The organism is Alkalithermobacter paradoxus, assembly GCA_002029295.1.
GTDB lineage: Bacteria > Bacillota > Clostridia > Peptostreptococcales > Peptostreptococcaceae > Alkalithermobacter > Alkalithermobacter paradoxus.
The window spans coordinates 1-115,343 of the sequence record MZGW01000003.1; the positions used below are offsets into that span (position 1 = coordinate 1).

A 115,343-nucleotide genomic window follows, 5' to 3' on the forward strand; every position below is an offset into this window, starting at 1 on the left:
TCACCCTCTCAGGTCGGCTACCCATCGTCGCCTTGGTAGGCCATTACCCCACCAACTAGCTAATGGGACGCGGGTCCATCCTGTACCGCAAAAGCTTTGATCAAAAGAAGATGCCTTCCTTTGATATCATCTTGTATTAGCACACCTTTCGGTGTGTTATCCAAGTGTACAGGGCAGGTTACCCACGCGTTACTCACCCGTCCGCCGCTGAGGCAATACTTAACACTCAATACTCATCATGTGTTATGAATAAATACTCAGTGTTAAGCATTGCCTCCGCTCGACTTGCATGTGTTAGGCACGCCGCCAGCGTTCATCCTGAGCCAGGATCAAACTCTTATAAATAATTTGGCTCATATGAGCTGACTTTATGGTTAATTGAATTACTATTCGTCTGCTGTTTAATTTTCAATGTTCTTTTGTCCTTCTCTCAAGGACAAGTAATACTATACCACCATTCAAAAATATTGTCAACATTTTTTATTATATTTTTTTCTAAGTACATTTTGATATTTGATTTCATACCTTAATATTAGGAAAGGAGGTGTTAAATTAGTGTATTATTATAGCCAAATGCCTAAACCACCGAAAGGTCCTCCACCTTCGTTCACACCTAAGAAATCATCTGGTTCTAAACTTAAATTAGGTCCAGGTCCTAGCCCAATGGCTGTTGATCCTGGAAGTATAAGGTTTTGCCTTTACAAATTCACATATATCTGGCTTAGAGACGGTCGTGGATTTTGGACATTTTTAATGTATGTAGGGCCACGTTCTGTATCTGGTTTTAGATGGCAAAGAAATAGATGGGTTTTCTTTGGAACCGATCTAAGAAATATAGATTCTTTCTTCTGTAAATAATAAATAATGAGATGTCAATTTTGACATCTCATTATTTATTGCTATTTGGTATAAGAGAAAATGAACTAATTAAGCTTGCACTATTATTAATAGTTAATACTCTCTCTACATTCTTTTTTATATATGACTCTAGCTTTACCATATACTCATCGGCATTTATTTCTCCACTACATACCATGCTCAATCCCTTTTCCCAACTAGCTGTAAGTTCTGGTTTTAGTAAGGTTGGAATAGAGGCTTTGACTACATTGTATATCATCTCTCCTATAGGAGTAGGTGTTAATATCTGAGTTTTTGTATCTAGGCTAATGTAGTCTATTTTTTCTAGTTTCTTAAGTATCTCTGCTCTAGTAGCACTTGTTCCTATACCACTTCCTTTGATTTCTTCTCTTAATTCTTCATCTTCAATTAGCTTCCCCGCATTCTCCATTGCAAGAATTATAGACCCAGAGCTATATCTTTTAGGTGGAGATGTTTCACTTTCTTTTATTCTCGATTTCAATATGTTAACTTCCTGATTCTTCTTTAGCTTTTTAAGAACCTCTAGTTTGTCAGTCTTAGAATCTGAATTTGATCTATTCTCATTTAAAACATCTAAATATCCATATTGTACACATATTTTGGATGTAGTAAAGAAGTTCTCTTCTCCTACACTCGTAGTAATTGATAATTTGCTAAATATTGCAGGAGGATAAAAAATCGCTAGAAATCTTCTTACTATCATAATATATACAGCTTTACTTTTATCATGAAGTTTATTGAAATTATCTAACCCTTGACCTGTAGGTATAATAGCGTAGTGGTCTGTGATTGCCTTGTCATTAACGTACCTTGTTTTTTCTATATTTGTAAACAACTTCTCAGCTATTATTTTATTTATAAAATAATCAATATTTCCATTTTCTTTACTTAGTAGACATACACTTTTCATGTTAGATAATCCATTTATATTTTTTATAAGCTCTTTAGCTACAGCTGTTGATAAAACTCTAGCATCTGTTCTTGGGTATGTTATCATTTTCTTTTCGTAAAGTTCTTGAGCAATTTTAAGTGTTTCATCTGGGCTTAGCTTCAGTCTTTTAGAACATTCATTTTGTAGCTCAGCTAAATTATAAAGAAGAGGTGGATTTTTCTTTTCCTGCTTCTTTTTTATATCTTTTATTACTGCAGTAGTATTTTCTTTTGTAATCTCATCTATAAAGCTTTGAGCATATTCTTTTTTCTTAAATCCTGAGTCGCTAAAAAGCAGATTAGACATATGATATTTCGATCCTTCTACAGCTTTCCATTCACCATCGTAATCTAATGAATTATTAAACTGGAAATCAAAAATTATTTTATAATAAGGAGTTTTTACAAATTCTCTTATCTCTCTTTCTCTTTGAACAATCATCCCCAAAACACATGTCATTACTCTACCAACAGCAATAACAGTATATTTGCTGTTAATATAAGAACTAATAACACTTCCATATCTAAGAGTTAATAATCTAGAAAAATTTATTCCCATCAAATAGTCTTCTTTTGCTCTTAGATATGCAGCACTTGAAAGATTATCATATTCAGATAATAGCTTAGCATTTTTTATTCCTTTTCTTATTTCATCTTCAGTCTGGGAATCAATCCATACTCTTTTTCTTATTTTATTTTTTACGCCTACCATATCTTCTACTAATCTATATATATACTCTCCTTCTCTTCCCGAGTCTGTACATACATATATAGTTGATACATCTTCTCTTTTCATTTGATCTTTTATTACTTGAAACTGATTTTTAACAGAATCTATTACTTCATACTTGAATTGCTTAGGTATAAATGGAAGGTCCTTTAATGACCACTTTTTATACTTTGGATCGTATTTTTCTGGATAGCACATGGTAACTAGATGTCCTACACACCATGTTATTATAGCTTTGTCTGATTCTATATACCCATTTTTCTTTGATCCTTTGATATTTAGTGCTTTTGCAAATTCTATTGCGACACTAGGTTTCTCTGTTATAAATAATGCTTTACTCATATAAACACTTCTCTTTCGTTTGATTCTTTGTATTTAATCATTCTAACAGAATTGTATATTAAAAAAAAGCTACCTAAAGTTTTAGGCAGCTTATATGTCTATTTCTGATTTTTGAAATTATCTATTAATGAAGAAACAACTTGATTAGCATCTGCTACTATTCCAACATCAGCTACTTCAAATATAGGAGCATTAGGATTGTTGTTTATAGCTACTATAAAGTCTGACTCTTCCATTCCTGCTATATGTTGTATAGCTCCTGATATTCCGCAAGCTATATAAAGATTAGGCCTTACAGTTTTTCCAGTTTGACCTACTTGACTATTTTTATCTATCCAGCCTGCATCTACTACTGCACGTGATCCTGATACTACTCCCCCTAAGGTATCTGCAAGTTCTCTAAGCTTATCTATATTTTCTTTTTTACCTATTCCTCTACCCGCAGATACCAACACATTAGCATCTTCTATATTTATTTTATTCTTTTCTTCTCTAACAACCTCTAGTATTTCTACATTAATATCTTCATCATTTATTTCTATACTAAATTCTTCTACATTACCTTTTCTACTTTCATCTTTTTCTAATTTTTGCATAACTCCAGGTCTTACTGTTGACATTTGTGGTCTATGATCCGGGCATATTATTGTTGCCATTATATTTCCACCAAATGCAGGTCTTGTCATAAGTATATTATTACTTTCATCCTCAACATCTATACTAGTGCAATCTGCTGTAAGTCCTGTCTTTACTCTAGCAGCTATTCTAGGAGCTAAATCTCTTCCTATAGCTGTAGCTCCTATCAATACTACATTAGGCTTTTTCTCTTTTATTAGTGTAGATACTACCTTAGTATATGGCTCTGTCATATATATATTTAGCTTTTCATCTTCAACTATAATCACGTTGTCAGCACCATAGTATATAAGTTCTTCTTTTTTATCATTTATATTATGTCCTACCAATATAGCAGTCAATTCTTCTCCGAGCTTATCTGCTATTTCTCTTCCCTTTCCTAAAAGTTCAAGCCCAACCTTTTGTAAATTTCCATCTCTTTGCTCTATAAATACCCAAACTCCCTTATATTCTAAAAGATTCAAGATTATCCCCCCATATTAAAAATTATATTATGTACTTTTCTTTGAGTTTTTCTATAATTATATTAGCTCCCTCTTTAGGGTTAACATTAAATACCTTACCAGCTGCTTTAGCTCCTTTTGTAAACGATTTTTTCACCTTTGTTGGAGACCCCTTAAGCCCTATATTAGAAGTATCTACATCTATATCTTGAAGGTTCCATATTTCAACTTCCTTTTCTCTATAAGCATCAAATATTCCTGAAATGGACATATATCTTGGATCGTTCATTTCTTTAAGAGTAGTTATTAAACATGGCATTTTCACCTTTATAATGTGATATCCATCTTCGAATACCCTTTTTAGTATAAGATATTTATCATCTTTCTTAAGATCTTCAACATAACTTACATGAGGTAGATTTAGATGCTCTGCTATCTGCGGCCCAACTTGTGCTGTATCTCCATCTATTGCTTGTCTTCCAGCTATTATTAGATCATAATTTAGTTTTTTTAGTGCTCCTGCCAGTGTAGATGAGGTAGCCCAAGTATCAGCTCCTGCAAATGCTCTATCAGTAAGTAAAATCGCTCTATCAGCTCCCATAGCTAAAGCTTCTCTTAAAGCAGCATCAGCCTGCATAGGCCCCATAGTAATAACAGTAACATTTGCACCGAATTCATCCTTAAGTTTTAGTGCTGCTTCAAGACCACTTTTATCATCAGGATTTATTATGCTTGGAACCCCATCTCTTATTAATGTACCTGTTTTTGGGTCTAATTTTACTTCTGTTGTATCTGGAACCTGTTTTATGCAAACAACTATATTCATTCTAAAACCTCCTTAATGATTTGTAGTTTATTATTTCAAAAGGTGTGCAGAGATTACCATTTTCTGTACTTCCGAAGTTCCTTCGTATATTTCTGTAATCTTTGCATCTCTCATCATTCTTTCAACTGGATATTCTCTTGTGTAACCATATCCACCATGAAGCTGAACTGCTTTTGTAGTAACCTCCATAGCTGTTTCAGATGCAAACAGTTTAGCCATGGCAGCTTCCTTTGAGTAAGATAAATTATTATCTTTATTCTTAGCAGCTTTGTACACCAAAAGTCTTGACGCTTCTACTTTTGTATCCATATCTGCAAGTTGGAATTGAGTATTTTGGAAGTATGAAATAGGCTTTCCAAACTGTCTTCTTTCCTTTACATACTTAACAGTTTCATCTAATGCTCCTTGGGCTATACCAAGTGCCTGAGCTGCTATACCAATTCTACCTCCATCTAAAGTTTTCATAGCTATCTTAAACCCTTGACCTTCTTTTCCAAGTAAATTTTCTTTAGGTATCCTACAATTTTCAAATATAAGCTCACAAGTTGAAGAACCCTTTATCCCAAGCTTTGACTCTTTTTTTCCTACACTGAATCCTTTCGCACTTGAATCAACTATAAAGGCTGATATTCCTTTTGTTCCCTTAGATGGATCGGTCATAGCCATTACTACATAAATATCCGCATAACCAGCATTGGTTATAAATATCTTAGAACCATTAAGTATGTACTCATCACCATCTAAAACCGCTGTTGTTTGCTGAGCTGAAGCATCTGTTCCTGCATTAGGTTCAGTCAATCCAAACGCTCCTATTTTCTCTCCTTTACAAAGTGAAACTAGATACTTTTGCTTTTGCTCTTCTGTTCCAAACTCAAATATAGGATTTGCACATAAAGATGTATGTGCAGATACTATAACCCCTGTAGTTGCACATACTTTAGATAATTCTTCTACAGCCATAGCATAAGCTAGGTTGTCCCCTCCTTGACCTCCATATCTTTTTGGAAACGGTATTCCAAAGAAGCCATATCTAGCAAGTTTTTTCACTGTTTGAATTGGAAATTCTTCATTTTCGTCAACTTCATGTGCATAGGGCTTCACTTCATTTTCTGTAAATTCTTTGTACATAGTTTTGAGCATTTTATGCTCTTTTGAAACGCAAAAATCCATAATATCTCCCCCCCAAGTTATTTTTTTAACATAAAATATAGTATGATTGGTTTAATTTATATTTAATTACTTATTTCAATAAATTCTATGCTTGTACCTGATGATAAATTACAAAAAAACTGCTAAAATTAGCAGTTTCACCTTTCTATAATTATAGATGTTCCTTGTCCTCCACCTATACATAAGGTTGCAAGACCTGTTTTAACATCTCTTTTTATCATTTCGTATATCAATGTTACCAAAATTCTAGCTCCAGATGCTCCAACGGGATGACCAAGTGCTATTGCTCCTCCATTTACATTTACTTTATTTTTGTCTAAATTTAAATCCTTAACAACAGCTATCGATTGAGCTGCGAACGCTTCATTTGCTTCAATTAAGTCTATGTCTTCTATACTCATTTCTGCCTTTTTCAAAGCCTTTAGTGTAGCTGGAACTGGTCCATATCCCATAATATTTGGATCAAGTCCACAAGATGCATACGATTTAATTGTTGCTAGAGGCTTTATCCCCATTTCATCAGCCTTTTCCTTTGACATAATTACGAGCATTGCCGCACCGTCATTTATGCCTGATGCATTACCAGCTGTCACAGTTCCATCTTTTTTGAATGCAGGTCTTAATTTTGATAATTTTTCGATAGTCATTCCATGTTTTATGTACTCATCTTCACTTATCCTAACTACATCGCCTTTTCTTTGAGGAATATCTACACAAACTATCTCATCTTTAAACCTTCCATTTTTCTGAGCAGTTTCTGCTTTTAATTGGCTCTCAAGGGCAAACTTATCTTGTTCTTCTCTTGATATATTCCATTTTTCAGCTATATTTTCTGCAGTTATACCCATATGGATATCGTTAAAGGCATCCGTTAATGCATCGTTAATCATACTATCAACAATCTTACTATCACCCATTTTCTGACCCCATCTAGCGTCTTTCAATATATATGGGGCATTGCTCATACTCTCTGTTCCTCCCACCAAAGCTATATCACTATCCCCAAGTGCTATAAACTGAGCAGCCATACTTACAGACCTAAGGCCTGAACCACAAAGTTTATTTATTGTCATCGATGTAGTAGTTTCTGGTATTCCAGATCTTATAGCTATTTGTCTTGCTGGGTTTTGTCCAAGTCCAGTAGATAGTATATTGCCTATTATTACATCATCAATAACTTCAGGGCTTATCCCAGCTCTTTTAATAGCTTCTTTAGCAGCTATTACACCTAAATCAACTGCCGATAGTTTAGATAAGCTCCCCCCAAAACTACCTATAGGAGTTCTTGCAGCTCCTACTATTACAACTTCTCTCATCATAAGTATCCCCCTTTTATATAAAAATTTTGATATACAATAATATCTATTCAGTTAAATAGTATTTTATTAGTTATTAATTATTTATCAAAATTTTTATATAAAATTACCTATATAGCAAAAAAAATCTCTGGATTTCTCCAGAGATTTTTCAATATTATGCTCCTAACTTTTGCTTAGCAGTTTCAACTAATTGCTTGAATCCTTCAGCATCGTTTATAGCCATTTCTGATAACATTTTTCTATTTATGTTAATTCCAGCTAACTTTAATCCATTTATAAGCTTAGAGTAAGATAATCCATTCATTCTTGCTCCAGCATTTATTCTTTGTATCCAAAGCTTTCTGAAATCTCTTTTCTTAAGCTTTCTACCTACATAAGCATGTCTTAAAGCTTTCATTACGAATTCATTAGCTGGTCTAAATAATTTGCTTCTTGATCCTCTAAAACCTTTTGCAAGTTTTAATATTTTTTTATGTTTTTTACGAGCATTAACTGCTTTTTTTACTCTTGCCATTATTATAACCTCCTTTGTCTATCCTAATCCTTATATATATGGTAGTAATGTAGCTATTCTTCTAGCATCTCCAGCACTTACTATTCCTGCTTTTCTAAGATTCATCTTAGTCTTAGCACTCTTCTTAGTTAGTATGTGTCTTCTGAAAGCCTTGCTTCTTTTTAATTTTCCACTAGCTGTAGCTTTAAATCTTTTAGCTGCTCCTTTGTGTGTTTTCATTTTTGGCATGTTAATTTCCTCCTCTCAAAATATCATTACTTTGCCTTTGGATCTAATATTACAACTATATTATTCCCTTCAAGTCTTGGTGCTTTGTCTGGAACACCTGCATCTTTAATCATTTCTAAAAACTTATTTACAACTTGGAATCCTATATCTTTATGACCTAGCTCTCTTCCTCTGAATCTAACTACAACCTTAACTTTATCTCCTTTTTCTAGGAATTTTTTAGCCTGGTTACCTTTAGTAGTCAGATCATGTTCTTCTATAACTGGTCTTAATCTGATTTCTTTTACATTTATAACTTTTTGCTTTTTCTTAGATTCTTTTTCTTTCTTAGACTGTTCGTATTTATATTTTCCAAAATCCATTATCTTGCAAACTGGTGGGTTTGCATTTGGAGATATCTTAACTAAATCTAAATTCTTTTGAGTAGCAATTAATTGAGCTTCTTTAGCTGACATTATTCCTAATTGCTCTCCTCCATCTAATATTACTCTTATTTCTTTGTCTCTTATTTGTTCATTAATTTGTACTTCTTTAATAACAACGCACCTCCAGTGATACGAAAATAAAAAGCGGATAGCATACGCCATCCGCTTAAATACACAACACAACTAAGAACATAAACATACTTAGCTATTAACCTTACAACGTAATCGTAAGGTGAGAAGCGGATAACTTCTGCTTGATTTCACATAAAAAAATTATATCATTCATATTTTGCATAGTCAATATATTTTTTTATTATTTTTATTTTAGAAAATTTATGAATAGGTTATTGCATTAAATGGAAAAATTATTAACTAATATTCTATCATCTTTAGGAAAAAATAAAAACATAATAAAAATAAACCATTTTAAGAGGTGCATAATCATGAAAATGATCAAAGATATTATGAAAAGATTCAAAATACCTGTGTTTGCTTTTAATCAAAGCAAAATAGAAAAGGATTCCAATAATGAAGATGCCTCTTTTTCAAAACCTAAAACTACATTCAAGGACGTAGCTGGACTTGATGAAGTTAAAGAAGAATTGGTAGAGATAGTAGACTTTATCAAAAATCCAGATAAATATAAAAAAATGGGAGCCCAAGTTCCAAAGGGAATCTTATTTTATGGACCTCCTGGAACTGGTAAAACACTATTAGCTGCATCTATAGCTGGTGAAACAAATTCAGCATTTTTTAACACAACTGGTTCAGAGTTTGTTGAAAAGTACGTAGGTGTAGGTGCAAAGAGAGTTAGAACTTTATTTGAAAAAGCTAGAAAAGAAGCTCCTAGTATTATATTCATAGACGAAATAGACGCTATAGGAGCCAAAAGACATCTAGAGAGCAACAACGAAAAAGATCAAACACTAAATCAGCTTCTAGTCGAGATGGATGGATTTAACAAGGATAACAATGTAATAATGATAGGAGCAACTAACAGACTAGATCTTTTAGATGAAGCTTTAACTAGACCCGGAAGATTCGATAGACACATATATATAGGAAATCCTAACTATTTCACAAGACATGAAATATTGAAAGTTCACACAAAAGATAAGCCCTTATGTGATGAAGTTAATCTTGAAGAAATAGCAAAGAAAACTCACGGGCTTAGTGGTGCCCACCTTGCTAATATAGCAAACGAGTCAGCCATTATAGCTGTAAGAGAAGGAGTTTCTCAAATAAAGAAACATCACTTTGACAAAGCAATAGAAAGAATAGTTGCAGGACTTGAAAGTAAAAACAGTAAATTAATAGAGAAAGAAAAGAAAATTGTATCTTATCACGAAGCAGGACACGCTTTGATTAGTAATGCTTTAAATACAAATCCAATTCAAAAAATATCCATAATTCCTAGAGGTCAAGCACTTGGATACGTACTTCAACTTCCCGACGAAGATAGATATATATACACTAAAGAAGATTTAATAAACAAAATGAAGGTTTTATTCGGCGGAAAAGCTGCTGAGAACTTAATCTTCAATCACACTTCTACAGGAGCTAAAGATGATCTTAATAAAATAACTCAGATAGCAACTCAGATGGTTTGTGAGTATGGAATGAGTTCGCTTGGAAATATGACAATAGATTCAAATTTCAAGGGCTTTATGATAGACAAAATCCAAGCAGAAATAAATTCCATAATGAATCAGTGTTACGAAGAAACTGTAGAGCTTCTAAAAAGTCAAATGGAAGAACTTCACATAGTATCTAACTATTTATATGAAAATGAAAGTTTAACTCATGATGAATTTAAAAGTATAATAAAAAGAGCCTTAACTTAGGCTCTTTTTTAATGCATAGTTTTATTTTTGATTTCTTCTAAAACAGTTTCTATAAACTTATCTACAGCTATTGATCCTAGTTCACCCTTATCTCTAGAACGAACAGAAACTTCACTATTCTCAACTTCCTTTTCTCCTACTATTAACATGTATGGAACCTTTTCTAGTTGAGCTTCTCTTATTTTATATCCTATTTTTTCTGCTCTATCATCTATTTCTACTCTTATTCCTTTTTCAAACATTATATCTTTTACTTTGTTTGCATAGTCCATATACTTATCAGATATAGGAAGTATCTTAACTTGAACTGGAGATAGCCATAATGGGAACTTACCTGCAAAATGCTCTGTTAAAATACCTATAAATCTTTCTATACTACCAAATGCAACTCTATGAATCATTACTGGTCTGTGTTTTTCTCCATCTTTTCCTATATAAGTTAAATCAAACTTTTGTGGTAGTTGCATATCTAATTGTATAGTACCACACTGCCATGTTCTCCCTATACAGTCTTGTAAATGGAAATCTATTTTCGGACCATAAAATGCTCCATCACCCTCATTTAGCTTATAAGGAAGATTTAACTCTTCTAATGCCTCTTTCAGTCCATTTTCTGCAACTTCCCATTCTTCATCGCTTCCCATTGAATTTTCAGGTCTTGTTGAAAGTTCAACATGATATTTGAACCCGAAAGTTTTGTATACCTCATCTATTAATTTAGCAACACCTTTTATTTCATCTTTTATCTGCTCAGGTAACATAAATATATGTGCATCATCTTGAGTAAATGCTCTAACTCTCATTAAACCATGAAGTGCCCCTGAAAGCTCATGTCTATGAACTCTTCCTAGTTCTGCAACTCTCATAGGGAAATCTCTGTATGAATGCATATCAGTTTTATATACAAGCATTCCTCCTGGACAGTTCATAGGCTTTATAGCAAAATCCTCTTCATCTATTTTAAGAGCGTACATATTTTCTCTGTAGTGATGCCAATGCCCTGAAGTTTCCCAAAGATGTCTACTTAAAATCATAGGAGTTTCTACCTCAACGTAATTTGCTTTTCTATGAATGTCTCTCCAGAATCTTAGTAGTTCATTTTTAAGTTCCATACCCTTAGGTAAGAAAAATGGAAATCCTGGTCCTTCATCTATTATTGTAAATAATCCTAGTTCTTTACCTAATTTTCTGTGATCTCTTTTCTTTGCTTCTTCAAGCATATTTAAGTATTCTTCAAGTTCTTTAGCTTTTTCAAATGATGTTCCATATATTCTCTGAAGCATCTTATTTTTTTCACTTCCACGCCAGTAAGCTCCTGCTACACTCAGTAACTTTATAGCTTTAACCTTTTTAGTAGAAGGTAAATGAGGTCCCCTACAAAGATCTACAAATTCTCCTTGTTTATAGAAAGATATTATCTCACCTTCTGGAAGTTCACTTATAAGTTCTACTTTATAATCTTCATTTTGTTCACTCATTAATTTTATAGCTTCATCTCTTGGAAGATCAAACCTCTCAATTTGTAAATCTTCCTTAACTATTTTTTTCATTTCCGCTTCTATTTTTTCCAAATCCTGTGCAGTAATTTTGTAATCTAAATCTATATCATAATAAAATCCATTGTCTATAGCAGGTCCTATAGCAAGCTTTGCATCTTTATATAGTCTTTTTATTGCTTGAGCTAATATATGAGCTGATGTATGCCTAAAAGTTTCTTTTCCAGCCTCATCTTCAAATTTAAGTAAATTTAAATTCACATCTTCATTTAAAACATAGCTTAAATCAACTACTTCTTCATTCACTTGTGCTGCTACTATACTTCTTGCAAGTCCTTCACTTATGCTCTTTGCTACATCAAGCACAGAAGATCCTTTTTGTACTTCTCTTACAGATCCATCTTTAAGAGTAATCTTTATCAGTTCCACTTTTAATCCTCCTTTTATAAAAATATAAAAACTCCCGCCCAAAAGTTGGGACGAGAGTTATATTCGCGGTTCCACCCAAGTTGGCAATATGCCCACTCTTAGACTGTAAGGTAGTCAACCGAAATCCTTTCTTTCTATTCAAAATACTCAGTTTCAGCTCCAAGGTAGTTTTCAGTTAATCATATATAAAAGTGCTTTCAGCCTACGACACTTTCTCTCTTGATACTGTGTTTAACTTACTCTTCCTCTTCATAGCATTTAATATATTTTTTATTGAATTATATATTTCATAAGTCCATTTGTCAAGTAGATAAACTATATATAGTTTATAATAATACCTTGTATAATTCCTATAACAAAACCTAATACAGCACCTAATACTTCTATATGCTTTAGCTCTTTACTAGCTATATCTAATATTATAGATTCTAATTTTTCTAAATCAAACTGGTTTATCTTATCTTCTACCATTTCTCCTATTTTTATTCTTGAAGATGCTTTATTAATTAAATCTTCACTTAAATTAGTTATAAGTTTTTCAGCTTCTTCTTCTATTACCTTATCCATATATTCTGCTATCATAACTTTAAATGCACTTGGAATAAATGGTGGCATTTTTTCATCTACAATTTTACTTATTTTAGTCTTTATAATTTTAACTAAATTTTTCTTATCTTCATTTTGTACCATTTTGTTCATAATCTCTTCAATTGACAATAACTCTTTTTCAACTACTTTTCCTATAGAGTTTGCCACTTCTTTTCTTCTTTTAGGAATCAATCCTACTATCTCTATATTTAGTATTGGGATTTTTATAGGATTTAAAGGTCTAAATATCAGCTTTATAGCAATAATGTTGGTTGTCCATCCTATAAGTGCTCCTATTGTTGCTAAAAATAATATCCTAAGCATTACATTCCTCCTTGCTATTAATAATCATTTTAAGATTACCACACATACAGTAGTTAATCAATATCACATTAAAAGCAACAAAATAAAAGGCCTTAAGGCCTTTAAGATTCATAATCTACTTTAACTTTATTATCAAAAATAGCTTCTATAGTATCTATTATTTCTTTAGATGTGTTATTTTTCATTTCATCACATATCCATATCTCTCGAGGACATATTGTAATGAGTGCACTTATTAAAAAATCCTCATAGTTCATATTCTCTCTCAAAGCTAAACTTATTATATCTTTTGTATAGTTATTCTCTAAGGGTCTGTTATACTTGTCATATAGTTTGAATATACCTTCTTTTTCTATATGGATTTTTAATATATCTTCTTTTTCTTCTTGTATTTCTACAAAGTACTTTAGTAATTGTATAAATTCTTTATAATCTCTTTCAACTAAATATTTTTCTAGTCCCCTATCACTTATTTCTATTACATAATCAACAAAGTCTTTTAGCCTAAATCTTAGGAATCCATTTATATTTATATAGTCATTTGTAGATAAATATTCTTGCAGCCTTGTAAATATCATATCTTTTATCAACACTTCTTTCTCTGAAAATATCTGGAGTGAATGTTCATATATATTGTTTATCTCATTTAGATATATGTCTTTATAACTTCTATCAACGACCTTTTTTAGTATTTTATTTTTTACTATGTCTGTAATCATGTCTGTAAGTTGATAACATATAGCAGTTTTACAAGACTCTTTATCTTCATCATCTACAAGTATATCTATTTCTGTAAGTTCGTCGTTTTTTCTTATTTGTTTTTCTATTCCTTCATAATTCACAAACGAAGTACCAAAATCTTTATATTCTCCCATCATTCCAAGTGAGATATATTTCAAGTCAGTCACTCCTTTCTTGTCGCAGGTGGAATAGCTGGTTTATGTATAGCATACTTTTGTGTTAAATCGTATACTTTTAAGATATTTCTTTGATCTTTATTTTGTTACTTTTATTATTTGTATTTTTTATTTTTTAATTCACATTCTATATGTACATACTCACATATTAAAATCAAAAACCTCTGCGCTATGAAAATAGCACAGAGGTTCTTATTATCTTTCTCCTTTTTCGTAAGGTAGTCCATTCGCTGCTGGACCATTAGATTTTCCTACAAATACTATAAGAACTATTAAAGTTATTATATATGGAATCATTGATAATATATTCTCTGATACATTAAGTCCTATATCTGGTCCTCCCAAGAATACTGTAAGTCCAGTTGAAGCTCCAAATAAAAGTGATGCAAGCATAGCTCCTTGTGGCTTCCACTTACCGAATATTACAGCAGCCAAAGCTATAAATCCTTGACCAGATACCAAAGTAGGTCTAAAAGTAGAAACTATAGCAATACTTATAGATGCTCCTCCTAATCCAGCAAGTATTCCTGATAGTATTACGCATAAATATTTTACTCTATATACATTTATACCTAGAGTATCAGCTGCTCTTGGATGTTCTCCAACAGCTCTTATTCTAAGACCTAGTTTTGTTTTATATAGAACAAACCAAGTAAGTGCAACAAATATAAATGCTATATACACAGTTGCATAAGTATTTAATGTTATATCGAGGAAACTTCCTTGTTCAAATATTCCATTAAGTGGTCTTGGAATTTTATTACTTAAAGCTATAGTTGGTGTCATTGTAGAACCATCAAATAACTTTCTACACATAAATAGTGCAAAACCAGGTCCTAAGAAATTTATCGCAATACCAGATACAACATGATCTGCGTTGAAAGTTACAGTAGCTAGTGCATGAATAAGCCCAAATAAACCTCCTGCTATTCCAGCCACTAAGAAAGCAAGCCATGGATCTCCTGTAATAACAGCAGTTGCAGCTCCTGCAAATGCACCTATAGTCATCATTCCCTCAAGACCTATATTTACAACTCCAGCACTTTCTGAGAATATTCCACCAAGAGATGTAAATATCAGGGGAGTTGAATACATTAAAGTTGTACTTATTATAAGAGCTAAGTTTTTAAGCATTTGCTTTTCCCCCCTTAATTTTTTGTACTACAATCTTAACTAATCTACTTGCAGCTATAAAATATATTATAGAACCTATTACTATATTTATAACTTCTGTAGGTGCTCCTATTGTTTGAAGCTTACTTCCACCATATTTAAGTCCTCCGAATAAAAGAGCTCCAAGTGTAACACCTAAAGGAGTATTGTTTCCAATTAAAGATACTGCTATTCCATCAAATCCGTATCCTTCCATGGCAGCTAGTATAGTTACCCTTCTAGACACTCCCATAACATGCATAGCTCCTGCAGCTCCTGCTAAAAGACCAGCAATAGCCATAGATGTTACCATAGATCTATTTACATTTATACCAGCATACTCTGCACCATATTTGTTGAATCCAACTGCTCTTAACTCAAATCCTAATACAGTCTTGTAAAGAATATAAGCTACTATAACTACTAAAATCAAAGATATTACAATTCCCCAGTTAACTCTAGTAGCTGGCCCTACTATTGATCTTAGCCAGTCTATATTTATTCCTGCAGTAGCTTGAATATCGTAAGATGATTCACTATTAGGTCTTCTGAATCCTTCAAGCATTATTACATAGTTTTGAAGATAAAGAGCTATCCAGTTAAGCATTATAGTTGATATTACTTCATTTACACCAAATTTTGCCTTTAAAACTCCTGCAATAACCGCCCACAATGCACCAGCTAAACATCCACTTAATAATGTTAGTGGTATATGAATTATAGCTGGAAGCTTAACAAAATATCCTACTAATGCTGCAGTCAATGCTCCAACTATAAACTGTCCTTCTGCTCCTATGTTAAAAAGACCTGTTCTAAAAGCAAATGCAACAGATAGTCCTGTAAGAATAAGAGGTGTTGCTCTAACTATTGTCCAAGCTATATATCTTGGCTCACCAAACACACCATTTATCATAGCACCATATCCTTCAAAAGGATTGAATCCTGCAAAAGATAAAACTATTCCTCCAACTATAAATCCTAAAACTATGGAAATTAGAGTGTACATAAATGTATCACTAAATATCTTTTTATTTTTCACCTTCAGCACCTCCTGCCATCATAAGTCCTAGAACATTTTCATCTGCTTCCTTAGCGTCTACTATTCCTACTATCTTTCCTTCATATATTACAGCTATTCTATCTGATACACTCATAACCTCGTCAAGTTCTAAAGATACCAAAAGAACTCCTTTTCCTTTATTTCGCTGATCTACTAATGACTTGTGTACAAATTCTATAGCTCCAACATCAAGTCCTCTAGTAGGTTGAGTTGCTATTAAAAGCTCAGGATCATTAGTAACTTCTCTTGCTATTATTATCTTTTGTTGATTTCCTCCCGATAAAGCTCTTGCTTTTAAACTTTCATCAGTAGGTCTTATGTCAAATTTTTCTATAAGCTCTTTAGCAAATTTATTTATATTATCCTCTAGTAGTCTAAATCCTTTAGAAAACTGAGGTTTTGCATAATTTTCTAAAATCATATTTTCTGCAACTGTAAAATCTAAAACAAGTCCTCTTTTTTGTCTATCTTCCGGTATATTACAAATTCCAGATTCAAATACTTCTTTAGGAAGCTTATTAGTTATATCTTTTCCATTTAGATATACACTTCCACTTTCTACTTCTCTAAGTCCAGTTAATGCCTCAACAAGTTCAGATTGTCCATTTCCATCTATTCCTGCTATACCAAGTATTTCTCCTCTTCTAACTTCTAAAGATAATTCATTTAATACATTTATTCCTCTATTGTCTTTTGCAATCAACTTATCTACTTTAAGAACAACATCTCCTGGAGTCATAGCAGCTTTATCTACTTTAAAGTTTACTTCTCTTCCAACCATCATAGCTGCAAGCTCGTCTTCTGTAGTTTTAGATACATCTACAGTGTCTATATACTTTCCTCTTCTTATTATAGTACAAAAATCTGCTGCTTCTTTTATTTCCTTCAGTTTATGAGTTATTACAATTATTGACTTTCCTTCTTTAGTAAGGTTTCTCATTATTTGTATTAATTCTTTTATTTCCTGTGGTGTAAGTACTGCAGTTGGCTCATCTAATATTAAGATTTCTGCTCCTCTATATAAGGCTTTTAAAATTTCTACTCTTTGTTGCATACCAACAGTAATATCTTCTACTCTAGCTAAAGGATCAACATAAAGACCATATTTTTGAGATATTTCTTTAACATCATTAATAGCCTTATCCATATCTATTCTATTTAATCCCTTAGTGGGTTCCATGCCTAAGATAATGTTTTCCGCAACTGTAAATGGAGGTACTAGCATGAAGTGCTGATGAACCATTCCTATACCATTTGCTATAGCTATATTAGGATTATCTATATTAACTTTATTTCCTTTTATGTATATATCTCCTGATGTCTGTTGATAAAGTCCATAAAGTATATTCATAAGTGTAGATTTCCCCGCACCATTCTCTCCTAAAAGAGCATGTACTTCTCCTTTGTGAACAGTTAGGTTTATATTATCATTTGCTATGAAGTTTCCGAATTTCTTTGTTATGTTTTTCATTTCAACTACTTTTTGGTTGAAATCTATATTATTACTCACATTACTCAAAGCCTATTCCTCCTCATCAGTTTTAAATATAATTTAAATTATACTAAAACATTTTTCTGAATACAACAAATAGTGGAAAATGTCGAATTTTTCTCCATTTTGCCGACTATTTTTTCTTTATATCAAGCCTATAGTTTGTTACTTACAGCTATTATTTTGTAATTTTATTAAGCATAATATTCATATTGAAAAAATAAAGCTTAGAGCTAAGCCCTAAGCTTTTTTTGTTACTTCATAGCGTTTAATTCTGCTTCTGTTGATGGAACTGTGAATTTTCCATCTATTATTTCTTGCTTTTGCGCTTCAACAAAGTCTAATATCTCTTGTGGAACGTTTTTGCTAGTTGTAGGAGCTATATCAACTCCACCTTCTTTTAATCCATAAACTATAGTTGTTCCACCTGGGAAGTTTCCGTCTGCTAAACGTTTGCTTACTTCATATATAGCATTGTCAACTCTCTTCATAGCTGAAGTTATTACATTCTCTGGTGCTAAATCATTTTGGTCTCTGTCAACTCCTATAGCAAACTTTCCTTCTTCTCTAGCTGCTTCTATCATACCTGTTCCAGTATCTCCAGCAGCATGGAATATTATATCTGCTCCACGTTGATACATTTGTCTTGCTATAGCCTTTCCTCTTGCTGGGTCATTGAATGCGTTTGCATATTGAACATCAACAATAGCATCAGGATTAGCTTTCTTTACTCCTGCCATAAATCCATATTGGAATTTTTGAATAACTGGTACATCCATACCACCTATAAACCCTACTCTATTAGTTTGTGTCATTTTTCCTGCAATTAAACCAACTAAGTAAGACGCTTCTTCTTCCTTAAATACAACACCAACTACATTTTCTGGAGTCTTCTCATACGCGTAGTCTATTATACCAAACTTGAAATCTGGATAGTTTTCAGCCGCTTCTTCAATAGCTTTTCCCATTTTAAATCCTACGCCCCATATTAAATCAGTATTCTGATCTACTAGTATTTCTATGTTTGGAGCATAGTCAGCTTCTTGATTAGATTCTTGATACGAAATTCTTATTCCGTAGTCTTTTTCTCCTTTTTGAAGTCCTTCCCATGCAGATTGGTTAAAAGATTGGTCGTTTACTCCTCCGACATCTGTTACCATACCTACTTTTACTGCCTCTTGTCCACCTTGCTTTCCTTCATTTGCTGGCTGAGTACAACCTGTAAGTGTACCTAAAAATACAGCTCCAGCAAGAAACATTGATACTAATTTCTTATTCACTTTGCATCCTCCTGTTCTTTAGTTAAATTATGGTTAAGTTTTGCGACTGTAACTTAAGGTTCTACATAATTTTTCGTAATCCTCTTTTTTTTTAGATTTTTTTAAAAAATTTTTTAATTTTCTCATATAATCAAATTCATATATTATAATAACCACTTTATAATTCTTATATGTAAAAAAGTCTTTCTTTAGTTATCCACAATTTATTAAAGTACATAATTTCCTATGTGTTATAAAAAAATAGTCCATTCATGGACTATTTTTAACAATGTGAATTTCCTTCACACGCATATCCTTCTTTATTTAAAACTTGTATAGACTGATCATATTTAGATTCACTTACTAATACTATAGGACCTGTACATCCCATTCCACTTTCTGCATATATATTATTTTTCCATAAAGCTCTTACTGCATCTTCTAGATCCATTATATCTATACCAGATATAGAGGCTGTTACTATTTCTTTTTCTGGTACTTTAATTTCTTCTGAATTTGTTTCTTTCTTTGTTTCTTTTGTTAAAGATTTTAGTATATCATCTAATTTTGCATTTTTAGCTTTGCTAAATTCTTCTTTAGCTATTTTATTTATATTACCATTTGATATATCAAACGCATATTTTATAGCATTTGCAACTACTGGAGATCCTGATGCTCTTGAAAGTATTAATATATTTCTATCGTAATCAAATCCAACTCCAGGACCATATCCATATCCTAATGCTTCATAATCTCCACCAGTGCTGTATGATGAAAATATTTTCATAAGTAGGTTTCCTGTAAGTGTATCTGTAACCATAACATCTGGAGTACCTGTTAAAAGGTCATTTCCTCTCATTACACATCCACCGTCAGATCTCATAGACTCCGTAAAGTTAATATCATATCCATTTTGCTTTAGCTCTTTTAGTGCTTTTTCAACTTGTCTTGCACCATCTAAATTTAATATTCCAACAGTTGGATTTTTTATTCCTATAGATTTTGCAGTAACTATTCCGTAAAGTGCATTTTTTACCATAGCTTCTGTTCTATGTGCAGAAGATGTTCCAGTAGTTGTAGCTATAATCATTTCTCTTCCTTTTCCAGGAGTTACTACTCTACCGACAGTAGAAACACCTATTGGGAAATTATAGTGCATAGTAACACAAGCACTTATATATCCGCTATCTAGTAATTCTTCCATTTTTTTGTGCATTTCTTCTTCAGTGTTCACTTCTATCAATTCTAAATCAGTATCCACCTTAGGTCCTATAAGTACTATATCATATTGTGAAGACATGCTTTTAGCTATGTGTGCTCCTTTAACTAAGTTTTCTACTCCATGCTCACTACCTAAAGTTGTAAGACCTATTTTTATTCTTTTTCCGAAATTTCCACTTTCAATAGAGTCTGCTATTTCAAGTAAAGCATTTGACAATATATTTTTTAGTTCTTTATTTTGAGCCATATCTTTCACCCCTATTCTGATAATAAGTGTGACGCTAATTTTTTCATAGCCTCCGCAATCATCTTCTTCACTTCATCTTCAGAAATATTATTTTCTTCTTTTATATTTCCACTGTTTCTTTCCATAACGAAAGATACTCCATCAAATAAGTTAGTCATACGAGCTAAGAATAAACTTCCCTTACCAACTATCATAGCTCTATTTGCACTTCCTTTTGTTAAATCATCTATAGCAAATCCTATATAAGGAACTCCAGATGGTATATGTCCTTGTGTTGGTGCCCATCCTGGAAGACCATGTTTTTCAACAAAACCTGCCAGGTCACTTCTTTGAAGTTCTCCTCTTTTCACTCCAAGAGCTGCTATCATTTTGTAGTTAGCCTCTGGAACATCTCCTGCACCTGCTGGCTTTGTAACATCAGGGTTTTGCATTTCAACTGAATATACATCTATATCAGTAATTTTAAGTCCGCTTTTATCAAGTGGCGTTGTTATTAATGATGTTATAACTGCTTGAGGAGAAGATCCTGTGCCTACAGTATGTCTTCCTACTAAGTCAGTTCTAATAATTGGGCTTACTCCATCGTTTTTGGTAACAAGCACAGCAAATCCGCCTAATACATCTTCAAGTATTGGCATGCCTTTTTTCATATGATCTTTAGCATTCATTCCAAGTTTTGCAGTAGCTCCACCACCTACTACTATTACATTCTCATATACTCCTGCTTTAACTAATGCAGATGCCTTTACAAGAGCGTGAGCAGGTCCAGCACAGAACCCTCTAGTATCAGATCCTGTCGCATTATTAAGCCCTATAGTTTCTGCTATTGCTTTAGCGAAGTTTCCTCCACCTCTTTGATTCATATCTCCACAAGCTTCTTCAGAACACTCTATAACATAATCTATAGAAAGTGGATCTATATTATTCTTAGCAATCAAATGCTTAACAGCTAAAACTCCAGAAGCCTTAACTACTAAGTTTTCAAATATAACGTGTGCATTAAGATTCACATCTATTTCATGTGCTCTTTTTACGCATCCAACTATTTTCTGAGAGTGATATAATGGCTCTGCATGTTGCTCATTTATCATTTTCTCTATACTTTCTATATCTTCCCCATCTTTTATTTTGTTTAAATCAGTTTCATTTATAAGCGGGTGATTTGATAATTTCTCTTTAACTTCATTTGCAAATTCTTTAGTTAATTTAACTAAATCAAATGCATCAGATATCTTCATAAGTCCTATAAATTCGTCTTGAGGCATTATTTCTCCGAATCTACCATCTCTTTTTTGATCAGCTTTTTTATTATACCAAGGCATTTCATAGTTTCTAAGATCTTCTGGCCTTAAGTTGCCTATGTAAACTTGATTTGGCGGGTAAGAAACAACATCTTCGTAGCTTCTTAAGTTATTATTAACTTCCTTTAAGAAGTCTGAATCTGGATTTGTCTTCTTTTCAACTGCACATGTTGTTCCGCTATGTAATATCATATCTGGAGTATGAACTAATATATAACTACTACCCTTAGCAACAGCAAAAGACATAATTAAGCACCTCCACAAATTAATAGAATTATTTTAAAATAGATGGGCCTAGAGCCCATCTATTCATTTAGTCTTCAAATACAGTTTGACCATCAACTTCTGTAGTTAACGCTTTCAAGCATTTCTCTACTAGTTTTCTTCTTAATCCTTTTTCCTCATCTGACTCTAAAGAAGGATTTCCTAATGGATGAGGTATAGCAACCGCAGGAACTATTCTGTTAGCTCCAACTGTTAAAGATATAGGAACTACTGTACAAATATGAACTACAGGTATTCCTGCTCTTTCTATTTCTTTTACCATCGTTGCACCGCAACGAGTACAAGTACCTCATGTAGATGTTAAAATAACTGCATCAACACCATCTGCTAAAAGCTCCTTAGAAAATTCTGCAGCAAATTGTTTAGAATTTCCAACTGAAGTACCGTTTCCTACAGTTGTATAGAAGTATCTATGAAGCTGACCTATTACTCCTTCTTTTTCTAAGTCTCTTAAAACGTCTACTGGCAATACTCTATTTGGATTATTGTTTGCATATGTTGGATCGTATCCACCATGAGCCGTTTCATGAGAGTCTTTAGTTAAGAACTCAAATTCTGCTATATCATATTTTCCATATTTAGAAGCAGAAGATGATTCTATTCTATCTGGATTTGTTTTTGGAACTATACCACCAGAAGTTACTAAAGCAATCTTAGCCTTAGATAAGTCCTTGATAGCTGGATTTGGATCTACTCTATCAAAATCCGGCATAGGATATTCTGTTTCAAAATCTTCCCCTTTAATTTTCTTCATTAACATTTCAACAGCTCTTTTTGACCCTCTAACATCAGAGAAGTAGTTTACTCTTACTCCTCTTTCAATATATCCTTCTTCTTTTGGAGATCCTATGTTTTCTCCTTTAGCAAGTTTTAGTGAGAACTTAGCTAAAGCTGGAAGTGCACTTCTCATTCCAGCAGCAGAATCTGCTGTTGAAATTATATAAAGATCTTTCTTAAACATATCTGCCCCTGGATTTTCGATATACATAGCAGTAAGAGCAGGTATATTTAGTGTATCCTTAACCTCTTTAGTTATAGTTCCTGCTGCAACACCGTATCTACCAGCATTAAATGCAGGACCAGCTATAAATAAATCAGGACTAAATCCTTTTACCATATCTAAAACTTCTTTTTTAGCAGTCTCTAAATTTTCATTAAAGTATGAATCTCCACATACTATAGTAGCAACAACTTCTGCTTCTTCTCCTAGAAGCTTATTTAAATTTTGACTTATAGGTGGCATATTTTCCATTATCATAGGCTTTGTATCAGCTTTTTCTTCTCCACCTATTCCTGCGAAGAATTGGTTTACATAGTGAACAACTCTTAATTTTTCCATCTTTCCCCCTCCTTTCATACCTTCATTAGTCATTGAATTTGCAGAACTGTTCTCTTATACTACTCATCTCAGACGCTATAGCATCAACATCTAATACCATTTCCATCATTCCTATTTGCTCATCATATACAGCTTCATCTACATTACTCTTGAATTCATTTTCAACAGCGTGATAAACTCTAAGTCCAAGTTCTACACCAGCAAGTGGACCTGCAAAAGTTGGATCTCCTGCAGTTACAGTTTCGGCTGCTAGACCAGCAGCTTCAGCTTCAGCGGCACCTAAAATAACAACAATATTTTCTGCTGAGTATTTTTCAACAGCATCTTTAACTCTTTGTTGATTTTCTAGGTCCATAGCTCCTGCAGCAGTTCAGACAAAACATTCCGTAGCTGAAAATATTACTTCTGCTCCTGTTGCTTTTAAACACTCCTCAACAGCAGGACCAGGAATTCCATCTCTATCTCCGATGATTATAACTTTTTTTCCGTCAAATAATCCCATAGTCACCATTCCTTTCACTTTTTGTATTTGTATTTTATTAATATGTTCTAGCTGTTAAATATCCAAATCCTGTTTCGTTTGTAGCTCCTGTTATAGCCTGAATTTCAACTTCTATACTTCCATCTTCTCTAAGGCTTCCCGCAAATCCTCCTGCTATAGTATCCACATAATCAGTATGACCTATAACTTTATCCATTTTAGGAAGTACTATAACTTCATTAGCATTACCACCTGTAACAACAGCATTAGCTCTTATATCTGCATCTGCTAAAGATTGAGAAGCCCCATCTCTACCAGCATATTCATCAGTAACTATAACCGTTTTTATTTCTTCCATTTCTATCTTCTTGCAGTTCATTATAAGATCTGTATCTGGGTTTCCAAATCCTTCTTGAGATATAATAACTGCATCTAATCCTAAATATTTAGCAAGTTTTGCTGTCATATTAGAAGATCTTTCTTTATCAGCTAAATAAACGTTTTCATTAGTTATTATAACTCCAACAAAATTTATTTCTTTTCCATGCTTTTCATATAAGTCTTCTATTATAGAATTGTTTAAATGAACATATGTAGGGTTCTTATCACAAGCTGATACACAGTTTCCACTGATTATAGCTCCATCCATCATTTCTGTTGGGTAAAGAATAGTTGGAACTATTTGTTTTGCATCTACTCCATAAACATAAGTATCATGAAGTAACCCTTGTGTTTGAAGCATATAAACATATCCTACTCTAGGAAGATCTGGGTATTTTTTCATTCCTTCTAAAACAGTTTCAGTTTCATAAACTTTAACTTCATCTGGAGTTAAAGTTTTAGCTACTTCTCCTAAGTATTTAGCTGCTTTAAAACCTACAAGTCTTACTGCTTTTTCATGTTCGTATTGATTTACTCCATCAACTGGCTCTGCTATAACTACTATGTTAAATAACTTAGAAAAAGGAGTATACTCAGCTCCAGGTCCAGTCATATCTATTATACCTTCTTGGAATCCTACTATTTTACCAGTTGTAACAACAGCAGCTCCTTTAAGTACATGAGTTCTTCCATGACCTACAGTGTCAACCTTGCTTAAAACCCCTGGGAATATTCCACCAGGACCTTCAACCTTAACTCTTGGCTCAATAACATCCTTTACTGGTGTTATTCTGACACTTTCCCCTGGACGAGCTATCTCAACATCAACTGACTTGATATGCTCATCATTCATTAATTCTTTGATTAATTCTTCTTTATTAACATACAGTACATTTGACTCAACTTTTGTTTCAGAACCAAATTGTACATCCTTAATAAAGATATTGCCTATCTCTAGACGCATACAGTCACCTCCATTAATTTATTTTTATTTATATTAAATATACTTTTTAAGCATATTTTCTATATTTTCTTTGCTCGCTTCTTCTTTTGTTACTTCATCTATTTTCTTACCATCTTTATATATAGCTATTGTAGGAAGCCCTAAAACCTTCTCTTTTATTGCAAGTCTTCTTGCTGATGTAGTATCTAACTTACAAAACTTAACTTTTTCTCCATACTCATTTGCTAATTCCTCAACATCTGGCATTAAAGCTTTACAAGGTTCGCAACCTTGACTCCAATAATCAACTAATACATATCCTTCTGATTGTAAAACTTCTTTTTCAAAAGTATCCTTATCAACTGCTATCATTTTAAACTCCTCCTTTTTTAGTGTTCAAAATTTTCTTCTATGTATTTTTCTGCTCCTATAGCTGCTATTGCACCATCAGCTGTAGCAGTAACAACCTGTCTTAATAATTTATCTCTACAGTCTCCTGCAGCAAATACTCCCTCTACATTAGTTCTCATCTTATCATCTGTTATTAAATATCCATGAGAATTCATATCTAGCTTTCCTTTAAATAGATTAGTTTGAGGTAAGTATCCAACAAATACAAACAGTCCCATAGTTCCATCTTCTTCATCTGCAAAATGTTCCCAAACCTCTCCTGTTTTTAGATTCTCAAATACTATAGACTCTAAAATTCCATCTCCTTTTATTTCCTTAACTGCTGTATCATATATAAATTCTATCTTAGGATTTTTCATAGCTTTTTCTTGTATAGACTTAGCTGCTCTTAACATATCTCTTCTATGAACTACAGTTACTTTTCTTGCAAATTTAGTTAAGAACATAGCTTCTTCAACTGCAGTATCTCCTCCACCTATTGCGAATACTTCAAAGTCAGTAAAGAAGTCTCCATCACAAGTAGCACAGTAAGAAACACCTTTTCCTGTTAATTCTTTTTCGCCTGGAACATCTAGTTTTCTTGGAGTAGCTCCTGTTGCTATTATTACAGCCTTTGCTTTATACTCTCCCTTTGTTCCTTTTATAACTTTGATTTTTTCATCAAAATTCACTTCAACTATATCGTCTTTTATTCTTTCGCATCCAAATTCATCGCATTGCTCAACCATTCTAGCTATTAAACTTGGCCCTGTTGCATTAGGCACTGATCCTGGATAGTTAGCTACTTCTTCAGTTGTAACAATTTGACCACCTGTTTTGTCCTTTTCAATTATAATAGTTTTCATTTTTGCTCTAGCACCATATAATCCTGCTGCAAGTCCAGCTGGCCCTGCACCAATTATGACTAAATCATATAAATTTTCCACATTCCCCACTCCTTTATATCCTTTTTTCAATAGCATTTTTTATCAAATCTAAATCTACAACTTGAAAATCATCAAGTATAGTTTGATTCCAATCAGGCGTCTTAAAGTTGTTATTGAATTTGTTTGCTGTGTCTATAGACTTTTCTATCAACAAAAGAGAATCCATATCTAGTTGGCTTCCTTCTTTTATCGCTATAGACTTGTACGGAGTTTCATTTGGTTTTATACTTCCTGATAAAGGATGTGTTAAAATTTTAAATCCTTTGTGTATATAATCCCTACATTTTGTTAATAATGATATATAATCACAGTCTATATATTGTACAATCACTTTTTCGCTAAGTTTTTCTTTAACCAAGGGATTATTAGTTAATATAATCATAGTTGCTCTAGCCCCTTTTAATTTGAAATGTGTAGTTTCGTTAAATAAATAACATCAGTGTTTATGTAATAAAAAAACAGAGAAGCATCAACCCCAAGCAATGCTTTCTCTGTTTGATTCAGAGTTCTGTCCGGATATGGTTCTTTTGCCTGAGAATTTCACCTTATTCCATGGGCTAGAATAAGATTTGTCCCTTCGGCGGCTTAAAGCTCTCTCCCATATCTTTCTTCCAGGAATCTATTCCTCTTTTAATTATATTATAATCGAGATTTTTAAATAATTCAATTCATTCCATTCTAAATTTTTCGACAATTTCGTCTATTTTTCTACTTTATTTCTATTAATTCGTACTTTGTACTTCCCATTCCCATATCTTCACAATACTCAAATATGTTAGTACTATTTATATTCGGATATAACTCTTTAAACACATCTTTTCCTGAGGATTTTACTACTAAATCATAACATGCTTTATCTAGTGCAACAGGATCTGTTGAAGCTAATATCCCTATATCGTCAGCTATAGGTCTTCCTGACCAAGGAACACAATCACACATAGGTGTAATATTCATAACAAAGTTTATATAAACTACTTTATCTTTCTTGTTCAAAATAGACCCATATGCGTACTCACCCATTTTTTCTATGAATGTATCATTGTCTGTTTCCCATTGTATACTTATAGCTCTAACAGGGCATCTTGTTATGCACTCTCCACATCCATAGCATAACTCTTTATTTATGATAGCTTTATTATCCTCCATATTAATAGCAAATACAGGACAGTCCTTTACACACTTTCTACAACCAATACAAGTATCTACTGATACAGTAGGTTTAGCATCTGAATGCTGCATTTGCTTTCCTGATGCTGTAGCACACCCCATGGCTAAATTTTTTATACATCCTCCAAATCCAGCCATACCATGTCCCTTAAAGTGACTTATAACAATCATAGATGATGAATTGTATATCTCTCCTGCTATCTTCACCTTATCAAAATGCTTTTTGTTTATAGGAACTTCTATTACATTTTTGCTATAAAGTCCATCAGCAATTATTACTGGAGCATTAACTACAGAATATGAAAAACCATTCTCAATAGCTGTTATTAAATGATCCACAGAATTTGTTCTTGATCCTGAGTAAAGTGTGTTTGTATCAGTTAAAAATGGCTTTCCTCCAGCTTCTTTCACTTTATCAACTATTTGCCTTACATATACAGGATGAACGTAAGTTGTATTTCCCTTTTCTCCAAAATGAAGTTTTAAAGCTACATTATCACCTTTACTTATTATATTGCCAAAATTTCCAGCATCAAATATCTTTCTTATTTTATTTGGTATGCTAGAACTTTTAGAATGTGAATGTAAATCTGTATAATACACTTTAGACATAACTTTTCCTCCTATAGTAAAAGACTGGTTTCCCAGTCTTTATTATCTTAAGTAAAATATTGCAGCTGTTCCCGGACCTGCATGTGTCCCTACTCCTGCTCCGATTTCTCCTATTATTATTTCTTTTGGGTTAAGTTCGTTTTGAACAACTTCTTTAAGCTTTTCTGCAATTTCTATATTATTAGCATGGGAAATCATAACAGTTTTGTCTGTAAAATCTTCTCCTCTTTTCTTAGCTATATCAATCATTTTGTCTAATACTTTTTTCTTTCCTCTTACTTGATCAAGTGGCTTAACAAGACCATCCTCAACAGTAAGTATAGGTTTTATGTTAAGTATTGTACCTATTGCTGCTTTTGTTGCTGATAGCCTACCTCCTTTTTGTAAGTACTCTAAAGTATCCACAGTAAATATATGATCTATTTTTTCTTTCATAGTTTCTAACTTTTCCAATATTTCATTTACAGTTTTGCCCTCTTTAGCCATTTTAGCAGCTTCTATAACTAACATCCCTATCCCACTAGATAAAGCCATAGTATCAAAAGTATGTATTTTATCGCTTTCTAGCATACTCCTAGCTATAACTGAAGATTGATATGTGCCTGAAGCTTTAGATGATGCTCCTATGTATAGTATTTCTCTTCCTTCATCTAGGTATTTTCTAAATACTGCTTCAAATTCAGCCGGAGTAATCTGAGATGTTCTAGGTAAAGTAGATGATGTTGTTAGCTTTTGATAAAATTCATCAACAGATAAATCTACTCTATCTTTATATTCACCATCTTCAAATATAATTGTAAGAGGTACAATTTCAATATCATACTCTTGCACTAATTGTGCAGGAATGTCAGACAAACTATCTGCTATTATTTTTATACTCATATTAATCCTCCCTTTCAAAGTAAATACCAACTGCACTCAATCCTGAATACGTAGCAACAGCACATCCTACGTGAGAAACCACAGTTTCACTTGGTGAAAATCTTTCAGTTGATGCACTTTTAAGCTCTTTAAGGTATTCTTCATCATTTGCGTGATTTATACCTACTAGTTTATTATTTAAGTCTAAATTGTTACTATTTATATAATCTATTATCCATTTAATTGCTTTTTTCCTTCCTCTTACCTTATCTTTTACAATTAATTCTCCATTTTTTAGAGTCATAATAATTTTAAGATTCAAAACATTAGATAACATATACTGAACTTTGCTTATTCTTCCGCCTTTATATACATACTCTAATGTATCAAATATTATTAAGTGCTCAATTTTCTCTGCTTTTTCTTCTATTTTCTCTTTTATCTCACCCAAAGACTTTCCATCTTTAGCCATTTTAGCTGCCTCTATAACTAAAAGTCCTTGACCTAAGGTTACTGATTTAGAATCTATAACTTCTATTTTTCTATCTTTCATTTCATTCTTTGCCATAAGTGCTGAATTATATGTTCCACTAAGCTTTGATGAAATTAAAACTGCTAAAACTTCATCTCCATCTTTTGATAATCTATCAAAAACTTCAACAAAATCATGTGGAGTAACTTGAGACGTTTTAGGTAAAACACCATTTTTTATCTTTTCATATATAACATCTGTACTTATATCTATTCCATCCTTGTAGGTTTTTCCTTCTATTATTACATCTAAAGGAACTACAGTTATATCGTATTTTTCTATATACTCTTTTGGTAAATCTGCAACACTATCTGTAACTATTCTTACCATATGTACCACCTACCTCATATTAGGATATTTAAGTTGCCTTAACCCTTCGTATACAACTATCGATACAGAGTTTGCTAAATTTAATGATCTAGCTGCTTCTATATCCACCATAGGTATTCTTATGCAATACTCTTTATTCGCATTTAATAAGCTTTCTGGAAGACCTTTTGTTTCTTTTCCAAACACTATAAAGGTATTATCTTTATACTCTACATCACTGTGAGTTTTTTTAGCTTTGGTAGTTGCATAATAGAAAAGCCCATCTTTATATTTCTCTCTAAGCTCATCAAAACTATCATAATAAGTTATATCAACTAAATTCCAATAATCCAGTCCGCTTCTTTTTAGATATTTATCTTCAACCGAAAAACCTAATGGTCTTACTAAATGAAGTCTACTTCCTGTTGCCGCACATGTTCTTACTATATTTCCTGTATTTTGGGGTATTTCTGGTTCTACAAGTACAATATTCAAAGGCATACTACTCCTCCTTTACTTAAATATTTTATATATTAGAGGTCTTTTTATCTCAACTGCTTTCTTAGGGCATAATTCATGACAACAAAAACACCTTATACATTTATCTAAATCTGCCTTTGGAATTTTATTTTCCATTGTTATTATTTTAGGTGGACATACTTTCTCGCATTCTCTACATCCCACACATTTTGATTCAATAAATATTGGCTTAGGCTTTAAAAGTGAATTTAATGGTCTTTCTATAAACTGTGGAACTCTTCCTCTGAAGAAATTGATACTTTTTATATTCGGGACCTTAAAATCCTTTATTATTATGTCATCTAAATTTTCACCTTTTAGTATTATATCAGAAAAATCATCTTTTAAAAGTTCTCTTTCTATAGATCTTTGAATCGTTGGTACTTTAGCAGGGTCAAGGTTTATTATTTTACAGCCTACAACATCTAATGCATATGGGCTTTTAGACCCAATTAATACACCTACTTTTCTTGGAATCCCAGCTGATGGTCCTTCTCCTTCCATTCCTATGATTCCATCCATTATTGTCAAACTTGGATTTACATACTCACATATATCAACAAGCATGTCTGTAAAATCTTTTACATCTGGCATCTTAAAGTGGTACTCAACTTTTAACATACCTGGTATAACTCCAAATAAATTCTTAACTCCACCAGTGAAAAGAGCCATGCCGTGAGTTTTTAACTTACATAAGGATATAACATGGTCCACTTCCAAAAGTGGTTTTATAACAGTTAGTGATTTGATTATTTTTCCACTTTCATTTCTAACGTTTACATCTTCGGTATTGTAATTTAGAGTGGCTTTAGTATCCTTTAGAGCATCTTCAATCCCAGTTGCTTTATATATTGCTTTTAGAGCTTTAGGAGTATACGGTCCTCCAGGGCTGTCTCCAACTATTACTTCGCATCCCATTTCTAACAGCTTCTCACTTAGAACTCTAACAACCATAGGGTGAGTCGTAGTAGCTTCTTCAGGCCTTTTTTTCATAAGTAAATTCGTTTTTATAAGTACTTTACTTCCTGGTTTTATGTAGTTTTCAAGTCCTCCAAGATCTTTTATTAACTTCTCAAATGATTCTTTAACATTTTCATAAGAGTAATCATCACATTTTCTAACTGATACTTCCTTCATATTTCCCCCTAAACTATATCTAATATATTTTGTAAAGCATTAGCAACCCCATCTTCATCGTTAGAAGTAGTTATGTAGTTTGATTTTTCTTTTACTATTTTCTCTGCATTGCCCATAGCTACTCCAACTCCTGCATATTCTATCATACTTAAATCATTATAATTGTCCCCTAATGCTATTATTTCATCTTGTTTAATATTAAGATATTGAGATAGCCTCTTTACAGCAAGACCTTTACATGCACCTTTATTCATAACTTCTATATTATTGTGCCAAGATTTACTTATCTCTAAAGTTTGTATTTGCTCAAGTTCTTTCTTGAGATTGTTCAATTTATCTGCATCTTCATCTATTATTAAAAACTTTAAAGGATTTACTCCATTTTTTATAACACTTTTACTATCATCAACCACTTTTATATTGATTCTATTTTCAACAGGCTGTGCTTCATTCCATTCATTATATAATAGTGAAGAATACGCTAGTTCCTTACAATAAAATCCTTCATCATCATAAAAATGATAGTAAACTCCATGTTTTTCACAAAGCTCTATTATTTTAATTGAATCTTCTTCATTCAGTATATTTTCATAAATTGTCTTACCAGTATCACTTTCTCTTATTATGGCACCATTACAAGCTATTATAGGTGTTTTTATTCCTAATAGCTTAGCATAATGTCTAGCAGATGTATATATCCTTCCTGTAGCTATTGCCACCTTTATTCCCATATCTTGAGCTTTCTTAAGCATAAGTTTATTTTTTTCACTAACTTCATTTTTAGAATTTAAAAGTGTTCCATCCATGTCAGTTACTATAAGTTTGTATTTCATCTTTTTCACCTCAAATGTTCAGTATTATTTAAAGTATGCATTACACCAAATCCATCTATAACTTCCACAATAGTTATACTGCAATTGTCAATTTTAAAGTTCCAGTGGTACTCATGGTTTCTAGATAAGATGTGAGATATAGCTGATCTTATAACTCCAGAATGAGCAGATATCAAAACTGTATTATTCTTGTGTTTTGATATTATTGTATCTATCGCCTTTGATACCCTATCATGAAACTCAAGTAGACTTTCTCCACTTGGAAATTTATACGAAAAGCTGTCCTCTTTTAGTTTGTTAAAGTCATCTTCATAATTTTGCTTTATTTCGTTGAATGTAAGTCCATCAAATTTACCAAAGTTCATCTCTCTAAAATCTTCACATATCTTAACATCAACATTAGCATATTTACATATCTCTTTAGCTGTATGAAATGCTCTACTCAATGGACTTGAATATATATAATCAATATTTTCATCTTTTAATCTAATAGCAGTCTTTATAACCTGACTTTTCCCTACCTCACTTAATTTGCTATCTATAAATCCTGAAAGTCTCATATTCTCATTATCTTCAGTTATTCCATGTCGTACAAATATCAGTCTTACCATGCACCTACCTCCAGACATATAAATACAAAGTATATAAGCTGAGATATTTCACATATTGATCCTAATATATCTCCTGTTATTCCACCTATTATCCTAGTTATATATTTTGTATATAATTTTACAAATATCCAAAGTATAGGTATAAACATTATATTAATAACAATTAAGCTAAATGCATTTTTGAAAATGTACCCTATAACAACCATAAAAAATATAGTTTGAAATATACATTTAGAAATCTGACCTAAATCAACTTTGCCTATAAAGGAATTTCCCATACCAGAAGGTCTAGGACTTTTAGTTTTGTAACAAGCAAATGATATAGATAATCTTCCTACTATTGGACATACAATCAAAGGGTAGTATATTCCCCTACTAATTAGCATAAATACAAATCCTATTTTTAATAATATTAAAAATAGGATTGATAGTAAGCCATTAGTTCCAAGTCTTGAATCTTTCATTATTTCTAGTATTTTATCCTTATCTTTATAACTATATATTCCGTCAAAGGTATCTCCAAGTCCATCTAAGTGAAGTCCTCCTGTTAACAAAACTTCACTTAATAAAAATGCAACTGTTCCTATGTAATAACCAAATATTTTAATACTTGTATATGTAAAAATAAGATATAGACTTCCTAATATAAGTCCAATAAACGGAAAGTATACTACTCCCTTATGAAACTCTTCATCAAAACCAAGATTTGCACTAATAGGAATCCTAGTTAAAAACTGCAGTATTCCAAGAAATCGTCTCATAATATAATTACCCCTTACTACTACTTTATTTTTATAGGTATTCCACTTACTACAAAATATACCTCATCACTAAGGCTACTAATCCTTTGATTTATTCTTCCAGCAATATCAGTATATATCCTAGACAGTCTATTTGCTGGAACTACTCCCATACCAATTTCATTACTTACAAATACAAATTGTAAATTTGTTTTTCTTATTTCATCTATCAATAAAGTAATTTGGTTTTGTATATACTCCTCGATACTATCAACCTCATCAGCTTTGCAGTTATCCCAATCTATATCAAAGTCAAACATAAGATTATTTATAAGTAATGTTATACAATCAAGCAAAACAACTTCATGTGACGTACTTATATCACTTATATATTTATATATATCTTTATAAACTTCATACGTTGTCCAGCTATTTGGCCTCATTTTTCTATGTTTTTCAATTCTATCTTTCATTCCTTCATCAAATGGCACTGATGTGGCTATATAAGCTACTTTAGAGTTTTGTTCTTTGCACAGTTTTTCTGCAAATGAGCTTTTACCACTTCTAGCACCACCTGTAATCATAATTATTCTGCTCAAATCAATCATCCTCTTTATTTTTTCTTTATATATATTCCTTCTATCTCTAGAAGCTTAATTTTCATATCTAATCCACCAGCAAACCCAACTAAATTGTTATTACTTCCTATAACCCTATGGCAAGGTATTATTATAGGTATACTATTTTTGTTGTTTGCATTTCCAACTGCTCTATATCCTCTATCACAACCTATTTTGTAGGCTATTTCTTTATAAGTTGCAGTTTCTCCATACGGTATTTCTATAAGTGCTTTCCACACCTTTTTCTGAAATTCTGTTCCATTTAGTATAATATCTATATTAAATTTCCTTAAGTTACCACATGCATAATCTCTTATTTGCCTTACAAAGCTGTCGTTTTCAAGTTTTGAATATGTAATTTCATCAATCTTAGATAGCTCATCTTCTATATTATCAATATTAGATAAATATAACTTAATAACTTTTCCACCTTTAGATGCTATGCACATCTCCCCTATATTAGTATCGAATCTACAATAGTATATCACTATTATTTTCTCCTTTGTTACTCTTATATTCTTCTGATGCTAATCTCCACTGATCTCTTGTTAGATTTTCTATTTGTCTATTTCTTTTTATACCAGGGTCTTTCAAAGCTATCCCAAACCAATTAATTGCCTCTTTATAATTGTGTAGTCTTCTATTTATCTCACCTATTAAGTATGCTAATACGTATGATTCCATTTCATATGATTCTTTAGAAAATGAATACTCAAAGCATTCTAGAGCATGTTTTAAAAACTTATCTTCCATATCCTTATCATTTTTATATCTATAAAGCCATGCTATTTTCAAACATACATTACCTATATAAGATTTCTCCCAATTTAACAAATTCCCTTCATAAAGTGCTAATTTATATGCCTTTATCGAATCATCTAAACTTCTTTCACTTCCAAAATCCTTATATTCCCACTTTGGCATTATATTTTCCTTTATGATGCTGATTTCTGATTTTTTTATTAATGTAAATTTAGTTTCAGTAGCAGCATATCCGCATTTTGGACATACAAACACTCCGTAAAAGTATGGATTAACAGTTTTATAATGAATGCAAAGGTCAGAATCTCTCTTTAAAGTTCTTATAGCTGAAGATCTAACTTTCTTAGTATTGAAATTATTGTTACATACAGGGCATTTAATTTTCTTGTCGTATAGTTCATTGTTCAAGTTTCTCACCTCTTTAAAAATAGACTATGGGGATATGTTACTATTTTTATAATAAACCCCATAGCCTACAATGTCAAAATTATATGGTGATAAAGTACTATTTAGTTTTAATCTGTTTTTTGTGCACTATCTTGACCTGTATTATCTGGTTTTTCTTCTTTAGGCTCTTCTTCTTTTGGCTTTTCCTCTTCCTTAGGCTTTTCTTCCTTTGGTTTCTCTTCTTTTGGTTTTTCCTCTTTTGGTTTTTCCTGAGATACATTTTTTGGTTTTTCTTCTACTTTAGGCACTTGTTTAGTTCCTTTAACTATTATCATAGTTCTTGGCTGATAAACACTTCTTGATACTAATTCTCTTCTTCCATCTGGATACACTCTATAAGTTTCTGCCCTATATCCATCTCTTCCTGGGTCTTCTATTCTTTCTTTCCCAACTTCTAGGTTACTATCATACTTTGTTTGTACTTGCTTTGGAATAGTTTGAGTAACTTGACTTGTAATAGTTATATTCTTTTTGTCTGCCTTATTGCCATATATTCTAGAAATCATCCTATTTCCACTTACAATATTATATATATATATTGGATTTTGATAATTGTTCTTAAACTTAAAGTCTATGCTTCCATAAACGACAGTTGCATCTCTTCCTATATCTACATAAGAAGATGGTATTGAATGACTTCTTCTATCTGTTATAGTAAGTCCTGCATACATTACAGCATTGAACATAGTTGAAGATACTTGGCATACTCCTCCGCCAACACCTTCTTGCATTTCTCCTTGAACTATAACAGGCGCTAACTTAAAGCCTTCTGATAGTCCCCTTTTTCCTGTTGCATTATTAAAAGAGAATTCTTCTCCTGGATTTAGTACAATTCCACTTGTTCTTTCAGATGAGAGTCTTATATTCTCAGTCCTTCCTGCTACAGAAGAATTAAACTGAGTTGAGTACTCCCCTAATAATGTATCTATTTTTCTTAGATATTCATATTTAATTTCTGCTTCTTTCTCTACCATAGATATTTTAATCTCTTTAAGTTCTTTCTTATTTTCTAGTTCATTTAATATATCTTCTTTTAGTTTTTCAATATCTACAACGTATCCACTTTCATCCTGTGTAACACTTATTTCGTTACCTTGAATTCTTATAGTTGCATTCTTAGGCTCTTTATTAAGCTCATCTTGTATATCATCTAAAACTTTGTCTAGTTTTTCTTCATCATATTCTTTCTCAAGGTTTATTACATGTATATTACCTTGTCTTAAACGCATCACTTTTCTCATATTCTTAAAGTAGCCTTCATCTCTTCCTACATTGTATGCACTCTCAACCGCCTCTTGTACTTTGTATTTAAAGTCTATTTCATTTAAGTCTATTTCCCAACTTTGATCATCGTATTCAAATTTAATACTTCCAACTTTATACTCTTTATTTATTAAATCTATAGCTTCACTTTTAGTTAGGTTTTGAACATTGATGTCTCCTATATATACATTATCATATATTGTATCTGTACTCTTTGATGAATAGCTAAATAAAATACCTACAGAAAGTAATACAAATACTATTGATAATGTTATCAATATTGTAGTCTTTTTCAATTAAAATTCCCCCTATTTTCTTTAAAATATTTGCAATAACATTTTATAGTACAATCTATGCAGTTTGGATTTTGAGATTTGCATGTCCTTCTTCCATGAAATATAAAAAGATGATGTGCCTTTGACCATCTTTTTTTAGGAATAACTTCCATAAGTTTAAACTCTGTGTCTTCAGGGTTTTTGCTACTAATAATTCCTATTCTGTTAGATACTCTAAATACGTGAGTATCAACAGCTATAGCATCTACTCCGTATGCATTACTCAAAACTACATTAGCAGTTTTTCTTCCTACTCCAGGAAGGTTAATTAACTCCTCTAGTGTTTGTGGAACTTGACCAAAATATCTACTTAATAAAATCTTTGATGTATTTATTATATTATTCGACTTACTTTTGTAAAGACCACAACTTTTTATAATATTCCCTAGTCTTTCCTCACCTAATTCCACAAAATCTTTAGGAGTATTATATTTCTCAAAAAGTTTTGATGTTACTTTATTTACTCTTACATCAGTACATTGAGCAGACAATATAGTAGCAATCAAAAGTTCAAATGGAGTAGTGTAATGAAGTTCACATTTTGCATCTGGATATGTTTTTTCGAGTATATCTAGTAATTCGTTAATATCCATCTTTTTCCTCCTAAAGTATTTCCATTTCTGTATTTATTATTTCTACTCTTCCATCATTTTCTATAAAATCTATCACTTTATCAATAACTTCATTTGCATGATTGCTAGAATTTGATACACAAACAAACCCTATTTGCGATCTTTGCCACTTATCATTCATTCCAACTTCTCCTATAGAAATATTATATCTAGCTTTTAATCTCTCTATAATACTTTTTATAACATGTCTTTTTTCTTTCAGAGAACTTACTTCATATATCATAAGTTCAATCTTACAACTTCCAATAATCATTATATCACTCCCATCATTTGTTTTAAAACAAAATTCAATGCCAAAATAGCTTAAGCTATTTTGACATTTCATAGAATTTTTTCAATCTATCATTTATTTTGTCGCAGATTTCCTCAAAAGTTACATCTGTCAATATTTCTATAGCTTCTTCTATCCTAGAAACTGGATAAATTTTGAATATTCCTTGTTTTATGGCATCCTCTATTTCATCTGTTAAAACTAAATTATCTATATTATTTTTAGGAATTATAACTCCTTGATTTCCTGTTAGCCCTTTAGACTTACAAATTTGATAAAATCCTTCTACTTTTTCAGTTACTCCTCCAACTACCTGAACTTCTCCTTTTTGATTTACAGATCCTGTTACAGCTATACTTTGTTTTATAGGAACCTGACTTAATGAAGATAATAGAGCATAAAGTTCTGCACTTGAAGCGCTATCTCCATCTATTCCACTGTAACTTTGTTCAAAGCATATATTAGCTGTAATAGATACAGGAACCTCCTTAGAGAAATTCTCTAATAAATATCCACTTAATATTAATACCCCTTTATCATGTATAGAACCACTTAACCTAACTTCTCTTTCTATATTTATTATTCCTCTATTTCCTGGACTACTAGTAACCGTTATAACTGCAGGTCTTCCAAATGAATATTCACCCATATTTATAACAGATAATCCATTTATAACTCCTATTTTCTTACCTTCAACTGAAATTAACAACTTATTACTTTTATACATTTCATCAAGTCTTTGCTCTATTTTATTTATTCTATTTATCTTTTCATATATAGCATTTTTTACATCTTCTTTATCTACAAGTTCGCTATTTCTTCTATCTGCAAATAAATTTGATTCTATTATAAGTTCCTTTATTTTATTAAATCTCGTTGAAAGTTTTTTTCTACTTTGTGAAATTCTTGAGCTATATTTTAATACTACCTGAACCGCATCATAGGTAAAATGCTTTAGATTCTCCTTTTTGCAATAAGATGATATAAACTTAGCTACTCCTAATTCATTTTCTTCGTTTCTATCCATATCTGTGTCAAAATCTACTAGTACTTTAAAATATTTATTAAATTCTTCATCATAGAAATACAATACATCATAAAGATAGTGACTTCCTATTAGTACTATTTTTACGTCAACTGGTATAGGTTCTGGTTTCATAGATGTAGCTGTATCTATTTTTATAGTCTTAAACTGTAAAGTTCGTTTTAGTATATCCCAAGAATATGGACTTCTTAGGAGCTGATCTACATATAATACTAAGTATCCTCCATTTGCTCTATGAAGTGATCCAGGAACTATTTTAGTAAAATCTGTTTTTATTACTCCTTTGTCATTTTCATATTCTACTCTTCCGAATAAATTTGAATATATAGGATTAAGCTCTAGTATAACAGGAGCATTTTGAACATTTCTATCTCTTCCATTATCTATAATCAAATTTACTTTATACTTAATAAAGTACTCTTTTTCATCTATATTTTGCATTTCTTCTTCTTCTAGATAAAAAATATATATATTATCTAATATATCTTCTCTCATATCTAGTAAATATTTCTTTACCTTAGGGTTTTTTCCGTATTTTCTAAGCAATGACTTTATATAAGGATCTACTACAGATATTCCTATATGTTCTTCTAAGTCCATCAATTCCTGCTTTGCCTGTTCTTCTAATTCTCTTATCTTTGATATGGTCTCTATTGTCATATTCTCTATCTCTATTTTTGCTTGTAAAAACTCCTGAGAATTAGAGTCTATATTTTCATCTATAGGAACAAATACCATTCCATTTTGTGTGCTCTTAAAATTAAATCCTTTCTGTTTGCCGTAGTCTTTAATTTGCTGAATTAATGCTTGTTTTTTTATTTCATGATTGTTCAGTATCTGATTTCTTTCTTTCTCGTATCTTTCACTATTAGAGGCTTGATTAAATTCATTTAAAAGATCATCTATTAGTTTATCTATATCTTTTTTAAATTTTCTTCCTACCCCCTTCTCAAAGCTTAGGGCTGTAGGCTCTAGTGGATTCTCAAAATTATATACATAACACCAATCCAAGTGACCATCTTTGTTTTTTGCATATTTCTTGAGAATATCTAAAGCGTATGATGTTCTTCCTGTGCCTATGTCTCCACTTATATATATGTTATATCCAATATCATCTATATTTAATCCAAACTCCATGGCATTTGTGGCTTTCTCTTGACCTAATATCTTTTCTAATGGCTCTAGTTCTGCGGTTGTCTTAAACTTCATATTTTCGCCTCCTTCCCTATTAATACATACTATGTATAATATGTTTATTTGTTAGCACAAAAAAAAGAACTTATTAAAGAAAATTCTTTATCTAATTTTCTTTACAAGTTCTAGATTTCTAATTATTATATTTTTTCCTCTCCAGCTGAATGACCTATTACCGTAAGCTCTCTTAAATTCTTTATTCGACATATTTGCAACTTCTTCATAGTCTAAATTTGATATAATATTTTCCCTAAATTCATCAATTTCTGTACTTTTTATATTTGTGTTATGATAACATACATCCTGACATATATCACACCCAAATATACTCTTATTTTTTTCAAATAGAGTTTTCTCGAAATCTGAAAGTTCTCCCTTTTTCTGAGTTATATATGCAAAACACCTACTAAAATCTATTTCAAAGTTACCCAAAATAGCTCCTCCAGGACATTTTTTTATACACTCACCACATTTTATGCAAGTTTTATTTAAAGGTAAATCTATTTCAAACTCATAATTGTTTAGCATATATCCTATAAATACATAAGACCCGTATTTGTCATTTATTATGTTATTGTTTATTCCAAAATATCCTAATCCAGATATATTAGCTAAGTGTCTATCCACTAGTGGTCCATTATCTACGAATGTTTTATACTCAAATCCTTCTATGTTTTGACTTAGAAAATTAGCAATTTCACTAAGCTTATTATTTACTATTATATGATAATCTATAGAATGGGTATATTTAGACAAATTGCTATCTTTCCTATGTCCTATAAAATAAGGAAATAAACAAACTATTATAGATTTTGCATTTTCCATTGTTAATTTTGGGTCTACTCTTTTTTTTATGTCCTTTTCTTCAAGACCTGTATAGTAACCTTTCTTCATTCTTTCATTTAATATATTCTCTAAGTCTTTATAAACTTTTACAGGGGCTATCCCTACTTCTATCCCTAAAGATTTACAAAATTCTTTTAGTTTATTTTTCATAGTAATCTCCATTCTTTACAGCTATAATTTACTACTGTACAATATTTCAGAGGTGATTTGATGATTAAAATAACAATACCAGGAAGACCTGTTAGTAAATCTAATTTTAAGCTATGCAATGTCCACGGTCAAGCCTGGATGCCAAAAGAGGGCAAACATTCAAGATACGTAGCTTATGAAAATATGATTGCTGGATATATAAACAAGGAATATAGTGGACCTACAATTGAGGAAAATCTTATAACTATACTAAAATTATATTTTCCGAATAAAAGAATGGGAGATATTCATAACTACCCAAAGAGTATATGCGATGGAATAGAAAAAAGTGGAATAATCAAAAATGATAAGCAGTTAAAACCTGTACTAATATTTGATTATATAGATAAAGAAAACCCAAGAGTAGAAATAGAGCTTTACAAGTCTTCAGAATATGAAATAAGCTACCTTATTTCTAAAAGATAGCTTACTTAATGATATTCTCAAGTATTATCATGAATATAAATCCAACTATAAGGCCAAATGTGGCCTTTCTCTCATTTCCTCTACAATGACTTTTAGGTATCATCTCGTTAGATACTACATAAAGAATTGATCCACCTGCAAATGCCATCGAAAAAGGTATCAAGTACTCTATATTTTTTAAAAAAAGTATTCCAGCACCAGTAGCTAGTGGTTCTCCTAATCCTGTAAGTGTTGTATATACTATTGATTTAAATTTTGACATTTTGGACTTATTTAATATATTAGCTATAACAAGTCCTTCTGGTATATTATGAACTCCTATAGCAATTGCAAGTAACATTGCCGTAGATTTTCCTTGAGCCTGTGATGCCGCACCTATAACAAGTCCTTCTGGTATGCTATGTATTATATGACCTAACACTAGTATAAAATTAGATTTTATCTTATCTTCTGGCATACGTATCTCAATGATATACATAAGTACTGCTCCAGCAAATATTCCTATTATAGTCTGACTAAGATGTCCTTCTTCAATACATGGAAGTATCAAGCTGTATGCTCCAACAAATATCATTACTCCACCAGCAAAACCTAACAATATATCTTCTAGTCTTTCACTGAGTTTTTTCATGAATATTATAGGAAAAGCTCCAATTCCTGTACAAAGTCCTGATAGAATACTTGCTATAAAAATATTCACTTTACCACCCCTAGATATTTAATATCTATAAAGCCCTATTTCTTAGAATTTTGATTTCTTCTCTGTGGATATCTCCATCTCCAGGAGTTTCTAAAAATAATGGCTTACCCTTTATTAAAGGATGATTCATAAAATTTACTAAAGCTTCTAATCCTATAAGACCTTTTCCTATTATCTCATGTCTATCTTTTTTAGAGTTAAACTCTTTCATACTATCATTAAAATGTACAACTTTAAGCTTTTCTATTCCTATAACATCATCAAACTCTTTAAGTACACAGTCTAATTTATTTACAATATCGTATCCAGCTGCAAATGTGTGACAAGTATCAAAACATACTCCTATATTTGCACTATAATTGACCTTGTCTATTATCTTTTTTATTTGCTCAAATGTATATCCTATCTCTGTTCCTTTGCCTGACATAGTTTCAAGAAGTAACATTACCCGTTCATTACCTGTTAATACTTCATTTATTGCACTTGATATTCTATCTATTCCATACTCTATACCCGAACCTATATGACTTCCCGGATGAAAACATATGTACTCTATATTAAGCTGATCTGCTCTTTTTATATCTTCTTTTAGAATTCTTTTTCCAAATTCATATACATCATCCTTATTTCCTCCTAAATTTACTGTATATGGAAGATGGGCAAGTAATGGTCCAAATTTATTTTCGCTCCTTATCCCTTGAAATGTATGATTATCTTTTTCATCTAATTCTTTAACACTCCCACCTCTGGGATTTCTAGTAAAAAACTGAAAAGTATTTGCTCCTATACTTAAAGCCTCCTTGGCTGCATGTGTAAATCCTTTTGATATTGAAATGTGCGGTCCTATAAAGATCATATTACATCTCCTTTTTTATCTATCATATATAAGTATACCCATTAAAAAGTCTTTCTTTGAAAGATTTTAAAGGTAGACTTTTTGGAAATTCATAACGGAAATTATAAATTATCCTCAATTCAAAAAGTTTATAATTTCCTATTCATTATAAAAAAAGTATCAACCTAATAGTTGATACTTATTTTTTTATATTCCTCTCTCTTCTTATATCTGGCGTTGATATAAAGGTTATATTATACGGTCTTACATTTTCTCTATCCTTAACATTTTTGTTTTTTAATATTTCATACAACTTATCATCTAAAGCATCCATTAATTCTCTTGCTTCATCTTCGGTCAAATAAAATTCATTATAATGCCTTACATGTTTAGATTTTATTTCATTATTCTCTGCAGCTCTATAAAAATCTTCGCTTATCTTTTCAAATAAAGATATAGACGCTTGATTTAGAGTTTGAACAACGCTATCATTATTCGAATTTAATATACTTTTATCTATTACTATCATCTTGGCAACTGGTAAATAATACTTTTCTATTATTCCAGACTTTATTTTTTCTTCCACTAATTCTAATATACCTGCTCCTAATAATGTTTTTATATGATAATTTATTTTAGCATGAGGCTCTCCCAACATCTCAGAAAGCTGTTTTGCACAAAGTGGCTCATCTCCAAACGATTCTAATATTTCTAGTCTATATGGATGTGATATTGCCTTAATCCCATCTAAATCTCTCAAAACAAGAACATCTTTCATTTCGTCCCCCCCAAGTCCCCATCAAAATATATTATCTAATTAATTATAATAATATAAATTTTAATTGTCAAAATTTTTTAATTTTTTAGAATATACTAAGAGAAGCCCTTCTAGATATATCTTTCAAAACTCTAATTCCAGCTACACTATTTCCCTTTTTATCTAGTGATGGTCCAAATACACCTATGCCCAGTTTCTTAGGAACTGAACACATTATTCCTCCACCAACACCTGATTTAGATGGTATGCCTACATTTATAGCAAATTCCCCTGATGCATCGTACATACCACAAGTAACCATAAATGTCTTAACTGTTCTTGCTATATCCTCACTTACAATTCTTTCTCCATTTGATATATCAATTCCATAAGAAGCAAGATTGGCTCCCATTCTAGCTAAATCTTCAACAGTAACTTCTATAGCACATTGCTTAAAATATAAATCTAATATGCCCTCAATATCTCCATCTATTATTCCTTCACTTTTTAACAGATATGCTATAGCTCTATTTCTATCTCCAGTAATCTTTTCAGACATATATACATCTTTATTTACTTCTAGTGTAGGATTACAAGATAGCCTTCTAAAGAAGTTTAACATTCTATCTAATTTTTCATCATTATCTTTACCTTTTATCATAGATGTAATTACTATTGCACCTGCATTTATCATAGGATTGTATGGTATTGATGGCTTTACAGTTTCAAGCTTCATTATAGAGTTAAAAGGATCTCCCGAAGGTTCCATTCCAACTTTCGAGAATACGTTTTCTTTTCCATTATCCATAATCGCAAGTGCTAGTGATATTGGCTTAGAAACACTTTGAATAGTAAATTTTCTATCATAGTCTCCTGATTTGTATGTATTATTTTCCATATCTATTACACATACTCCAAGATCATCTCTATTTCCTTTAGCAAGTTCAGGTATATAAGTTGCAACATTTCCCTCACTAGTATATTTTCTGTTATTTTCTATTATTTCATCTAATATGTACTTCATAATTCCACTCCTTATAATAAGTTTAGAATATACTGCTATATTCTAAACTTATTATAACTTAAATATTAAGTCAATACATTAATGCACTAATCTACTTCCCCCTATAAATTCTCTTAATATAGATGTTGGAGGTATATCAACTTCGTCTTCTATTTGAACAAAATACTGTAAAAATTTTAATAGTCTTTTTGCTTCTCTATATTCAATACAACTTTTATCTATCTCATTTAAAAGAGGCTCTACATATTTTTTCAGAACTGCAAGTTCGTAGACAAGTGCAGAGTTAAACATCACATCTGCTTCTTCCTGATATGGAAAAATATTCTTTTCTTCTCCCTTTCTTACATTTTTCCATAATTGTAGTGTCTTTAATGCATTGTGTCCTCTGTGTGTATTATCTCTTACCATTCTTCTTATAAGCCTTAGGTCAGTTGTTGCTATTCTATTGTGTTCATCTAAGTTAAGCTGAGTTAACGCACTTATATATATCTTAAACTTATTACCATCTGGAATAGCTTTTGTAAGGAGAGGATTAAGTGCGTGTATACCCTCTATTACTATAGGTTGATCTTGTGATACTTTTAGTTTTTTTCCATTATATTCTCTTTTTCCAGTCTTGAAGTTAAAGTGTGGGATTTCTATTTCGCATCCAGATATCAACTTTTCTAGATGCTCATTAAATAGTTCTAAATCTACTGCATATATAGATTCAAAATCATACTCTCCATTTTCATCTTTAGGGGTATCTTCTCTATTTACAAAGTAATCATCAACAGATATAGAAACTGGTCTTAATTTATTCACTCTAAGCTGTATCGAAAGCCTTTGAGCAAAACTTGTTTTTCCTGATGAAGACGGACCAGCTATTAAAATTATTCTTCCTTTCTCCTTACTTTCAACTATCATATCAGCTATTTGAGATATCTTCTTTTCATGAAGAGCTTCAACAGTTCTTATAAGCTCTGGATATTCATTTCTAGCTATTAAATTATTTAAAGACCCTACTTCTCCTACTCCCATTATTTTGCCCCATTCTTCAGCTTCTTTGTAAATTCCAGTTAACTTTGGATGTGGTATAAATTTATTTGGTTTATGTGGGTTTTGCTTTGTAGGTCCTAATATTATTATTCCAGGATTAAAATATTTAAGATCAAATACCTTCAAGTATCCTGTAGATGGAGCCATATATCCATAGAAATAATTCTTTATCCATCCACATCTATATATGTTTATATATTCTGTAGGTTTATATTTAAATAAATTAGCTTTTGAGATAGCTTCTCTACCTTCAAATAACTTTATAGCATCTTCTATAAGTACTTGAGATTTTTCAAAAGGAACATCTTCATCTATTATTTCTTTCATTCTAGATTTTATCTTATTAACATCATTTTCATTTATACCTTTATCATAATTGATTTCACAGTATAACCCTCCTCCTAAGGAGTGCTCTACAGATACCCTGCAACCTGATAATATCTCTTCACAGGCTCTTATAAATACAAAAGATAAACTTCTCATATAAGTTCTTATTCCATCTTCATGAGTTAAGTCTATAAACTCAACACTACAATCATCTTCTAAAGTGTAATGAAGTTCTCTTAATTCATTATTTACAACTCCTAAAATTATGTCACTTTCAAATAAATGATTATAATTTTTGCTAAGTTCAAGTAATGTTACTCCACGAGGGCACTTTATCTCCTCATTCATAACTTTTATCTTTATATCCTTCACTTTATCACTCCCCATGATGTTTTGTTTTAATAATATATGTACTAAAAAAGGAGCAAATGCCCCTTTTATGCTAATCTTTCGAAATATCACTTAAAGCATTACCTGCTTCGTCTATATGAATATTTTCAACTGCTAAGTCTCCAAGAGAGACCATTCCAACAAGTTTTCCATTTTCTACAACTGGTAGTCTTCTTATTTGATGTCTAGCCATAAGGTTAGCAGCTTCATGAACATCAGTTTCTGGTGTTACTGTTATTACATTACTACTCATTATTCCACCAACATTATCATTTTTATTAATATTATTAGCAACACTTCTTAAAACTATATCTCTATCTGTTACAACACCTATAGGAGTATGTGCTTCATCACATATAGGAACAGAACCTACATCTAAATCTTTCATAATATTTGCAGCCTCAAATATAGAGCATTCAGAGCTTAAATAAGATACATCTCTGGTCATTATATCTTTAACTTTCAAATTGAATACCTCCTTTAAATTTAATCTTTATTATTTTGTCTTTTTAGCGGAGGTTTTATTTATGATTTTTTTGCTATCTTTAAAGTATTTTTCATTCATTTCTAATATAACGTATTTTACAGATCTTAAATTAAGTATCTCTCTTATCTTTTCTTCACCTAAAAGTCCATTTTCACTCAAACCTAAATGCAAATCTTCTTTTCCATCATTATCACTAAGATGGATAAGTCTTGTGCAATAGCTCAAGCTTTGAAGATAATGAGACTGATTTATAAGGTCATGACCACTATCATAGCAAAATCCAAATTTTTCACTTGAAATATTATCAAATATATATTTGAAATCTTTGTAGTCATTCCCTATATTAACCAATTCTCCATTTTTAGAATAAGTATTCTCTACGTATATATCTGTGCTATTAATATATTTTAATATTTTATTAAAAAAACATAGAGAATTTTTAAGATAAGTTTCTCTATGTTTTAATACTTTATGTGCCATTCCATATCCTAAATGAAGATTATAATACTTTATATCTATACCTTTACCTTTGTTATAAAGATTAATAACAAAATCAACCCAACAATTTCTTATATCTTCTACTACTTCACACGTATTTATCTCCATGGGAAGATGAATTCCTACACTTATGTCTTGTTTTTTGATTTTTTCTAAATTAGAATATATAAATTCAAAATCATCTTCACAATCTATTCCTACTTCTATATGATCAAATCCAATTTCCTTACATATATATATCTTTGAATCTAAATCCCATGCCATTGAAGATATACCTAATTTCAAACAATTCACCTACTTTAAAGTTCCAACTTTATTAAATGGATATAACCTTACAAAAACCCTTCCTACAACTTCGTCTATACTTACAAATCCTATTCTTTCATCTCTACTATCCATACTGCTAGGTCTATTATCTCCCATAACAAATATGTATCCATCTGGAACTGTAGTATCTATGTATCCTTCTGTGTAGTTTCCGTTTATATAAGTTTCTAATTGTTCTTCTTCATTCACATATACTTTTCCATTTAATATTTTTATTTCATCTCCTGGCACTGCTATAACTCTCTTAACTAAATCTTTTTCTTTTCCATCTTCTGTAGTTAAGTGAGATTTAAAAACTATTATATCTCCTTTCTGAGGAGTATCTGATTTATATGCCATTCTATTTATAATAAGGTAGTCATTTTCTTCTAAAGTTGGATACATAGAATACCCTTTTACAAGTGTAGGTCTAACAAATGTAGTTACAACCATTGCTATTAAAAGCGATATAACTATAGTTTTTATCCATTCCACAATCTCTCTCACAAAATTATTCATAATATTCATATCCTTCCTTAACTTTATATTTGCCTATAAGTTCTATAACCATCTTGTTTATATCATCGTATTTATCTATCTTTATCTCAAGATCTAAGTATTCACAAGCTTTTATAAAATCTTTTATAACATCAAAACCATCTCCATATATCTCTTCTACATCTACCCTGCTTACTCCTTTAAATCCATGACCAACTGGGCAGTCATGTCTTAATTTTATAAGCTTTTCCATTTTTTCATTATTCAGTATCTTTAGTGCATTTTGTATTTTTCTGTTTTTGCTCATAGTTTTATTTATATATTGAGTAATTCCAAATGTTAGATTGCTAGTATATATATTGTATTTTTTTCTTAGAATATTTAGTATATTTTTCTTAGATACCATATATCCTATCATAGATGCTTTATTTTTTCCAGATTCATTGCTTACAAATATATACTTAAAAAGTGCTTCTTTCAATCTATATATTCTTCCTAAAAAATCTATATATTCTTCATTTATAAGTTTTATCTTTATATTCTCTATGAATTCAGAAAATATAGCTTCAGGCTCTCCGTCTAATAAATCTATTAAATTATTTCTAAGTCTTTTTATTTCCTTAGTATTTCTTATATTTGGTGTTAAGCTATCTATTCTCTTTATAGCAGTCTTAAAATCAAAGTTTATAGCATATTCACAAGAATTCAAAAGTATATATAAATCACACTTTTCTATTCCAAGTTCTCTTAATATATCTTCAACTCCATCATAACTATATCTATCCAAAAACTTTAATATAACAAATTCATTCTTTTTGTCTATGTATCCCATAAAATCACTCCAAACTTGAAAAGTATATTCTATTATATTGTCTAGTTTATTTAAATTATTAACACTTTCAAAATATTTACTACAGAATACTAAAATATACTAATCAAAAATAACTTTGGCTATATTGAATTTATATTTATATATGATATCCTTAATATGAGGAGGGTATCTACTATGGAAAAATTAAAAGATATATTGTATGAGAATAGCGATATATTTCTAGGGTTAATTGTTATATTTGTAATGCTATCAGTTGTAAGTCCAAAATTGTATGCTTCATTCCAATTAGACTCTAACCCAAGGAATGATATATATGTATCTGAGGATAATTCTTCATCAGAAGAAGAACCTATAGAAAAAATTGATACAAAGACTGAAGAAGTAGTATACTTTGAAATTAAAAGTGGAGAGTTTGGAAGCAAGATAGGACAAAATCTAAAAGAATCTGGCCTTATAGATTCAGTAGATGAGTTTCTTAAAGTTTTAAGGGATTCAAATCTAGAAAACTCTATAAAGGTTGGGGCTTATAAAATAAAAAGTGGAAGTTCTTTAGACGAAATAATATCTATAATAACAAGATAAAGGCGATCGCCTTTATCTTTCTTTTTGTATTCTGTTAAATCTATCTTTAGAATCTTTCGTATATATATTTAGTCTTTTCAAATTTATACTCCATAGATATATAACATACGGTATAAATAATATCATCAATATATTAACTCTAGACATCAGTATAAAATTAAATGTTCCATGTAATATAATAGGAACTATAAGAGATTTGTTCATATACTCTTTACACTTTTCATTTTCTTCTTGACAATATTTAGCTAGCGAAAGATAATATCCCATGGTTATCGCAAATAGCATATGAGCAGGAACAGATAATATACCTCTGTAAAGTCCTACATATGAATTTGCTGAGTATCTAAATACTACATAACTTATATTTTCTATGGTTGCAAAGCCAAGTGCAGAAAATGTGCAATAAACTATTCCATCTAGCTTCTCGTTAAAACTTGGATGAGTGTATGCAGTCTTCAAAACAACCAACCTTTTGAAATACTCTTCAACTAATCCAGCTACAAAAAATGCTATATAAAAAGCTGAAAGCAGTCCTGAAAAAATATTAAATCTCATTATAAATCTTTCAACAATTATTGTAGGAATAACAGAAAGTGCTCCTAGTGAAAAAACTTTTATCAAAAGGCCTACAGGTTCTTTGTCATACCTATCTATCAAATAAATTCCCAAAGCTAGTGCTATACCTGGTGCTATAGCTATAACCCAAAGTCTAGTGTCCATTTAATTTCCTCCTAATAAATTATCTATTTATATATTTCCAAATTCTTTAACAAAATATCCTGTTTTTCATATTATATAATAGCTTGAATAGGAGGGATAAAATGGAAATATATACCGTTAAAAGAGGAGATACGCTTGATAATATTTCAAAATTGTACAATATACCAATAGATGAACTTGTCAAAATTAACGATCTTCCATATGAAGATAAATTGGTTATAGGTATGAATATACTAATTCCTTCTAGGTACGTAATAAAAGACTATTTTGAGTATGAAGTAAATGTAGGAGATTTTCTATGGAAAATAGGAAAAAAGTTTAATATAAATCATTCACATATAATAAAACTAAATGATCTAAAACCTCCTTACATCCTATATCCAGGCCAGAAAATCAAAGTCCCAAAGCCCAACAAAAAAAGTAACATAAGAACAATTTCTTTTATTAGGCCATCTAAAGATTATTCAAAACATCATTCTTATATAAAAAAGCTATCTTCCCTTATAACTTATATTCCTGTATTTGATATTAAAGTAAATCCTGATGGAAGCTTAATAAATAATCTTTCGAATGATTTTATAAGATTTATAAAAATCAATAATATCCACCCCCTACCTGTTGTAACAAATTTTAATGGTAGTGAGTTTGATAATGATTCATTAAGAGAGGTCCTAAGAAATAATAAGGATAAACTAATAAACAATATACTTAATCTATGCATCCAAAGTAAATTTAAGGGCATAATGCTTGATTTTCAGAGTTCATATAAGGATGATAAAGATATTTATAGTGATTTTATAAAAACATTATCTCAAAATCTCCATAACAAAAATAAGATATTAGGAGTTAGCATAGCTCCTAAACATACTGATTTATGTACTAATGCCTGGGGATCCTTCTTTGACTACGAAATAATCGGAAAATACGTAGATATACCTTTTCTTATGACATATGAATGGAGCTTTCCAAAAGAAGAATTTAAAGCAATTTCTCCGGTTCCTTTAATAGAAGAGGTAATAGATTATGCAGTGACAAAAATTCCATCTAAAAATATGTTTTTAGGAATTCCTCTATACGGATACGATTTTGTAATCTCCAATGATGATAATAAGTCATACAATATAGTAAGCCTTAAGGATGCCTATAAATTAGCTATAGATACCGATTCTAGAATATTCTGGAATAACTTCTCAAAAACTCCTTACTTTAGATACAAAGATAATAATCAAGATATACATGAAGTTCACTTTGAAGATGCCCTTAGCCACTACTATAAATATCAATTGATAAAAAAATATAATATAACCGGCTTAGGATACTGGGTATTAGATAGTAAATTGACACCTACTTGGTATATGTCAGAGGATTTATTTAATGTTAAAAAGGAGTGATACAATGGCTGACAGTGGAAAATTATTAATTTCAGTAATAGACCAAAAAACTAGAAGACCTATAGAAAATGCAAAAGTAAATATATATACAAAAGATACTCCAACTCAACAGACTATGGCTGAGAATTTACCTACAAACGTTTCTGGTCAGACAATGGAAGTATCCCTTCCTGCTCCAGATTTTAAATTTTCTCAAACACCTTCAGAAGTACAGCCATACAGCGAATATATAGTTGAAGTAATTAATGAAGGATATAGAGAAGTTATAGTAAATGGTGTTCAGATACTTCCACAATCTACAGCTATTCAACCTATTGTAATGTCTCAAGATGAAGGTACTAGATTCACAAGACAAAGTGCTGATGTTATAAATATACCTCCTAACACATTGTTTGGAGATTTTCCTCCTAAAATACCAGAACCTGAAGTTAAAGTTGAGCCACCTCCATCAGGATTTGTAGTTTTAGATTATCCTCAAGTTCCTGAATTTATAATAGTTCACGATGGTCATCCTGACGATCCTTCAGCACCTAATTACTGGGTAAGATATTCAGATTATATAAAAAATGTAGCTTCTTCTGAAATATATTCAACTTGGCCAGTTTCAACTCTTTACGCAAACATATGCTGTATAATTTCATTTACACTAAATAGAGTCTTTACTGAGTGGTACAGAGGAAAAGGAAAGAACTTTACAATAACTTCTTCAACTGCATTCGACCAAAAATATGTTCATAGAAGAAATATATACGAGAACATAAGTAGAGTTGTTGATGATATATTTAATCTATATATCAGAAGGCCAGCTGTTAGACAGCCACTTCTTGCTCAATATTGTGATGGTAGTCAAGTTCAATGCCCTGGATGGTTAACTCAATGGGGAAGTAAATACTTAGGAGATCAAGGAAGGTCATTTGATCAAATACTAAAACACTTTTACGGAGACAACCTAGATTTCCAAAGAGCAAGAGTAGTATCAGGAGTTCCTCAATCTTATCCTGGATTTACACTTACTATAGGATCTAGCGGTACACCAGTTAGAACTGTTCAGACATTCTTAAATAGGATTTCAGATAACTTCCCTGCTATACCTAAAGTAAGAGTAGATGGTATATATGGTGAGGAAACCGCTGAGGCTGTTAGAACATTCCAAAGAGTATTTAGACTTCCAGTAACAGGTAACGTTGATTTTTCTACTTGGTATAGAATATCTGATATATACGTAGCTGTAACTAAAATTGCTGAATTAAATTAAAGGAGAAGGTTATTCACCTTCTCCTTTTCTTAAGAATACTGGATATGACCAAGCTTCTTGACTTCTAACCTGCTCAAATGCCCTTCTAAGATTTAATATTCCATATCCCCATGATATATTCGGGTGATCCTCCCCTGGTCTTTGCTCTGTTCCTCTTGTTAGGTAAGTTTTTACTTTCTGAGTATACATAGTAGGGTCATTACCATTTAGTATTCCCCACTCAAGTAAAAGTGCAACTACTCCTGCTACATGTGCTGCTGCAACACTTGTTCCTGTAAATGTTCCATATCCTCCTGGCGTTGTAGATGTTATACCAACTCCTGGTGCAACTAAATCTGGCTTTATTTTATCATCTCTTGTAGGTCCTCTTGATGAACCACTGTATAAACTATTATCCCTATGGTTATATGCCCCAACACTTATAACACTTTCAGCAGTGGCAGGTGTTACAATAGTTCCATAAGGATCTGCTCTTAAAAACCTTGTTTGCTCACCTATTAAAGATTTATTAGGTAAATATACATTATATCTTCCATCTACTATATTATCTCCATGTAGTCTTATTATCCAATTTCCAGGCTTTATATCTTTAAAATGTATTGTTATAAATTCATCTCCCGTTAATTCTTCAGGGTATCTATATCTTACAATAGCAGTTGTATCTTCAAGTATAAATCTTACAATTTCTTCTTCATTTAGCTTAGCTGGAATTCTATCTATAAACTCCCCTGTAGGAGAAATCATAGATACAGAAACCTTATCAGGCTTTCTTGCCCATATCATCACATCTAAATCTCCTTCATTTGCTCCTACAACTATTTCTATATCTTGAATTTCTCCAGTATTATTAAACCTTCCACTTAATTTTGTCATCTTATCCGCTTCATTCCCTGCTGCTGCAACAAATATAATTCCTCTATCTCTGCTTAGTTCGTATATATAATTTTCTAGAATAGTCATTCCATCATGACTTCCTTCGTTAGTTCCTAAAGAAATATTTATAACTAAAGGCATTCTCATTCTTCTTGCCATTTCATATGCATACTTTATTCCAAGTATAAGGTCAGATGATTTGTAATAACCACCCTGATCTCTTAACTTTACAACTATAAACTCACTATCAGGAGCAACTCCAACATATCTACTATTTAGTGCCCCTCTTCCTCCTACTATACCTCCAATCATAGTTCCATGACCTGTTTGATCTGTATGCTCTAATCGCTCTCCACTAATCAACGCATCATCTATTTCATCTCTTGTATATTCTTTTCCGAATATAAATCCTTGTGGAGGATTTCCATCTACTGTCTGATCCCATATGCTTACTATTTTAGTTCTTCCATCTTCGTATATAAAGTCAGGATGTGTGTAATCTATTCCAGAGTCTATAATTGCAGTTAACACTCCTCTTCCTGTTAATGGTATATACGGATGGTTTTGAAAAAACTTAGCTCCTATTTTATCTACACTTGTATCTATAAGAGGTACCATCCTAAATGGCTTTTGATAATATGTTACCTCAGGTATTTTGTTAAATATCGATTCATCTAAATTTAGATCCAAATAAACTATCGCATATTTTCTATCTATTATTTGTACTTTATTTATACCTTCTTCAGCTAAAGCTGATATTATATCTCCTTCATACATTATTATATAGTCATTAGTATTTTCATTTCTATAATGCCATCCTAGTGTTCTTGTGCTTATTCTACTAAGATCCAATTTACCATACCCCCAAGTCTCATTTGGATAAATCAAAAAAGGTCTATCTCTTCTAGCTTCCTTTAATAACTTAGCTTTCAATCTTTGACCGTACAAAAATGGATCATTATTATTCACAATTCCCCACTCCATCAAAAGTGCTGCAGCACCTGCAACGTGAGGTGCAGCCATACTCGTTCCTGATAATGCACCATAACTTCCAGATGGCAAACTAGATACTATATCTTCACCCGGAGCTACTATATCTGGCTTTATTTCTCTTAACCTTGCATCTCCCCGTCCAGAAAAAGCAGAAATTATATCTAAGTTGTGATTATAGCTTCCAACAGATATAACTCTCCTAGCTGTTGCTGGAGTTGTTATTGTACGAACTATAGTTGGATCTAAAAACCTTGTATCTCTACTCAACTGCTCTGATATAGGTAAGTATATATTTATATCTCCTTCAACTATATCCTGTGCTTCAAAATTGAGTGACCACACTCCAGGCTGTATAAATTCTCTACCTCTTAAAGTAACAACTGCCCTTTCATTTAATGAATATGGAGTAGCCCTAGAAAAAAATGCATTTATACTTGTGTTTCCTAAATTTACATTTACCTCTCCTGAATTTTTATCTATCTTTTGAGTTTCAGCTCCTGATGGATTTCTTACAGAGAAACTAAAATCATCAGAAAACTTCTTCCATATTTCTATTGTTATTTCTCTTTCCCCTCCACCAACAGAAAACTCAACGGGCTTTACCATATTATTAAGTAATCTTATGTGCTTATGATGTGATTTATCGCCTTCATTTCCAGAAGCTACAACTACTATTGTCTTTCCTCTTAAAGATATATCATCTATATATTCTTCAAACAATGAACTTCCATCTTTTGCTCCTTCGTTACTTCCATAGCTTATATTTATAACAAGCGGCTTATTCATACTCTGTGCTAAGTCTATAAGATACTTTATTCCTCTCATAAATTCTGTACTTCGTCCAAATGATTCAATACCCCTAGTTCCTATTTTTACAACAGCAATCTCTGAATTTGGAGCTATTGTGGATGCTATTCCTGCAACATGAGTTCCATGACCTATATTATCAAAGAAAGGTATTTCATCTCCTTTCAACGCATTATCTATGTCCTCTTTGGTATATTCATAACCACTTTTAAATCCATCTGGAGGATTTCCTTCTCTAGTTTGATCCCATATTCTAACTATTTTTGATGTTCCATCTTCGTTTATAAATAAAGGATGCCTAAAATCAACACCTGAGTCTATAATCCCAATAAGTACCCCTTCTCCAGAAAGGTCAGTGGTGCTCTTAAAAAAATCTATTCCACTAGCCTCAAAACTAGTTAAGCTTGGGCCTAATATAAATGGTCTTTCTATATATTCTATCTCGTTATATTCTAATAACCTACCTAATTCAGACTCACTTATAGTTATTATTGCAAATTTTTCGCTTAATATCTCAACCTCTACACCTAACTCTTCCTCTAATCTTTTTATATCTCCATGGTATTTAACTATCACTTCAAAATCCACTTAATCACCTCCATTAACTATTGTATGAAAATAAGTTCAAAAAAGGTTAATACATGCGTATATTTTAGATAGTAAAAGCTAAAACTTTTAGATATACGTGCATTTATAGGTCTTATAAATCTAGATATGAAGGGATGGTTCTTTTTATGAGTTTTAAAATTATGGATCTAGAAAATAACATTAGACCAGATGAGCCAAGAAAAATATTATTTTATGGATACGACGAAAAAGAAAGAGAAGCTATAACTGACTTTCTAATAGACATAGAAGAATTTAATTTTCTATTTGTAGATGAAAGTTTGCTCGACTTTAAAGTAAAGAACCTAGTGTACAACGATGAATTCGAAAACACTATATACAATAACATTCCTGATGAAATTATTTCTATGAAATTCATGCTAGTTTCAGGTTTTTCTAATAAGGAAATAAACAATTTATCTTCATTACTAAAAAACAAAGGATTTCCAAGACCGTTGATTGCAACATTAACTGAACAAAATAGAAAATTAAAATTCATAGACTTACTAAAGGAAATACACAAGGAACATAACTACGTTTTAAGTAAATTAAAACAAAAGCAAAATAATCAGGGTATACCCTGATTATTTTATGCTGTTTGATTATTTGTATTTTGATCTATATATTCAATAGTAAATCCTGTATATCCATATATAACAGCTATTAAAGGATTTAGTATATTAAGAAATGCATATGGAAGATAAGCAAACGGGTGTACCCCTAATGTAGTCCACATATATGCTCCGCATGTATTCCAAGGAATTAGTGATGATGTAAGAGTACCTGCATCTTCAAGAGTTCTAGAAAGATTCTTAGGATGTAAGTCTCTCTTGTCGTAACTATCCTTATACATTCTTCCTGGTACTACTATAGCAAGGTATTGATCTCCTGTAACTAAATTAGCAACTATTCCAGATACTATAGTAACTAATATTAATGAACCTGTTCCCTTTGCAAGCTTTAATATATTCTCGGCAATAGTTTCAAGTACACCTGTACTTTCTAATATTCCTCCAAAGCTAAGTGCCGTTATTATTAACGATACTGTCCACATCATACTATCAAGTCCACCACGACTTAATAAACTATCTACAACTTCTATTCCTGTCTCTGATGAGAACCCATAGTGAGCTACTTCTATTATTTCACTTAAATTAGATCCTTGGAATATTACTGCAAATAATCCTCCAATTATTGATCCACCTATAAGGCCTGGTATAGCAGGTACTTTAAACACTACAAGCATTATTACAAGAACTGGTGGTAATAATAGCAATGGATTTATATTGAAGTTAGATTTTAGAGCATCTAATATAACATTTATAGATTCCGGGTTAACATTTCCCCCACCATATCTTAATCCTATAACTCCATATAAAATCAATGCTATTACATAGGCTGGTACTGTTGTGTAGGCCATATGTCTTATGTGATCGAATAAATTTGCTCCTGACATTGCTGGAGCTAAGTTAGTAGTATCTGATAAAGGTGACATTTTGTCCCCAAAGTATGCACCTGAAATAATAGCACCTGCCACTATATGAATAGGTATATCAAGCCCTTGTCCAACTCCTAAAAGTGCTATACCTACTGTTCCAACTGTAGTCCATGAAGAACCAGTAGCAAGCGAAACCACAGAGCAAATAATAGTTGTAGCAACTAAAAATATTGATGGCGAAAGTATATTAAGCCCATAGAATATCATAGTAGGAACAACACCACTTAATATCCACGTTCCTATTATAGTACCTATAATCATAAGTATTAGCATTGCCTGCATACCCATATTTAAACTTTTAAGTATACCTTCTTCTATCTCATTCCAAGTATACCCTAAGTAAATAGCAAGTAATGATGCTACTACTGAAGCTCCAATTAGTGGAATATGCGGTGAAGCTTCATATTTAAATACAGCTATAGATAAAAACAATACTAAACTTAGTATTGGAATAAGCGCGATTGGTAACGTAAGCTCTCTTTTATTTCTCATTTTATAACCTCCATTTATTATATTTTAGTATTTATAACCAATAAAAAAAGCATCTAAGGATAACCTTAGATGCTAATATACATAAGTATAAGCACAAAGTCCCCCTCTCTTTCCCTTAAAGTAAGATAGCTCTCCATTTAAGCTACGGGATAGCTTAAATGACAGTTTTACACCTATTCGATGTAAACCCAGCATATAGTTTTGCAAGAACTATACACTTCGGCGGTCTTCCTTTCATTTAAATTCATCGACTTGCAATCTCCTTTAAACTACTCATAATACCCGCGCCTCTACCTCACCCCTGTTAGAGATGAGGTATATTTAGTTGTAAATTGATATGTGTATTATTCTACAACAGTATGTATAACTTGTCAACATACTAATTTATTCTATTCTTCTCTTACATCTATAGGTAAATCTTCTCCTAGTGCTGCACTGCTAGCTAGTTTATCACACAGCTCATTTCCCCAATTACCTGCATGTCCTTTTACCCACTCAAATTTTACATTATGATTTTCCATTGCTTTTAGTAATCTTATCCACAAATCAACGTTCTTTGCTTTTTCTTTTTTCTTGGCATCTTTATACCAAGAATTTCTTTTCCATTTCATTACCCATCCAAGATTTATAGCATCAACGATATATTTTGAATCAGAGTATAAAGTAACGTTGCAAGGCCTTTTCAGTGCTTCAAGTGCTACTATTACAGCCATAAGCTCCATTCTATTATTAGTTGTTTTGTTAAATCCACCAGATAATTCTTTTTTATGCTCTTTATCTCCTATCTTGCATATTAAAACAGCTCCATAACCTCCAGGCCCATCAGGGTTTCCTAAACATGCTCCATCTGTATATATTACAATTTCATCCACAATTTATCCTCCTACTGTTATTAACTTTATATACAATTTTATCATAGAAAAAGACTAACCGCATGATTAGTCTAAAAACTTTAGAATAGATAACTTATACCATTTATCTTGTTCTTTTATTATATTTACTTCTTTCCACTTACCATCTTCATTAATATACTCATTTAATAATATATCTTCACCATTTGTGAGTTCCACAAAGTCAAATCTGTACTTCTTATTTTTCCCACTAGCATATATAGATATACTAGAATTATCCTTCTCAACACTATCTATTTTATCAATGAGATTATACCACTCTCCATATATAATATTAACAAAATAACTGCTATCCCAGCTCCATAGATGCCATGGAGCACATAAAAAATCTTCTGGTATATAATCTACACTTCTTATTTTCCATCCATCTTTTTCGCTGTACTCAGTTGTAACTATTCCATAATAATAGGCAAAGTAACTTGGCTGTGGAGTTAAATCTTTACCCTCTGAATATGGTTTACCAGTTATGATTTCAATCTCTACAAAGTAATAGTCTATGTTATCTGAAGTATTTTCAGGACGATATGCCTTTCTTAATTTTAATAAAATTGTTTGCCCAACTCCACTAAAAGAATCTTCAAATTTCTTTAGAGATATCTTCTCTTTAGATCCAGAGCTAAGAAGATTATAGGCATATTTATAAGGCACATTAGCCCATCCTATAGCACCACATCCACCTTGAAATCCAATCATATTAGATGCATTTTTTAATATAGAGTAATACGCATGTATAACATCTTCTGATGAATCATACCTACTCGGATAACCTTCGAGTATATTTGAATTTGTCTTAGATTCACTAAAATTATTTGGGTTATATTTTAACTTTAGTGCCTTATCCTTAGATGGTCTTCCAAACCTTTCTCCATGGAAATAATCTTCTTCACTACTGAAAGTAGATATTTCACTATTCATATTTTTATTATATATATATCCACCCATTTTATAATTCCTATCTTTATAGATTGCAATATTATAAGAAACTGTAGCTACAACTATAAAAATCAAAACAATGAAACTCAACCTAATCATATCTTTTTTAGAAATAATCATAATACATCACCTCAGATTTAATTTATGCTTGATAGGGTACTTATAGACATGTTTCTTATGCTTCTTCAGTTCAAATTAGAAGATGTATTAGAAGCTGAAAAATAGGTATTAAAAAAGTAGGGGTGAATATTCACCCCTACTTTTTTGTAGCTTTATAGAATTTATGTCCACCTGATAAATTATAAACTTTCTTAAATCCACGATTTATTAATATGTTTTGAGCTGCATTTCCTGTTACACCTTTATTGCAATAAGTTATAGTCAAAACGTCTTTATCTAAATCATTAATTCCTTCTCTTAATTTAGCATGTGGTATATTTATAGCACTCTCTACATGAGACTCTTCGTACTGCTTAGATACTCTAGCATCAACTATTTGTACTTTTTCACCTTTATCTACTAAACTTTTGACTTCATTTGATGTTATAATCGGTCTATCTTTACTTAGAGAATTTTCTAATATCATACCTGTATAATGAACAGGATCTTTAGTAGTAGAAAATGGTGGAGCATACGCAAGGTCTAAGTGGAAAAGATCATCAACTTTTGCACCGTAAGTTATTAGTGTTGCAAATACATCTGCTCTTTTGTCAACACCTTCATAACCTATAATCTGTACACCTAGAAGCTTTCTAGTTTTCTTATCTGCTATAGCTTTTATAACCATTTCTTTACCATTAAAATAGTCTGGTTTGTCAGGTTTTATATTATGGCACATAACTATTTCATAACCTTCTTCTATAGCTTCTTTTTCACTAAGTCCTGTACTTGCAATAGCCATATCAAATAATTTAAATATTCCTGTACCTAGATTACCTCTATACTCTAAACTTCCCCCAGTTAATACATCTCCTGCTATTCTTCCTGTTTTATTAGCAGTTGAGCCTAGAGGTCTATATACTGGCTTACTAGTAATTGAAGAAAAAGTTTCTATGCAATCTCCACACGCATATACATCATTTATATTTGTCTGCATTTTGTTATTAACTTTTATAGCTCCAGTAATTCCAATCTCTACTCCTGCTTCTTTTGCAAGGTTTACATTCGGTCTAACTCCAGTTGCCATTATAACAATGTTGCTTTCTATTTCTTTTCCATTATCTAATATAACTTTATCTTCCCAAATTTCTACTATACTACTACCTTTTATTATATTTATATTCTTTTTGAGTAATGCATTTTCTAAGAAAAGTGCCATATCTTCATCAAGATTTGGAGTTATCTTATTTTGCTTTTCTACGATAGTTACGTTTATTTCATCTTCCATTAAGTTTTCTAACATCTCAAATCCTATAAATCCTGTACCTGCAATTACTGCATGTTTTGGCTTTCTTTCTTGTATAAAATTCTTTATATTTCTAGCACTCTGAACATTTCTTACAAAGAATACATTATCATTATCTATTCCTTTTATATCAGGTGCAAAAGGCGTTGCACCTGTTGCAATAACTAACTTATCATAATTGTCTTCAAATATTTCATCTGTACTCAAATTTTTAACAATTATTTTCTTAGATTTTGTATCTATCTTCAATACTTCATGTCTTGTTAGTACATCTATATCATATTTTTTCTTGAAGAACAGAGGATCTCTTGGCGTAAGTTCATCAATATCCTCTATTTCTCCACCGATATAGTAAGGAAGACCGCATCCTGAATAAGATATGTCACCATCTTTTTCATATATTACTATCTTAGCACTATCATTATTTCTTCTAGCCTTTGCAGCTGCAGATGTTCCTGCTGCCACAGCTCCAATAACTAATATCCTCATATTTTTTCCTCCTACTTTATAAGGTCCATAAGCTTTTCGCCTTTTACTTCTTCTGGTATCCACTTAACAAGTGCGAATTTGCCTTCAGATATCTTACTTACCTTATTAATCCACTCTACTTCGTTATTAGCCTTAACCTTCAATATATCATTAGTTGTATTACAGCTATATAAACTTGAATTTATAACCCACCATTTGCTATGAATTCCTGCTCTAGTTAAGTCTTCTCTTAATCTCATAGCTTCATGTACAGGAGTGGTTTCAGGCAATGTAACAATAATAACTTCTGTATGTTTTTCATTCCTAAGCTTAGGTAACAGCTTCTTTACTGACTCTGGTATATCACCTTGCGAACGCTCTATCTCCTTATGATAACTTTGAGTTGAATCTAAAAGAAGTAATGTATGTCCCGTTGGTGCTGTATCAATAACAACAACTTCATTTTCTGATTTTTCAACAACCTGCGCAAAAGCTCTAAATACTGCTATTTCTTGAGTACAAGGAGATCTTAAATCTTCTTCAATATAAGCAATATCATCTTTGCTCATTGTTTGCCTTGCTTTACTTAATACTTCTTCTTTATATTTTTCAAGTTCTTTTTTCTCATCTATACTACTTAGCGTAATTCCATAACTTTCCTCTAACACAAATTTTAAGTGTGCAGCTGGGTCAGTAGTTGTTAAGTGTACCTTCTTACCTTTCTTAGCTAACCCTAAAGCTATTGTAGCAGCTATTGTAGTTTTACCTACTCCACCTTTTCCCATTGTAAATATTACTTTTTTATCACTATTATATAAATCATCTATTATATCACTTAGTGTAGGTATACTATCCACATTAAGCTTTTGTTCATTATATTTTATATTATCTTCTTTTAGAAATGCCCTTACATTCTCAAGTCCAGTAACATTGTATGGTCTTAGTGGAATTTGGAAGGTCTTTATATTTCTAAGACCTTCAGGTATATCTCTTAAAGCACTTTGTTGCTTTTCATAAACTGCACTTGAAAGATAATCATCATGAGTTTCTAGCACTCCGTTAATGATTAATGCTTGATTTGTAACCCCTATCTCCTGAAGCTCTTTAGATGCTCTTTCTGCTTCTTTAAGTGGTGATATTTCTGGGCGTGATACAAGTATTAGTGTAGTTTTTTCTTTATCTGCAAGATTTTCTACTGCTTTTTTATAAATTTCTTTCTTATCTTCAAGTCCGGAAAGCTGTCCTAAACATGACACACCATGTGTACTCTCACTTATAAAATTACTCCAAGCTGAAGGTAGCTGTAGCATCCTTAAAGTATGCCCTGTTGGTGCTGTATCAAATATAATATGGTCATACTCTTTTGCAGCATTCTCGTCTGTTATAAAGCCTGAAAACTCATTAAATGCAGCAATTTCAACAGTACACGAGCCTGATAATTGCTCTTCCATATTTTTGATTACTACTTCTGGAAGTTTGCCACGGTAAGGGCCTATTACACTTTCTCTATATTCCGCCGCTGCAACTTCAGGATCAAAGTTTGCCACTACTAAATTAGGAACTTCCTTTATACGTACACCTTTATTATTTAGCTGTGTATTAAAAACATCTTGAAGATTTGAAGCCGGGTCAGTACTTATAAGCATAACTTTCTTACCTTCATCAGCTAGTGATACCGCTGTAGCACACGCTGTTGAAGTTTTACCTACTCCACCTTTTCCAGTGAAAAATAGGTATTTAGTTAAATTTATCTTAGATATATCAAATTTCTCAAGCATTTATATCCCTCTTTTCTATGTTAGCAGCATCCATCGTCACAACAACAACCACTACAATCTGAAGATTCTTTTTCTGGAGATTTTAAATAGTCTTTATCTAATCCTAATAAAGTACAAAACTCCTCATCAGTTGGATAAGTTTTTCTTTTTACTACAACTCCATCAACCATTGTAACAGGAAGTACATATACTCCCTCTTCATTTAATATTTTATTTATTTCTTTATTATCAACGAATATCTGTGGATTGTTAGTTAAATTATATCTTTCAACTAATACTCCCTTATTTTTTAAGTTGTTTATAACTGTAGAAACTCTAAGTAGCTCAGGATCCACCCCAGGACCACAAACTCCAGTAGAACAACACATAGCAGGATCAAAAATAATCATTTTTTTCATATTTATACACCCCTTTATTTATATTTAACTTCTCATTATATAGATATGTATCTATGTATAAAATATAGACCATTATCTATGTATTGTCAATACATCCTATCTCAAATTAGTATAACTCTTTAAGTGAAATTTATTAAAATAAAATCCGTCTGAATTTCAGACGGATTGTAATCTACCTCGTAATTTTTTCTATCAATAGTTTATTTCTTTTCCAATATTTTAACTATCTCTTTAGGTTTTAGAACCTTTCCATAAGAAACTACTTTCTCATCAACTACAAGAGCTGGAGTTGACATTACTCCATAAGCCATTATGTCGGCAAAATCTTCAACTTTAATTATTTGTGCTTGTAATCCTAACTCCTTTAAAGCTGCTTCTGCATTTTCTTTAAGCGTAGTACAGCTTTTGCACCCTGAACCTAAAATCTTGATTACCATAATACCACTCCTTTGAATATTTTTATATTAAATTAAAAGATAGCTAAATGCATTGAATATATAACCAATTAAAATAATCCCTACAGTTACAATACCCACAAAAATTCCTAATAGTCTTGGTTTTACAACTTTCTTTAACATAACCATAGACGGAAGTGAAAGGGCTGTTACACTCATCATAAATGCTAAAGCAGTACCAATTCCTACCCCTTTTGTAACTAGAGCCTGAGCAATAGGAAGGGTTCCAAATATATCTGCATACATAGGTACTCCAACAATAGTTGCTAATAAAACAGAATACCATTTATCTTGACCAAGGACTGCTTCTATCATATTTTCAGGAATCCAGTTATGAATACCTGCTCCTATACCAACACCTATAATAATATATAGCCAAACTCTCTTTACTATGTCTAATACCTGATTCTTTGCAAACTCTATTCTTTCTTTAGTTGTTAATTCTTCTTCTTCTACTTCAGCAACCTTAGTATTAAAAACAAAAGATTCTACATATTCTTCAAGACCTAACTTACTTATGATAGTTCCTGCTATAACTGCAAGTACAATACCTACAACAACATAAGCTATAGATATTTTCCAGTTAAATATACTAGCTAGTAATATAACAGATGCTAAATCTACTAGAGGAGAAGATATTAAAAATGAAAATGTAACTCCTATAGGAAGCCCTGCACTTGTAAACCCTATAAATAGTGGTATAGATGAACATGAACAAAACGGAGTAACAGTTCCAAGCACTGCTCCTAGTATATTTGCTGTAACCCCTTTATATTTACCCAATATCTTTTTAGTTCTCTCTGGAGGAAAAAAGCTTTGAACGTATGATACTGCAAAAATAAGTACAGACAACAATATGAATATTTTTATAACATCGTAAATGAAAAAGTGAACACTCCCCCCAACTCTAGTGCTTACATCTAACCTAAATATATTCTCTACTAATAACTCTACTAATTTGTAAAGCCAATCCATTTTGAGTAATTGATTGTTCAGCCACTGAAATATAACCAAGATAACACCCCCTAATTTTTATTTTCCAAACCTCATATTTATATCATCAAAGAAAATCTTTATTGTATCTAAACTCTCTTTATTGATACTATATTTAGTCCATACCCCGTCTCGCCTACTATTTACAAGCCCACTTTCACACAAAATCTTCATATGATAAGAAAGAGTCGGCTGTGTTATATTAAATTCTTCAAGTATATTGCAAGCACATTTTTCTCCTTCAGAGAGCATATCAAATATCTTAGCTCTCGTTTCATCTCCTAATGCCTTCATAAGCAAAGCATATTTACCGTAATCTTTTGTCAGTGTAGCCACCTCCTTTTATATAGATAAATCTCTATATCCATTATATTCCTAGATATAGATAATTGTCAATATATTCAGTAAAACATACTTCTATAAATAAACCTGTTTTCACCATGAAAAAAGAAAGGGGCAAATAGTCCCTTTCTATACTTTTCTAATTTCAAATTTCATGACCATCAGAATTGATAGTAACAAAGATAAAATAACCGTGAATAATAAATACATTTCATTGCACATTTCAAAAACTGCACACTGAAAAAGACTATTCAAAGCTAATATTACACCAGCTATAGTAATTGGAAGTCCTATGCATTTATCTTTAATATCTAGTATGTTATATCTCGCTAATCTAAATGCTCCACAAAGTACAAATACTATCGCTACCATATATCCTATTAATCCAATATTAAATAAGTTTAGCTTCCATGTAACTATAATAGGGGCAACTCCAAAAGATATCAGATCTGATAATGAATCTAGCTGCTTTCCTAATTCACTCTCAACATTCAAAAATCTTGCTAATTTTCCATCATATCTATCAAATATAGCCGCTAATATTATTAGGAGAGAAGCTATCATTAGGCTATTTATACTATCACCATTTATAGATATTAATATTGCATTTATTCCAAGTGCCATATTAGTAAGCGTAAGCATATTTGGAATGTTTTCTCTTATTTTCATACTAAAGCTTCCTCCTTTCGTCTTTGAATTATCAATTTAGTTCCCAAATAAATACCACTTAATAAAAATACAAACCAAAAAGTTACAAATCTTAAAACAATTGCTATAACCATTCCAACTGAAGAAGATATTCCAACAGAAGATAATAAAATTATCATACTACCTTCAAAGCTTCCAAGTCCACCTGGTAAAAGAGGCAACATACCAACCATATAGGTAAGGTATGTAATTGCAGCTGCTGCGCTAAATTTTATTGAACTACCTAAAACCAAAACTATATAATATGTTTTTACTGCAAATAAAGTCCATATAATTATTCCTATAACTATATGAAAAATGAAACTGTTTTTATTTCTAATTAATTTTTTTATACATTCATCAAAATTATATAAAAAGTCTTTTATTTTGAACTCGTGCTTTTTCAAAACTGGTATTAAATAGATGAATTTATCTAATTTTTCTCTGAATACTAATGATAAAATTATTACAGAAACCAAAAGCGATACAAATAAAAAGCTACTTAAAAGCAAACTCCTATACTCCCATGATAAAGGAACTATGACCAAAAAACATATAAGACTTACAAAACTAAGTCCTAAAAAGCAGACCATACTCAGTATCTTTTGAAAGCTTACAACAGCACTAGCCTCTCCAAGTGAAAAACCAAGCTTTGACCTTAAGAACATTACTTTTGCAAATTCTCCACCTGCTTTAGCTGCAGGAGTTATACTTTCAAAGAATGTTCCCCTCATATTCATATCTAAAGCATCTATAAATCTCATATTTAGACCTATATCTTTAGATATCTTCATCCACTGAATATTTATTAAACCTATAGTTATAATTTGTAAAATACAAAGAATACATATATTCCTGTACCCTATGCTACATACCCCTTCCATTACACTTTTATAATCAGCTAGCAGCAACAGTGTTACTACACATGCTATTCCTATAAAAAGTAGCACTAACTTTTTCATCTGAATTTTTCTCCTCACTTTTAACTAAAAGGCAAGTTTCTTTCATTGTAGAATTAACCTGTTTTGCATATTTAGCATTGTCTATAAAAGTAGATTCATCTACATATGAATAAAATAATTCTAAACTTTTCTTTGGTTTTCTAATTAAAATCCTAGTTCCTACTGAACAATTATCCCATATGTGCTTAATTACCTTATCTTTTGGTTTAACCTGAAGTGCTACATGTATAACATCAAAATCGTTAATACAAAAATCTAAACCATTACCTACTAAAACTTTAATTTTATGACTCATACCAAGATTTTTGATGTGCTGATTAGCCTTTTTTACAGCTACAATATCCGTATCAATAACAGTAACATTTGAACCTGTAAGTTTTGATATTTGTATAGCACTGCAAGGCATAGCTCCTCCACCTATACATAGTACATTATCACTTTCTTTTATATCCCCTAAAATAACCTCATTATAAACTATATTTTTATAATACATTTCAAACATACATGTACTTTTGGAAATTTTGCAGCAAATCTTTTCTATGCATTTAGTGAAAATGCTAATCAATTGAAACTCACCCCCATTTGAATTTTTCCAAAAATAAGCTTCAGATGAAATATCTGAAGCATTTTAGTTATCTACAAAATAAATTTAAATATATTATTTACAATCCCGCCAAATAACAGTGCAATAAATACAGTGGATGCAGCTATTACTACGGCTGTTTTGATTTTAAATTCTTTAATTAATATTGCAAATGCAGAAAGGCACGGAAGATAGAATAATGCAACTACTGATCCTACTATAACTTGAGGTGTAGTTAAATTCATATCAAGTAAAGGCATAACTGCAAGTTCTCTTCTTATTATTCCTAGCAATAAAGCTAAGCTAGCTTCTTTAGGAAGACCTAACCAACCTTCTACAAGTGGCTGCATAGCTGTTCCTATAACATTTAAAAATCCTGTTTCAGCTATAAGTGCAGCTAAAACTATTCCTATCATCATAGGAACTTCTGCATCAAATAAGAAATGTTTAAATCTTATCCATATCTTCTGCATTAAAGCATCTTTATTTGGCATAAGTAAGTTTGGTATTTCTAAAAGTAAAGGATCACTCTTGCCTGGGAGTATTTTATTCAAAGCAACTCCAGTTATTACTATAGCTACAAATGATATCATATAAACAAATATAAGTGCAAATATAGATCTATCACCTAACAAGCTGAAAAATGCACCAGTCTGTGCTGTACAAGGAACAGCTAATGATATTAATGAAGTTAATATCAGTCTTTCTTTATAACTTGTAGATGCCCTTGTTCCAAGTATAGCAGGAACTGCACATCCATATCCCATTATAAACGGAACTATATTCCCTCCTGGAAGTCCTAATTTTCTTAACATACCATCTACTAAAACCCCAAGCCTTGGTAAGTATCCGCTGTCTTCTAAAAACGAAAGTACAACATAGAAAAGAAGAACATAAGGAAGTATTAAAGCAAAAGGCCACTCTATACCTTTGACTAAAACTCCAAACTCTCCAACCAAAACATTATAAAGCATTCCTGGCTCTACAAATCTAGATACTATAGATGTTATAAACGGTACTATAACTCCATTAACTAAGGGTAAAAGTACGGCTGCTCTAAGTGCCTTACCTCCACCTACAACTATAGCAAGAGATATAGCTAATACTAAGAAGGCTATAGGTATTCCAGGAAAAGGCTGTATAGTTAAATCTCCTAGTTTTTCTAGTAAAGAAGGTGTATGCTCAACTCTCATTTGAACCTTCTGAGCTAGCTTTTGTGCTTTATCCCATCTTTCTTCTTTAGAAAGTCTTTCATTGTAAATCTTTACATTTTCTTTAGAGATATTTAAAGACTTTTCTATTAATTCTTTCAATCCTATATTTTTTACAGCTACTGTCTCTACTACAGGAGCTTCTAATAAATCTTCTAGTTTTTTTACATCTATTTGTATACCTTGCCTCTTTGCTACATCAGTTAAATTAAGTGCATATACAGTAGGTATATTATACTCTCTAAGATGTAATGCAAGATTTAGATTTCTTTCAAGATTAGTAGCATCTAAAACACAGATTATAGCATCTGGTCCTTTATCTAGCATTTCAATGGCTACTTCTTCTGCTTTAGATGTAGCTTCTAGTGAGTAAATACCAGGTACATCTATTAACGCTGCCTTATCATCTTTGTGCTTTAACATACCTTGAGTATAGCTTACAGTTGTACCTGCATAGTTAGCTGTTATAACTTCCATACCAGTCAACTTTGAGAATACAACACTTTTACCTACATTTGGATTACCCATTAATAAAATCTTTTTATCACACTCTAAAGATGCTTTCTTATTTTTTCTGTCCTTTTGACAATCCAATTATGACACCACCTTAATGCTTATGTTCTGAGCTATGTTCTTGTCTACCGCAATGCTTCTATTCCCTATTTTTACTACTATAGGTCCACCAAAAGGTTGTTTTGAAGTTACAGATACCTCTATACCTTTTCTAAGTCCTAGCGACTGAAGTAGTGCATTAGAAGGCATTTCTTCTATAGTACATTTTTGATTTTTCTTTAATCCGTATAGTGCCATATTCATTCCCCCTAATTATTTTTTTAATACTTTAATGATACCACTATTCAATTACACATTCAAGCTTCTTGATAACAAATATCATTGTTACCTAAAAAATATAATCCTTTGGATACTACAATCGTACTCAAGGTATATATTCAAAAACATATTGTCAAAATAAATTAATAAGTATAAAATAAAATTAGATATTTTAGCACTCACTTAAATAGAGTGCTAATAAATTTTATGAAAAGGAGGAGAAATTATGAATATAGAAAAGTTTACTCAAAGAGCTCAACAAGCAATATCATCATCTCAAGAAATAGCTCTTAAACTTAGTCATCAACAAGTAGATGTAGCTCATTTACATCTTGCTTTAGTTACTCAAGAAGATGGTCTTATACCTAAACTAATAGAATTTATGAATGTTTCTACTTCCCTTTTAATAAATGATTTAAGAGATTATTTAGATAAATTACCTAAAGTTCATGGCGATGCATCTAATATGTACTTTACAAGAAAAGTAAGTCAAGTATTAGTAAATGCTAAAGATGAAGCAGAAAAATTTAAAGATGAATATATAGGAGTTGAACATATATATATTTCCCTTTTGAATGAAGGAGATAATATTTTTAGAAAATACAATATGACCAAAGAAAAATTCCTAGATGCTCTAGGTAAGGTTAGACAAAATAGAAGAATAACTTCTCAAAATCCAGAAGAAACTTACGATGCACTAAATAAGTTTGGTAGAGATTTAGTAAAGCTCGCTAGAGAAGGTAAAATAGATCCTGTAATAGGTAGAGATAATGAAATAAGAAGAACAATAAGAATTCTTTCAAGAAGAACTAAAAACAATCCTGTTCTAATAGGAGAACCAGGTGTTGGTAAAACTGCTGTTGTAGAAGGTCTTGCTCAGCGTATATTAAAAGGAGATGTTCCTGAAGGATTAAAAGATAAGACTATATTCGCTCTTGATATGGGATCACTGATTGCAGGTGCGAAGTTTAGAGGAGAGTTTGAGGAAAGATTAAAGGCAGTATTAGAAGAAGTTGAGCAATCAGATGGAAAAATAATTTTATTTATAGATGAACTTCACACTATAGTTGGAGCAGGTAAAACTGACGGTGCTATGGATGCTGCAAACATATTAAAGCCTATGCTAGCTAGAGGAGAACTTCACTGTATAGGAGCGACCACTTTAGATGAATATAGAAAATATATAGAAAAGGACCCTGCTCTTGAAAGACGTTTCCAACCTGTGATGATAGATCAGCCTACAGTTGAAGACACTATATCTATATTAAGAGGTATAAAAGAAAAATTTGAGATTCATCATGGAGTAAGAATTACAGATAATGCTATAGTTGCTTGTGCAACACTTTCAAGTAAATATATAACTGATAGATTCTTGCCTGATAAAGCTATAGACCTTATGGATGAAGCTGCTGCTATGATAAGAAGCGAAATTGATAGTATGCCTTCTGAACTTGATGAAGTAAGTAGACGTATAATGCAGCTTGAAATAGAGCAAGAAGCACTCAAAAAGGAAAATGACAAAAACTCAGAAAATAGACTTATAGCCCTTCAAGAAGAACTATCTAAACTAAAAGAAAGCGCAAATGAAATGAAGGCTAAGTGGCAAGTAGAAAAAGAAAATATATCTAAAATAAAGAAACTTCAGCAAGATATTGAGAATATAAAAAGAGATATAGAAGAAGCTGAAAGAAAATATGATCTTGAAACACTAGCTATGCTAAAGTATGGAAAACTTCCAGAGCATGAAAAAATGTTAGAGGAAGAGAGACAAAAACAGATAAACAGAAATGAAAAACGTCTTTTATCCGAAGAAGTTACAGAAGAAGAAATAGCTGAAATAGTTTCTAGGTGGACTGGAATTCCTGTTACAAAGTTAGTAGAATCAGAAAAAGAAAAACTACTAAATCTTGAAAATATACTTCATAAAAGAGTAATTGGTCAAGATGAAGCAGTAACTTCTGTTTCCGATGCAGTTTTAAGAGCAAGATCAGGCCTTAAAGACCCTAAAAAGCCCATAGGTTCTTTCATATTCCTAGGCCCTACAGGAGTTGGTAAAACAGAACTTGCCAAAACTTTGGCTCAATCCCTGTTCGATACTGAAGAAAATATAGTAAGAATAGATATGAGTGAATATCAAGAAAAGCATACAGTAGCAAGGCTTATAGGAGCACCTCCTGGATATGTTGGATATGAAGAAGGAGGCCAGTTAACTGAGGCTGTTAGAAGAAAGCCTTACAGTGTAATTTTATTTGATGAAATTGAAAAAGCTCATCCTGAAGTATTCAACGTACTTTTACAGTTATTAGACGATGGAAGATTAACTGATTCTAAAGGTAAAACTGTAAACTTCAAAAATACAGTTGTAATTATGACTTCTAACATCGGGAGCCATTATATATTAGAAGGAATAGATGAGCATGGAGAAATAAAACCTGATATGAAAGAAAAGGCTATGAATGAACTTAGAAAAAGCTTTAAACCTGAATTTTTAAATCGTATTGATGATATAATAGTATTCAAACCTCTCAAGAAAGAAGAAATTGCTAAGATTATAGATCTAGCTATAAAAGATATACAAAGAAGACTTGAAGATAGAAATATAGATCTTTCTATAACGGATGATGCTAAATTACTTATAGCAAATGAAGCTTATTCTCCAACATATGGTGCTAGACCAATTAAAAGATATCTTCAAAAATATATAGAAACTGAGCTTGGAAAGATGATTATAAAAGGAGAAGTACTTGATAATTCTTCTGTTACCATAGATGTTCAAGATAGTGAACTAAAAATCTTCACAAAATAACCCCAGTATTAATACTGGGGATTTCTTAACTTATCTTCTGTATTTATATACTGCGAAGGCTTATTTTTTTCGAAATTATTCTCATAATCATTTGTTACTTTAACGATTAATGACGTCATTCCTAAAAGTGCTATAAGGTTAGGTATAACCATAAGTGCATTAAATGTATCAGCAAGTTCCCAAACTAATTCTACTTTCATAGTTGTTCCAACTATTATACATAATAAAACTATAGCTCTATATAATCCTAAACCTTTCTTACCAAATAAGAATTTCACATTTGACTCTCCAAAGAAATACCATCCTATTATAGTCGATAAAGAGAAGAAGAATAGACATATAGCTATGAAGTAACTTCCAAACCCTCCAAAACCACGCATAAATCCTTCTTGAGTAAGAGCGGCTCCAGATAAACCAGCTTCGATAGAACCAGTAGTTAATATAACTAAAGCTGTAAGTGTACAAACTATTCCAGTATCTATGATTACTCCCATAAGTGCAACAAGACCTTGTTGTCCAGGATGCTTTACCTTCGCTACAGCATGTGCATGTGGAGTTGACCCCATTCCTGCTTCATTAGAGAAAAGCCCTCTTGCTATACCATATCTAAATGATTCTTTTATAGTTGCCCCAATCAACCCGCCAGTTGCTGCCATAGGATTGAACGCTCCATATATTATCATCTTAAACGCTGGAATTATATTTTCATAGTTAGAAAATACTATTATTAAACTTCCTAAAATATAGAAAATAGCCATAAAAGGTACTATTTTTTCGGTAAAAGATGCTATCCTACCAATTCCGCCAATTATAATTAAACCAACAATAATTGCAACACCTATTCCTACAAATAATGGATTTATATTAAATGCCCCACTTACAGCTGCACCTATAGAATTAGATTGAACCATATTCCCCATAAATCCTAATGCTAGGATTATTGCAATCGAGAAAAATGCTGCTAAATACTTATTCTTAAGTCCATCTGTAATGTAATAAGCAGGTCCTCCTGTAACCTCTCCATCTACCCTTTTCTTGTATACCTGAGCTAGTATAGCTTCTGCAAATATAGTACTCATTCCAAAAAAACCACTTATCCACATCCAAAATATTGCACCTGGTCCTCCAGCTGCTATAGCTGTTGCAACTCCAGCAAGATTTCCTGTTCCAACTTGAGCTGCTATAGCTGTAGATAATGCCTGAAAAGAAGACATTCCATCTTCATTTGCTCTATCACCCTTCTTGAATATCCCCTTAAAAGTTTCTTTGAACGCATACTTCATTTTCCTTATTTGTAAAAATCTAAGTTTGAACGTGAATAGTACTCCTGTTCCCAGAAGAAGAAATAGCATTACTGGTCCCCAAAGAATGCTATTAATTTTGCTAACAATATCAAATAAATCCATGTTAATCCCCCTAACATAATTTTTTTGAAGTACTTGATACAACTTGTTAACATCATAACTATTTTTGAATAATTTAGTGCATTCTTAATCCCCATATTATTGATATAATTGATTTTAATGTCTATTTTTCTGCAATCACCAAGAAGTTTAGGTCATTTTTTTAAATTTTCAGACTATTCCTCCTTTCTTTCAGTAAAATGCTAGCACTAAATGCAATTTCTTCTTCCGTCTTATTGTTATAATTTTGTCATTATCCTTATATTAGCAATTATATGCTCCTACCGTCAAATATTTTCATAATATTTTTTTCATCATATTCTATGCAAATTCGATATTTTCTTAATCGTATTTAAGTATTTATTATTTACTAACACAAAATAACCCCAGTATAAATACTGGGGTTTAAAATTAGTTCTCCACTATAAGCTTATCTTTCTCTAATATATGACTAACTAGCCAATCTACTATAAAGTTCACTATATCAAGTAAACATTCATTCTGTTCATTATCTATGCTCTCTAAATCTATATTTCTTATTTTTTGTACGAATTCATCATGCTCTATTTTGTGTGTAAACATCTTTTTATATCCGATTTCCTTCATGTAACTTTCTTCTTCTGCAAAGTGGAAAATTGTATATTCTTCAAGTTCTTTTAATATTTCCACAATTTTATCGTATTTATCCACACAAAAATCATCATTCAAAACTTCATAAGTTTTGTTAGCTATATTAACTAAATGCTTATGTTGTTCATCTATTTTTTCTACCCCTATTAAATATTCATCCTTCCACTTAATCATCAAATCCACCCTCTTTATATTATATATTATTTATATAATATGAGATTTTTTTTAACTTTTCAACAATATCTTAGACTCTTGCTAATAATCTATATACAATCAAGCTACTATGACTGTACTTCCCAGCCTACAGAACTTATTCCTGACTCTAAACTTATTCTGCTAGCAATCTTTTCCAAAACAGAATGGTTCTTCATTATACTTATAAGTTTTGCAGTTACTTCAACATGTTCACTTGATTGAATGTCATCACTTTCTAAATTTGTCAACATAACATCTTCCTGTTGCAGCATGTGTATTAATAATGCTCTTATATGAAATTCTGATTTTTTCGAGCACACTACTCTTAAGATGTATGCTGTTTCAAATTTATCTCCTGATTCTGAGTGATCCTCAGCTTTTTTTATCATATGTCTAAGATATATATTTGCAATTAACACGAATAACGTTCCTGCTACAGCCTCTTTTATAAGGCCTGCACTAGTTAAAACTCCTATAGCTGCAGAACACCATAAGGTTGCAGCAGTATTTAGACCTCTTACATTTATTCCATCTCTAATAATCACACCTGCTCCTAAAAATCCTATTCCTGAAACAATCTGAGCAGCCACTCTACTTGGACTACTTTCTCCTTCAAGAGTCATAGATAAAGTAACAAATAAAAAGGCGCCTAGTGATACTAATACATTTGTTCTTAATCCAGCCATTCTTTGCCTTTTTTGTCTTTCGAAACCTATTATACCCCCTAAAATAAATGCTAAACTAATTCTCAAAATAAAATCTGTAAATATCATACTTATCACCCGTTTCTAACTATAGTAGGTAACCTAAAAACTGCTTAACTAACATAAAATAAATTAAAAGTCCAGTTATATCCTTAATAGTTGTAATAATAGGGTCTGCTCCAGCAGCTTGATCAACTCCTATTTTAAATAATATATATGGAATTAAAAAACCTAACGAAGTAGCAAGTGTCATCGTAATTGCTAGTGCTAATCCTACAGCTATTCCCAACTGAGGAATACCTTGCCATAAAAACGCTAAAATAGCTGTAAGTATTCCAACAAATGCTACCATACTCAGCCCAACAAAAGCTTCTCTTAATAAATGTTTTATAAAGTTATCTAGCTTTATGTGTCCTAATATTAATGCACGTGAGAATATAGTACTTGATTGAGTTCCTGCATTACCTCCCATATCCATAATAACAGGAATAAATATAGCAGTTGCTGCAATTGATTCTAATGTTTCCTCAAATACATCTATAACCGCTCCTGCCATTAATCCTCCTATCATTGTTATAATTAAAAATGGCAATCTAACTTTCCAAACATCAGTTAAAGATCCACTAATTAATCTTTGACTGTGATCTCTTTCTTTATTATTTAATTGAGTTAAACCTGCTTTAATAAATATATCTTCTGTCGTTTCTTCCTCGATAATATCCATAGCATCATCAAAGGTTATAATCCCAACTAATCTGTTTTCTTTATCCACGACAGGAACTGACATGAAATCTAGATTTTGTAATATCTGTGCAACTTCCTCTTGATCGGTATTAGTTGAAACCTTAACAACTTTATCATTCATAATTTCTTCTAGTCTTTTGTCTAATGAAGATATTATTAACTCTCTTAACGATAAAACTCCCTCTAACTTTCTAAATTCATCGACTATATATATCGTATAGATAGTTTCTTTTTCCTTACCAACTTGTCTTATCTTCTCTATAGCTTGTTCAACAGTATACTTTCTATTTAACGCAAAGTATTCAGTTGTCATTATTCTTCCTGCTGTTTTTTCTTCGTATCCCATCAGTAAAGCTGTTTTTTCTCTTTCTTCTGGTAAGAGAGCCTGTATTAATCTTTTTGCAACCTTTGCTGGCAATTCATCAAGAAGTCTTACTCTATCGTCTGGTTCAAGTTCTGAAATCATCTCTATTGCAACTTCTTCAGTAAATGAAGATAATAAGTCTTGTTGAAAACTCGTATCAAGTTGTTCAAATACAAATAATGCTTTATCCTTAGACAAAAGTCTATACACTATAACTCGTTCATCAGAAGATAATTCTTTAATAACATTTAGAACATCTAGTTTATCTGAATTATTAAGTACTTCCTTTAAAGACTCTATATCTTTATTATTAAAGTGAGTCCAAATAAGCTTTTTAAGATTTTGCATGATAACCCCTCCATATAACTTATATTTTTTAGTTTTTGAACATTATTTATTCCTTTCTTACGCCTAAAACCGTCACCTTCCATTTGGACTCACCTCCTTTGTTAATAAAAAAAAACGACTACAAGGAGTCGTTTTGAAATGCTTCACCACAAAAACCTACAATAAGTCTGTAGATTTGTAACTTTAACTCCTAGTTTTGGATTTAGCACTAAATGACGTAGAATCAATTTATTGATTCAGCTATATTAAGCAGACCTTAATCCGATCTTGCCTGTTCTACCCATTGGCGTCTCTCGACGTTTTTGGGCAATAGCCTGTGTTCATTTAGGAGCCTCACCTAACAAGTTGTATTAAATTTTATTTCCTAGTAAATCCTAAACTAAAACAAAGTCTATGTCAATACTTTTTATAACCTAAATATTTGATGTATTATACATATGTCTTTCAATCAACTTTAAAAACTCACTTTCAAACTTATCTAGTGATGTAGAATAATTTCTAATATCTTCATTAAATACTTTATTTATACTTTCCCTATCAAATGAAAATGTCTCAACAGTATATTGTTCCTCAAATATAAAATTTACCTCATCTAGATTTTCTATAAGACAAAACATGATTGAAGCATTCTTAAATATATTAGCTGTTATTGTTTTTGTATCTTCTTGAGATAGATTTTTAGGTATCCTTGAATAGTGTATGTTCACTACATATGGTCTATTTTGTGTGTTTAAAGAAATCTTAGTCTTAAATTCTCCATAATTAAGATTATTTACAAGATTTGAGACTTTACTAGCATCTCCAACATATTTAGTTTTATACTTATAAATGTTATTGTAATCTAGATTATTACCTTCATTTTTATCTAAATTCAGGATAACTACTCCTATTGCAAGTATAAAAATGAATACTAAAATAAACACTTTCTTCACAACCAACTCTCCCTTATATTAAAATCTTGTACTTTTTTAACTTCAAGTTTTGAGTAAACTTTTACGATATATCGGCTTATATACTAACTTTCCATTTTCTCTAGAGCTTTCCATAAGCGACAATACTTTTACTGAAAATTGCCTTGGATTTATATTTATCTCTTTTTTTATAGACTCTAATGAATTATTCAATACAACTTCTCTTCCAATAGTTATATGTGGACTATATGGTCTATCTTCTTTTCTAAATCCCTTGCTTTCCATTATAGTTTCTACTTTTTTGAATAGATTGTTTAGCTTATGTATTTCGCCATTTACACCTACCCATATGATTTTTTTATCTTTTCGTTGAAAATAACCTATCCTTCCAGTTTCTAATATAAATGTATCTACAGAAATTTCATCCATACCACACTTTATGTCTTCTAGTTGTTTTTCGTTAACTTCTCCTATAAACTTAATTGTTATATGGAAGTTCTCCTTATTTGTAAAGCTTCCTCTACTTGAATATTGTTTTATATGGTTTTGATATGAATATATATTATCTACAATATCTTCACTCAATTCAATAGCAAGAAAAACTCTCATAACTTATCTCCTTTGTCACTAGTATTATTTTATTTTACTTTATACTTTTTGTAAATTCTCAAATAGACTAATATAAAAATTGCAAGTCCTAGAAAAGCACTTATGCCAATATGATCCTCTCTCCCATAAAATCCCCCTAATTTTATATTTGATAAGTCCTTTTTTATTATAATGAACTATTTAATTTATATTTAAACAATAGGCTCTAGCACATATACAAAATGATGTAGTATGAGCTAGAGCCTTTATAATTTAAGATAAGTTATGATGTTGAAGTTTGATTATTCTTTTTGATTATATAGCTTCTTTGTGGCTGTAAATAGTTAATTATTATAGCTACTATAACTAAAATACAAGTACCTATTAATACTGGATTAATGATGAACATAAAACTCTTTTCAGCAGCAACGGCTAAAAATGCTGTAGCACCTCCCGGTGGGTGAACAGTCTTTGTTAAGAGCATCAGTACTATAGCTAATGCAACAGCTAAAGCAATGCTATACCACGTCTTACCAAGCAGGTGGTAGACAGAAGTTCCAGCTAGTGCAGAAATAAGCTGCCCGAAAAAAACATTTTTAGGTTGTGCTAAAGCCGCACTAGGAGCTGCAAAAAGTAAAACTGCAGCTGCTCCAAATGGAGGAGCTATCATATCAAGTCCGTATCCTCCTAGACCTAAGTATGCTATTAATCCTATTGCAATAAAGGCTCCTACAAAGATTAGTGCAGCATCTATAAAAGTGCTTTTAAATTTCTTTTGATCCATATATAACACCTCTTTTCTTTAGTAATTAACTACTATTATATATACTTTGAGAATCTATTTCAATAGTTAATTATCACTTTGATAAATCAGTGTCATATTATTTATAATCATTAGGAGTTGCCCAGTACTCAAATCGGTTATATCTAGGATCTGATGAGTCAAAATGTATCCATATAGGTGCATTATTTAACTTCGGGTGTGCATTAAAGAACTCTCTATCTCCGTAGATTATAGCTTCAAGGGCTAAAGGCAATTCACGCCTGAAAATCATATTTCGTATATATGACATAACTGGTCCAAAATCTCCTACATATACATACACATACAGAAACAATTGCCCGTTACAAATATGCCACTGTGCGAGCACTTCATCTCTCATTTTATTAATTTTATCATGTGCATATTTTTTTCCTATCGTTAGAAATAATTCAGCAGTTATGTCAGAATGTGTTAGTGTGTATCTCCTTGGTATAATCGGCTTAGTTGGTGTTACTCCTTGTCTAAACTCTACATGCAATTTCTCAGGATTTAGTTTTTTCATACACCACACCCCATTGACTACAGTATTTACTTAGACTATATGGTATGAGTATGTTATATATATTGTTACACCCTACTTGCTATACAGCAGTTTTTTCTGGCTGAAGGCTATCTATAACCGCACCTTTATCATTAAATATACCGTTTTTACTTCTCATAAATAGTATAATAGATGTTCCCAGGTATCCTGCTATTATTCCACCTATAGTTGCAAATACCAATGCAAACAATACATTCATAGGCGAGTTGAATCCAAAAGGAGCTAACATACCTGGAATTGGAGAAGCAGTACCAGGTGCATTATTAATAATCCTAAAATAAGCAGCTCCTATACCAGCTAGACCTCCTCCAATAAAGTTTGAAAAATATATTGGAATTGGATTCTTTGAGACTATGTGTGCTTGAGTCAAAGGTTCTAACATTACAGCAATAACGTTGCTAGAATCTCCAAGTTTTAATCTTTTAAATACTATTCCATTAGTAAAAGCTCCTCCATAACTAGCAATAGCTGCTATTCCCATTGCAAGACCTTGTAATCCTAACATTGCAGTTAATGCCATAGAACTTAAGGGAGATGTGCATATTACTTTTATAATACCTCCAAGCAAGAATCCCATAATATATGGAGATTGTTCTGCTGTAACAGAAATCATATTTCCTATACTAAACAGTGTATGGTTTACAATTGGTGTAGTTATATAAGCAATTCCTCTAGCCACTGGAGCTATAAGCAATGCACCTACTATCAGATCTAAGCCCTTTGGAAGTTTTTTCTCTAAAACTGGAGCAATTAGTCCTACTATATATCCGCTCACAAAACCTGGTAATATGCCTATCTGTGTCATAGAAGCACCGGCTACTGCAGCATATACAGGGTTTATTCCCATATTTAAAGATACAAGTATAGTTGCTATAGGTCCACCCATGCTTCCTGAAGCATCTCCAACCTGTCCTAGAAACTGAATACCCAAAAGTTCTCCGCTGATGTATTTATGTATTGCCTCAACTAAAAAAGTCGCTACAGCAGCACCCGCAAGACCCGACATAGCCTTGTCCCCTTTCGGTACCTTAAGACTAAATCCGGAAAATAAAATTAATACAAGTAATAACAGTCCCATACCTTTTGCAATTTCTAACATTAGTAATCCCTCCATTTGTTGTAAAGTAAGTATTTTGTCAGGACAAAAAAAGACAGAGAGTAAAAAAGCATATGAAAACGAAATGCCTCTTTACTCCCTGTCCTTTTATCTGAAAGCTTCCCTATGATGTCTAGGTTACTCCTTCGATGTCCTATTTCTAGAATCTCTCCAGGGTTGCGTCAAATCATTGTATTGTAACCTGAAAGTTTCGAAATAAATCAGAGCTTAAACATATTTCTTGCTTCTACGGTCATCTAATATCTAGATGTCTCCAATGACTTTCATCCGCCGATATTCTATTTTTCTACATCATTTTACACCATAGTGAATAAAATGTCAATGTAGACTTATGTTAATTGTCTTCACTAGCTGACTTTTTCATTTCATACATTTTCTCGTCAGCAATCTTTATAGCGTCAAAGAGCTCCATATCATCCTTAATCTCATGTATTCCGTATGATATACTAATTGAAAACTCGAAGGTTTTGCAGGATAAAAGCTCACTTTCTACCCTATTCATAATCTTTTTACATTGATCCTGTGTAACTTTTTCTAGTACTAATAGAAATTCATCTCCCCCGTATCGAATAACAAGATCATCTTCTCTAATACAGCATTTTAAGGTGTCTGCAACTATAGTAAGGATCTTATCTCCAATCATATGCCCAAATGTATCATTTATATATTTGAACCTATTTATATCTAATAATACTACACAGATTTTAGGAATTTCACATCTTCTCTTACTTAAAGTTTTCTTTTTCCATTCATCTAGATATATTCTAGAATACGCTCCTGTTAAATAGTCATATACAGCAAGCTTTTTGTACTTTTCTTTACTTATATAAAGTAATATTGAGCCTAATAGTAGTAAGACTATTATTAGTGCAACTAAAAATGTGGTTATTAAACGATTCTTTTCTAGATTTTTAGCTAAGGCTACCTCATCAGTCTTGTCTACTACAATAGAATATAGATATTCTTTTCCTTCATGAATGAATGGGTAAGAATAAACTTCAACATCTCTTATTTCTCCATTTGAGAGCCTATGTCTGAAACGAAAATGATTGCGCTTTTCATTAGCTGCAGCATTCCATTCTCTTTCTGTTTCTTCTGGTGTTAATGTGTTTATTTCTTTTATATTCATGCTTACAAGTTCATCTTTTGTATATCCATAAAAGTGCTCAGCTGCTTTATTAACTTTAAGTATTGATCCTGTTTCTACATCAATTATTAATCTCACTAATCCATGGTTTTCGAATATTTCGCTATAATCAAATTCAAATGCATATACGCTATGAGTAAGAATTAATGCTATGACAATTGCTAACAAACTCATCTTCATTCTAATTTTCATTCATTTTACCTCATACTATATATTTTCTACTATATTACATAATTATTATATCATAAAACTTGAAATCATATGACAGTGTGTCTTATCATACTTATTATGAAGTAATTTAAATGTATACCAGTTAGGAGTAGATGTAATGTTAAAATTAACAAAGTATTTAAAGCCTTTTATATGTCATATCATTCTAGCAATAATACTATTATTCGCTCAGGCTATGGCTGATTTATCACTGCCTGATTATATGTCTAATATTATTAATAACGGAATACAACAAAACAATATTCCTATAGTAACTAGACAAAAATATATTATCAATACAGGTATAGTAATGCTTCTTATTTCACTAGCAAGTGCATTATGTATAGTTGGAGTAGGATTTCTAGCATCTAAAGTAGCTGCTGGATTATCTTGTAACCTTAGAAAAGCAGTATTCACCAAAGTTCAAAGCTTTTCTAAATCAGAGCTAGATAAATTCTCCACTGCATCCCTTATAACTCGAACTACAAATGATATTACTCAAATACAAACTCTCGTCGCTTTAATGATTAGAATGGTATTTTATGCCCCAATTATGGGGGTTGGTGGTGTTATAAAAGCTATAGAAAAAAGCCCATCAATGTCGTGGATTATAGGGGTAGCAGTTATATCTTTATTGATTTTAATTGTTGCGGTATTTTTAATTGCAATGCCTAAGTTTAAGACTATTCAAAATCTAATTGATAGACTAAATTTAGTAACGAGAGAGAACCTTTCTGGAATGATGGTTATAAGAGCATTCAATACTCAAGCTTTCGAAGAAGAAAGGTTTGATATGGCAAACAAAAACCTTACAAATACAAACATCTTTGTAAATCGTGTAATGGCATTTATGTTCCCAACAATGATGCTTATAATGAATGGTATAACCTTGCTCATAGTATGGGCAGGAGCTAAGGAGATAGCAGCTTCAAGTATGCAAGTTGGTGATATGATGGCATTTATGCAGTATGCTATGCAGATTATATCTGCATTCTTAATGCTGTCATTTATATTTATAATGATCCCTAGAGCCTCTGTTGCAGCACAGCGTATTGCAGAGGTTCTAGACACACAACCTGAAATAAAAGATCCAAAAAATCCAAAATCTCTAGATAATGATTTGAAAGGATATATAGAATTTAAAAATGTATCTTTTAGATATCATGGTGCACAAAAAAATATCTTAGAGAATATAAGTTTTACGGCTCTACCTGGAGAAACTACTGCAATTATAGGCTCTACTGGTTCTGGAAAGTCTACTTTAATTAATCTAATTCCACGTTTTTATGATGTTAATGAGGGACAGATTCTAGTTAATGGTGTTGACGTAAGAGATATAAGTCAAAGTGATCTTAGAGATAAAATTGGTTATGTTCCTCAGAAAAGCTCACTATTTAGCGGGACTATTGAATCAAATCTTAGATACGGTAATGAAAATGCCTCACAAGAAGACTTATTAGAAGCTGCAAATATATCACAAGCCATGGAATTTATAAACGAAAAAACAAACGCTTTTGAATCTGAAATATCTCAAGATGGAAGTAATATATCAGGTGGACAAAAACAGAGATTATCTATAGCTCGTGCGCTGATAAAAAAGCCTGAAATATTTATATTTGACGATAGCTTCTCTGCACTAGATTTCAAGACTGATGCAGCTCTTAGAAAGTCATTAAAAGAAAAATTAGCTTCAAGTACTATTATTTTAGTTGCACAGCGTATTTCTACTGTTATGAATGCTGAGAAGATAATAGTTCTAGACGAAGGTAAAGTAGTAGGCATAGGAAATCATAAACAGCTCATGGAAAGTTGCACAACGTATAAAGAGATTGCATTTTCACAGCTATCTAAGGAGGAATTATCATGAGTGAAAAAAGCAGAATAAACAACCCACGTAGTATGGGAATAGGTCGTGGAGGACATGGCATGCTGCAGGGTGGCCCAAAAGCTAAAGATGCTAAAGGCAGTATGAAGAAGCTGATAAATCATTTAAATGTTTACAAACTTTCTATAGCTATTGTGATTATATTTTCAATTGCAAGTGCTACCTTCGCAATCATTGGTCCTAAGATTTTAGGAAAAGTGACTACTAAGCTATTTGAAGGGGTAATGGCTAAAGCTATAGGTACTGGAGATATAGATTTTGAATACATAGGTAATATGCTTCTCGTACTTCTTGGATTATATTTACTAAGTGCTATATTCGGATACATTCAGGGGTGGATAATGTCTGATATAGCAATGAATGTAAGTTACAATTTCAGAAAAGATATATCCAAAAAGATAAATCGCTTACCCCTAAAGTATTTTGATAAAACAAGTCACGGCGAGGTTTTATCACGCGTTACCAATGATGTGGATACGCTAAGTCAGACACTTAATCAAAGCTTAGGTCAAATAATAGCATCCGTTACAACAGTTATAGGGGTATTTATTATGATGCTCAGTATAAGCTGGAGAATGACTCTAGTATCTCTTGGAGTAATCCCAATATCTATCATACTTATAGCAATTATAGTTAAACATTCACAAAAATTCTTTAAGCAACAACAAGACTACCTAGGTAACTTGAATGGTCATGTTGAAGAGATGTATAGCGGACACATAGTTGTAAAAGCTTTCAATGGTGAGCAAAAAAGCATTGAGAAATTCGATACTTTAAATGATAAACTTTATAAAGTAGCTTGGAAGTCGCAGTTTCTAACTAGTATTATGATGCCGCTTATGAACTTTGTAGGAAATCTTGGATATGTAGTTGTAAGTATAATGGGGGGATACCTAGCAGCTAAGAGAGTTATAGAAGTTGGAGATGTTCAAGCCTTTATCCAATATGTACGTCAGTTCAGTCACCCAATATCACAGATAGCTAATATCTCTAATATCCTTCAACAAACTGCTGCTTCAGCCGAAAGAGTATTTGAATTCTTAGATGAAGAAGAGGAAGTTTCAGATACTCAAAATCCAATAAAGCTAGACAGCATTAATGGTCAGGTTGAATTTAGGAATATACATTTTGGATATAACCCTGAAGATATAGTTATTAATAACTTCTCTATTTCTATTAAGCCTGGGCAGAAAGTTGCTATAGTAGGACCGACGGGAGCTGGTAAGACCACAATAGTTAAGCTTTTAATGAGATTTTATGACGTAAATGAAGGGTCTATAATGATTGATGGATATGATATAAGAGATTTTAGCCGTTATGACCTTCGTTCAATGTTTGGAATGGTTTTGCAGGACACATGGCTATATAATGATAGTATTATGGAAAACATAAGATACGGTCGTCTTAGTGCAACTGATGAAGAAGTCATATCTGCTGCAAAAGCAGCCCATGTTGATAGCTTTGTAAATACATTACCTAGCGGATACAATATGATATTGAATGAAGAAGCAAGCAATGTCTCACAAGGACAAAAACAATTAATTACAATAGCAAGGGCTATACTTTCAGACCCTAGAATTCTTATCTTTGATGAAGCTACAAGCTTAGTAGATACACGAACAGAAACACAGATTCAAAAGGCTATGGATAATCTTATGAAAAATAGAACAAGTTTTATCATAGCTCATAGACTATCTACCATCAAGGATGCTGACACAATATTAGTAATGAATCATGGAGATATTATAGAACAAGGTACTCATGAGGAACTTCTTACTAAAGGTGGGTTTTATTATAACCTTTACCAAAGTCAATTTGAGATAACTTAAAAATATACTAAGGGGAAGTCAAAAGTGACTCCCCTTTAATTTACATCATATTAATAAAATATTGATGAAAACTCTTATCATCAGTCAACTCAGGGTGAAAAGATGTTACAAGCATGTTTTTCTGACGGGCAGCTACAATATTTCTATCTAATTTATATAGTACATCAACACTTTCATCTATATCAACAATATACGGTGCTCTTATAAATACCATAGGGATTTCTTTTTCAGATACCTCTCTTACTACTCCCGTCGTAGCAAAACTATCTAGTTGAGTTCCATATGCATTTCGCCTTACTTTAATGTCCATAACCTTTAGATGTGCATTCTCATCACCATCTAGTTCTTTTGCAAGTAAAATCATTCCTGCACACGTTCCCCATACAGGTAACCCATTGTTGATTTTATTTATCAATGTTTGGGCTATACTAAAGTCTTTAAGTAGTTTTCCTATAGCAGTGCTCTCACCACCCGGCAGAATAATTCCGTCAATGTCGTTAAGTTGACTAACATTTCTTATCTCTATAGCTTGGTGACCTAGCGATTTAATCATCTGTATATGTTCTCTAAATGCACCTTGAAGTGCTAAGATACCTACCTTTTTCATATTAATACCCTCTATTAGCCATTCTTTCTTCTTTATCTATTGAGTATACATTAATTCCAACCATCGCCTCTCCAAGATCTTCTGATACTTCAGCTAGAATCTTAGGATCATTGTAGTTTGTAACAGCCTTAACTATTGCAGCAGCCCTTTTTCTCGGATCTCCAGATTTGAATATACCAGAGCCAACAAATACTCCATCACAACCAAGTTGCATCATCATTGCAGCATCAGCAGGGGTTGCAACACCTCCAGCAGCAAAATTAACAACAGGAAGTCTTCCATATTCATGAACATATTCAACTAAATGAATAGGAGCTTGTAATTCCTTAGCTGTATTCATCAATTCTTCTTTCGATAAACCTTGTATTCTTCTAATTTCAGAATTCATCATTCTCATATGCTTAACTGCTTCTATTACATCACCTGTGCCAGGTTCTCCTTTCGTTCTAATCATTGACGCCCCTTCTCCAATTCTCCTTAAAGCCTCACCTAAATTTTTAGCTCCACAAACAAAAGGAACCTTAAATTGTTTCTTATCTATATGTAAAATCGGATCTGCAGGTGTTAAAACCTCACTCTCATCTATATAATCTATTCCAAGTGCTTCAAGTATTTGTGCTTCAACAAAATGACCAATCCTTACCTTTGCCATAACAGGAATAGAGACTGCTTTTTGAATTTCCTTAATCATTTTTGGATCGGATGCTCTTGCAACCCCACCATTTTTCCTAATATCTGCAGGAACCCTCTCAAGTGCCATAACAGCACAAGCTCCAGCCTCTTGAGCTATCCTTGCTTCTTCTGGAGTCGTCACATCCATGATTACTCCACCCTTTAACATTTGAGCTAAATTCTTATTAAGCTCATATCTACTATTCATACAAATCCCCTCCAAATATATAACTTAATATTAGTATGTCATCTGCATGCTTCTTTTTCAATATCACTTCGGTTAATATGTTAAATTTTTCAAAGTGTATCGGTACAATTTATTTTAAAGTCTTTTTCACTATATTATAATCATTACTTGAACTATACTTTTTTTTCTAACCTTATAATGGGGATTGATTATGATAGGATTATGTAATTAAAAAATTCTCTTTTTTTATATTTATAGGTATGTCCAAACATACTTAGTATAATATTTACTGCCCAAAGGGAGGATGAGGGGCAGTAAATATATAAGGCAATTATATTCTATTTCAATATACCTTCCTTTAGTGACTATACAAAAGGCCCCATTTAATATTCTTCTACCCCTAGATGATATAAATAAAATCGCTAGATAATTCCTGATTAGCAACAAATCAGGAACTTATTTAATCCGAATCATCATCAATGATAATTATTTTCAATAACTGTATAGTACCATAATTATAAGAAATATGCCAACACACGGATAAAGATCATCAGGTTTACCAAGATGGTGTAGTCTCATTAAAAAAACTCTATCTACTCCTTCTAATGCTTTCTCTAGTTAGATAGTTTAGTATTTTTCTCTAAGAACTTTATCTAGTGGATTAAACGACTTAATCTGCACCTATAGTTATCCTCATAATTTTGTCTACATCATCATCTTTTGCTGTTAACGTAGTTATATGGTAATAAATTTTTCTACAAATGCTGTTATTTCATCAATATTTTTTCATCTACTTCTTATCAACCCTCATAAATATTCCTGATGCCCTCAGCATAACAATCCAAGCGATGATGCTTACACCAAAGAAAGGAATACCTGCTGGTATAAAATAAAACATGTAACATAATAGACAAACAGTTAATCCAAATATAATTATCTCTAAAGGGTTACTTATTGCAATCATAAAAGCTACTTTAATATATTGAAGAAGTTTAAGATCATAGTGCACATAAACAGGAAAAACAAAAAACAAAGTAATCATGTAAATGAATACTGTAGGAAATAATCCAATCCATAAGATCCTATGAAAAATTCCATCTATCATCTGTGAAAGCAAGTAGTTAAAATATATCATATATCCAAAAGCTAGAAAAATAACTCCTAATATATTTGACTTTATAAACTCCTCTTTGTAAATTTTAATAAATGCTCTAAACACAGAAGTATCTGTATCTCCCACTGTCCATTTTCTTAAAACACCAAACATTGCTACTGTTGCAGGTGCTATCCCAAACACAACTAACCCAATAACAGTAGAGGCTATCCATAAAATATTTATATATACTAAACGACATATCCATTCACATATTTCATATAACTTATTAGATACCTTACTAGCTCTATTTGCCTGCACTTCCTTATACCTCCTTAAGAAAACAAGGGATGGACACTAAGCTATCTTTTATCCATCCCTTTTAATTTAATTTTTCCTAAATTTCTTCAGTTCTTCGTTTAAGCTTTTGGTTTGTCTATAGACATTCTTATATAATTTGAAAAGCTCCTTATACTTCTTAACATTTTCTGGTATAGGAAGGAAGGATTTTTCCTCAACTGTAAACACATCTACACATTCATCAAGGCTGTTATACCATCCGCATCCATAAGCTGCAAGAATTGCTGCCCCAACCGCAGGACCTTGTTCACTCGTAAGCTTTATAACCTTAGCATTGAATATGTCTGCTTGAATTTGAAGCCAAACATCATTCTTTGCTCCACCACCAATTGAAATAATAGTATCTATTTTCTTTCCACTTTCCCTTAAGATTTCAATAGATTCGTTTAGTGATAAAGTAATCCCTTCAATTATTGCCCTAACAAAATCAATCTTCTTATGAGATCCCTGAATTCCAATAAAACTACCTCGTATATCCGCATCTGCATGCGGAGTCCTTTCTCCTACTAAATAAGGGGTAAACAGTAATCCATTTGACCCAATTGGAACGCTATCTAAACCTTCCAAAAGCTCTTCAAAATTCTCATTTTTTGCAAATTCATCTTTAAACCAACTCAAACTATATCCAGCTGCTAAAGTTACTCCCATAACATAAAATGTATTTTCATCTGCATGATTAAAATAATGAACCCTTCCACTGAAATCTAGATTATTTCTTTTCTCATATGAAAGAATAACCCCTGATGTTCCAATACTACAAAGTGTTTTTCCTTCCGAAAGAATACCAGACCCAATTGCACCGCAAGCATTATCTGCTCCACCAGCAAATACTTTAGTTGTAATTGCTAATCCCGTAAGATCAGCAATGTCTTTGCTAATTGTTCCAACATATTGATGCGATGCTGATAATGGTGGGCATATACTTAGGTCTATCCCTAAAAGATCACAAATTTCCTCGCTCCATCTTTTCTCAGCAATATCTAACATCAATGTTCCAGCTGCATCAGAATATTCACTATAGATATTTCCAGTCATTTTATATCTTAGATAATCTTTTGGTAACATAAACATAGCTGTTTTTTCGAAAATTTCTGGTTCATACTGCTTAACCCACAAAAGCTTTGGAAGGGTAAACCCTTCTAATGCAAGATTCTTTGTAATGTTTAATAGTCTCTCTTTACCTAGTACATCATAAATTTGTCTACACTGCTCTGTTGTTCTAGTATCATTCCAAAGAATTGCGTTTCTCAACACATTTCCAACTTTATCTAATAGTACAAGACCATGCATCTGTCCTGAAAAGCTAATTCCTTGTATATTGTTTATATCACCATCAAAATTATTTACTAATTCACTTAAAGCTGATATCGTCTTATCTATCCATTCTTTAGGATCTTGTTCACTATAACCTGACTTTTCATGAATTAAATGATAAGCTTTTAAAACTTCATTACAAACCTTCCCATTTTCATTCATTAGTAATACTTTTACTGCACTTGTCCCTAGGTCTATACCAATTACATATTTCATAAATAATCACCTTACTAATCCTTAATAAGTTGTGCGTAAACTTCTAATAAATACTTGTTAATAATACCCTTCAGCTTTTCTTGTCTTCCTGATTTATTCTTAATTTCACCAAGCTGCAGTGCGTATTTTTCTAATTTATGAAAATCCGCTTTACCTTCAACAATCTCAAGGCCAATTCCTTCTTTAAAACTACTATAACGTTCTTCAATAAAATCATCTAGTACTCTATCTTCAATCAGACGTTTGGCAACTTTAGTACCAATTGCAAATGCATCCATACCTGCAATGTGAGCATAAAATAAATCTTCTACATCAAATGATGCTCTCCTTACCTTAGCATCAAAATTAAGTCCACCTGTTCCAAGTCCATCATTTTTCAAAATTTCATACATGGCAAGGGTAGTAGAGTATAAATCTGTAGGGAACTCATCTGTATCCCAACCTAACAGCATATCCCCTTGGTTAGCATCTACAGAACCTAACATTCCATTAATACGAGCTACATGTAGCTCATGTTCAAACGTATGCCCTGCTAAAGTAGCATGATTTGCTTCGATATTAAATTTAAAGTAATCTTCTAAACCATAAGACTTTAAGAATGCCAAGCTCGTTGCAACGTCAAAATCATACTGATGCTTAGTTGGTTCTTTTGGTTTTGGCTCGATTAAAAACTGAGCATTAAATCCTATTTCTTTAGCATAGTCTTTAGCCATGTGATAAAACCTTGCCAAATTGTCAAGCTCAAGCTTCATATTTGTATTTAAAATAGTTTCATATCCTTCACGTCCGCCCCAGAATACATAGTTTTCTGCTCCAAGCTCTTTACCAATTTCTAGGCTCTTTTTAACTTTTGCAGCTGCGTATGCATATACATCAGCATTAGGAGAAGTAGCTCCACCATGTACCCATCTAGAATGAGAAAATAAATTTGCTGTATTCCAAAGTAGTTTTGTCTTGCTAGTTTTCATATACTCTTTCATAATTGCGACAATTTCATCTAGGTTCCTATATGTTTCTCTAAGATTATCTCCTTCTGGTGCTATATCTACGTCATGGAAACAGAAGAATGGAACATCTAATTTCTCGAAAATTTCGAACGCAGCTTCTACTCTTGCTTTAGCTAGGTCCATACCTTTATACTTATCCCATGAACGAATCATTGTTCCTTGACCAAAAGGATCTGATCCATCTCCTACAAATGTATGCCAGTAAGCTACTGAAAAACGTAAAAGCTCCTTCATCTTCTTTCCATTAATTATTTCATCTGGATTGTAATACTTAAAAGCAAAAGGATTAGTTGAATTGGCCCCTTCATAACTTACTTTATTTATATTTTCAAAATAATTCATTTTATCTCCCTCCAAGTATTTATGAATTCATAATAATTTCTACCCTAATGTTTTTTTATTTTGTCTTCTTTGTAGACAAAGTAATCAAAATCAGCATATAGATTCTCTCCTGAAGTATCCTGACACTGCATTCCAACAAAGGCTCCTGTAAAAAATCCTCCACCATGAACATAATCATCAGAAAGTTTATAAGAATATAGCTGTATAGGGATTGTTACCCAGTTTTCTCCATCAAAAGAATATGAATATTCATAAGTAGTGGTCTTCACTTGAACTCTAAGATATACATAATTAGCATCTTCTGGTATAACTATTTCTTTACCTCTAAGCGGTTGACTGAATTTAAAGTTATCACAGATTATTAAATCAAGTATTCTTCCTTTCTGCTCATTCCACGTAACATGCAAATATGTCCAGTTTTTCGTATTGTAATAGTTCGCTAGTCCAGCTGATTGCTGAAAAGAATCTGGATAAAATGCAACTTTCGTTTCTGCTATGAAATTAAAGTGTTGCCAACGTCTCGCTACAAAAGCCTGCGTAAATCTAGATGTTAAAGATTCCTTTCCATATAGCCTTAAGTGTCCAGGATTATCTTCTAGTGAAAGAATATTTTCTCCAAGCGGTATACGGAGTGTTTGGAAATGGTGATTTAAAATTCCACTATTGAAATCATCTTTTTCTTCATAATCTTTCTCCCACTTTACCTCTTCAATATTAGGACCCTGAATTTCAAGAGATGGCTGATTCCCCCCTACTACATAAGGCCAATTATCTCTCCACTCTATTCTTTGGATTGCAGTTTCCCTACCTAGAGGACAATAACCTCGATCTTCTAATAAAGGGGCTTCTCCTTTTGGTAACGGACGTCCAGTTAAATGTACCAAAAACCATTCATCTGTATGAGTTTTTACTATAGATGCATGACCAGCTTTCTGAAGTGGATTGTGAGGATACGGCCATGACGTCAATAATGGATTTTTCGGGTGTACTTCATACGGCCCCCATATATCTTTAGATCTTGCTATAGTAACTGCATGATTATATCTAGTTCCCCCTTCTGCAGTTAAAAGATAGTAATATCCATTAATCTTGTATAAGTGGGGAGCTTCTGTCAGTTTTATATCAGTTCCCTTGAAGATAATGTCTTTTCTTCCAACAAGCTTGCATTCTCTAACACTATATTCCTGCAAAATAATTCCATAAAAATTATGATTTCCAACGCGATGGTCCCAGTACATGTTTACTAAATACTTCTTACCATCTTCATCATGAAATAATGATGGATCAAAGCCTGAGCTATTTAAATAAATAGGTTCTGACCACTCACCATCTATTGTTTCACAGTTTACTAAGTAATTGTGACAATCCTTCCATTGACCATCTACAACCTTTACATCAGTGTAAATTAACCAAAATTTTTCGTCTGCATATGAAAGCTGTGGCGCCCAAATTCCACCTGAATCAGGGTTTCCTAGCATGTTCAGTTGGCTTATTCTATTTAATGGCCTAGCAGCTAGTCGCCAATTTTTTAAATCCTTCGAATGATATATTCCAACTCCTGGAAACCATTCAAATGTTGAAACTGCAATATAGTAATCTTCACCCACACGACATATACTTGGATCTGGGTTAAACCCTGTTAAAATAGGATTTTGAATTATCATACTCTTTTCCCCCCTCAAATCTATTCTTGCATTTATAAAAATTGATTTAATTTATCCTTTTATAGATCCAGCGGTTATTCCTTCTATAATTCGATCACTTAATATAAAGAATGCCAACAAGATAGGAAGTACACTAATCATAAGAGTGGCTCCAATTGCTCCCCAGTCTGTTGAGTACTGTCCTACGAAATTTTGTATTCCAACAGTTAGTGTTTTATACTTATCTGAGCTAATGAATGTGTTAACAAAAACAAATTCATTCCAGTTATAAATCATATTTATTATGGCAGTTGTTACCACTACAGGCGTAGTCATCGGTAATATAATCTGAAAAAACATTCTATGAATAGAACAACCATCCATAATTGCTGCTTCCTCAATTTCCTTTGGTAAAGTATAATAAAATCCTGATAAAATCATAATAGTGAGAGAAAGATTGAAAGCAATGTATGTAAGGACAATAGACATAGGATTATCCATTAGCTTTACACTCTTAAAAAAACTAAATAATGGGATTAATGTTGAATGTACAGGAATCATCAATCCAACCATAAATATTCCTAAGACAAAATCTTTATACTTCCATTTCATACGAGTAATTGCAAAGGTTACACAACTTGCCAGTAGAATTGTTACAAATACTGCAACTACTGTAATCCATATACTATTAAAAAAATATACACCTATATTACCTTGTGTCCAAACTTTTACGTAATTCTCCCAATGAGGGTTTAGTGGTAAAGACAATGCGGGCGTATTAAAAATTTCCTGATTTGTTTTAAGAGAGAAAAATAACAACCAGACTAAAGGAAAAACTTGAATTACAGCTAATAAAATTAATGTAGAATACAACACAACCCTAGCTAAATGCTTTAATAGTATAGATTTAGAGCCATTTATTTCTACTTTTCTAGCAGCTTGTGATGTATTTTTATTCTCTGTTATAGCTTTCATTATTTCTCCCCCCTAATATTGTATTTCTTCCTGCGAAGCAGTTAGCTTTCGGATTACCCAAGTAATTCCTAAACAAATAAGCAATAAAAAGAACCCTATGGCACTTCCATATCCAAAGTCATATGTACGGAATGCCTGTTTATACATATATGAAGCTATAACTTCACTAGCTCCATTAGGTCCTCCATTTGTCATTACATAGATCAAATCAAAATATTTAAGAGAACCTACTACTGCTAAAACAACTGTTACCTTAATTACATTTGCAATTAACGGTATTTTAATTTTGTATGCAACTTGCCAAGGTGTTGCTCCATCAATTGTAGCTGCTTCTACTAATGACTCAGGAATATTCTTTAACGCTGCGTAATAGATCAAGATATAAAAACCTGCATACTGCCATAAAATAGCAATGAATATTGCATATAGAACTATATTAGTGTCTGCTAACCATAAAGGTGGATTCTTTACACCTATATGCGTTAGAAAGCTATTAAACACTCCACTTGTAGGATGGTATATTCTTAACCAAAGCTGAGCAATGGCTACAGATGAAAGTAACATAGGAATTAAATAAACCTTCTTAAAAAAATTCGCTCCTTTTATTTTCCCTGACAGAACTAATGCAATTAATAAGTATATCCCTAAACTAAGTACAGAAAATATAGCAAGTAAAAAAGAATGCTTAACACTTTGCCAAAACATTTGATCGGACATTAGTCTTGTATAATTCGATAATCCACTAAATTCCATATGCCCTATCCCATCCCATTTCATTAAGCCGTAGTATCCTGTCATTATAATAGGACTATATACTAAAACCATCATTATTATCAGTGCTGGTAGTACATATAATGCAATAATCCTTTTATCCGACATAACTTTGTCCATTCATTTTATCTCCTTTCGAAGTTATTCAGAGTAAAACCTTCATATCTAATAAAGGATATATCTGTTTTTTCTGATATATCCTTTATTGAAATGATTAAGTATTATTTAGCTTCTCCTGCAAGAGCTTCTTCATGTTCTCTAGCAAAATCTCTTGGACTAGCTTGATTTCCAAAAAGAGATTGAATCATATTTAAATGAGTTTCTGCTGTAGCAGCTTTCATTTGTACGTCTGCGAATAAAGTGATATTGCTAGCTTCTCTTAAGTCATTTAAAACATCTATATATAATTCAGGTAAATCTAATTCTGATGTATCTACTGTCGTAGCAGGTATAACACCAACTCTAGTAACTGCTTGTTGTCCCCATCTTTCAACGAAGAACTTAACAAACTTCTTAGCTTCATCCCTTACTGGTGAATTTTCAGCAACGAATAGCCCTACTCCTGGTCCTCCAACCCAGCTATCAACATTTCCCTTACCACCTTCAACTACAGGGAATTTAAAGTATCCAACACTATCCCTAAATTCTTTTGATACTTCTTCATCAGTAGTGAAATTAGGTAATTCCCAAGAACCCATAAGATACATTGCAGCATTCCCATTAAGAAACTCTGCTTTACCTTCATCATTTGACAGTCCATTGAACCCTCTTACAAAAGCATTCATATTAACTAAATTTTGAATTTCTTCAGCAGCTTTAACCAAACTTTCGTCTTCAAAGCTACCAGTACGGTTAATTGCATTTGTTAATACATCTGGTCCACCGATTCTATCTGCAAGGTACATATACCATAAAGACCCAGTCCAACGGTCCCTGTTTCCAAGAGCTATAGGTGCAACATTGTTATCAGTAAGAGTCTTAACAACACTCTTAAATTCTTCATAATCTCTAGGAACCTCAAGATTATATTTAGCAAAGATTGACTTATTATAGTAAAGAGGTACAATATTCAATTCTAGAGGTAGAGCATAAGTTTGCCCATCTACTTCATATGCCTCTGTAGTACCTGGAATAAAGGCTGCTTTTAAATCTCCATCCAGAATATCATTTAATGATGTAAAACGATTTCCTTTCACATATGGCTCTATGAAACCACCAGCCCATGTCATTCCTATATCAGGCAAGTCATTTGAAGCAGAACTAATTTGTAATTTGTTTTTATACTGTTCATTTTCTAACACTTCCTGTACCACCCTTACGTGCGGGTTCAAATTCTGATATTCTTCAATGATTTCACTTACTAACATATTGTGCTGTCTTGAACTTCCCGCTGGCCATAAATGCATGAACTTTATAGTTACACGGTCATCCCCTTTCTGATTTTCTTGAGAACCTGAATTTTCAACTGAAGAACACCCTGTTGCCATCAGCATTAGAGCTAACGCTAAGATCAAGACTACTGAGTGAAATTTCTTATTCACTTTTTATCCCCCCATTCTTAAAGCATTTTAAATTTTCAGAATATTTTCTTCCTATACTTAGTCTATCATCTCACCTCTCGTGGAACAAGGTAACAGTGATTGTATAAAATACCACTTTTTTTAGATGTCATTATCTTTATTTGATTTTCTAAACTGGTGAGGGGTTATTCCTTCGAATTCTCTAAATAGTTTTATAAAATATTTGCTGGTATGGTATCCGACATTTTGAGCAATTTCATCTATACTTAAATTTGTTGATACTAATAATTTTTTTGCTTCCTGTAACCTTTTTCGTGTTATATATTCACTAAATGTAAGACCTGTGTGTTCCTTAAATAATACACTTAGATAACTGTGATTTAAGTGAACATGCTTTGCTACTTCCTTCAAGCTTAGTTGCGTTTTTATGCTCTTGTCTATGAAACCAAGTGCTTCTTTAATAGGAGATTGGTTCTGATAATTTTCACTTTCTATATTCAATAATTGTTTGTCGACAATTTTCTCTATCTTTTCAACTTTATTCTGATTATCTTCTACTTCCATTGCTTTTTCTACTGATTCAATTAACTTGCTTTTACTAATAGGTTTAAGCAGGTAATTTACCACACCTAGTTGGATTGCTCTTTGCGCGTAATCAAACTCTGGAAATCCAGACAAAATAATGGAAACTAATCTATCTTGTCTATTTCTCAATTGTTCTAACATTTTCAAGCCAGAAATCTCAGGCATACAAATATCCGTTATCAGAAGATGTACTTTTTTTTCTTCTAGAATCTCAAATGCTTCTTTGGCACTAGCTGCACACAAAACATCATATTTTCCCTCTCCCCACACTTCAATAGTTTTCTTCAATCCTTGCCTAGTTCGTGGCTCATCATCGACAATTAAAATAGTTTTATAGTACATTCTCAATCTCCTCCCCTATAGGAATCTCAAAAGTTACGCATGTCCATTCATTTTCTTTACTCTCGATAGAAAATTCAATTTCTCCTTTGTCAATATAATTAAGTTGGAGTCTCTTATAAATATTAACGAGAGCCACCCCTTTTCCCTTAAAAGAAGATATTATTCCTGATTTTAATGACTGTCTAATAGAATGCAGAGTAGTTTTATTAATTCCAATCCCATCATCCATTACTTTAATCACTAATTTTTTAAGAGGTTTTACTTCTTGAACTATTACAGACACAGTACCTTTATCATTTTTATTTCCTATCCCATGTAGTATCGCATTTTCTACAAGTGGCTGGATTATTAGTTTTGGAATTTTGATATTAATACCAGGTGGCAAAGAGACGTCCCAGGTGAGTTTGTCACCTAATCTCATTTTCATAATCTTAAGATATCTTTCTATATGTTGAAGTTCATCTTGTATAAATACTAATTCATCCTCAACTCTAGAACTAGTTATTGTATAGCGAAACAATTCTGACATAGCAATCACAATTTCCGCTAATTCTTCTTCACCTTTTTCTTCTAGTGACCAATATAAAGCTTCTAACGTGTTATATAGGAAATGTGGGTTAATTTGTGCTTGCAAAGCTTTCAATTCTACTTGATTAATTAATATTTCTTTTTCGTACACTACTTTAATTAGGTGATTTATATTCTCAACTAATTCATTGTAAGTTTTATTCAATTTAGTAAGTTCAACAGTTGATGTTTTCTCTGAAATAGGCTTTAATCCATGCAATTTAGCATTTTCCATCGTTTTGATTAAGTTTAAAACTGGTTGTGTAACCATTGTCGAGAAGAAAAAAGAGAAGTAAAAAAAGATAATAAAACCTATGATCCCTGAAAATAAAATTGCAGTTCGAAGAACAGAAATTCCCTTCATTACTGCATATACTGGAGTTAGAATCATCACCGTCCATCCTGTTAAATCCGATTTTACTTTAGATACTATATAATCTCTGTTATCTATGTTCATTAGCTTCTTACTTTTTCCAATAATTTCTTCAACATCTCCATAATAATTTAAAGAAATAGGTGAATTTTCTTCGTCAAGAATGATCGTATATTCCCCCTGCTGAGTTGTTTTAGAAGCATTATGTAGTGTAAAGTAATTTTTATGCATGCTTATCAATAAATATCCTCCATTAGAAAACCACCGATCTATTAGACTTACTTGGCGAATAGCTAAATGTAGATTAGGGTCTCTTGGATCTTGCCCAATCCATACCATTTTCCCTTTTCCATCTCTTGCTTTTTCTATCCAATCCTTATTCACACGACTAGATAAGCTAGCTTCATTCAATGGAAAAAGTCTTCTACCATCTTCTAAATAGAGTTCAAATGAATGAATCCCATCTGAATAAACTTGATAATTATTTACTACCTGCATAAGAGACTGACGTTGGTTAAAGCTTGTAGGTTTACCATCAACTTCGTCTAGTAATAATTGTTGTACATATAGATTTGTTGTGACTTGTCTAGATATTATATCAATTTGGCGATATAAAGTTTCTAGCCTTTCGCTGACTTGAACTGTTGTTTCTTGTATTTGTATTTCTGCATTATACCTCAATAAATTTGATACAATGCTAAAAATAATAATATTAACGAAAAATAATACAAAGATAATAGCAATTAAAAAAACAATCAGTATTTGATTACGAAGTGTATTAAATTTGTTTAACCTAGAAATCAAGTAAAATCAACCTTTCTTATTTTTATTTAAAACTTAAACCAAAGTCCTAATCTTACTTTTTCTCTGCCTCTAACTAATTTCCTTCTTCACTCCACTTAAAAATGCAGATCTAAGCTACCATTGATTAGGCAACATACACATTCGTTATAAACTCTCAAAAAATCCCCTAGGCTTAATTACCTAGGGGAGGATACATTACTATTCAATTTTTATATAAACTGCTACTTCAGTTGATATTAATCTATATTAATTCTCCTAACATTCCACCTTATAAATCTAACTACTCCTACACTAAAAATAAAAGTTAATATCATTATATTATAAAGGCTTAAATTAGCTTCTATCAACTGACCATATATCAGTTGTCCAGGTACAACACTTGCTGTAGCAACAGCAGTAGAAAAAGCACTTACCCTACCTAGCATATCTTCTTTGACCTCTTTTTGAATATAAGTTAAGGATATAACATTAGATAAAGCTAAAGACAACATTATCCCAAGACCACCTATCGAATATAGTCCTAGAATAACAAATTTATTCTCAATAGTTACATAAGTTGCAATTCCCATAGTTATAATAGATATAATCATAGGATACATAGTTTTGTGTACTTTTTTTATAGTGAATAGTTTAGAATTAAATGTTACTAATATACCACCTATAATCATCCCTGAAACAAATATTGCTTCCACAAAACCATATACAGTTGATGGCATATTCAATTTCACTTTAACAAAATAGGGAGATACTATGCTTAAAATTGGTACTACAAAAATATTTGTCAATCCATAAGAAATTATAATTCCTAGTACAACTTTCTTTTTTTCCTTCAGATACATGAAGCTATTTTTCATTTGCATAACAGATTCAAAAATTGAATTCCTAGATTTTTTCCTTAATTCTAAATCTGGTATTTCTAGAAATATTTCTAAAATAGCTGCTATCAAGAAACTCATAGCATTTAATATTACAATTGTCTTTATACCAACAAAACTATATAGTATTCCAGCAACAATAGGTCCAACTAAATTAACTATAGCGCCGACTTGCTGAATTATACCGTTAGCTGGAGCTAATTTTTCCTTATCAACAATCTGTGGTATACAAGCTGTAACAGAAGGACTATACAAAGTATAGATTGTAGATAGTAGAAACATAACACTACCTACTATAATGATATTATCTCTCCCACTTATTACTACTATTGAATATACACCCATTAATATAGCACTAATAAAATCAAGAAAAAGCATTATTTTTTTTCTGTTTATTGTGTCTGCTAGTAATCCTGCGATAGGTGCAAATAATATATATGGAATAGTTGAAATTGCTAATATTGTTGAAAATATAGCAGCACTTCCTGTTAAATCTAAAATATATAAAGACATGCAAAATCTTTGAATTGCATTTCCAAGTAGTGATATTATCTGACCAGTAACGACTATAATAAAGTTTTTATTTCTCATTTTCCCCCCTGATAAGTTCATAATCCACACAAATAGGGTAGTTTTTATTATCACTTAATTGTAATCTAGCATCAATTCCATATATCTTTCTCAGATTTTCTTTAGTTATCACTTCCTTAGGAACACCACTACAAACAATTTTACCTTTTCTAAGTCCAATAATATTACTAGCAAATCTACAAGCATTGTTTAGTTCATGCAATACCATGACAACTGTAATGTTCTTTTCCTTGTTTAATTTCTCTAATACTTGTAATACTTCTAGTTGATATGATATGTCTAGATAAGTTGTTGGTTCATCTAACATAATAATATCTGTTTCTTGAGCTAAAGTCATAGCAATCCATGCTCTTTGTCTTTGTCCACCTGATAAATTTTCTATCTCTCTATCTGCAAATTCCTTAAGTCCAGTCTCCTCGATTGCCCAATTAATAATTTCTTTATCGTGTGCTTTCAATCCACCTATCATCTTCTGATGAGGAAACCTTCCATAGGAAACCAATTCTTTTACAGTCATTCCACTTGGACACACAGGGCTTTGAGGTAAAAATGCAATCTGAGTTGCTATATGCTTTTCTTTTTGATTTTTTATATTTCGCCCATTAACAAAAATTTCTCCACTTTTAGGCTTTATAACTCTCGCAATACTTTTAAGCAAAGTTGATTTTCCACATCCATTTGCCCCTACAATAATACTAATTTCTCCCTTTGGAATTGAAAGGTCCATTTGATCTATAATTAAATTGTCTTCATATCCCACTGATAAATTACTTACTCTTATCGCTTCCATCTACTTCTCCTTCATCATTAGATAAATAAAATAAGGTACTCCAAATATTGAAATTGCTATTCCTACTGGTATTTCGATTGGAGAAAATAAATTCCTTGAAACGGCATCTGCAAGTAAAATGATTGCTACACTTATCATTGCAGAAATTATTAGAAAGTTCCTATGATAAGGCCCAACTAGCTTCTTAGCTATATTGGGAGATATTAATCCTATAAATCCTACATTACCTGCAAATGCCGTTGCCGCTCCTGCCAACATAACTGAATATGCTAAGAATTTTTTTCTTTCTTTATTTAAGTTCAGCCCAAGGGAAATTGCATGCTCATCAGATAAATTTAGTACATCCAACTTTTTATAGTTAAGTAACACTAAGCTAAAAAGTATGGTAACAAGGGGAATAATGATTTGAGCATAGCTCCATCCTGCTCCCCAAAGGCTCCCAGATATCCAAATCAATACTCTATTATAATCACCTACTCCTCCCCGAAAAGTAAAAAATGTAATAAAAGCATTCATGCCTGCATTCATTCCAAGTCCAATCAATAATAATCTCCTTGGCCTTATTCCTTTGCTACTCGATAAAAAATAGATTACAAATGCTGAAATACCAGCTCCTAAAATAGCCATAAATGGCAATACATAAACAGATAAAGTTCCCAACACACTATAGTAGTTTGTAGTTCTTAGTGAAATAAATATAACTGCTGCTACTGCCGCACCTGCATTAATTCCAATAATTCCTGAATCAGCTAACTCGTTCTTCGTTATTGTCTGTAGTAATGCCCCTGCTGTGGATAAAGCTATTCCAACAGAAATACCAACTAACATTCTAGGAAGTCTTAGATTAAGTACTGCTGCATTTTCTAACTTTGTTCCTTCACCTAATAAAGTTCTGATAATACCTGTTGGTGCTATTTTATAATTTCCCCAGCTTAAATACATAACACTAAATCCTAATAATAAAACAACTAATACAAATACGGTTATTTTAAACCTGTTTTTTTTCATATTAACCCCTCTCCTTTCTCGCAACAGCTATAAAGAAAGGAACTCCTATTATTGCCGTAAATATTCCAATTGGCGTTTCATAAGGATTATATACTAATCTTGCCGCTATATCAGAATAGACTAAAAGCACTGAGCCTAATAAAAAAGAAAAGGGTATGTTTTTTGTATAGTCTTCACCAAATATTTTCCTTGTTACCTGTGGCATTATAAGCCCTACAAACCCTATATTTTTCCCAACAGCTACCGCTGCTGCACACATAGGTATCATAACAAGAAATGTTAATAGCCTGATTCTTTCTGGATTCTCTCCTAGACTAATTGCCACATCATCCCCAAGACTTAATATATTTATTTTTTTCGCTAGTAACATAGCTAAAATTAAACCAGCTACTGCCACTATTGAAACCAATCTAAAATCTGACCAAGTTGTATTTCTAAAACCTCCTGAAACCCAAAATGCGATAAATTGAGATTGATTTGATAAAAGTCCTATTATAGTTGTGAGAGAAATAAAGAATGTACTCATAGCAGTACCTGCTAATAGTATTTTTGTAATTGAACTACTTTTTGTTTTTTTTAATAGGAATCCTATAACTATCATGCCACTAAATACAGCTCCAATTAGTGAAGCTATCATCACATTAGTTGTATTAATCGTTATACCAAGTGCGTAAAAGATTGCTATCATCAAAGTCGCACCTTGACTAACTCCAAGAAGTGAAGGTTCTGCTATTGGATTTCTTGTAACACCTTGAATCATCGCTCCTGCTGCACCCAAAATCCCACCTGTAAACATAACGCTTAAAACTCTCGGAATACGCACATCTCTAATTAACATTAATTCAAGTGTTTCACTATAATTAAAAATACTATTCCATATATCCGAAACTCCAATATGAGTTACCCCTAGACTAATAGCTAGGAATAACCCAATAATTAGAATTACAATATTACAACCTATGAAAGCTATTGTATTAACTTGTTTCATTAATTTAACATCTCCAAAATTTCATCTAAAAGTATTTCTCTTCCAATAGAGCTGTATCCTTGAATAAAGTAAGGTGAAGCACTTAATTTAATCACTTTACCTTCCTTTACGGCAGGTAAACTATTCCAAATAGCATTTTCCTCAAGAACATTCAAATCTTCATTTGTTCCAAGAACAAATATATAATCTGCTTTTATTGAAGCTAATCCCTCATAAGTGACAACAGGTAAGCTAATGTCACTTTGCTTAGGCATTCCTTGCGGCCTACTTAACCCCATATCTTGATATAAAACACTTCCAAATCCTGCTCCATCAAATACATAGAATTGACCACCACTAGCTAGGAAAGATAAGTAACTTATATTTTCACCATTCTTATCTTTAATCTTTGTTCCAACTTCATTTGCCTTTGTATTATAATTATCTAGCCATTCTTGTGCTACTTCCTCTTTATTAAATAGTTTTCCTAATACCTTAACATCTTCTTTCCAATCTAATGCTTCTAATTGAATCATTACTGTTGGGGCGATGTTGCTTAATTGATCATACATTTTCTCTTGCACTGTTGATATAATAATTAAATCTGGATTTAAATTCATTATTCCTTCAACATCCATAGTATCTTGCATGCTATATCCTAATATAGTAGCTCCTTTTAATGTTTCCTCTAAATATGAAGGGAACTTTGTATAATCATAAGCATCACTATTAGCAGTTCCTACCACCTTGTATCCTAAGATAGACAAAATATCACTATTACCACTTAAGTCAACTATTCTTTTTGGATTTTCTGGGATTTCAACTTCTCCTCTAACATCATTTACTATAACTGTTTTATTTTCTTCTTTTTCATCTGTTACCTTTGAAGGTTTTGAACAACCAGCAAGAACAAAGATTGCTATAAAAGCGAATATAACTGTTTTAAATATTGAATTTCTTTTCACTTAGCATCTTCCTTTCGATATTTAAATTTTTGTATTCTCGACAAGACTTATTGTATATGATAATCATTATCACATCAATACATTCACCTAATTTAATTATTTTTGCATCTATTAGAAGTATTTTGTTGAAATATGGAGAACAATTAAATATAATTTATTTAAATCTTGTGTATACGGGGTGAGATATATGATAGTAAAATCTAATGAAGAGTTTAGAAACGTACTTTTAAAGATGTTATCCTTCAGCAAAAATGAAAGTGATAACTACATTTTATATACAAATAAAGAAAAACCTGAACTTGGCTACTTAATTAATTATTCAAGAAAAGGATATTATAATTTAGATATTGCAGACTATACCATACCTAAAGACTTTTCTATATCATTTGATAACCCTGAGCTGTTAGTCAGATTTGGTATCGTTTATGAAGGAGTTACAGAATTTAATATCGAAAATAGTCCCGTATCATCATTTACGCCTTCATCATTTTTTGTTATTGAAAAAGATATAAAGGGTCGCCAAAGATGGAAAAAAGGTCAACACTTTCACGGAATTGAAATAACCATATATGAAAGCTATTTTAATGAAGTAATAAAGCCAAACTTTCCAAATATAATGGATTTAGATGCTTTTATTAAAAATTACACATACACTTATCTCCCTTTAGAAATTGTAGAAATTATTCGTCAACTTCAAAGCCTAAGTTATAAAAATACATTAACAAGTATTTATTTAGAAAGTAAAATTTTAGAGTGTATAGCAATTCTTATTAATGAAGTTACTAATTCTCCTGAAAATGCTTTTACAAATCAAATTAACTATGGAAATATTAACATTGGAAATAGAGTTATAAAGTTGACTGCTTCTGATATACAAGCTATTCAGAAAGCCCATGAAATTCTAGAAAAGAATTACAATAACCCTCCTACTATCAAGGCTTTAAGTAAGATGGTATTTCTGAATGAACAAAAGTTAAAAGCTGGGTTTTCGAAACATTATCATATGTCCATAGGAGAATATATTAATCATATTAGAATGACTGTTGCCGCAAATCTTATTTCTACTACAGATTTAAGCATAGAGGATATAGCTTATAAAGTTGGTTATAACTACTGTGCAAATTTTTCTAAGATGTTCAAGAAAATTTATGGAAAAACTCCACTAAGGTTTAGAAAAACAAAATAAAGAGGTTGTAAAATTTATAATTAATCAACAATTTGCCACCGAACGAAATTCTACGGTGGCAAATATAAATACTGGCTATTTTATATATGTACTTCTACTAGACATATAATCTTTTCAATGTATAACGCCTCTGAGTTATTGATCAAGTACTAGAAAATAGTATACAATAATATTAAATTTATAGTGTAATTTATATATAATCCCTATTTAATCAAAGGAGTTATACACATGAAAATAAAAATATTTTTACCTATACTTATTTTTACTATAGGTTTTTTATACTTTAATAATAACTATATAGTAACTAGAAAAATAGATATTCATTCGAGAAAGACCCCTCTTGAACTTAACGACTTCAAAATAGTTCAAATATCAGATCTGCATTCGAAATCATTCGGTAAAAATCAAAGAAAATTAATAAATAGTGTCAAAAATCAAAAACCTAATTTGATAGTCTTAACAGGTGATATGGTTGATAGAAGAAGATATAATGAAAAACCTGTAATTGATTTGGTAAAGGAAGTTATTAAAATAGCACCAACATACTATATAACAGGTAATCATGAGATTTGGTCAGGAAATTTCAATCAGTTACAAAACAAGTTAACTTCTATAGGAGTAAGGGTTTTGAGAAATGAGATTGAGGAAATTAAAATTGGAAATGAAAAAATATATATCATGGGATTAGATTACCCTCATGGTAGTAAGGATGATAAAGAAATAGTTGAAAATACATTAACGAAGTTACATAGTAATATAGAAAATGATAAGTTTAAAATATTACTAGCTCATAGACCCGATTTAATAGATACATATAGTATATTCCCTTTAGATTTAGTGTTTTCTGGTCACGCACATGGAGGTCAGATTAGACTTCCATTTATGGGCGGAGTAATTGCACCACATCAAGGTTTTTTGCCGAAATATACATCAGGGCTTTATAAAAAACATAATACACAAATGGTGGTAAGTAGAGGGTTAGGAAACAGTCTATCTCCTTTTAGAGTATTTAATTTTCCAGAAATAATTACTGTAACACTATATGCACAATAAGTATTATTATAGGTGGAGCTTAATACATTCAAATTGTGCTTACCTTTAAGTGATGAAAGATCTATTTCTTTCCACTTGAGGTTCGTTCTTAGACTTTCCCTTCATATTCAGATAGTCATTACTGTAGAAAATACTTCAGAAAAACAAAGTAAACTACATTTAATTTCCCATAAAAAATACATCCAAGTAGATAATCTAATTAATTAGATTATCTACTTAGAAAGTATATCATCACCAAAAATCATAATCTGCATATAAGGTGATGTCCTCTAAGTTACCATAAAAGTTTCTAGCTACTTTCTTTCTTCTTTTGTATAATATACAATCCCTAATGCCCCAGGTCCAACATGCACTCCAACTACAGGTCCAATTGAACAAATATCTATAGGTTGTTTAACTAAACCTTCAACAACTTGAGCAAATTGTCTTGCTTCTTCTTCACAATTTATATGATGTATTATAGCTTCACCTAAACCATATTCCTTTACATCTTCCATAAAGATATCAATCATTGCTTTAACTGCTTTATTTTTACTTCTAACTTTGGTTATAACATCTGTTTTCCCATCTTTTACAGTTAGTATAGGTTTTAGCTGAAGTATAGATCCTAAAAGGGCTTTAGCTGTGCCTATTCTTCCACCTTTTCTTAAGTACTCAAGAGTATCAGGAATAAAAAGAAATCTACTTCTTCTGATATTCTCATTTACCTTTTCAACAACTTCTCCTATTGTTCTTTTCGATTTTGCTTCTTTGGCGGCACAAATAGCTGCATACCCTAGTTGCATAGCAGTAGATTTCGAATCTATTAATTGTATATTTGCATCAGGATAATTTTCTAGTATCATATCCTTAACCATACAAGCAGTGTTATATGTTCCACTTTTTAAAGATGATATAAATACTCCTACAATGTCATATCCATCTTTGATAACTTTTTCAAATACATTATAAATTTCTTGTACTGTTGGTTGAGAAGAAGTAGGTATTTCTTTTTGTTTATTTAGTTTTTCATAAAACTCCTCATTTGTTATATCTGTTTCTTTAATTACTTCATCTTCAAAAACTATACTAAGTGGTATAACTGTAATATCGTACTTTTCTATTAATTGCTTTGGTATATAAGATGTACTATCAACTATAACTTTTATAGGCATTAATTGATCTCCCTTCAACACTTTTATAAATACATATTTATTATACAGTAATTAATGGTAATTGTATATTTTGAAAAAAAGGGTAGCCTCGTATAGCTACCTTTTTTTGCTAAATGATTTTTATTAGTTCTATAAAAGTATAAAACCAAGCAATAATCCTATAATCATCCCTAAGTTAGCATTGTGGCTGTGCATTGTATTTGCCTGCGGAATTAATTCATCATTAACTATATATACCATTGCTCCTGCTGCAAAAGCTAATGAACCGCCTATAAAAACTTCAGATATCTTCAAAAATAACATTCCAATCGCAGTCCCCAAAGGCGTCATAAGACCAGCCAAAAGAGTAAATAAAAATATCTTCCCTACAGAAAGACCTCCAGCTTTCAAAGGCCCTGCTATTGCTAAGCCTTCAGGAATATTATGAAAAGCTATGGCAGCTGCAATAAAAATTCCCATTTGTGGACTGGCCTCAATACCAGCTCCAATTGCAAGTCCTTCTGGTAGATTATGCAAAGCAATTCCAAATAATATCAAATATCCTGTTCTTAACATATTATTATCTAGGTTATCAAGTTTACCTACATTTTCAACTACTAAATCTTCTACGCTAGACATATGTGAGTGAGGTACAATTTTGTCTAATAAAAACATCATTCCTGCTCCAAGAACAAAACCAACAACAGTTATTGTCATAGAGCCGAGTTGAAGTGATTCTGGCATTAGCTCAAAAACAGAAATAGCTAACATTATTCCTGCAGCAAATCCAAGCAAGGATGCCAACACTTTTTCACTTGGCCTACCAAAAACAACTAAAATTATTACCCCTAACACGGTAGATGTTCCGGCTAAAAAGCTATATAATAATCCTTCCATGGCTAGTCTCCTTTTTTGTTGATTATTAGTATTTAAGGTTTGTATATTCTCATTACTTTCTAATATTTATACCCTTAATTTTAGATAAAATAACACTTTTTCTTAAGGAAATAGTTGTCGTCTTGTGGTCATGTGTCTAACCTCTGGATATATTATTATAGTACATTCAAATTGTGCTTACCTTCAAGTAATGAAAAATCTATTTCTTTCCCCTTGAGATTCGTTCGTAGAGTTTCCTTCCATATTCAGATAGTCATTACTGTAGAAAATACTTCAGAAAAACAAAGTGAACTACATTTAATTTCCCATAAAGAATGAATATGGCATAAACTCTTTAATTGGAAATGAAACTTGTAATGTTACTGCTTTATATTATATCTTACTTTTCATGTTCATGTTTCTATACTAACACCACGATTAATCCTAGCTCTATAATAACATTGACAATAAAGTTTATACTGTATATAATTAAATATATACAGTTTTAATCTCATGAACAAGGTGGTGTTGTCTAATTGAAGGTAATCATTTCAAATAAATCGGATTTACCTATTTACGAGCAAATTAAAGTACAAATTAAAGAACAGATCATGTCTGGGGAAATCGCTGAGAATACATTCTTACCTTCTATAAGGCAGCTTGCAAAGGATTTAGGGATAAGTGTGATAACCACTGCAAGAGCTTATTCAGATCTTGAGGCCGAGGGTTTCATAGCGACAATTCAAGGGAAGGGAACGATGGTTCTTTCGAAAGACAACGATATGATAAAAGAACAGTATCTAAAGCGGATAGAAGAAGCGTTTATAACTGCAATTGATTATGCTAAGCTAGCAGACATTTCAGAAGAAGAGTTAATTCTAATTCTAAAAACTTTGATAAAGGAGTGAAAAAATGTACGCCCTTGAGATTGAAAATTTATGCAAGGATTTTGGAAATTTTGGTATTAAAAACATAAGCTTAAAGTTGCCAGTAGGGTTTATTTTAGGATATGTTGGACAAAATGGAGCAGGCAAAACTACAACTATAAAACTTATAATGGAACAGATCAAGAAAGATAGTGGAGAAATTAGGGTTTTTGGCAAGAAGTATACTGATGATGAAGTAGCTTTTAAAGATATGATCGGATTTATATCCGATGAAAATTATTTTCCAGGAACCTTTACAACAAAGGATATAGTAAAAACAATGAAGAGTTTTTATACTTCCTTTGATGAAAAGAAATTTAAAGCTTATATTGAAAAATGGAAACTGCCTGAAGGGAAAATGGTTAAAAATTTTTCAAAGGGTATGAAGATGAAATTAATGTTTGCAAGTGTATTATCCAGAGAAACCAAGCTTCTTATATTGGATGAACCTACAGGGGGGCTTGATCCAGTGATTAGAATTGAAATACTTGAAGAACTACAGAATTATATTTCCGATGGAAATAGAAGTGTTATATTTTCTACCCATATTATGAGTGATTTAGAAAAAGTAGCTGATTATCTTTTCTTTATCAATGAAGGGAAAATGATATTTAATGATACGAAGGACAATATATTAGAAGGTTTTTTATTAATTAAAGGTGGGAGTAGTGAATTAACACCTCAGATAGAGAAAAGGCTTATAGGATTTAAAAAGTCAACCATTGGTTTTACAGGCTTAATTAATGTTAATGAAAAAGAAAATATTGGAAAATGTTTTTTAACGGAAAAACCCTCATTAGAAGATATTGTAGTATTTCATATAAATGGTTAAAGGAGGAAACATAATGACTGCTATTAAGTATTTAATACTAGACCTTATGCTTATTAGAGGAATATTAAAATATTATATACTATTTCCACTCGTTTTTATTTTACTACTAAAGAAGGAGTCAGCAGTATTTGCTTTGGGATATATATTTTTTATTCTATTGTTTATTGCGCCAAGTCCATTTACTGGAGAAAGTAAGGAAAAGGACGATTCATTTTACTACATATTACCGTCGAAAATTTCCAGCATTGTTTTAGGGAGATATTTATATTTACTAAGTGCCATCATAATCATTTGGCTTATAGGGGGAACAGCTATGTTTTATCTTTATAACTCCAATGAAGTCAATAGAATGGAATTATGGACGATTTGTTTTTCAGGAGTAGCAGCCACGTTAATTAGTTTTTTACAATATCCTTTATACTATAAATTTGGCATGGAGAAAGGTAGAATTTTAGTCCTTGGTGTGCCAGCAATGGCAGTATTTATACTCCCCACTTTGCTAAACAACTACCTACCTGAAAATTTTTTGGCTGAGCTGGTAAATAAATATTTAAATAATGTAACAAATTTAATCGCTATTAGTGGGGCTATCATCTCTATTGTTGGATTTATTTCCTTTAAAGTATCCTGTTCTATCTGTAAGGCAAAAGAGTTTTAGGAGAAGTTTGATTTTCAATGACTTAACTAATAGGAGAACCCTATCTCCTCGTTGTAGATAGATATGTTATGATGGGGTTAGCCCTATATACACTAATAAAAAAGAAGGGATTGAAATAAAGTGGACTATTGGAGAAAACTTGCAATAGCTTCAAATCTTATTTTGTTAATTTGGTTTTTACTTGATATGACGGGATTCTCTATTGGGAATTCTGTTCTGGTAACAACTGCTTATAGAGAAGATGGTATTTTCTTTTGTATATATTTAATTGCTTTCCTATTATTTATATGGAAGTATGGATTTTGGAAGTATATCCTTATTGCTTGGTTGGCCTTGTGGTTTACTACACAATTTTATTTTCACTGGTGGGTTACCCTTTTTGGACCATGGGAAGATAAGATGAATTTTTTCTCTCATACGATAAAGTTAATTCCATCCTCCCAAATATATATACCTGATTTATATCACATTGTTTTGCACCTCTTAATTTTAGTCGCTTTAATATTTACGATAGTTTTTGTTCGAAAGGCTGAGAAAATACCACCAGCAGTTGAAGAAACTGGGGTAGCAAGGGAAAGATAGCCTATAATTCTTTTATGGATTTACCCGAAAGTGTAAGTCCTTTTTCTTGCTTAAATAAATAGAAAGGAGCTGATAAACTTGAAAACATCAGAACTAAAAAACAAAGGGATTAAAATTGCCATAGGTAGTAAGTCCTATGAAATGAAATTGGATATGAACACCCAATGGTAGTATATAGTAACGGATATGAAATAAGTTTATAACTATTATGGCAGAAAACCTCTATTCTTGTGGTAGAGAATAAGACAAACAAAGTTCCAAACAGATCTACTTTAAAGAACCTCGGGGATTTATACTAAAGGTTAAAGATAAAGATCTTTTTATTTTTATCATAAAGAGTAACTGAAAGATCTTATGAACGAGCTTTGGATATATTACCCAAATAGTAGTTCTTTAATATGTCCTAGATTAATGTCCTTCCCTAGAAGTATATTAATATAGTAGCAGAGATTATGAGATAAGAGCTTAATTCTTAGTCTTGTCATAAGTCCTCATAAAGATTTTGCTAAGACTTTATTGATATTTGGCTGCTCTGTCAACTGTGAAAAGGTAGTCTTAATTCGCTTTCTAAGTTTAAAAATTGTTGAGGGATACTATCTACGATTCTAAGGGATTTATCCCGATATCCTAACATGGAAGTTACCTTTTTACGAATTTCATCAATTACTGAATGTAATGCCCTACAGGTTCTATTAAAGCGCGTCCTATGACTAAACCTTGGAAATAGATCGTTAAGGTTCTTTTTACAGAATCCTAACCATGCTTTTCCAGAGTCAATAGTGAGTAATTCTCCAACAATACTAATGGTTTCCAAGGTCAAAAGACACCAATATACTTCAGGCAGAAAATCTTTCAACCTTGAAAACCCTTTATTTATCAGTATTTTAAATTGTCCTATTTTTCCACCCTTGACATCAATACCACGCACTCCACGTGTGTTTTGGTAGAAAGATGATACTAATACGCATTAATATCGATTTTGCGTAAAGGTGAACCCCCTAAAGAAGGAATGAATATATATGCAAGAATTTCACCTTCATAGAGGTACGTGATATTAATAGATGAAAAATTAGCTCCAATTATAGATAACTTTATTGATTATGTTGAAAGAAATAAAAAATGCTCTTCCAAGAAGTCCCTTAGGTAAGGCACTTGATTATGCTAAAAAGCATTTGCCAGGATTAAAGAATATACTACTAGATGGTTCTTTAGAAGTTGATAATAATGCTGCTGAAAGAGCAATAAAACCTTTTGTTATAGGTCGTAAGAACTTCCTTTTTGCAAATACTGCTAAGGGCGCAACTGCAAGTAGCAATATTTACAGCATTATTGAAACTGCCAAGGCTAATAAATTAGTTGTAGAAAGGTATTTAGTTTATCTATTTGATAATCTATCGAAGATAGATATATCCGATAGCGAAAGTTTAGAGAATCTTATGCCTTGGTCAGATAAGATTCCTGAAAACATAAAAATTAAAGATAAGAGATAAAATTAATCCCAGTAAAGATCAATTGCCTTACTGGGATATTTTAATACCTTTTTTATAAGAATTAAATACGTCAAATTTTTGACGCTTACCTTACAATAAATTAATAGTGCACATTAATAATATAATACTCTCCAAACAATACACAAAACATTTGGTAATAAATTTTTCACCAAAATTATATAATATATTTTTAATTGGTAGTATAAAAAAGCATATTATTACAACAAAAAAACTTATATATTTAAGTATAAGCAAACTTGAAATAAACGGAATTAAAATAACACATAAATGAGCAAAATATTTTTGCTTAATAATTTCTTTTAGTGAATATGGAAAATAAAAACCTTTATTTTTATTTATAGCCTCTGGTTTATTAATTAATGTTAAAACTGAATCTGTTATAAAAACTAAACTAAACATAGCAACACTATTTATCCATATTGGATGCTCATACATTAATGTTAATAGAGTTATTAAAAAATTAATTAAGCTAACATTAACAATTCTTTTATAGTTATATATAGCTCTTGAAATCTCTTTATAGAACTCAAACCTATATTCGTTACCATAATATTTTTCCATAAAATTAAATGAACTCTTAAGTTTTTGTTTAGTTAATTGCATTTGCCCCTGTGATAACGTTGATATATCATTATTAACTAATCCTTCATATAAAAATGCCATAGACTGATAATATGGTAATAATTGATCATATTTAAAATATTTTTTATTAATAAATACATATAGAATAGTAAAGAGATATATACTAATTATGAGTATTGAATTAATATAATATGATAATGATACAACTAATAATGTAAATATTGTCAAAACATTTGCATTATTAGTTTGACTTTTAAAAAAACAAACAAAATTAATTACAATATTAATTAAAACTAGTAAAACAGCTCGATAAAATTCTGATCTATCAAGCATATTGGAAAAATTTAAAACAAAAGTAAAAATAACTCCTGATAGTATTACTGATTTTAATATTATTATAGTTTTTAATTGCCAAAGTCTTAAAACTTTG

General features: G+C 31.6%; 110 protein-coding genes, 1 rRNA gene, 1 pseudogene, 4 riboswitches and 2 other annotated features (1 of these 118 running past the window's edge). Of the genes and pseudogenes, 17 read left to right on the top strand and 95 right to left on the bottom strand.

From position 1 onward, the window contains the following. Nucleotides 1–345: ribosomal RNA gene (locus CLOTH_RS04615) — 16S ribosomal RNA — on the bottom strand; the annotation flags it as partial. Between the two features lie 210 nt (nucleotides 346–555). Here CLOTH_RS04615 and CLOTH_RS04620 point away from each other — a divergent pair. Continuing rightward, entirely contained in the window at nucleotides 556–858 is a 303-nt protein-coding gene (locus CLOTH_RS04620; RefSeq protein ID WP_158080463.1) for a hypothetical protein, read from the top strand. A gap of 31 nt (nucleotides 859–889) precedes the next feature. Here CLOTH_RS04620 and CLOTH_RS04625 read toward each other — a convergent pair whose 3' ends face one another. The 8 genes from CLOTH_RS04625 to infC all read right to left on the bottom strand — a co-directional run bounded on the left by CLOTH_RS04625 (nucleotide 890) and on the right by infC (nucleotide 8,604). Next, a complete protein-coding gene (locus CLOTH_RS04625) occupies nucleotides 890–2,881 on the bottom strand; it encodes a DNA topoisomerase (protein WP_079411686.1) in 1,992 nt (663 codons plus the stop codon). Between the two features lie 98 nt (nucleotides 2,882–2,979). After that, nucleotides 2,980–3,981 carry an electron transfer flavoprotein subunit alpha/FixB family protein gene (locus CLOTH_RS04630; protein ID WP_079411688.1) on the bottom strand — a complete coding sequence of 334 codons (1,002 nt, stop codon included), beginning with the start codon at nucleotides 3,979–3,981 and terminating at the stop codon, nucleotides 2,980–2,982. Nucleotides 3,982–4,003: 22 nt separating this feature from the next. Next, nucleotides 4,004–4,786, bottom strand: a complete 783-nt coding sequence (locus CLOTH_RS04635) for an electron transfer flavoprotein subunit beta/FixA family protein (protein ID WP_079411690.1) — start codon at nucleotides 4,784–4,786, stop codon at nucleotides 4,004–4,006. A 30-nt stretch (nucleotides 4,787–4,816) separates the two neighbouring features. After that, complete coding sequence (locus CLOTH_RS04640; RefSeq protein WP_079411692.1) at nucleotides 4,817–5,956, bottom strand: acyl-CoA dehydrogenase; 1,140 nt, start codon at nucleotides 5,954–5,956, stop codon at nucleotides 4,817–4,819. A gap of 137 nt (nucleotides 5,957–6,093) precedes the next feature. Next, nucleotides 6,094–7,272, bottom strand: coding sequence for an acetyl-CoA C-acetyltransferase (locus CLOTH_RS04645; RefSeq protein ID WP_079412223.1), 1,179 nt, complete (start codon nucleotides 7,270–7,272; stop codon nucleotides 6,094–6,096). A 157-nt stretch (nucleotides 7,273–7,429) separates the two neighbouring features. Then, nucleotides 7,430–7,789: a 50S ribosomal protein L20 gene (gene rplT, locus CLOTH_RS04650; RefSeq protein WP_079411694.1), complete on the bottom strand. Its 360-nt coding sequence runs from the start codon at nucleotides 7,787–7,789 to the stop codon at nucleotides 7,430–7,432. 30 nt (nucleotides 7,790–7,819) lie between these two features. Beyond that, entirely contained in the window at nucleotides 7,820–8,017 is a 198-nt protein-coding gene (gene rpmI / locus CLOTH_RS04655) for a 50S ribosomal protein L35 (protein WP_079411696.1), read from the bottom strand. A 26-nt stretch (nucleotides 8,018–8,043) separates the two neighbouring features. After that, on the bottom strand, nucleotides 8,044–8,604 hold the full coding sequence (gene infC, locus CLOTH_RS04660; protein WP_079411698.1) for a translation initiation factor IF-3: 561 nt from the start codon (nucleotides 8,602–8,604) through the stop codon (nucleotides 8,044–8,046). Next, nucleotides 8,573–8,704 (bottom strand) — a sequence feature (ribosomal protein L20 leader region). It overlaps the preceding gene by 32 nt. Before the next feature lie 181 nt (nucleotides 8,705–8,885). On the opposite strand from infC, the gene CLOTH_RS04665 reads away from it, so the two are divergent. Then, entirely contained in the window at nucleotides 8,886–10,286 is a 1,401-nt protein-coding gene (locus CLOTH_RS04665; RefSeq protein WP_079411700.1) for an ATP-dependent metallopeptidase FtsH/Yme1/Tma family protein, read from the top strand. Between the two features lie 8 nt (nucleotides 10,287–10,294). Here CLOTH_RS04665 and thrS read toward each other — a convergent pair whose 3' ends face one another. The 31 genes from thrS to queG all read right to left on the bottom strand — a co-directional run bounded on the left by thrS (nucleotide 10,295) and on the right by queG (nucleotide 41,424). Next, nucleotides 10,295–12,205, bottom strand: a complete 1,911-nt coding sequence (gene thrS, locus CLOTH_RS04670; RefSeq protein WP_079412225.1) for a threonine--tRNA ligase — start codon at nucleotides 12,203–12,205, stop codon at nucleotides 10,295–10,297. A gap of 49 nt (nucleotides 12,206–12,254) precedes the next feature. Further along, nucleotides 12,255–12,473: a binding site (T-box leader), on the bottom strand. Nucleotides 12,474–12,526: 53 nt separating this feature from the next. Further along, nucleotides 12,527–13,123, bottom strand: a complete 597-nt coding sequence (locus CLOTH_RS04675) for a DUF445 domain-containing protein (RefSeq protein WP_079411702.1) — start codon at nucleotides 13,121–13,123, stop codon at nucleotides 12,527–12,529. 101 nt (nucleotides 13,124–13,224) lie between these two features. Continuing rightward, entirely contained in the window at nucleotides 13,225–14,022 is a 798-nt protein-coding gene (gene ytxC, locus CLOTH_RS04680) for a putative sporulation protein YtxC (protein ID WP_079411704.1), read from the bottom strand. Nucleotides 14,023–14,235: 213 nt separating this feature from the next. Beyond that, nucleotides 14,236–15,174, bottom strand: a complete 939-nt coding sequence (locus tag CLOTH_RS04685) for an ABC transporter permease (RefSeq protein WP_079411706.1) — start codon at nucleotides 15,172–15,174, stop codon at nucleotides 14,236–14,238. Next, the gene (locus CLOTH_RS04690; RefSeq protein ID WP_331722012.1) at nucleotides 15,167–16,231 is read right to left on the bottom strand and encodes an ABC transporter permease; all 1,065 of its coding nucleotides are present in this window, start codon (nucleotides 16,229–16,231) and stop codon (nucleotides 15,167–15,169) included. Before CLOTH_RS04690 ends, CLOTH_RS04685 begins: the two co-directional genes overlap by 8 nt. Then, nucleotides 16,221–17,723, bottom strand: coding sequence for an ABC transporter ATP-binding protein (locus CLOTH_RS04695; protein ID WP_079412227.1), 1,503 nt, complete (start codon nucleotides 17,721–17,723; stop codon nucleotides 16,221–16,223). The genes CLOTH_RS04690 and CLOTH_RS04695 overlap by 11 nt, the downstream gene beginning before the upstream one ends. A gap of 275 nt (nucleotides 17,724–17,998) precedes the next feature. Continuing rightward, a complete protein-coding gene (locus CLOTH_RS04700) occupies nucleotides 17,999–19,024 on the bottom strand; it encodes a BMP family lipoprotein (protein WP_079411708.1) in 1,026 nt (341 codons plus the stop codon). A gap of 262 nt (nucleotides 19,025–19,286) precedes the next feature. Next, complete coding sequence (grdD, locus tag CLOTH_RS04705; protein ID WP_079411710.1) at nucleotides 19,287–20,471, bottom strand: glycine/sarcosine/betaine reductase complex component C subunit alpha; 1,185 nt, start codon at nucleotides 20,469–20,471, stop codon at nucleotides 19,287–19,289. An 11-nt stretch (nucleotides 20,472–20,482) separates the two neighbouring features. Continuing rightward, nucleotides 20,483–22,018, bottom strand: a complete 1,536-nt coding sequence (gene grdC / locus CLOTH_RS04710) for a glycine/sarcosine/betaine reductase complex component C subunit beta (protein ID WP_079411712.1) — start codon at nucleotides 22,016–22,018, stop codon at nucleotides 20,483–20,485. Nucleotides 22,019–22,085: 67 nt separating this feature from the next. Beyond that, entirely contained in the window at nucleotides 22,086–23,396 is a 1,311-nt protein-coding gene (gene grdB / locus CLOTH_RS04715; protein ID WP_079411714.1) for a glycine reductase complex selenoprotein B, read from the bottom strand. A gap of 25 nt (nucleotides 23,397–23,421) precedes the next feature. Beyond that, a complete protein-coding gene (grdA, locus tag CLOTH_RS04720) occupies nucleotides 23,422–23,898 on the bottom strand; it encodes a glycine/sarcosine/betaine reductase complex selenoprotein A (protein WP_079411716.1) in 477 nt (158 codons plus the stop codon). A 37-nt stretch (nucleotides 23,899–23,935) separates the two neighbouring features. Beyond that, a complete protein-coding gene (locus CLOTH_RS04725; protein WP_079411718.1) occupies nucleotides 23,936–25,222 on the bottom strand; it encodes a glycine/sarcosine/betaine reductase component B subunit in 1,287 nt (428 codons plus the stop codon). A 33-nt stretch (nucleotides 25,223–25,255) separates the two neighbouring features. Further along, nucleotides 25,256–25,573: a thioredoxin TrxA gene (gene trxA, locus CLOTH_RS04730; protein WP_079411719.1), complete on the bottom strand. Its 318-nt coding sequence runs from the start codon at nucleotides 25,571–25,573 to the stop codon at nucleotides 25,256–25,258. A 17-nt stretch (nucleotides 25,574–25,590) separates the two neighbouring features. After that, the gene (gene trxB, locus CLOTH_RS04735) at nucleotides 25,591–26,538 is read right to left on the bottom strand and encodes a thioredoxin-disulfide reductase (RefSeq protein WP_079411721.1); all 948 of its coding nucleotides are present in this window, start codon (nucleotides 26,536–26,538) and stop codon (nucleotides 25,591–25,593) included. A gap of 13 nt (nucleotides 26,539–26,551) precedes the next feature. Further along, on the bottom strand, nucleotides 26,552–26,920 hold the full coding sequence (locus CLOTH_RS04740; RefSeq protein ID WP_079411722.1) for a GrdX family protein: 369 nt from the start codon (nucleotides 26,918–26,920) through the stop codon (nucleotides 26,552–26,554). A 127-nt stretch (nucleotides 26,921–27,047) separates the two neighbouring features. Next, a riboswitch (glycine riboswitch) is annotated at nucleotides 27,048–27,149 on the bottom strand. Between the two features lie 97 nt (nucleotides 27,150–27,246). Beyond that, on the bottom strand, nucleotides 27,247–28,317 hold the full coding sequence (locus CLOTH_RS04745; RefSeq protein ID WP_079411724.1) for a DUF362 domain-containing protein: 1,071 nt from the start codon (nucleotides 28,315–28,317) through the stop codon (nucleotides 27,247–27,249). Nucleotides 28,318–28,359: 42 nt separating this feature from the next. Continuing rightward, nucleotides 28,360–29,199 carry a DegV family protein gene (locus CLOTH_RS04750; RefSeq protein WP_079411726.1) on the bottom strand — a complete coding sequence of 280 codons (840 nt, stop codon included), beginning with the start codon at nucleotides 29,197–29,199 and terminating at the stop codon, nucleotides 28,360–28,362. A gap of 1 nt (nucleotide 29,200) precedes the next feature. Then, nucleotides 29,201–30,040 (bottom strand): DegV family protein, encoded by an 840-nt coding sequence (locus CLOTH_RS04755; protein WP_079411728.1) that lies wholly within the window; start codon nucleotides 30,038–30,040, stop codon nucleotides 29,201–29,203. 9 nt (nucleotides 30,041–30,049) lie between these two features. Then, nucleotides 30,050–30,520 (bottom strand): tRNA (uridine(34)/cytosine(34)/5-carboxymethylaminomethyluridine(34)-2'-O)-methyltransferase TrmL, encoded by a 471-nt coding sequence (gene trmL, locus CLOTH_RS04760; RefSeq protein ID WP_079411730.1) that lies wholly within the window; start codon nucleotides 30,518–30,520, stop codon nucleotides 30,050–30,052. Nucleotides 30,521–30,532: 12 nt separating this feature from the next. After that, nucleotides 30,533–31,675, bottom strand: a complete 1,143-nt coding sequence (locus CLOTH_RS04765) for a DUF362 domain-containing protein (RefSeq protein WP_079411731.1) — start codon at nucleotides 31,673–31,675, stop codon at nucleotides 30,533–30,535. Nucleotides 31,676–31,683: 8 nt separating this feature from the next. Next, nucleotides 31,684–32,508 carry a Cof-type HAD-IIB family hydrolase gene (locus CLOTH_RS04770; protein WP_079411733.1) on the bottom strand — a complete coding sequence of 275 codons (825 nt, stop codon included), beginning with the start codon at nucleotides 32,506–32,508 and terminating at the stop codon, nucleotides 31,684–31,686. Nucleotides 32,509–32,513: 5 nt separating this feature from the next. After that, complete coding sequence (locus CLOTH_RS04775; protein WP_158080464.1) at nucleotides 32,514–33,119, bottom strand: histidine phosphatase family protein; 606 nt, start codon at nucleotides 33,117–33,119, stop codon at nucleotides 32,514–32,516. Then, nucleotides 33,113–33,880 carry an adenosylcobinamide-GDP ribazoletransferase gene (cobS, locus tag CLOTH_RS04780; RefSeq protein ID WP_079411737.1) on the bottom strand — a complete coding sequence of 256 codons (768 nt, stop codon included), beginning with the start codon at nucleotides 33,878–33,880 and terminating at the stop codon, nucleotides 33,113–33,115. The genes CLOTH_RS04775 and cobS overlap by 7 nt, the downstream gene beginning before the upstream one ends. A gap of 20 nt (nucleotides 33,881–33,900) precedes the next feature. Continuing rightward, a complete protein-coding gene (gene cobU, locus CLOTH_RS04785; RefSeq protein ID WP_079411739.1) occupies nucleotides 33,901–34,458 on the bottom strand; it encodes a bifunctional adenosylcobinamide kinase/adenosylcobinamide-phosphate guanylyltransferase in 558 nt (185 codons plus the stop codon). A 14-nt stretch (nucleotides 34,459–34,472) separates the two neighbouring features. Beyond that, nucleotides 34,473–34,967, bottom strand: a complete 495-nt coding sequence (locus CLOTH_RS04790; RefSeq protein ID WP_331722013.1) for a methylated-DNA--[protein]-cysteine S-methyltransferase — start codon at nucleotides 34,965–34,967, stop codon at nucleotides 34,473–34,475. Continuing rightward, nucleotides 34,951–35,649 carry a DUF2225 domain-containing protein gene (locus CLOTH_RS04795; RefSeq protein WP_158080465.1) on the bottom strand — a complete coding sequence of 233 codons (699 nt, stop codon included), beginning with the start codon at nucleotides 35,647–35,649 and terminating at the stop codon, nucleotides 34,951–34,953. The genes CLOTH_RS04790 and CLOTH_RS04795 overlap by 17 nt, the downstream gene beginning before the upstream one ends. 107 nt (nucleotides 35,650–35,756) lie before the next feature. Beyond that, a complete protein-coding gene (locus CLOTH_RS04800; protein WP_079411743.1) occupies nucleotides 35,757–37,247 on the bottom strand; it encodes a VanW family protein in 1,491 nt (496 codons plus the stop codon). Next, nucleotides 37,244–37,879: an endonuclease III gene (gene nth / locus CLOTH_RS04805; protein ID WP_079411745.1), complete on the bottom strand. Its 636-nt coding sequence runs from the start codon at nucleotides 37,877–37,879 to the stop codon at nucleotides 37,244–37,246. The genes CLOTH_RS04800 and nth overlap by 4 nt, the downstream gene beginning before the upstream one ends. A 10-nt stretch (nucleotides 37,880–37,889) precedes the next feature. Further along, a complete protein-coding gene (locus CLOTH_RS04810; protein WP_079411746.1) occupies nucleotides 37,890–38,171 on the bottom strand; it encodes a DUF503 domain-containing protein in 282 nt (93 codons plus the stop codon). A gap of 55 nt (nucleotides 38,172–38,226) precedes the next feature. Beyond that, a complete protein-coding gene (locus CLOTH_RS04815; protein WP_079411748.1) occupies nucleotides 38,227–40,443 on the bottom strand; it encodes a Lon protease family protein in 2,217 nt (738 codons plus the stop codon). Between the two features lie 87 nt (nucleotides 40,444–40,530). After that, nucleotides 40,531–41,424 carry a tRNA epoxyqueuosine(34) reductase QueG gene (queG, locus tag CLOTH_RS04820; RefSeq protein WP_079411750.1) on the bottom strand — a complete coding sequence of 298 codons (894 nt, stop codon included), beginning with the start codon at nucleotides 41,422–41,424 and terminating at the stop codon, nucleotides 40,531–40,533. A gap of 60 nt (nucleotides 41,425–41,484) precedes the next feature. Here queG and CLOTH_RS04825 point away from each other — a divergent pair, with 60 nt between their 5' ends. Further along, entirely contained in the window at nucleotides 41,485–41,889 is a 405-nt protein-coding gene (locus tag CLOTH_RS04825; protein WP_079411752.1) for a RusA family crossover junction endodeoxyribonuclease, read from the top strand. Between the two features lies 1 nt (nucleotide 41,890). Here the strand turns inward: CLOTH_RS04825 and CLOTH_RS04830 are convergent, their stop codons facing one another. The 9 genes from CLOTH_RS04830 to CLOTH_RS04870 form a co-directional block, all read right to left on the bottom strand. After that, entirely contained in the window at nucleotides 41,891–42,589 is a 699-nt protein-coding gene (locus CLOTH_RS04830; protein WP_079411754.1) for a ZIP family metal transporter, read from the bottom strand. Nucleotides 42,590–42,614: 25 nt separating this feature from the next. Continuing rightward, on the bottom strand, nucleotides 42,615–43,445 hold the full coding sequence (locus CLOTH_RS04835) for a deoxyribonuclease IV (protein WP_079411756.1): 831 nt from the start codon (nucleotides 43,443–43,445) through the stop codon (nucleotides 42,615–42,617). A 178-nt stretch (nucleotides 43,446–43,623) separates the two neighbouring features. Then, nucleotides 43,624–44,202: a winged helix-turn-helix domain-containing protein gene (locus CLOTH_RS04840; RefSeq protein WP_079411758.1), complete on the bottom strand. Its 579-nt coding sequence runs from the start codon at nucleotides 44,200–44,202 to the stop codon at nucleotides 43,624–43,626. 85 nt (nucleotides 44,203–44,287) lie between these two features. After that, nucleotides 44,288–45,205 (bottom strand): glutaminase A, encoded by a 918-nt coding sequence (gene glsA / locus CLOTH_RS04845; RefSeq protein ID WP_079411760.1) that lies wholly within the window; start codon nucleotides 45,203–45,205, stop codon nucleotides 44,288–44,290. Nucleotides 45,206–45,283: 78 nt separating this feature from the next. Further along, entirely contained in the window at nucleotides 45,284–46,942 is a 1,659-nt protein-coding gene (locus CLOTH_RS04850; RefSeq protein WP_331722014.1) for a hypothetical protein, read from the bottom strand. A gap of 70 nt (nucleotides 46,943–47,012) precedes the next feature. After that, nucleotides 47,013–47,426, bottom strand: a complete 414-nt coding sequence (locus CLOTH_RS04855; protein WP_079411762.1) for a CBS domain-containing protein — start codon at nucleotides 47,424–47,426, stop codon at nucleotides 47,013–47,015. A 30-nt stretch (nucleotides 47,427–47,456) separates the two neighbouring features. Further along, entirely contained in the window at nucleotides 47,457–48,230 is a 774-nt protein-coding gene (locus tag CLOTH_RS04860) for a sugar phosphate isomerase/epimerase family protein (RefSeq protein ID WP_079411764.1), read from the bottom strand. Between the two features lie 9 nt (nucleotides 48,231–48,239). Then, nucleotides 48,240–48,770 (bottom strand): signal peptidase I, encoded by a 531-nt coding sequence (gene lepB / locus CLOTH_RS04865; RefSeq protein WP_079412234.1) that lies wholly within the window; start codon nucleotides 48,768–48,770, stop codon nucleotides 48,240–48,242. Continuing rightward, entirely contained in the window at nucleotides 48,763–49,581 is an 819-nt protein-coding gene (locus CLOTH_RS04870) for a hypothetical protein (protein WP_079411766.1), read from the bottom strand. Before CLOTH_RS04870 ends, lepB begins: the two co-directional genes overlap by 8 nt. A gap of 174 nt (nucleotides 49,582–49,755) precedes the next feature. Between CLOTH_RS04870 and CLOTH_RS04875 the strand changes: the two genes are divergently transcribed. Further along, nucleotides 49,756–50,163, top strand: coding sequence for an MltG/YceG/YrrL family protein (locus CLOTH_RS04875; RefSeq protein ID WP_079411768.1), 408 nt, complete (start codon nucleotides 49,756–49,758; stop codon nucleotides 50,161–50,163). 12 nt (nucleotides 50,164–50,175) lie between these two features. Here CLOTH_RS04875 and CLOTH_RS04880 read toward each other — a convergent pair whose 3' ends face one another. Next, nucleotides 50,176–50,883, bottom strand: a complete 708-nt coding sequence (locus tag CLOTH_RS04880) for a PrsW family intramembrane metalloprotease (protein WP_079411770.1) — start codon at nucleotides 50,881–50,883, stop codon at nucleotides 50,176–50,178. Nucleotides 50,884–50,984: 101 nt separating this feature from the next. Here CLOTH_RS04880 and CLOTH_RS04885 point away from each other — a divergent pair, with 101 nt between their 5' ends. Both CLOTH_RS04885 and CLOTH_RS04890 read left to right on the top strand, forming a co-directional pair. Further along, on the top strand, nucleotides 50,985–52,274 hold the full coding sequence (locus tag CLOTH_RS04885; RefSeq protein ID WP_079411772.1) for a LysM peptidoglycan-binding domain-containing protein: 1,290 nt from the start codon (nucleotides 50,985–50,987) through the stop codon (nucleotides 52,272–52,274). Nucleotides 52,275–52,278: 4 nt separating this feature from the next. Next, entirely contained in the window at nucleotides 52,279–53,529 is a 1,251-nt protein-coding gene (locus CLOTH_RS04890) for a peptidoglycan-binding domain-containing protein (RefSeq protein WP_143715436.1), read from the top strand. 9 nt (nucleotides 53,530–53,538) lie between these two features. Here CLOTH_RS04890 and CLOTH_RS10790 read toward each other — a convergent pair whose 3' ends face one another. Further along, nucleotides 53,539–56,790: a S8 family serine peptidase gene (locus CLOTH_RS10790; RefSeq protein WP_079411776.1), complete on the bottom strand. Its 3,252-nt coding sequence runs from the start codon at nucleotides 56,788–56,790 to the stop codon at nucleotides 53,539–53,541. A 146-nt stretch (nucleotides 56,791–56,936) separates the two neighbouring features. Between CLOTH_RS10790 and CLOTH_RS04900 the strand changes: the two genes are divergently transcribed. Continuing rightward, nucleotides 56,937–57,392, top strand: coding sequence for a DUF3783 domain-containing protein (locus CLOTH_RS04900; protein ID WP_158080466.1), 456 nt, complete (start codon nucleotides 56,937–56,939; stop codon nucleotides 57,390–57,392). A gap of 5 nt (nucleotides 57,393–57,397) precedes the next feature. Here CLOTH_RS04900 and nhaC read toward each other — a convergent pair whose 3' ends face one another. The 14 genes from nhaC to CLOTH_RS04970 all read right to left on the bottom strand — a co-directional run bounded on the left by nhaC (nucleotide 57,398) and on the right by CLOTH_RS04970 (nucleotide 70,734). Then, nucleotides 57,398–58,798 carry a Na+/H+ antiporter NhaC gene (gene nhaC / locus CLOTH_RS04905; RefSeq protein WP_079411780.1) on the bottom strand — a complete coding sequence of 467 codons (1,401 nt, stop codon included), beginning with the start codon at nucleotides 58,796–58,798 and terminating at the stop codon, nucleotides 57,398–57,400. 118 nt (nucleotides 58,799–58,916) lie between these two features. Next, nucleotides 58,917–59,099, bottom strand: a riboswitch (Lysine riboswitch). An 88-nt stretch (nucleotides 59,100–59,187) separates the two neighbouring features. Then, nucleotides 59,188–59,670, bottom strand: coding sequence for a ribonuclease HI (rnhA, locus tag CLOTH_RS04910; protein WP_079411782.1), 483 nt, complete (start codon nucleotides 59,668–59,670; stop codon nucleotides 59,188–59,190). Between the two features lie 66 nt (nucleotides 59,671–59,736). Continuing rightward, entirely contained in the window at nucleotides 59,737–60,762 is a 1,026-nt protein-coding gene (locus CLOTH_RS04915; RefSeq protein ID WP_079411784.1) for a hypothetical protein, read from the bottom strand. A 136-nt stretch (nucleotides 60,763–60,898) separates the two neighbouring features. Further along, nucleotides 60,899–62,536: an FAD-dependent oxidoreductase gene (locus CLOTH_RS04920; protein ID WP_079411786.1), complete on the bottom strand. Its 1,638-nt coding sequence runs from the start codon at nucleotides 62,534–62,536 to the stop codon at nucleotides 60,899–60,901. A gap of 11 nt (nucleotides 62,537–62,547) precedes the next feature. Continuing rightward, nucleotides 62,548–64,293 carry an arsenical pump-driving ATPase gene (gene arsA, locus CLOTH_RS04925; RefSeq protein ID WP_079411788.1) on the bottom strand — a complete coding sequence of 582 codons (1,746 nt, stop codon included), beginning with the start codon at nucleotides 64,291–64,293 and terminating at the stop codon, nucleotides 62,548–62,550. Nucleotides 64,294–64,313: 20 nt separating this feature from the next. Further along, nucleotides 64,314–64,691: an arsenite efflux transporter metallochaperone ArsD gene (gene arsD, locus CLOTH_RS04930; protein WP_079411790.1), complete on the bottom strand. Its 378-nt coding sequence runs from the start codon at nucleotides 64,689–64,691 to the stop codon at nucleotides 64,314–64,316. Between the two features lie 200 nt (nucleotides 64,692–64,891). After that, nucleotides 64,892–65,128, bottom strand: coding sequence for a thioredoxin family protein (locus CLOTH_RS04935; RefSeq protein WP_079411792.1), 237 nt, complete (start codon nucleotides 65,126–65,128; stop codon nucleotides 64,892–64,894). 27 nt (nucleotides 65,129–65,155) lie between these two features. Continuing rightward, nucleotides 65,156–66,160: a permease gene (locus tag CLOTH_RS04940; RefSeq protein WP_079411794.1), complete on the bottom strand. Its 1,005-nt coding sequence runs from the start codon at nucleotides 66,158–66,160 to the stop codon at nucleotides 65,156–65,158. An 18-nt stretch (nucleotides 66,161–66,178) separates the two neighbouring features. Then, nucleotides 66,179–66,475 carry an ArsR/SmtB family transcription factor gene (locus CLOTH_RS04945; protein ID WP_331722015.1) on the bottom strand — a complete coding sequence of 99 codons (297 nt, stop codon included), beginning with the start codon at nucleotides 66,473–66,475 and terminating at the stop codon, nucleotides 66,179–66,181. Nucleotides 66,476–66,610: 135 nt separating this feature from the next. Beyond that, the gene (pssA, locus tag CLOTH_RS04950; RefSeq protein WP_079411796.1) at nucleotides 66,611–67,150 is read right to left on the bottom strand and encodes a CDP-diacylglycerol--serine O-phosphatidyltransferase; all 540 of its coding nucleotides are present in this window, start codon (nucleotides 67,148–67,150) and stop codon (nucleotides 66,611–66,613) included. Next, on the bottom strand, nucleotides 67,147–68,130 hold the full coding sequence (locus CLOTH_RS04955; RefSeq protein ID WP_079411798.1) for a lysylphosphatidylglycerol synthase transmembrane domain-containing protein: 984 nt from the start codon (nucleotides 68,128–68,130) through the stop codon (nucleotides 67,147–67,149). Before CLOTH_RS04955 ends, pssA begins: the two co-directional genes overlap by 4 nt. Further along, a complete protein-coding gene (locus tag CLOTH_RS04960; protein ID WP_079411800.1) occupies nucleotides 68,066–68,695 on the bottom strand; it encodes an MDR/zinc-dependent alcohol dehydrogenase-like family protein in 630 nt (209 codons plus the stop codon). The genes CLOTH_RS04955 and CLOTH_RS04960 overlap by 65 nt, the downstream gene beginning before the upstream one ends. Before the next feature lie 71 nt (nucleotides 68,696–68,766). Continuing rightward, nucleotides 68,767–70,518, bottom strand: a complete 1,752-nt coding sequence (locus CLOTH_RS04965; RefSeq protein ID WP_079411802.1) for a ferrous iron transporter B — start codon at nucleotides 70,516–70,518, stop codon at nucleotides 68,767–68,769. Further along, nucleotides 70,519–70,734, bottom strand: a complete 216-nt coding sequence (locus CLOTH_RS04970; protein ID WP_079411804.1) for a FeoA family protein — start codon at nucleotides 70,732–70,734, stop codon at nucleotides 70,519–70,521. 247 nt (nucleotides 70,735–70,981) lie between these two features. On the opposite strand from CLOTH_RS04970, the gene clpB reads away from it, so the two are divergent. Then, on the top strand, nucleotides 70,982–73,561 hold the full coding sequence (gene clpB, locus CLOTH_RS04975; RefSeq protein ID WP_079411805.1) for an ATP-dependent chaperone ClpB: 2,580 nt from the start codon (nucleotides 70,982–70,984) through the stop codon (nucleotides 73,559–73,561). An 8-nt stretch (nucleotides 73,562–73,569) separates the two neighbouring features. On the opposite strand, the gene CLOTH_RS04980 is transcribed toward clpB, so the two are convergent. The 10 genes from CLOTH_RS04980 to CLOTH_RS05025 form a co-directional block, all read right to left on the bottom strand. Then, nucleotides 73,570–74,967 (bottom strand): alanine/glycine:cation symporter family protein, encoded by a 1,398-nt coding sequence (locus CLOTH_RS04980; RefSeq protein WP_079411807.1) that lies wholly within the window; start codon nucleotides 74,965–74,967, stop codon nucleotides 73,570–73,572. A gap of 408 nt (nucleotides 74,968–75,375) precedes the next feature. Further along, nucleotides 75,376–75,768, bottom strand: a complete 393-nt coding sequence (locus CLOTH_RS04985; RefSeq protein ID WP_079411809.1) for a bacteriohemerythrin — start codon at nucleotides 75,766–75,768, stop codon at nucleotides 75,376–75,378. 107 nt (nucleotides 75,769–75,875) lie between these two features. Further along, nucleotides 75,876–76,562 (bottom strand): MgtC/SapB family protein, encoded by a 687-nt coding sequence (locus CLOTH_RS04990; RefSeq protein ID WP_079411810.1) that lies wholly within the window; start codon nucleotides 76,560–76,562, stop codon nucleotides 75,876–75,878. Between the two features lie 19 nt (nucleotides 76,563–76,581). Beyond that, nucleotides 76,582–77,949, bottom strand: coding sequence for a magnesium transporter (mgtE, locus tag CLOTH_RS04995; RefSeq protein ID WP_079411812.1), 1,368 nt, complete (start codon nucleotides 77,947–77,949; stop codon nucleotides 76,582–76,584). Nucleotides 77,950–78,129: 180 nt separating this feature from the next. Beyond that, a riboswitch (M-box (ykoK) riboswitch) is annotated at nucleotides 78,130–78,301 on the bottom strand. A gap of 61 nt (nucleotides 78,302–78,362) precedes the next feature. Then, entirely contained in the window at nucleotides 78,363–78,881 is a 519-nt protein-coding gene (locus CLOTH_RS05000) for a DUF4825 domain-containing protein (RefSeq protein ID WP_158080467.1), read from the bottom strand. A gap of 42 nt (nucleotides 78,882–78,923) precedes the next feature. Next, nucleotides 78,924–79,469 carry an RNA 2',3'-cyclic phosphodiesterase gene (gene thpR / locus CLOTH_RS05005; protein ID WP_079411816.1) on the bottom strand — a complete coding sequence of 182 codons (546 nt, stop codon included), beginning with the start codon at nucleotides 79,467–79,469 and terminating at the stop codon, nucleotides 78,924–78,926. A gap of 262 nt (nucleotides 79,470–79,731) precedes the next feature. Beyond that, entirely contained in the window at nucleotides 79,732–80,232 is a 501-nt protein-coding gene (locus CLOTH_RS05010; protein ID WP_079411818.1) for an HPP family protein, read from the bottom strand. Between the two features lie 97 nt (nucleotides 80,233–80,329). Continuing rightward, a complete protein-coding gene (locus tag CLOTH_RS05015) occupies nucleotides 80,330–80,773 on the bottom strand; it encodes a staygreen family protein (RefSeq protein ID WP_079411820.1) in 444 nt (147 codons plus the stop codon). A 79-nt stretch (nucleotides 80,774–80,852) separates the two neighbouring features. Next, complete coding sequence (locus CLOTH_RS05020) at nucleotides 80,853–81,911, bottom strand: PTS sugar transporter subunit IIC (RefSeq protein ID WP_079411822.1); 1,059 nt, start codon at nucleotides 81,909–81,911, stop codon at nucleotides 80,853–80,855. An 87-nt stretch (nucleotides 81,912–81,998) separates the two neighbouring features. After that, nucleotides 81,999–82,093: riboswitch (glycine riboswitch) on the bottom strand. A 170-nt stretch (nucleotides 82,094–82,263) separates the two neighbouring features. Continuing rightward, nucleotides 82,264–83,268 carry a sensor domain-containing diguanylate cyclase gene (locus CLOTH_RS05025; RefSeq protein ID WP_079411823.1) on the bottom strand — a complete coding sequence of 335 codons (1,005 nt, stop codon included), beginning with the start codon at nucleotides 83,266–83,268 and terminating at the stop codon, nucleotides 82,264–82,266. Between the two features lie 136 nt (nucleotides 83,269–83,404). Between CLOTH_RS05025 and CLOTH_RS05030 the strand changes: the two genes are divergently transcribed. After that, the gene (locus tag CLOTH_RS05030; RefSeq protein WP_079411825.1) at nucleotides 83,405–85,153 is read left to right on the top strand and encodes an ABC transporter ATP-binding protein; all 1,749 of its coding nucleotides are present in this window, start codon (nucleotides 83,405–83,407) and stop codon (nucleotides 85,151–85,153) included. After that, nucleotides 85,150–87,000 carry an ABC transporter ATP-binding protein gene (locus tag CLOTH_RS05035; RefSeq protein ID WP_079411827.1) on the top strand — a complete coding sequence of 617 codons (1,851 nt, stop codon included), beginning with the start codon at nucleotides 85,150–85,152 and terminating at the stop codon, nucleotides 86,998–87,000. Before CLOTH_RS05030 ends, CLOTH_RS05035 begins: the two co-directional genes overlap by 4 nt. A gap of 40 nt (nucleotides 87,001–87,040) precedes the next feature. On the opposite strand, the gene pdxT is transcribed toward CLOTH_RS05035, so the two are convergent. The 16 genes from pdxT to CLOTH_RS05115 form a co-directional block, all read right to left on the bottom strand. Further along, the gene (gene pdxT, locus CLOTH_RS05040; RefSeq protein WP_079411828.1) at nucleotides 87,041–87,607 is read right to left on the bottom strand and encodes a pyridoxal 5'-phosphate synthase glutaminase subunit PdxT; all 567 of its coding nucleotides are present in this window, start codon (nucleotides 87,605–87,607) and stop codon (nucleotides 87,041–87,043) included. Between the two features lies 1 nt (nucleotide 87,608). Continuing rightward, nucleotides 87,609–88,487: a pyridoxal 5'-phosphate synthase lyase subunit PdxS gene (pdxS, locus tag CLOTH_RS05045; protein ID WP_079411830.1), complete on the bottom strand. Its 879-nt coding sequence runs from the start codon at nucleotides 88,485–88,487 to the stop codon at nucleotides 87,609–87,611. Between the two features lie 769 nt (nucleotides 88,488–89,256). Further along, the gene (locus CLOTH_RS05050) at nucleotides 89,257–89,880 is read right to left on the bottom strand and encodes a YesL family protein (protein WP_079411832.1); all 624 of its coding nucleotides are present in this window, start codon (nucleotides 89,878–89,880) and stop codon (nucleotides 89,257–89,259) included. A 66-nt stretch (nucleotides 89,881–89,946) separates the two neighbouring features. Next, a complete protein-coding gene (gene xylB, locus CLOTH_RS05055; protein WP_079411834.1) occupies nucleotides 89,947–91,449 on the bottom strand; it encodes a xylulokinase in 1,503 nt (500 codons plus the stop codon). Nucleotides 91,450–91,463: 14 nt separating this feature from the next. Next, complete coding sequence (xylA, locus tag CLOTH_RS05060) at nucleotides 91,464–92,798, bottom strand: xylose isomerase (RefSeq protein ID WP_079411835.1); 1,335 nt, start codon at nucleotides 92,796–92,798, stop codon at nucleotides 91,464–91,466. 44 nt (nucleotides 92,799–92,842) lie between these two features. Continuing rightward, nucleotides 92,843–94,462: a glycoside hydrolase family 43 protein gene (locus CLOTH_RS05065; protein WP_079411837.1), complete on the bottom strand. Its 1,620-nt coding sequence runs from the start codon at nucleotides 94,460–94,462 to the stop codon at nucleotides 92,843–92,845. 51 nt (nucleotides 94,463–94,513) lie between these two features. After that, on the bottom strand, nucleotides 94,514–95,416 hold the full coding sequence (locus CLOTH_RS05070) for a carbohydrate ABC transporter permease (protein ID WP_079411839.1): 903 nt from the start codon (nucleotides 95,414–95,416) through the stop codon (nucleotides 94,514–94,516). A 12-nt stretch (nucleotides 95,417–95,428) separates the two neighbouring features. Beyond that, on the bottom strand, nucleotides 95,429–96,307 hold the full coding sequence (locus CLOTH_RS05075; RefSeq protein WP_079411841.1) for a carbohydrate ABC transporter permease: 879 nt from the start codon (nucleotides 96,305–96,307) through the stop codon (nucleotides 95,429–95,431). A gap of 101 nt (nucleotides 96,308–96,408) precedes the next feature. Further along, nucleotides 96,409–97,728, bottom strand: coding sequence for an extracellular solute-binding protein (locus CLOTH_RS05080; protein WP_079411842.1), 1,320 nt, complete (start codon nucleotides 97,726–97,728; stop codon nucleotides 96,409–96,411). 120 nt (nucleotides 97,729–97,848) lie between these two features. Further along, a complete protein-coding gene (locus tag CLOTH_RS05085; RefSeq protein WP_079411844.1) occupies nucleotides 97,849–98,634 on the bottom strand; it encodes a response regulator transcription factor in 786 nt (261 codons plus the stop codon). Beyond that, a complete protein-coding gene (locus CLOTH_RS05090; RefSeq protein WP_079411846.1) occupies nucleotides 98,624–100,378 on the bottom strand; it encodes a sensor histidine kinase in 1,755 nt (584 codons plus the stop codon). The genes CLOTH_RS05085 and CLOTH_RS05090 overlap by 11 nt, the downstream gene beginning before the upstream one ends. 236 nt (nucleotides 100,379–100,614) lie before the next feature. Beyond that, nucleotides 100,615–101,844, bottom strand: a complete 1,230-nt coding sequence (locus tag CLOTH_RS05095; RefSeq protein WP_079411847.1) for an MFS transporter — start codon at nucleotides 101,842–101,844, stop codon at nucleotides 100,615–100,617. Further along, nucleotides 101,834–102,634, bottom strand: a complete 801-nt coding sequence (locus CLOTH_RS05100) for an ABC transporter ATP-binding protein (RefSeq protein ID WP_079411849.1) — start codon at nucleotides 102,632–102,634, stop codon at nucleotides 101,834–101,836. Before CLOTH_RS05100 ends, CLOTH_RS05095 begins: the two co-directional genes overlap by 11 nt. Further along, nucleotides 102,635–103,642 carry a FecCD family ABC transporter permease gene (locus tag CLOTH_RS05105; protein ID WP_079411851.1) on the bottom strand — a complete coding sequence of 336 codons (1,008 nt, stop codon included), beginning with the start codon at nucleotides 103,640–103,642 and terminating at the stop codon, nucleotides 102,635–102,637. It abuts the gene before it with no gap. Between the two features lies 1 nt (nucleotide 103,643). Beyond that, nucleotides 103,644–104,630 (bottom strand): FecCD family ABC transporter permease, encoded by a 987-nt coding sequence (locus tag CLOTH_RS05110; RefSeq protein WP_079411853.1) that lies wholly within the window; start codon nucleotides 104,628–104,630, stop codon nucleotides 103,644–103,646. After that, entirely contained in the window at nucleotides 104,630–105,574 is a 945-nt protein-coding gene (locus CLOTH_RS05115) for an iron-hydroxamate ABC transporter substrate-binding protein (RefSeq protein ID WP_079411855.1), read from the bottom strand. The genes CLOTH_RS05110 and CLOTH_RS05115 overlap by 1 nt, the downstream gene beginning before the upstream one ends. Before the next feature lie 187 nt (nucleotides 105,575–105,761). Between CLOTH_RS05115 and CLOTH_RS05120 the strand changes: the two genes are divergently transcribed. Together CLOTH_RS05120 and CLOTH_RS05125 are read left to right on the top strand one after the other, a co-directional pair. Continuing rightward, nucleotides 105,762–106,760, top strand: a complete 999-nt coding sequence (locus CLOTH_RS05120; protein WP_079411857.1) for a helix-turn-helix domain-containing protein — start codon at nucleotides 105,762–105,764, stop codon at nucleotides 106,758–106,760. A 228-nt stretch (nucleotides 106,761–106,988) separates the two neighbouring features. Beyond that, nucleotides 106,989–107,813: a metallophosphoesterase gene (locus tag CLOTH_RS05125; RefSeq protein ID WP_079411859.1), complete on the top strand. Its 825-nt coding sequence runs from the start codon at nucleotides 106,989–106,991 to the stop codon at nucleotides 107,811–107,813. A gap of 293 nt (nucleotides 107,814–108,106) precedes the next feature. Here the strand turns inward: CLOTH_RS05125 and CLOTH_RS05130 are convergent, their stop codons facing one another. Then, nucleotides 108,107–108,967, bottom strand: coding sequence for a DegV family protein (locus CLOTH_RS05130; RefSeq protein ID WP_079411861.1), 861 nt, complete (start codon nucleotides 108,965–108,967; stop codon nucleotides 108,107–108,109). Nucleotides 108,968–109,096: 129 nt separating this feature from the next. Next, a complete protein-coding gene (locus tag CLOTH_RS05135; protein ID WP_079411863.1) occupies nucleotides 109,097–109,843 on the bottom strand; it encodes a ZIP family metal transporter in 747 nt (248 codons plus the stop codon). 515 nt (nucleotides 109,844–110,358) lie between these two features. Here CLOTH_RS05135 and CLOTH_RS05140 point away from each other — a divergent pair. From CLOTH_RS05140 to CLOTH_RS05155, 4 genes are all read left to right on the top strand, one after another. Beyond that, nucleotides 110,359–110,730: a GntR family transcriptional regulator gene (locus CLOTH_RS05140; protein ID WP_079411865.1), complete on the top strand. Its 372-nt coding sequence runs from the start codon at nucleotides 110,359–110,361 to the stop codon at nucleotides 110,728–110,730. 4 nt (nucleotides 110,731–110,734) lie between these two features. After that, entirely contained in the window at nucleotides 110,735–111,580 is an 846-nt protein-coding gene (locus CLOTH_RS05145; protein ID WP_079411867.1) for an ABC transporter ATP-binding protein, read from the top strand. A 13-nt stretch (nucleotides 111,581–111,593) separates the two neighbouring features. Then, on the top strand, nucleotides 111,594–112,238 hold the full coding sequence (locus CLOTH_RS05150) for an ABC-2 transporter permease (RefSeq protein ID WP_158080468.1): 645 nt from the start codon (nucleotides 111,594–111,596) through the stop codon (nucleotides 112,236–112,238). A gap of 120 nt (nucleotides 112,239–112,358) precedes the next feature. Further along, a complete protein-coding gene (locus CLOTH_RS05155; protein ID WP_331722016.1) occupies nucleotides 112,359–112,820 on the top strand; it encodes a hypothetical protein in 462 nt (153 codons plus the stop codon). 374 nt (nucleotides 112,821–113,194) lie between these two features. On the opposite strand, the pseudogene CLOTH_RS10795 reads toward CLOTH_RS05155, so the two are convergent. Then, nucleotides 113,195–113,628: pseudogene (locus tag CLOTH_RS10795) on the bottom strand (IS982 family transposase); the annotation flags it as partial. Between the two features lie 292 nt (nucleotides 113,629–113,920). On the opposite strand from CLOTH_RS10795, the gene CLOTH_RS05165 reads away from it, so the two are divergent. Beyond that, nucleotides 113,921–114,310 (top strand): IS66 family transposase, encoded by a 390-nt coding sequence (locus tag CLOTH_RS05165; RefSeq protein WP_143312696.1) that lies wholly within the window; start codon nucleotides 113,921–113,923, stop codon nucleotides 114,308–114,310. Between the two features lie 90 nt (nucleotides 114,311–114,400). Here the strand turns inward: CLOTH_RS05165 and CLOTH_RS05170 are convergent, their stop codons facing one another. Then, nucleotides 114,401–115,343 carry the 3' portion of a hypothetical protein gene (locus CLOTH_RS05170; protein ID WP_079411873.1) on the bottom strand. Its footprint extends 254 nt past the window's final position, so only the last 943 of its 1,197 coding nucleotides appear in the window; its start codon lies beyond the right edge, outside the window; its stop codon occupies nucleotides 114,401–114,403.

Coding starts and splice junctions, on each gene's coding strand:
- CLOTH_RS04625 (WP_079411686.1), bottom strand. CDS start 2,881: ATGAGTAAAGCATTATTTATAACAGAGAAACCTAGTGTCGCAATAGAA.
- CLOTH_RS04635 (WP_079411690.1), bottom strand. CDS start 4,786: ATGAATATAGTTGTTTGCATAAAACAGGTTCCAGATACAACAGAAGTA.
- CLOTH_RS04640 (WP_079411692.1), bottom strand. CDS start 5,956: ATGGATTTTTGCGTTTCAAAAGAGCATAAAATGCTCAAAACTATGTAC.
- CLOTH_RS04645 (WP_079412223.1), bottom strand. CDS start 7,272: ATGAGAGAAGTTGTAATAGTAGGAGCTGCAAGAACTCCTATAGGTAGT.
- rplT (WP_079411694.1), bottom strand. CDS start 7,789: ATGGCAAGAGTAAAAAAAGCAGTTAATGCTCGTAAAAAACATAAAAAA.
- rpmI (WP_079411696.1), bottom strand. CDS start 8,017: ATGCCAAAAATGAAAACACACAAAGGAGCAGCTAAAAGATTTAAAGCT.
- infC (WP_079411698.1), bottom strand. CDS start 8,604: ATGGCGTATGCTATCCGCTTTTTATTTTCGTATCACTGGAGGTGCGTT.
- CLOTH_RS04665 (WP_079411700.1), top strand. CDS start 8,886: ATGAAAATGATCAAAGATATTATGAAAAGATTCAAAATACCTGTGTTT.
- CLOTH_RS04675 (WP_079411702.1), bottom strand. CDS start 13,123: ATGCTTAGGATATTATTTTTAGCAACAATAGGAGCACTTATAGGATGG.
- CLOTH_RS04685 (WP_079411706.1), bottom strand. CDS start 15,174: ATGCTTAAAAACTTAGCTCTTATAATAAGTACAACTTTAATGTATTCA.
- CLOTH_RS04695 (WP_079412227.1), bottom strand. CDS start 17,723: ATGAAAAACATAACAAAGAAATTCGGAAACTTCATAGCAAATGATAAT.
- grdD (WP_079411710.1), bottom strand. CDS start 20,471: ATGGCTCAAAATAAAGAACTAAAAAATATATTGTCAAATGCTTTACTT.
- grdC (WP_079411712.1), bottom strand. CDS start 22,018: ATGTCTTTTGCTGTTGCTAAGGGTAGTAGTTATATATTAGTTCATACT.
- CLOTH_RS04725 (WP_079411718.1), bottom strand. CDS start 25,222: ATGCGTCTAGAGATAGGCAATATCTTTATTAAGGATGTACAATTTGGT.
- trxA (WP_079411719.1), bottom strand. CDS start 25,573: ATGATAGCAGTTGATAAGGATACTTTTGAAAAAGAAGTTTTACAATCA.
- CLOTH_RS04740 (WP_079411722.1), bottom strand. CDS start 26,920: ATGATTATATTAACTAATAATCCCTTGGTTAAAGAAAAACTTAGCGAA.
- CLOTH_RS04745 (WP_079411724.1), bottom strand. CDS start 28,317: ATGTCTAAAGTGTATTATACAGATTTACATTCACATTCTAAAAGTTCT.
- CLOTH_RS04750 (WP_079411726.1), bottom strand. CDS start 29,199: ATGAGTATAAAAATAATAGCAGATAGTTTGTCTGACATTCCTGCACAA.
- CLOTH_RS04755 (WP_079411728.1), bottom strand. CDS start 30,040: ATGGTAAGAATAGTTACAGATAGTGTTGCAGATTTACCAAAAGAGTAT.
- trmL (WP_079411730.1), bottom strand. CDS start 30,520: ATGCCTTTGAATATTGTACTTGTAGAACCAGAAATACCCCAAAATACA.
- CLOTH_RS04765 (WP_079411731.1), bottom strand. CDS start 31,675: ATGAAGGAAGTATCAGTTAGAAAATGTGATGATTACTCTTATGAAAAT.
- CLOTH_RS04770 (WP_079411733.1), bottom strand. CDS start 32,508: ATGAAATACAAACTTATAGTAACTGACATGGATGGAACACTTTTAAAT.
- CLOTH_RS04775 (WP_158080464.1), bottom strand. CDS start 33,119: ATGGTAAGACTGATATTTGTACGACATGGAATAACTGAAGATAATGAG.
- cobS (WP_079411737.1), bottom strand. CDS start 33,880: ATGAGACGATTTCTTGGAATACTGCAGTTTTTAACTAGGATTCCTATT.
- nth (WP_079411745.1), bottom strand. CDS start 37,879: ATGGATATTAACGAATTACTAGATATACTCGAAAAAACATATCCAGAT.
- CLOTH_RS04810 (WP_079411746.1), bottom strand. CDS start 38,171: ATGATTATTGGAAGTTGTAAGATTGAACTTATGATATATGAAGTAAGT.
- CLOTH_RS04815 (WP_079411748.1), bottom strand. CDS start 40,443: ATGAAGTTTAAGACAACCGCAGAACTAGAGCCATTAGAAAAGATATTA.
- queG (WP_079411750.1), bottom strand. CDS start 41,424: ATGAAAAATAAACTAAAAGAATTTTGTAAATCTTTAGGGATAGAAGTA.
- CLOTH_RS04825 (WP_079411752.1), top strand. CDS start 41,485: ATGATTAAAATAACAATACCAGGAAGACCTGTTAGTAAATCTAATTTT.
- CLOTH_RS04835 (WP_079411756.1), bottom strand. CDS start 43,445: ATGATCTTTATAGGACCGCACATTTCAATATCAAAAGGATTTACACAT.
- CLOTH_RS04840 (WP_079411758.1), bottom strand. CDS start 44,202: ATGAAAGATGTTCTTGTTTTGAGAGATTTAGATGGGATTAAGGCAATA.
- glsA (WP_079411760.1), bottom strand. CDS start 45,205: ATGAAGTACATATTAGATGAAATAATAGAAAATAACAGAAAATATACT.
- lepB (WP_079412234.1), bottom strand. CDS start 48,770: ATGAATAATTTTGTGAGAGAGATTGTGGAATGGATAAAAACTATAGTT.
- CLOTH_RS04870 (WP_079411766.1), bottom strand. CDS start 49,581: ATGGGATACATAGACAAAAAGAATGAATTTGTTATATTAAAGTTTTTG.
- CLOTH_RS04875 (WP_079411768.1), top strand. CDS start 49,756: ATGGAAAAATTAAAAGATATATTGTATGAGAATAGCGATATATTTCTA.
- CLOTH_RS04880 (WP_079411770.1), bottom strand. CDS start 50,883: ATGGACACTAGACTTTGGGTTATAGCTATAGCACCAGGTATAGCACTA.
- CLOTH_RS04885 (WP_079411772.1), top strand. CDS start 50,985: ATGGAAATATATACCGTTAAAAGAGGAGATACGCTTGATAATATTTCA.
- CLOTH_RS04890 (WP_143715436.1), top strand. CDS start 52,279: ATGGCTGACAGTGGAAAATTATTAATTTCAGTAATAGACCAAAAAACT.
- CLOTH_RS04900 (WP_158080466.1), top strand. CDS start 56,937: ATGAGTTTTAAAATTATGGATCTAGAAAATAACATTAGACCAGATGAG.
- nhaC (WP_079411780.1), bottom strand. CDS start 58,798: ATGAGAAATAAAAGAGAGCTTACGTTACCAATCGCGCTTATTCCAATA.
- CLOTH_RS04915 (WP_079411784.1), bottom strand. CDS start 60,762: ATGATTATTTCTAAAAAAGATATGATTAGGTTGAGTTTCATTGTTTTG.
- CLOTH_RS04920 (WP_079411786.1), bottom strand. CDS start 62,536: ATGAGGATATTAGTTATTGGAGCTGTGGCAGCAGGAACATCTGCAGCT.
- arsA (WP_079411788.1), bottom strand. CDS start 64,293: ATGCTTGAGAAATTTGATATATCTAAGATAAATTTAACTAAATACCTA.
- arsD (WP_079411790.1), bottom strand. CDS start 64,691: ATGAAAAAAATGATTATTTTTGATCCTGCTATGTGTTGTTCTACTGGA.
- CLOTH_RS04935 (WP_079411792.1), bottom strand. CDS start 65,128: ATGGTAATCAAGATTTTAGGTTCAGGGTGCAAAAGCTGTACTACGCTT.
- pssA (WP_079411796.1), bottom strand. CDS start 67,150: ATGAAAATAAGAGAAAACATTCCAAATATGCTTACGCTTACTAATATG.
- CLOTH_RS04955 (WP_079411798.1), bottom strand. CDS start 68,130: ATGAAAAAGTTAGTGCTACTTTTTATAGGAATAGCATGTGTAGTAACA.
- CLOTH_RS04970 (WP_079411804.1), bottom strand. CDS start 70,734: ATGGCACTATACGGATTAAAGAAAAATCAAAAATGTACTATAGAAGAA.
- clpB (WP_079411805.1), top strand. CDS start 70,982: ATGAATATAGAAAAGTTTACTCAAAGAGCTCAACAAGCAATATCATCA.
- CLOTH_RS04980 (WP_079411807.1), bottom strand. CDS start 74,967: ATGGATTTATTTGATATTGTTAGCAAAATTAATAGCATTCTTTGGGGA.
- CLOTH_RS04985 (WP_079411809.1), bottom strand. CDS start 75,768: ATGATTAAGTGGAAGGATGAATATTTAATAGGGGTAGAAAAAATAGAT.
- CLOTH_RS04990 (WP_079411810.1), bottom strand. CDS start 76,562: ATGATATTTACAGATTTTATTTTGAGAATTAGTTTAGCATTTATTTTA.
- mgtE (WP_079411812.1), bottom strand. CDS start 77,949: ATGCAAAATCTTAAAAAGCTTATTTGGACTCACTTTAATAATAAAGAT.
- thpR (WP_079411816.1), bottom strand. CDS start 79,469: ATGAGAGTTTTTCTTGCTATTGAATTGAGTGAAGATATTGTAGATAAT.
- CLOTH_RS05010 (WP_079411818.1), bottom strand. CDS start 80,232: ATGGATCAAAAGAAATTTAAAAGCACTTTTATAGATGCTGCACTAATC.
- CLOTH_RS05015 (WP_079411820.1), bottom strand. CDS start 80,773: ATGAAAAAACTAAATCCTGAGAAATTGCATGTAGAGTTTAGACAAGGA.
- CLOTH_RS05020 (WP_079411822.1), bottom strand. CDS start 81,911: ATGTTAGAAATTGCAAAAGGTATGGGACTGTTATTACTTGTATTAATT.
- CLOTH_RS05025 (WP_079411823.1), bottom strand. CDS start 83,268: ATGAAAATTAGAATGAAGATGAGTTTGTTAGCAATTGTCATAGCATTA.
- CLOTH_RS05030 (WP_079411825.1), top strand. CDS start 83,405: ATGTTAAAATTAACAAAGTATTTAAAGCCTTTTATATGTCATATCATT.
- CLOTH_RS05035 (WP_079411827.1), top strand. CDS start 85,150: ATGAGTGAAAAAAGCAGAATAAACAACCCACGTAGTATGGGAATAGGT.
- pdxT (WP_079411828.1), bottom strand. CDS start 87,607: ATGAAAAAGGTAGGTATCTTAGCACTTCAAGGTGCATTTAGAGAACAT.
- pdxS (WP_079411830.1), bottom strand. CDS start 88,487: ATGAATAGTAGATATGAGCTTAATAAGAATTTAGCTCAAATGTTAAAG.
- xylB (WP_079411834.1), bottom strand. CDS start 91,449: ATGAAATATGTAATTGGTATAGACCTAGGGACAAGTGCAGTAAAAGTA.
- xylA (WP_079411835.1), bottom strand. CDS start 92,798: ATGAATTATTTTGAAAATATAAATAAAGTAAGTTATGAAGGGGCCAAT.
- CLOTH_RS05065 (WP_079411837.1), bottom strand. CDS start 94,462: ATGATAATTCAAAATCCTATTTTAACAGGGTTTAACCCAGATCCAAGT.
- CLOTH_RS05070 (WP_079411839.1), bottom strand. CDS start 95,416: ATGAAAGCTATAACAGAGAATAAAAATACATCACAAGCTGCTAGAAAA.
- CLOTH_RS05075 (WP_079411841.1), bottom strand. CDS start 96,307: ATGGACAAAGTTATGTCGGATAAAAGGATTATTGCATTATATGTACTA.
- CLOTH_RS05085 (WP_079411844.1), bottom strand. CDS start 98,634: ATGTACTATAAAACTATTTTAATTGTCGATGATGAGCCACGAACTAGG.
- CLOTH_RS05095 (WP_079411847.1), bottom strand. CDS start 101,844: ATGAGAAATAAAAACTTTATTATAGTCGTTACTGGTCAGATAATATCA.
- CLOTH_RS05100 (WP_079411849.1), bottom strand. CDS start 102,634: ATGGAAGCGATAAGAGTAAGTAATTTATCAGTGGGATATGAAGACAAT.
- CLOTH_RS05105 (WP_079411851.1), bottom strand. CDS start 103,642: ATGAAAAAAAACAGGTTTAAAATAACCGTATTTGTATTAGTTGTTTTA.
- CLOTH_RS05110 (WP_079411853.1), bottom strand. CDS start 104,630: ATGAAACAAGTTAATACAATAGCTTTCATAGGTTGTAATATTGTAATT.
- CLOTH_RS05120 (WP_079411857.1), top strand. CDS start 105,762: ATGATAGTAAAATCTAATGAAGAGTTTAGAAACGTACTTTTAAAGATG.
- CLOTH_RS05125 (WP_079411859.1), top strand. CDS start 106,989: ATGAAAATAAAAATATTTTTACCTATACTTATTTTTACTATAGGTTTT.
- CLOTH_RS05130 (WP_079411861.1), bottom strand. CDS start 108,967: ATGCCTATAAAAGTTATAGTTGATAGTACATCTTATATACCAAAGCAA.
- CLOTH_RS05135 (WP_079411863.1), bottom strand. CDS start 109,843: ATGGAAGGATTATTATATAGCTTTTTAGCCGGAACATCTACCGTGTTA.
- CLOTH_RS05145 (WP_079411867.1), top strand. CDS start 110,735: ATGTACGCCCTTGAGATTGAAAATTTATGCAAGGATTTTGGAAATTTT.
- CLOTH_RS05150 (WP_158080468.1), top strand. CDS start 111,594: ATGACTGCTATTAAGTATTTAATACTAGACCTTATGCTTATTAGAGGA.
- CLOTH_RS05165 (WP_143312696.1), top strand. CDS start 113,921: ATGTTGAAAGAAATAAAAAATGCTCTTCCAAGAAGTCCCTTAGGTAAG.